The sequence below is a fragment of the Enterococcus sp. AZ167 genome (assembly GCF_051714025.1).
Lineage (GTDB): Bacteria > Bacillota > Bacilli > Lactobacillales > Enterococcaceae > Enterococcus_D > Enterococcus_D casseliflavus.
In genome coordinates this window covers 402,928-518,270 of the sequence record NZ_JBIORB010000001.1, presented here as the reverse complement: position 1 = coordinate 518,270, position 115,343 = coordinate 402,928, and the positions used below count along the sequence as shown (strand labels likewise).

The window sequence follows — 115,343 nt, the reverse complement described above, 5'->3', positions numbered from 1 at the left end:
GCCATCGGTTATTATCGGATTACCGTTAGATGATTGGTTAGATGCGCACTTCTACAACTTTTTCTCCGTTTCGATCGTCTTGATCGTTTATGGGATCGGCTTTATCGTGGTAGAAAAACGCAACAAAAATAAAGCACCAAAATGTACCGATTTGAACAAGTTCACCTATAAAGCGGCATTGATCGTAGGAATGTTCCAAGTATTGGCATTGATCCCAGGAACTTCTCGTTCTGGTGCTACTATCTTAGGTGCTATCATGATCGGCGCTTCTCGTTATGTTGCTGCTGAATTTTCATTTTTCTTAGGTATTCCCACCATGTTTGGTGCCAGTGCCTTGAAAATCTTCAAGTTTTTGAAAGATGGCAATGCCTTTGATTTCCAAGGAACCGTCATCTTATTGACAGGAACCATCGTGTCATTCATCGTTTCGATCATCGCGATCCGTTTCTTGATGAACTACATCAAACGGAATGATTTTACCGTATTTGGATGGTATCGCATCGTTTTAGGAATCATTTTGATCGGCTATTGGCTGATCCAATTATAAGCAAAAAGAGCAACTCTTGGGCAGGTAACTGCCGCAATAGTTGCTCTTTTTTTGGCTCTATAATTTATGGGACTGATGAATCAGAATTGATTCTTCAGCCCCATTTTCATTTTAGGTATTAAAAAACATATCGTTCTCTAGTATGATTAAATCACCACAAAATAAACAACTGAGAGGACGATATGCTATATGAATGATTCTATCAAAAAAATGCTGAGAATAATAGAGAAAGATTTGATGATTACAGAGGTCTCTTACGAGACCCTTCAGAAGAAAAAGACGTTGGTCGTCGATGCTGTTCTCTCGCCTACTCCTCGTGCTTGTAGAAGTTGTGGTTCTACTGTGGTAGATGGAAACGGGAAAGCAATTATAGTGAAAAATGGGAAGAAGGAAACAATTGTCCGTTTTGAACAATACAATCATATGCCTTTGGTTATGCGCCTAAAAAAGCAGCGCTATACCTGTAAAAACTGTCGCACCCATTGGACTGCTCAAAGTTATTTTGTCCAACCCAGACATTCAATCGCAAATCATGTTAGATATAAAATTGCTTCTTTACTGACTGAAAAAGTATCTTTATCTTTTATTGCGAAAAGCTGTCAGGTATCTTTGACCACCGTTATTCGTACATTGAAAGAGTTTAAAAGCTATTTACCAAAGCAATCTAAGAAGATTCTCCCAAGAGTATTGATGGTTGATGAATTTCGTTCGCATGCTTCCATAGAAGATAAAATGAGCTTTATTTGTGCAGATGGCGAAACAGGAAAATTAATAGATGTTTTGCCTACGCGTAAATTACCTCGATTAACAAGCTATTTCTTAGGTTGTACCAATCCAGAAGAAGTAGAATTCTTGGTGACAGACATGAATGCCACCTACTTTCAGCTCACCAAACGTGTTCTGCCAAATGCGAAAGTCGTGATTGATCGGTTTCATATTGTCAAACACATGAATCAAGCGTTCAATGAGTTGCGTATCCGTGAAATGAATGAACTTCGTAAAGCCGGACAGAAAAGCCAGGCAGAAAAACTGAAAAAGAACTGGCGCTTTTTGCTAAAAAATCGTGCAAACATCAACCATTATGAATACAAAACATGGAAAAGTTTCCGAGCACCAAAATACCCATTTCTTACTGAAGCAATGATGATTGATCGATTGCTTGAGTTTTCTCCGCCCCTAAAGGAGGCGTATCGCTTTTTTCATGAATTAGTTGAAGCCTTTCGAGACAAAGACCCTGACTTATTTTTCTCCTTATTGGCAGAACTTCCCGAAACGTTAGATGACGGCTTTCGGGAAAAGCTTCAAAACCTTCTGACCTATGAAGAAGGCATCACCAACGCAATGATCTATCCTTATTCCAATGGAAAAATAGAAGCGAAGAATACCCACATAAAGACAATGAAACGAGTATCCTACGGATTTAAATCATTCGAGAACATGAGAATTAGAATCTTTTTGATCAATCAATTAATCAATGTAAGATAACAAAAAATCTGAGCCAGAATGTGGTTCATTCTGACCCAGATTTGATTTTGCACAACTCATCAGTCCTTATTGACAAAGAGCCCTTTTTTTTCGTTTGAATGCTCTCTAGTTCCTCACGTGTTTTTGATCACCATACCATCGATAATATCAACCGCACTTTCGGTGTCGTTGATAATCGATTCAAAGCGATCATAAATATCTTTCCATTTAATGATTTCCAGCACTTCTTTTTCATCCGTAAACAACGCTTTTTTCATTTTTGAATACAAAAGATCTGCTTCTGATTCAATCGTATTTACATCGTTGATCATTTGACGCAATGTTTTTGAATTTTTGAACTTCGGAAACTCTTTTAATGCTGTTTCGACCCCCTGTGTCGCTTGAACGATCATTTCAGCAAATAAGTTCGTCTCAGGGCGGATCTTCGTAATGACCAAATTCTCAAATAAATAAGTCAGTCCCATAATGCCATCCAAAATATCATCTAAGCGCTCAGAGATGACCAGGATGTCTTCGCGATCGATCGGTGTGATAAATGAGTCGTACAACTCATTCGTTAACTCAGCGATCACCTGATCGCCTTCCTTTTCTAATCCATGAATCTCAGCTGCCGCTTCACTTAACGCTGTTTCAGAGTAATCATTGATCAACAGCGAAAAACGTTTCGCAGCTAGATGCCCATTTGTTGCCAACTGCTCCATTGCCGCAAAATAATCAAATCCTTTTTTTCGTGCCATTACTTTCTCTCCTCACAAAATTAGCAATAAAATTTTCACCATTAGAAACGCAATCAACCCGCAACCAGGGAACGTTAAAATCCAAGCATAGATCATTTCTTTAACGATGCGCCAATCAACGCTAGAAAAACGTCGAGAAGCCCCTACCCCCATGATGGCAGTCGTTTTTGTATGGGTCGTTGAAACTGGGATACCAAATACGGAAGACAAGAACAAACAGATCGCAGCGGTAACATCTGCAGAAAAGCCCTGGTATTTTTCCAGTTTTACCATATCCATCCCTACTGATTTGATGATTTTCATCCCACCGACAGAAGTACCGATCCCCATGGTCAAGGAACAAAGAACCATCACCCAGAGTGGGATCGAAAAGCCATTGCCGGTCTTTTCAGCAAGATTGTTGTAGAAAAGCCCTAACATGAAGACACCCATAAATTTTTGGCCATCTTGTGCACCATGTAAGAACGCATTGGCACCAGCCGCAATGGCTTGACCAACTGTAAAAATTTTGTTGGCTTTTCGCCGTTGGGTATCGCGAAAGAGCCATACGATCAGTTTCGTGATCAGAAAGCCGCCAATGAAGCCCATCAACGTAGAAACGACAAGACCGATCAAAACTTTCAGCCACTCCTCGCCATTGACTGCATGTAACCCACCAAGGGACATGGCTGCACCAGTCAGTCCTGCGATCAACGCGTGAGATTCACTAGTTGGGATCCCAAAATACCAAGCTGCGACCGTCCAAACAACAATTGAAAACAAGGCAGCGGCTAATGCGATCTGTGAGACCCGAAAACTCCCGCCTGAATCAAAAGTCACAATGTTGCTGATGGTTTCTGCAACTTGCGCATTAAAATACGTCATCACTAGCACACCTAAGAAATTCATGACGACTGCCATGCCAATGGCGATATTCGAGCGTAAGACTCTCGTGGAGACAGCGGTTGCAATAGCATTCGGCGCATCCGTCCAGCCGTTGACGAAAATCACCCCTAATGACAACACAATCGTTAGAAACAAAGCGATATTCACATAGATTCCCCCATTTAAAAATTCCGAAGTAATCATAGCATAGAAAGCTGTTTCTGTGTAAACTTTTTATAACTATTCAGTAAAAAATGTGTAAAGAAGCATTTTTAAAATCCATAAAGCAAAAAATAGCACGGCCAAAAAACAAATTTTTGTGTTAAGTAAAATTTCTTTACAACTTTTATTGCAATCACTCTTGGCATTAGGTATAATGACTAGTGTTGATTTATACGTTTTCTAAACGTAATTGAACTTTTTTTTCGGAGGTGAAATACATGCCAAACATTGAATCTGCAATCAAACGTGTTCGCACAAGCGAAGCGGCTAATGCTAAGAATTCATCTCAAGTAAGCACAATGCGTACAGCAATCAAAAAATTTGATCAAGCTGTTGAAGCTGGTGCTGATAACGTAGATGCGTTATATAAAGATGCTGTTAAAGCAATCGATATGGCTGAGACTAAAGGATTGATCCACAAGAACAAAGCTAGTCGCGACAAATCTCGTTTAAGTAAAAAAATTGCAAAATAAGCAAATTAAGAAAGGCGCAGCAATCATCGATTGCTGCGCCTTTCTTTTTGACTTACTGTTTGCCATGTTTTAAAACAAATAGCTGGAACAAATACTCTTTGTCCATCTGACCACTTTTCACTAAGTAATCATTTTCGATCAATTCACTATATAGTGCCGCTAATTGCTTTTCTCCAAACCCCCGAGCTTGCTGCATCGCTAACTTCACTCGGTACGGATGAATCCCCAACGTTTCTGCGATATTGGCTTGCTGGTAGCCAATTTTCATCAAAATCGCCGCCTGTAACAGCAGACGGACTTGGCTGATCAAGATAGCATTGATCTTGATCGTCTCTTCCCCTTGCAATAATAGATCGTCATATAAGCGCAATGCATCCGATACGTTCCCCTTTAAGACATCGCTGGTTAATTCAAAGACATTGTGTTCCAACGTCTTAGGGATCAACTGCAAGACGATCTCTTTCGTAATTTTATTGCCATTTCCTGCATACAGCCGTAGTTTCTGTAACTCCTGCATCGCTTTTGATAGGTGCAGATCCGTTAACCGTAAAAACAAATCAAACGCCTCTCGGCTCATTTCGATGCCATCATTGGCCAACGACTGTTGGAGATACTGACGCACGTCGGCTTCTTTCATAGGTGCGACATCAATCACAACTGCGGCTTTCTTCAACTGCTTAGTAATTTTTTTCCGTTCATCTAATTTATCGACATCTGCAAAAATCACCATTACCGATGATTCCAATGGGTCTTTGATATAATTCAAAAAATCATCTAGGTCATGCTCAGGTGCATTGCTCTTTTTTTCAGCCGTTAAGAAAAATGGCCGCTCAACGAACAGTAATCGCTGATCGCCAAAAAAAGGCAACGATTGGGCTTCTTGGATCACCATATCAAGGGGATCTTTCTCCATGTCAAAGGAAGCAAAATTCAGATCATCTTTCCCAACGGAAAAACGCTCCAAAAAGGCCGTGCGAACTTGCTCTTGTAAAAACATTTCACTGCCGATGACCAGATAAATCGATTGCAACTCCTTGGTTCGAATTGCTTGCAACGCTTTTTGTAATTCCATCGTTCCCCCCGCTTTCATTCTTATCCTACCATTAGTCAATCGGATAGTCTAGCAGCGTTTTTATCAAAAATGATTGTTGTTTTTCAGACCAAATAAATTGGATCATGCCCTGCTGATCGGTTCGCAAAACGGTCTGATTTGCCAATGTTTCAAGCACCTCTTCATGAGGATGCCCGTACCGATTGTTCCGTCCACTTGAAACGATCCCGAATTGGGGATCGATTGCCGCAACAAACTCAGGTGCCGTCGAGGTTCGACTGCCATGATGCCCTAGCTTCAATACATCAACTTTTAAATTCGGATAATCATGAATCAACTTTTTTTCCCCTGCTTGTTCGAGATCGCCAGTAAACAAAAATGTTTTATCCCCTACCTTGGTTTTAATCACCATCGAATCTTCGTTTTGTCCTGCACCTGATTCTGGTGCCAATACTTGCAACTGAAGGAAATCACCCACCACTTGGCCAACCGTCGTCCAAACAACGTTTGTCTGATTAGGCAGTTCGTTTAAAAGCTTGGCGATGCGGTGATCTTGTTCACTTCCTGGTACAAGATATAACGTTTCAACAGGAATCGCCTTCATCAATGCTAGCGCATCTCCCATATGGTCCGTGTCCCCGTGAGTTAGAAACAAACCAGTAATCTTCCTGACTCCCTCCCCTTTCAAAAAAGGAATCAATGTAGATTCCGCGGCAGCTTGTCGTTTGCGCTCTTGCCAGTTTTCTTTCGGAAAAGATAGAGAACCTCCAGTATCGATCACATAAACTTCGCGATTTTTTTCTGCCTGTAAAACGATACTATCGCCTTGACCAACGTCGACATAACTAATGGTGGGTAAAACGCGATTCTGTTGAAAGACGATTGGTACAACAAGCGAAAAACAGATCACCAACAGCCACCGTTTCTTTTGGTAACAGAGCAGGCCAAGCAAACAACAACTAGCTGCCAATCCTGCAGGAAGGGCACCCACCGTTATCGATACGCCTCCTACAGCGCCCACGACAACTTCCATAAGTAATAAAAGCTCTTCAAAAAGGGCAATCAGCCCACTGATGGTTGGGAAAAGCGTCCCAGCAATGAACATTAAGAAACAGGCTAGCAGCAAAACCAATTGAAAAAACGGTAAAAAGACAAACGTCAAAAAGCCCCCAAATAATGGAAATTCATAAAAGAGCGAGACAATGACAGGCGCAGCCAGCACCGTGAGGAACTGACTGCGCCAAAACCACGTCAATTTGATTGGTCGCTGCATCATTATCAGGAAGGTCATCAAAAGACTTAGTTGCCCCGATGTTTGAAGCAATACTTTGGGATCAACGAATAAAAGAGCCGTTAAGACGATCCCATAATGATCACTTGCCGATAGCCGTTGTTGATAAAGAGTGGTCACTTGAGTAACCGACAATGCCAAGACAGCACGCCAGACACTAATGCCGCCGCCACAAATCCCAATTACGACCAAGAAAAAGACCCCCATTGGCAACAGCATTTCTTTTTGCGTAAACCCCAATCGGCAGAAGCATCCGCGAAACCACTTGAAAAATAAGACGACATGCATTCCTGAGATCGTAAAGAAATGCAATAAGCCACTAGCACGATACATTTGACGTACTTCTTGAAAGTCATGGTCTTTAAAACCAAAGAGCAACGCATTGATATAGGCTGCTGAGCGTTCAGGAAAGATTCGTTGCACAGAAGAAATAACCTCTGCTCGAACTTTTGCAAGCGAAAAGCCTGAGTCTGCTGCTTCCATTCCTACCATTTGCTCGATATGGACTGTGCCAATAATTGATCGACTGGCTAGATAGGCAGAATAGTCAAACCCGTGGCGGTTTCGTGGTTTTTCAGGAAGAGAAAAAAATCCTTTCACCAGCAGCTTTCTTCCCCAATCGGATCGATCCTGCCATTGCTGTTTTTCAGTCTCTGAAGAAATCGTGTAACGGCCAATCACTTTACCTGCGGAAGATTTTGCTTCAAACGTAAGCAGATCGCCATTGATTTTGATCGTGTCTGGCAACACATTGACTACCCCTTGATACTCACCTTCTTGTATGTTTCCAGTCCGAGAAAGACAGACGCGGACACTTAACAGCAACAGTCCGACAAAACAAATCATGCACAAAAATGCTTGTCGTCTTAAGACAAGCATCACGAAATAATAAAGTGCAATGAGTCCCAGTAAGATGGACTGCACATAGTAAGCAGTCACCGAACAAGCAAGAACAATACTAAGAAATAAAAATGAATCAGTTCTCTTTTGTTGGTTGTGCATCATTCAGCACACCAAATGAAAGTTTTTCAAAATACACCGGATCAAGTTCAACTTGGTGGACGGAAGCACCTACTTGTTGAATCAATTCCATTGCATACTGATTGTTACGATAGTCATTCAAATAATGGATCGTTTTGACCCCTGCTTGCAAAATTGCTTTTGTACAGGGAAGGCAAGGAAAATGCGTCACATAGATTTCCGCATTGTCTGTTGACACCCCTAATTTTGCACATTGCAATAAGGCATTCATTTCTGCATGAATCGTTCGAATACAATGGTCATCGACAACATAACAGCCCTCGTCGATGCAGTGTACATCGCCACTGACTGACCCATTGTAGCCTCCAGCGATGATTCGGCGATCTTTGACTAATGTAGCGCCGACTTCAAGTCGGGAACACGTACTGCGTAAAGAAAGTAAAACAGCTTGCGCCATAAAATACTGGTCCCAAGGGATTCTCGTATTGCTCATTCATTTGCTCCTTTGCGATTGATTAGTTCTATTCTAATCGAATTTCTTGAATTTTCAACCGTCATTTCTTAGTATTTCTTACTTTTATTTGGTTCAGTCCGTCACTGTAATCATCTCTTTCAAGGACTCAAAGGTCTTCTCTCCGATGCCTGTGATCTTTTTTAGGTCATCAATCTGTTTAAAAAAGCCATATTCTTCGCGGTAAGCGATGATTGCTTCTGCTTTTTTGGCACCCACGCCTGGCAGTTCTTGCAGTTGCTGCGCATTGGCTTGATTCAGATTGATTTGTGTCACTGCTGTCTGGCTGCCACCTACTCCTGAAGAATTCATCTCCGTAAACGCTTGATCCTCTTTATGCGGGACGATCACCATCTGTTGATCTTGCAGCACCTGTGCTAAGTTTATGGCTGTTTCTAACGCCTCTTCTGTCAGACCACCTGCTTGTTCGATCAATTCATACATCCGCGCACCTGATTTTAAACGATAAATGCCCGGTTGGTGCACTTCTCCTTTGACATCGATAACGATCTCATACTCTTCATCGTGAAGACCATCTTCTTGAAGGGTTCCACCTTCCCCCATTTCAGACGATTGACCTGCTGCATCTGCCATTGATTGCCAGTTTGTTTCTTTGTTTTGCGAGAACGATACGAACCAGATGATCAGCAAAACCATCAAAACAGCACCACCAACTGCAAATCGCCAATAGTCTTTGAGCAGCTTCCATTGATCCATTTTCACCACCTCATAGATGAAATACGCAAAAAGTAATCAAGGACAGAAAAATAGTCAACACTTTCCACGTGTCGACTTTTTTTACTGGCTAACAAGTATCAGTTTCAAGCAATTCAGGAATTTACGACGCCGATCCTCGGTGATACAACGTTGTATAATATGGCTGTTCGCTGGTATCGATCGCAATACCGATCCCGAGAAATTGATACTCATCGTTTAGAATCGTTGCCCGATGTCCCTCTGAATTCATTAAACCTTGATGGGCGTAAATACTACTGGCTTGGCCAAATGCCAAATTTTCCCCTGCAGCAGTGAAGCTGATCCCGTCTTCTTGCATCCGATCAAATGGAGTTGATCCATCTAACCCGATATGGTCAAAGTATCGATGTTCTGCCATATCTTGGCTATGCTTCACGGCAGTCTCACTGGTTGCTTCGCTGAAACCAAGGGGTGACAAACCAAATTTCACTCGGGTGGCATTCGTTAATTCAAATAACTGTGTTCGTAAACCGCTTAAAATGGCGGCTTGATTTTGGCGAAAATCATTCGCATGGCGTGTTTCTAGGGAGCGATTGATGATTTGGATCGCAGTCACTGTATCTTCAGCATGAATATCATAGAAAAAAGTAATCAATTGATCGTCTTGCAAGAACAGATCATAGTCAGCATCCGAATCGATCCGATACCGTCGTGATCCTCGTTGTATACTTTCTTGACGCGTCCCCATCTGATTACGAACGCTTGCTTTTGAAGACCCAATACCTAGTGTGTCATCGATAAGAATCGTGTCTTGATTCGTATAGATCCCTTGCGCAATATCATGTTCATCGTACATCACCATCATGAAGTTACGAAAATCATCGTGATAGGAAGTCCAGTTCAGTCCATACCGATTCGCTGATTCATTGATCGCTTCCCCAAAGGTTTCTTCGATCACTTGTCGTGATTCATTATATAAATATGTCTGGGCAGGCGTTTCTGCCGCTGGCCTTGCTGAAGTGTCTTGTGAAAGAGAAAATTGGGACGAGAGAGATTGAGTGATCTCGTTGAGTCGGGCATCACGAAATGCCAAGCGCCCGTCTTGCCATGTGATCATCTGGCTTGCAAAATAAAGAAGCCCGATGAGAAAAATGCTTTTGATCAAGAATTTTATTTTTTTCATATGACACCTCCGTCAATGAATCTTTATGTGTTAGCTTTAGCGCGATCGTTTATCCATTCATCCCTAGATTGGATCGCTGATGCACCCTTCCTGTCTTTTCTAAAGACTATCATTCCTGTGGGAAGTTGACCAGCTGCATCATGAAATTTCTTAGATGATCTAGGTCTTTTTAAGCTCCTGTTAAGAAACTTTTTTTACTCACGAAAACTTTGCAGCGCCATCGAACGCTCCATCAAGGGATTGGCGATTTTAGCTAATGTATGTCGATCGTATTCTTCTGGTCGCTTGATGGTGAGGTAAAGAATAAACTGTGGATCATCCGTTGGGTAGATGGAGACCGCCGAATAAATATAATCAAACTCTCCCGTCATGTAGCCTTGACCATTCTCATTGGCGATCTGAGCAGTCCCAGTTTTGACAGAAATCTCATGGTTCGTCAGTTGGTATACATCATAAGCGGTGCCATAACGTTCATCCGTCACTACATCGGTCATGTATTCCAATACAGCATCAGCTGCTGCTTGTGAAATAGGCTGGGAAACGACTTCTGGAAAAACTTGGGTCTCTTCCCCTACTCGCCGAATCAATTGCGGACGTATCATCTCGCCACCATTGGCAAATGCACTAAATAGCTGCATCATCTGCATCTGATTGACGCCGATCGCATGGCCATAGGAACTCATGGCATAATCCACCCGATTTCTTGAAGGTAAGATCCCAGGCACTTCCCCAGGAAGCTCACTTCCTGTAACTTTCCCTAATCCAAAATCAGTTAAATACTGTGCCCAATTATCAAAACCGATCCGTTGCTGAAGTCGAACCATCCCAGTGTTGCTTGACCAAGCTAACGCTTGCCGCATCGTCAACTCACCATTTGCTCCTGAGTCGTGGTCATTGATGACTCGATCTTCAATCTGCATACTCACAGGATTGTAGCGTTCCGTCGGATCAAAAACACCTTCATCAATAGCTGCCGCAACGGTTGCCAGCTTCAAGGTCGAACCAGGTTCATACATCTCTTCCGTAAAAAGATTACGCCAAATAAAGTGTTCATCCGTAATTCCTTCTTGGGTCTCTGGATGAAAACTAGGTCTTTGAGCCATCGTTAAAATCTCCCCAGTTTTCGCATCCATCAATAAAGCCGTTAGATTTTCTGGTCGTGTTTGTTCCATAACTTCATCCATCACTGATTCAGTGAATAACTGCAGATGAGCATCTAATGTCGTCCAAACATCATTCCCATCTACTCCTTCTTCTACGGTTTGATTGGTTGCGGGAACAAGATTCCCTGAAGCATTGACTTGAAAGGACTCTCGCCCATTTTGATTCTTCAAAAAGTCGTTCAGTACATATTCTAATCCAGAAACACCGACTCGAATCTCTTCATCATCTGACGTTGTCCCTATCAAATGTGAAGAAAAGATACCATTCGGATAACTGCGACTTGAACGAGCATCGAAATAGATACCGTTGATTCCAGCTGCATCAAACGCCGCTTCGATTTGATTTCGAGTAGTCACACTTAGACCACTGCCAACATTGCCAAATTCCACTTGAAAGACAGGCGGATCTGTTTGATTCGCACCATCTGACAAGATTGACAAAACTTGCTCGTTAGAAATAGGTAAATACTCCGAAAGAATCGTTGCGGTCTCCTCAAAGCGCGCTCTGTCTAGATACATGGGTCGGCCATTATCAATGTAATCTTCAGAAAGAACCGCTCGAACAGTATAGGAAAGAATATCCTGTGCGATCACTGTCCCCTGCCGATCAAAAATCGCCCCTCGACTTGTTTCGATCGATCTTGAACTATAATACAAATTTTCTATTCTTTCAGACAAAGAGACGCCTGCAATCACGCCGACTTGAACAATGTAATCAAACGTGCAGAAAACCCCATAAAAAGCGCAAGACTGATTATGTATAACCAATGACCGACTAGCTTACGATTTTTCTTTGCTTTTTTCTTTCTGACCATATGATAGTCATACATCGCCAAAGCGCTCCTTTCGATTGAATATACCTCTATAGTATTGGGTATTTGTGATGATCTTGTGAGGGAAAGAACAATTATTTTTCAAAGAGTCATTTTCCTATTAAATCAGCGATTATTCTGTGATATACTTTAAAAAATATAAATTATTTTTAAGGATGTGAATAAATTTGCAAAAAAATATTGATCGTTGATGATGATACTCATATGCGTGCCTTAGTGAAAACTTATGCGGAGATCGAAGGGTATCTATGTTTTGAGGCAGCGGATGGAAAAGAAACTTTGGAAAAATTAACCAATCATTCATTCGATTTGATCCTCCTAGATGTCATGATGCCGGGAAAAGATGGCTTTCAGACGCTTTCGGAAATCAGAGGCAGCTGTAACACGCCAGTCATTATGATTACCGCTCGAAAGGAAGTGTATGACAAACTCTTTGGCTTCAATCTTGGTGCCGATGATTATATTGCCAAGCCATTTAGCCCTAAAGAGCTGATGGCTCGCATCAAAGCTGTGTTGAAACGAAGCGGTCAGTTTCAGTTCGAAAAGATCGTTTTTGGTGATCTCGAAGTCAATGTTTTTTCTCATACTGTAACGATCAAAGGGAAACCTCTGCCGCTTACACCAAAAGAATTCGATCTGCTGGTCTATTTGACGAAAAATAATCATATCGCTTTGAGCCGAGAATCAATTTTAGAAGGTGTCTGGGGCTTTGATTATTTCGGAGATACCAGAACAGTGGATACACACATCAAGTCCTTGCGAGAGCGTCTAGGGGATTACCGAGAGTTGATCCAAACGGTTTGGGGAGTTGGGTATAAATTTGATTATGAAGACTAATCGGTTAGGTTTTACTTACATCAAAAGTAAATTACTCGTGCGGCTTTGGTCCGCCAATATGCTGCTGGTCATCATTGGCATCGCTTTTTTGTGGACTGTTCAAATTTTGCTCTTTGAACCAAATTATATCAATGTAACGAAAGAATCACTTTTAGAAACAGTTCAGGAAACAGCTGCCGCTATTGAAGAAATGGCAGTAGATCCAGATGATTTACCAGAAGAGCCATTACTTTTTCTTAGTAAAACGATCGTTGGGACTCTTTTCTTAGTCGACGAGGATGGCGAAATTCTGGCGGCATTTAACAATGGCCAACAATTAAACATAGATGGGTTGAGCAACGAATACAACTGGTTGTTATCTCACGCACCAACTGTCCTTGATGGTGAGAGCCTGAGTGCTGTAGAAGACTTTGAAAAGTCTTCTGCCATTCTTATTGGCGTTCCTACCACTCTTTTCCAACGCCCAGCTGCCCTTTTGCTCTCCAATACGATCACTCAAATCGAAGCGCTTCAAAGCTTGAATCGACAGCAACTCTTTCTATTCACCATCATATTAACTATTTTTGCGTCAACGATCTCCTTTTTTTTAGCACAGCATTTTATTCGCCCGATCAAAACCATCAAAGAAGCCATCATCCGCTTAACCAACGGCGAGCTTTATTCCGTACCCAAACTTAAGCGTAGTGATGAATTAGGTACACTTTCTGAATCAGTTGCGGACTTAAGCACAGAACTTCAGCGAGTAGACGTCTTGCGAAAAGAAGTGATTGCCAATGTTTCTCATGAACTACGCTCCCCCCTCGCGTTGATCACTGGCTATGGGGAGATGGTACGTGATGTATCTGGAAGCGACGAACGCCTTCGAAAAGAACATATGGACCTAATTATCAGCGAAGCCCACCGCATGAGTGCAATGGTCGATTACATCATGGATTTCTCTATCATGCAAGCAGGCTACACACAACTTAAAAATGAAATCTGGAATACATACGAGGTGGTTTCCTCCGTCGTTGCTTACGCAAGAGGGATCACCAATCAATATGACATCACTGTCGATTTTAAAGCAGATCGTACGAATGGAAATGCTCTTTTTGATCGCATCAAAATGGAACAGGTTTTGCGTAATTTAATAAACAATGGCATCAACCATACACCTAAAAATGAACGACTCTTAATCAAATTAACGAATACATCTGCAGGAACAAAAGTTGCTGTCATCAACCCTGGAAAAGATATCCCTCCAGAACAACTCGAACTTATTTGGGAAAGATACCAACGCGTCCAACATCAAGCAGGACATAAAGAAGGAACTAGCATCGGCTTAGCGATCGTAAAAACCATTTTGACTTCTCATGCCTTCGAATATGGCGCTGAGTCGAAAAATGGCGTGACTTGTTTTTGGTTTGTTGTGCCGAGACTAGAAGATCAATGAGAACTACGTTTATACCGTTCATCATGAGTACTGAATGACTTACTTTCTATGCACAAAAAAAGCCTTGATTTCTCAAGACTTAATGATTTCTTGTATTTCAGCCATTGATTGGACGGTATGGTCGGCAGATACATCTTTTAAGAGACCTTCTATATCATAAAATATCGTCTTGACACCTGCTCCTTGTCCTGCAAAAACATCCATCGTGCGATCGCCGATCATGACAGTCTGATCTTTGTCTAGTTGATACTTTTCAACAAGATAAATCAGGGAAGTTGGATCCGGTTTGCGGGGGAAGTTGTTTTCTGGGCCAACGATCTCAACGATCAGGTCTGCCATCTGTTCTTTTTCTAACAACTCTTTCGTTGAGACGACATCGCGGTGGGTCAAAATATAGTTCTTGCCCCCAGCAGCAACCACGGCTTCTAATGTTTCTTTGGTTCCTGCAAAGGAAAGCGGCAAACGATCATCCAGCGCTTCATTTGCTTTGAATGCTTTAGTGAACTCTTGAAAATCTAAGTTGTATTTTTCAGCAACTTTTTTGGAAGATGAATCTTTCAATATATAATAAATCTCCGCTGGATCTGGATCGAAGCCATACTCCTTCAATGTCTTGATAAAAGCTTTTAACATGATTGGGTAGCTGTCGTAAAGTGTTCCGTCAAAATCCCATATGTAAGATTGGTACATGATATCCCTCGTTTTCTCCCTTTTTCAAATGAATGAAAGTTCCATTCATTTTCAGTAACTCTAAAAAGTTTACCACACTTTGTTTGGTTTGTCTTATTTATCAAGGGATTTCCTCTACAAGAAAAAACGCCATTGACCATACAATCCTTCCGCTTGCACAAACCTACATGCAAGCGAATGTATTGCAGAACAATGAACGTTCCTCACTACGAAAAATTACCAGCTACCAGAAACACCGCCACCGCTACTGCTTCCTCCGCTAAAACCGCCAAAATCATTCGAAGAACTTTGCGTATCTGCAATGACTTGTTCTTGATGGGTCACATGATTATTCATCATTACAAAGAACAACGCCATATTCATACCATGGGGGTCATACTCTTGGCGAGCATTATTCAAAACGGCTGCTCGATCAGAAGCATCAAATGAGGATAATTTGTTCGCTAAATCTGGGTGATTTTGATAAACCTGTTTCAAGTCAACTTGGAACAAGGCATCTGTTTTCACTTCCGCTAGAACATCAGAAACTTCTTTTGGAATGGCTTGTACCATCTCAGGATAGGTCGCTTTTTCCGTCACAAGTTGAGCTAAGTATCGCCCTTGCTCATTGCGTCTTCTGATCTCTTCTTTGGCTTGCTTGGCTATTTCTGCTCGATAAGCATCTGCTAAAGACAGATTTTCGGGTAACACCGCATCAGTCAAATCGTAGTCTGCCATCCGTTCAGTCACTTCCCTGCCTAATTGGGCTTCATAGGTTTTTAAGGTGTCATGTTGTGTAAGGATCACCTGACCGAAATGTTTGACCGTGGTTTGTTTCTTCATCAGCAAGTTTGAAAAATAGGCGCCAATTGCTGGATTCGTCAAGCCGTGTTGGATGACTCGTTTATCCGCTGTCGACAATCCAGTGACCGAAGTCAATTTCGCTGGCACATAAGTCCTCGTCACATACTGCGTAAATGCTTGTTGACAATCTTTTGCTGTCTGATACTGATGGTAACGCTGATAGTTCTTTCTATTGCTAGCCCATTTCAAGAAATCTTTCTGTTGGAAGTGACTATCTTCTAACAGATGTTTCGGCAATGGCAGGTGCTCTTCAAAACGCCGTTTGGTTTTAAGATGGCGAAAACTGATGAACCCGACAAGGCCTGCAGCTGCTGCCGCTACGACACCACTGACGATTTTACCAATAGTGAACCACATCTGCTTAGTGGCTTCTGCTTCTTGTGCCTGTTTTTCTGCTAACATTTGCTTGCCATCTTGATAGATCGTCCCTAAACCAATCGTTTCATCCGCTTCTTTCATTCGCTGATAGACTTCATTAGAAGCTGCCAATATCGCTGTATCATAATCTTCATCTCGTAATGCGTCTTTGGCATCTTCATCCACTAAATCATCTTCCGATAGCTCACTGAAGACATAGGATAGTCCATCGCCATAACCCAGACGAAATTCACGATCGTCAATGGCAAAGAGAAACAATAGTCCATTATTGTCCTCTGGATTTCCTAAACCATACTCATTGAACAGTTCCAAATTACGCTCTTCAATCGATTGCCCATCTAAAGAAGGGATCGTGATCACAGCATATTCTGGTGCTCCAGTCAATGATTGAAAGCCCTCTTTATTCAAAGTATCGATTTGTTTGATCGTCTCTTGTGAAAGGACCCCGGCATCATCACGAACAAATGTCTGTCCAAAGGCAATTGATGGTTGAAGGACAAAAAATCCCATCAAACCAACAAAAACCAACATCCCAAGTTGGAAGATTTTCTTCATTTTACCACCCCTTTTCATCGTGTTATCTTTCATTGTATTCGATTTCAAATGATAAAACATCCGCCTTAAGCATGAAAAAAATAGTTACATGACTAAAAAACCTTTAAAAGACAGCATTTTGGTCGGTCTTTTAAAGGTCATTTTATCATATTTTCCTATTAAAGGAGTACAAATTAATTTTTGAATGAATGGATCGGAGCGGGAATACGTCCCCCACGTAAAATGAAATCAGTAGACTGTGCAGGATTGGTTTTCATCACTGGTGCCGTCCCTAATAATCCACCAAATTCAATGCGGTCGCCGATTTTTTTGTCTTTCGCTGGAATGATTCGGACAGCTGTCGTCTTGTGGTTGATGACGCCGATCGCTGCTTCATCCGCAATCATTGCGGCGATCGTCTCAGCAGAAGTATCTCCTGGAATCGCAATCATATCCAAACCGACAGAACAGATCGCCGTCATGGCTTCAAGTTTTTCTAAATTCAATAAACCAGCTTCTACAGCCTTGATCATCCCTGCGTCTTCAGAAACGGGGATAAAGGCACCCGACAGACCTCCAACATGGTTACATGCCATTACGCCGCCTTTTTTTACTGCATCATTTAACAAGGCCAAAGCCGCCGTCGTTCCGTGGGTACCGACAGATTCTAGACCCATTTCTTCTAAAATCAATGCCACACTATCGCCGACTGCAGGAGTTGGCGCCAGCGAAAGATCGACGATCCCGAATGGAACGCCCAAGCGCTCTGAAGCCACGCGCCCGACCAATTGCCCCATCCGCGTGATCTTGAAAGCTGTTTTTTTGACTGTTTCCGCCACGACATCAAAGGACTCGCCTTTGACTTTTTCCAAGGCACGTTTGACGACACCAGGTCCGCTGACACCAACGTTGATTTCCACATCAGCTTCACCGACCCCATGAAAAGCACCCGCCATAAAGGGATTGTCTTCCACTGCATTCGCAAAGACGACGAGCTTCGCACAGCCCATATCTGATGCCTCAGCCGTCTTCTTGACTGTTTCTCCCATCAGACGTACTGCATCCATGTTGATCCCAGCTTTCGTTGATCCAATATTGACCGACGAACAGACAAAATTGGTTTGAGCCAAGGCTTCTGGAATCGATTCGATCAATGCAAGGTCGCCGCCTTGATAGCCTTTTTCTACTAGTGCGCTATAGCCGCCGATGAAATTGACTCCGACTTCTTGCGCCGCTCGATCCAAGGTCTTCGCAACTTTGATACAGTCTGCGGGTGTCGGCTGGCAAGCTGCCACTACGATCGCTACAGGGGTAACCGAAATCCGCTTGTTAATAATCGGAATGCCATATTCACTTTCGATCTCTTCGCCGACTTTGACAAGATCTTTCGCTTTTGTTGTAATTTTTTGAAAAATTTTCTCACAGGTACGATCAATGTCGGCGTCAATACAATCCAATAATGAGATCCCCATTGTGATGGTACGAATATCTAAGTTTTCTTCTTCCACCATGCGAATGGTTTCAAGTATTTGATTTGTCTCCATAGTGCCTCCTATAATTTGTGCATGGTATCAAAAATCTCTTGATTTTGAATGCTGATTTTTACACCTAATGTACGACCAATTTGGTGAAGCTCCTCACGAACACCATCAAAATCCTGATTGGCATCCATGTTTAAAAGCATCATCATCGTGAAGTAATCTTCCATGATCGTTTGGGACACATCTAAAATATTGATTTCTAATTCTGCTAATTTCTGGCTAACACCAGCAATGATCCCAACCTTGTCTTTTCCAATAACGGTTAATACGGCTTTCATATCCTCCCGCCTTTCATAAAATTTTTCTTATTATAGCACAACAAAACCACATTTTCGATGTAACATCAAACGAAATTGTGGTTTATACTTTAAATGTTCGTTATTACGCCCGTTCAATCCTATTTGCTTGGCTATCAAACTCATAAATGATCGGCTGTGCGTTAGGAATATCGATCGTATCCATGGCATCTTTTGGCACGTCTTCCAAGTATTTGACTAACGCCCGCAAGCTGTTCCCATGACCAGTAATGAGAATATTCTTATGATCTTTAAGTAACGGAACCACCTGGTCTTGCCAAAATGGGACTACTCGCGCTACCACCATCCCCAGATTTTCTCCCTTAGGTATCAAGCGAGGGTCTAAAGAATCATAGCGTCGGTCTAAATCATTTTTCTCCACATATAAAGGCGGTTCATCATATCCACGTCGCCATTTTTGCACCTGTTCTTTTCCATACTTTGCCACCATCTCATCTTTATTGACCCCTACTAATTGGCCATAATGACGTTCATTTAGGCGCCATGTTTTTTTCACAGGGACCCAAAGCTGATCGCTGGCTTCCAGAACGGCATCGCAAGTGATGATCGTTCGCTGCAGCACAGATGTAAAGGCAAAATCAAAGGAAATCCCCAATGCTTTGATCTGTTCCCCCGCAGCCCAAGCTTGTTGTCGGCCTTTTTCGGTCAGAGAAACATCTAGCCACCCTGTCCAGTAATTTTCAAAATTTGCTTCGCTTTCACCATGTCGAATCAATACGACCTTCATTCTATCGCCTCCTCTTCTCTTTTATTATCGCAAGAAATCCAAAAAATGTCTTATGTTTCGTTTTTGCCGCTTTGTTTCAGACAACTTTTTATTTTGTCATTGCAGATCCTGTTTCTCGTTTAAGCGAAGCTGCTTTCTTTCTTCACTATCCGTTATTTTCTAAGCATCCTTTCAAATAGATGGGTATAGAAAATGGCTGCTGTTCCTTCTCCACTTTGTTCTTCCTTGGATTGCAAATAATTTGAATAAATGGTTTTACGCTCTACAACAATTTTTGACTTTTTTTCTCTGACTTATTGACTTCAACTGATGTTATGCTATGATAGTTTCTATCACTTATATGTATTTTTATACATTTATTAGTTGTTATTTGCATTTTTAATAGATGCACAGAAAAAGTTAAAGGGGCGTTTACATGAAAAGGTTTAGTAAGGGTACTGTTTTATTAGGGATCATCACAGCGTTGCTGCCGTTTTTCTTTGTCGGACAAGCACATGCAGAAGAAACCGATCCAATCTATGAAAAAGTCAAAGAAAATGGTGTATTGGTCGTGGGTTTATCTGCCGATTATGCACCATATGAATTCCGTGCCAATGTTGATGGAAAAAATGAAATCGTGGGGATCGATATCTCGATTGCCCAAAAAATTGCAGATGACTTAGGGGTCGATCTGAAAATTGAGGAGCTTGGATTCGACGCGCTGTTAGGGGCTCTAAAAACGGGTAAAATCGATGTCGTCATCTCTGGGATGGCTGCTACGGATGAGCGCCGTAAAGAAGTCAATTTCACTGACACCTATATGGAAGTCCAACAGACCGTCCTGGTTCGAGCAGAAGATGCGGATCGTTTCCAATCGACGGCTGATTTTGATGGTGTAGCTGTCGGTGCACAACGACAAACCACACAAGAAGAGCTGGCAAATACAGAATTGACTGGCTCGACCGTCACCTCTTTGCAAAGGGTGCCTGATTTGATCACCAATCTAAAATCACGCAAGATCGATGCGATCGTGATGGAAGGTCCCGTCGCTGAAGCTTATGTGACGGCGAATGATACCTTGGCATTAGCCGAAAATGTCACGTTTGAAAACGGCGTGAAGGAGACCGCGATCGCCATCTCGAAAGAAGCGCCAGTTTTACTGGAAACACTCAATTCCTCCATTGAAACTATCATTAGTAATGATCTTTTAAGCCAATACAAAGAAGATGCCTATCGATTGATGTTTACCGAAGAAGGCACGATCGATGAAGAGCAAAGCTTTTGGGAAAAATATCTGCCTTTTTACATCACTGGAACTGGCTATACGATCTTCCTAGCCTTGGTTGGGGTATTATTCGGCTCTATCGGTGGCAGCTTGTTAGCCTTTATGAAGCTTTCTAAGTCAAAAGCATTGAAAGTCATTGCCGCTGTCTATATTGAATATGTACGGGGAACACCTTTGTTAGTACAAATATTTATTGTATACTTTGGAACAGGCGTGTTAGGCTTAGAGCTTTCGAAGTTAGCTGCTGGCTGTATTGCCTTAGCACTAAACAGTGCCGCCTATGTGGCAGAAATCATTCGTGCTGGGATCAATGCCGTCAATAAAGGACAGCTGGAAGCCGCTCGTTCATTAGGCATGAATCAGATCCAAGCGATGCGCTTCATCATTTTCCCGCAAGCCATCAAAAACATCTTGCCTGCTTTAGGAAATGAATTTGTCACGGTCATCAAAGAGTCTTCGGTCGTATCGGTAATCGGTGTGTCTGAACTGATTTTCCAAACAGGCGTCGTTCAAGGGGCCAGCTTCAAACCATTTTTACCATACGTTATCGTATCATTGATCTACTTTGTATTGACCTTCGCCCTCTCACGTCTATTGGGTGTTGCTGAAAGGAGAATGAAAACTAGTGATTAAAGTTGAAAAATTAGTGAAAACATTTGGCGAGAATACCGTCTTAAAAGAAATCGATCTTGAAGTGACACCTGGTGAAGTCGTTGTGATCATCGGACCCTCAGGAAGTGGGAAAAGTACTTTCTTACGCTGCTTGAATCTACTTGAACAGCCGACTGGTGGGAAAATCACCTTCGAAGGCAATGATTTATTGGCAAAAGGGGTGAAAATCGATCAGATTCGTCAAAAAATGGGAATGGTCTTTCAAAGCTTCAATTTATTCCCTCATAAAACGGTGTTAGAAAATCTGACTATCAGCCCGATCAAAGTCAAACAGCAAGAGCAAGCTGCTGCCGAAGAGACAGCGAAAGGATTGCTGGAGCAAGTTGGCTTAGCTGAAAAAGCGGATAGTTACCCCTCTAGCCTTTCTGGCGGGCAGCAGCAACGGGTCGCTATTGCTAGAGCATTGGCAATGGATCCTGATGTAATGCTCTTTGACGAACCAACCTCAGCATTGGACCCAGAAATGGTTGGAGAAGTGTTGACGGTCATGCAAGCTTTGGCAGAAAAAGGCATGACGATGGTCGTCGTTACCCACGAAATGGGCTTCGCTAAAGAAGTTGCCGATCGTGTCATCTTTATGGCTGACGGTATCATTCAAGAACAAGGAACACCAGAACAAATCTTTGAGCATCCGCAAAATGCGCGGACACAGGATTTTTTAAGCAAAGTTTTATAGAAATTGGAGATGACAAAATGAACCGTCCGTTGATTGCAGAACGTTTTTTACAACCAGAAGAAAATCTTTTAATGGAGATCGCCACTCTTGCGAAGAAAACCCCAAATTTGATTGATTTGTCGATTGGTGATCCTGATTTGATTACAGATGCGACAATCATTGATGCAGCTTTTGCTGACGTCAAAGCGGGTCATACAAAATACACCGCTTCAGACGGCAGTGCTGATTTTATCCAAACCGTCGTTGATTTTTATCAAAAGCAATACCAGCTTACTTTTTCTCCTAGCCAAGTGCGAGGAACTGTCGGTGCATTGCATGGCATGTACTTAGCTTTGGCTGCCATCATTGATCTCGGTGATGAAGTGATTATTCACGAACCGTACTTTTCGCCTTACAAACAACAAGTCGAACTAGTCGGTGGTGTGCCAGTCTTTATTCCGACCTTTGAAAAAGATGGCTTTCAAATCGACGTCGAGGTTTTAAAGGCCGCTATCACTGAGAAAACCCGTGCAATCATTATCAATTCACCCAACAATCCTACTGGTGCTGTTTTTTCTCCAGAAACTTTTGAAAAAATCGCAGCAGTTGCCATTGACCATGACTTACTAATCCTCTCAGATGAAGTCTATGAAGCCTTTTGCTTTGATGACACCTTTGTACCGATGGCAGCCTTCGCACCTGAGAACACCATCACATTCAGCAGTTTCTCAAAAGCCTTTGCCATGACAGGCTGGCGGATCGGTTACATGATCGCACCTGAATCGATCAATCTTACGGCAAAACTGATCAATGAGGCGATCGCCTATTCGGCACCAACTCCTTCACAACGGGCAGGTATTTACGCATTGAATCACTATGATACCCTCGTGCCGCAAGTGGTTGCTGTCTTTAAGGAACGACTGACCTACATTGAACAACGGGTTGCTGAGATCCCCTTCCTTTCCTTATCCCCAGTCAAAGGAAGCATGTATGCCTTCATCAACATTAAACAAACGGGGTTGGACTCTGTCAGCTTTGTCGAGAAATTATTAAAGGAAACCAGTGTGCTGATGATCCCTGGGAAAGCCTTTGGAGAAACGACCGGCGATGGCTATGTTCGCTTAGCTGCCACCCAATCGTTGGACTTGTTAAAAGAAGCTTTCGACCGCATTGCCGCGTGCTCATTTGACTAAAGAAAATCCCACTCACTTCTAGTGTGTGGGATTTTTTTTTGTGGTAGCCGTTTTTCAAAAGTATCACGTTCCATATAAAAAGGGACAGAAGAATCCGATTTGATTCTTCCATCCCCTGACTATCTGCTCGTTTTTACTTTTTTGCTTCTTCTAGCAATTTTGCCATCGCTTCTTTTTGATAAGCTTCTGTCAATTCAGCGATTTTTGCTTTTTGGGCTGCCTCATCCATAGTTGGATCAGCCATTAATGCAGCTTGCATTTTTTCTTGGACATACGCTTGTCCTTGTGTTTTCATGGTGTCCGCTTGTTCTTTCGCTAAAGAAGCCAGTTTTTTTGCTTGATCCACACTCAAGACTTCCCATGAATCTGGCAATGAGAACGTATTGGTACGGCTGACATATTGGCCATCGTTATCAGCGATCCCGAACAAGAAGCGTGATAGGTCACTTTTATAAACCCAGCGCGTCGTTTTTGTTTCTAATTGAGCTGAATCAGCCCCTGTTTCCACGACATTGGTCACTTTATCAGTACCGGTTTGTTTGGGTTCCTCTTGATCAGCATCCGTTTTATACAGGTAGATTTTTTCCGTACCATCTCCTAATGGCTGATACAATAGCAAATCAAAATTCTCGTTATCGGCACTAGAAATCAGTGGGGTTGTTTTAGCAGTCGTTTCTTTTTCCATTCCAAAATGATAGGTCAAATTGGCCATCAATGCGACGACACTTGCCACGAAGACTAGACCTAAGACCAATGATAAACCTGTTTGCAGCTTGTTTTTGGCAAAGACATTCAGTACTGCAAACCCTAACACGCTAAGAACGATCAAAAGCAAGATCATTTGTCCGCACCTCCTTCAAGAACCGTCAATCGTGGTTCTTTTTTCTTTAAGGAGAAGGCGATCAAGAATCCTAAGAAGCTAAAGACCGCTGCCACATAAAAGGCGGCATGGTAGCCAGATAAAGTCGCTTCGATTGCTTTTTCTTTGTATGCCAAAGGCGTTGCATCCAGCAAAGAATCACTTGGCAAGTTGCCCTTGGTGACGTTTGTCAAGACACTGATCAAGATAGCCGTACCAATTGAGCTGGCTACTTGACGGAACGTATTGTTTACTGCGGTACCGTGACTGATCAAATGACCAGGTAAGGCATTCATTCCTGAAGTCGTTACTGGCATCATCACCATTGAGATCCCGAACATCCGAATCCCATAAAGAATGATGATATGCAAAATCGGTGTATCTTTTGTTAAGAAAGCAAATGGTAAAGTTGCGGCAGTCAAGATAAACATCCCGGTGATAGCTAAACGTTTTGCACCATACTTATCAAAGATCGCACCAGTGATCGGCATCATGATCCCCATGATCAACGCACCTGGCAATAACATCAATCCTGAATGAAACGCTGACTCACCACGAATGTTTTGGATATACAACGGGAGAACCATTTCAGCACCGATCATCGCCATATTCGTGACCCCTGAAAGGATCGACGCCAAGGTAAAGGTCGTTGATTTGAACACGCGCAACTCTAAGAACGGATGCTCAATGTGCAATTGACGCCATGCAAAGAAAGCAATGAAAAAGACACCGGCTGCTAGAAAACCGATTACTTCAATACTGCCCCACCCTTTGTCGCCGACGCTTGAAAAGCCATAGAGCAATGTACCAAAACCAAGGGTTGATAAAATCGCTGAGAACAGATCAATTTTCGGATGCGACAATTCAATCACACTCTTCATTAGAAAGAGCGCTAAGACTAAGACTAAAACGACGATCGGAATGACCATTCCGAACAAATAGCGCCAGTCATAATGATCAATGATCCAACCAGATAACGTTGGGCCTAAGGCTGGTGCTAACCCAATAACGATTCCTGACATGCCCATGGCTGAACCGCGTTTTTCTGGTGGGAAGATCGACAACATGATATTTTGCAAAAGCGGCATCGAGATCCCTACACCGGCAGCTTGCACTAAGCGGCCAATCAATAATGTAGAAAAGTTCGGTGCAGCAAAACAAGCGATCGTTCCTGCAAGGAAGATGCTCATTGCCGTTAAGTAAAGACTTCTCGAGCTGAACTTGTTGATCAGCCATGCGGTGATCGGGATCATGATCCCATTGACCAGCAAGAAACCAGTGGTCAGCCATTGAACATCAGATGCTGAGATGTCAAAGGCATCCATCAAAGTTGGAAAAGCCGTTGTTAACAATGTTTGGTTCAAAACAGTACAAAACGTACCGATCAGCAAAACCATGACCAGTAAGGAACGGTTGTAAGGTTTGCCGTAGATATCTAAAGGACGACTCGTTGACATATTTCACACTCTTTTCAGTATATTTTTCATAAAACCTTCTTTACTTTAAATCTTTCCCTGAAATTTGTCAACCTACTTGACATAAAAGTAAAACAAGTTACAATATTAACAAATACCTTTACAAGAATGGAGTCCGTATGTCTCATCTTTTTCGAAAACTCGTTGATAATGAAAACTTGTTGGTCGGCATCAGCGAACTTAGCCAAATGTGTGATATCTCCCCTCGCCAATTGCGTTATTGGGAACAAAAAGGATTTATTCAATCGGTCCCACAAGAAGAAAATGCCCCACGAAAATACCGACTGCCCACGGTCGTCAAAGTGGAAATGATCAAAACGTTTTTAGATGAAGGCTTTACGTTGGCCAAGGCTGTTGAAAAAGCGGACAAAAAAATCAAAACCGCCCATCATATTCGCAAAGTGTTTTCTGGGGTTTTACAAAATTTAGAAGTCATCAATGAACGCTTTACGATCATCAGTCTGGGACCAGTAGATGACGAAGGAAAAATCCTCCATATCATTCACGATGAAGAAACAGAACGATTGCAATACGAAGTGCTGCCTGCTAATCAAACGATCGATTTTGAAAAGTTCAAGCAATGCACGTCAAAACAAGCAGAATAAAAAATCTGCCTAGCCTATTCGTTACGTGCAGCAAGTATCCATGACAGTGATGCTTGCTGCACGTTTTTTGAATGTCTTGCCTTTGATTCAAAGAGGTGTTGATTCATTTACAAGCAAAAAACCTCATGATATAGTCGAAGGGAGAAACGAACCTTTATCAGAATGGGAAGTGTCATATAAATGGAAAAAGAAGTCTTTACCCAACAAATCAAGGGCGGGTTGATTGTTTCTTGTCAAGCATTGCCTGGAGAACCCTTGTATACCGAAAAAGGCGGTGTCATGCCCCTATTGGCAAAAGCAGCTCAAGAAGCTGGAGCTGTTGGCATCCGTGCCAATTCCGTTCGCGATATTCGCGAAATCCAAGCCGCTGTTGATCTGCCGATCATCGGAATCATCAAAAAAGACTATCCACCTGAAGAACCATTTATCACAGCGACCATCAAAGAGGTGCACGAATTAGCAGCTTTACAGATTGCGGTGATCGCTTTGGACTGCACCTTGCGCAAACGTCACGATGGCTTGACGGTCAATGCCTTTATCAAACAAATCAAAACTCTTTATCCCCATCAACTACTCATGGCAGATATCGCCACCTATGAGGAAGGCATCAATGCCTTTGAAGCGGGCGTCGATTTTGTTGGTACAACTTTGTCCGGCTATACGGCGAATAGTCCCACCAATGACGAACCAGATTATCAATTGATCCAGCAATTGGTTGCAGCAAAGGTTCCAGTGATAGCCGAAGGCAAGATCCACACCCCGAAACAAGCAAAGAAAATCCAAGATATGGGTGTGACGGGTATCGTGGTTGGTGGTGCCATCACCCGACCAAAAGAGATCGCCAGCCGATTCGTGCAAGAGCTGCGCAACTGAGTCGTTCATTTCCTAAAATAAGTCTTTCACTGCGCCTTGTGACAGAAGGCGCATTCTTTGTTGTCTTTTTGAGAAACGTTTATACTTAAAAGAGAACGAATGACAACAGAGAAAGCGAGTGAAGAAAATGACAAAAATCAATGCTGGTACAGCAATGATCAAGGTTTTTGAAGCTTGGGGCATCGACCATATCTATGGAATCCCCGGTGGATCTTTCAACTCAACGATGGATGCTTTGTACCATGAACGGCAATCGGTCAAGTATATTCAAGTACGTCATGAAGAAGCAGGTGCGCTGGCAGCAGCGGCTGATGCCAAGCTAACGGGAAAAGTCGGTGCGGTTTTTGGTTCTGCTGGTCCGGGTGCCACCCATTTGATCAATTGGCTTATACGATGCTCAAATGGATAATGTGCCCGTCGTTGCCTTGTTAGGACAAGTAGCTTCGAGCTCGATGAACTACAATGATTTTCAAGAAATGAATGAAAATCCGATGTTCGCTGATGTCAGTATCTACAATCGCACGGTCATGTCCCCTGAAAGTTTGCCCCACGTGGTGGACGAAGCCATTAAAGCAGCCTACAAATTTAAAGGAGTCGCTGTGGTAACGATCCCAGTCGATTACGGGTTTGCAGAAATCGACGAACAGGAGATTGCAACCGCAAAAAATCATAAGACAGGTGTTCTCCAGCCTGATGAAGAGGATTTACAGGCTGCCCTTCCTTATTTTGAACAAGCAAAAAAAACCGTCCTTTATATCGGACAAGGTCTCTTTGGTCATTTTGATGCCATCGATGCTTTTTCTAAGCATTTCTCGATGCCTATCGCAGCTTCTGTCTTAGCCAAAGGCATCGTGCCTGATCTTTATGAAAACTTTCTTGGATTTGCTGGACGGGTTGCGACAAAACCTGCCAATGAAGCTTTGGCAGAAGCCGATCTCATCGTTTTTGTCGGCAGTGACTTCCCTTTTGGCCGCCGCTTTTTCAATCCTGGTGCCAACTTTGTCCAAGTTGATATTGACGCCTCGAAATTTGGTCGTCGTCATCAGACGGATGTCTCCGTTTTAGGAGATGGTGCGACCGCTCTTAGAAAATGGACAGAGATGGCAGCCCCTCGTCCTGCAGATGCTTGGTTAAAATCCAATCAAGAAAACTGTCGCAATTGGCATGAATGGTGCCATCGTTTTGACCATGATTCGCAAGAGCCTTTGCGTCCCGAACCTGTCTATCGAGAAATCAACCGAATTGCAGCTCCTGATTCCCTGTTTGTCACGGATGTCGGTAATGTGACGATTCACAGTATCCGTCATTTAGAAATGACGGGTGAACAGCGTTTCACAACGTCTGGCTGGTTTGCGACAATGGGCAATGGTGTACCTGGTGGGATCGCAGCTCAATTGAGCTATCCGAATCGCCAAGTATTTACCTTTAGTGGGGATGGCGGTTTTGCGATGCAAATGCAAGACATCATCACCCAAGTGAAATATGATTTGCCAATCATCAACGTGGTCTTTTCCAATGACTCATTCGGCTTCATCGAAGCGGAGCAAGAAGATACCGAGCAAACCAAGTTCGGTGTCCAACTAGCCGGTGCTGATTTTGGTAAAGTTGGGGAAGCATTAGGTGCAAAAGGCTTCACGGTAACGAAGGAAGAAGAATTAGCATCCGTCTTTACACAAGCTAAAGAAATCAACGGACCTGTGGTGATCGATGTCAAGATCGCTAACGAACGACCTCTTCCTGTCGAAGAACTGAAACTTGATCCGAACCGCTTCAGCGCTGAAGAAATCACATCTTTTAAAGCAAAATACCAAGTTCATGATCTGCCAGCTTTGAGTGAGTTGTACGTGGATTCTCAAGAGTAAATAAAAAAGAGAGAAAGACAGAAATCCTGTCCTTCTCTCTTTTTTTTCATTAACCATTTCGTGTTTCTAATGTATCGCCTTACTTATTATAAATTTTCGGGCCTTTACGCATGTTTTTTCGATCATTTTTTGGGGATTCCATTTTTTTTGAACGGCCGCCGCCTTGTTTTTTCTTGATTAGCTCTAACATTTTTTCTTTTTGATCCATCGATTCCACCTCTATTTCTTAGCAATACTGTCGGTTGAAAAGAAGTGTTCCTGACTTCTTTTATGTTTGCGAACAACTACCTTCGATCTATGGTAATAGAAAATAAAAGCTGCCTCTTACGATTCAAATCATCTGCAGCTGATTTTGTCTTTTTCTAGTACCCTGATTTAATCTACTTGGATTTTCCTGGTTTGTCAATGGCTGATGAAAAAAAGCTGATTTTTGATCGGCTCTTTCAAGAAAAACAAACCTCCCTTTGTTGTACTATTTGTTCAATTTTACTATTTTATTTAAATTTTTTTATTATTTATTGGTATAATTATAACAGAACACCTATTCCGTTCTTTTCCTTCCCTCGTTCTTCTTTCGATTGTTTCTTAGCTTTCATTGTTCTTACAAATCACTCTATTTGAAAGACTAACTATATAGAGTCAAGTGAAAATTAGCTAAATCAAAAAAATATTTTATAACAGTTAAGTCCAAAAAATGAGTACAACAAATAGACCTTTCACTATTAGATTTTTTTGATTGTTCAATAGCTAATCGGAAACAATCTTATAAGGTTCATTTTTAGTTAAAATAGCATGAATCACATAACAAAGCTTACGAGAAACAGCACCTAAGGCCGTCAGATGATACTTTCCCTCAGAAATTTTTTTCTGATAAAACGCGCGAAAAACAGGATCACATCGAGAAGCAACTAGAGCAGCTGAAAACAAGGCTTTTCGTAAGTATGGAGATCCACGCTTGCTCATAACATTATGTGTTGCTTCGTATTGCCCAGATTGGGACACAGACGCGTCTATGCCAGCATAAGCAACCAGTTTTTTCGGATTAGAAAATTTGCGAATGTCTCCAATTTCACCAAGAATTGTCGCGCCATTTATAGGGCCGATTCCAGGGATTGTGAGAATAACAGAGTCTAAATTACTCATTATGCGCTTAATTTCTTTTTCAGTTTCTTTTACTTGGCTTTCGATGAATTTCAATTGTTCAATCATGGAGCGTAATTGAAATGTAAAAGCTTCTTGAGCAAATTTCACTCCAAAGGAGTTAGAAGCTGCTTGCTTCAATTGATCTGCTTTCTCTGGCTTTATTCGGTTCCTGCTTAACTCAGCTAAGTATTGAGCCAACGTTTCTGCCGAAATTTCTTCTAGCTCTATAGGAGAACTAAACTCAAGCAATAACTCTTTAGACGCTTTTCCGAAAATACCTTGTTTAGAAAAAATTGATGCATCTTCAGGAAACACTTGATCTAGTACAGCTATGATTTTTCGTTTGAAGTCGCTTGCGGTACCTACTAAATAGGTTCGGTAACGTGAAAGTTGTTTTAACGAAAAAACATTTTCATCAGACAATACTGTTTCTACAAAGGAACCATAACGCATCAAGTCAGCAATCAAAACAGAATCAATAATATCATTTTTTCGTTTTCTGATTTCTGTTCCTTTGCGCCAGCCATCGGTTTGAAGAGGATTCACAACGTGAATCAAAAAGTCTGATTCGTGGAGGTATGAAAAGATAGAGAGCCAATAATGACCCGTAGCTTCCATTCCGACAATAAAGTCAGCGGGAGTCTCTGAATATTTTGAAAGCCGCTCAATCAGGGAATCAGCTCCTTCAGTAGTGTTAGGGAAAGAAAAACCTTTTAGGATCACTTTACCTTCTTCACTCATTAAAGAAGCCACGTGAGTTCGCTTGCCGATATCAATTCCTAAGAAGTACATACATTTGACCTTTCTAAAAAAATATTTTGGATTGAAACCCGCTCAACTGAAAAGCGTCACTACCTTGTACGAGATACGGAGTAAAGCAAAAACTTTCAACATCTAACTCATACGTAATCCACTTATCAGAGAGAGGTGCCAGTCTTTCAATTACGAGCTTCAAAACTCAAGGAGGCAACGGCATAGCCTCTCAATCCAATAAATATATTATCTCAAAATGAATGAGTTAATACCAAATTAAAATAACGATGGTTCATAGGGTTATCCAATCAAAACCGGAAGGTTAAAACCCTAACTCTAATATACAAGGAGGTGGATACGTGCTGCACACTTACGCACCTGATCAGATTTATTTGTATGTATTGATTGGCTGTGCCATTTTAGCCTTTTTGCTGCTTCTGTTTGGCGATATCTTCGATTTTGATGGTCCAATTGATCCGATGTTGATCATCCCCTGGTTTGCCTTTACGAGTCTTTTCGGTTACTTAGGGGAAACTATTTTCCCAGGCTATTCGATGATGCTTTTCATTGGTAGCGGTTGTCTTTCTACAGGGCTCGTTTTTCTCTTGAATTTTTACGTGCTGATTCCCATGAGGAATGCTGAAGCGACGCTTTCGAGTTCCGAGAAAGACTTTGAAGGTCGAATCGCAACGGTGCTGACGCCGATTCCTTGTGAAGGAATGGGTGAAATTCAACTCACAAGTGTCACTGGTTCAAGTAATCGTCCAGCCTCGGCTTTTCAACCTATCGATGAACCATTAGCAGCAGGATCAAAAGTGTTGATTATTGAAGTCAAAGAGCGTATTTGCTACGTCGTTCCCTATACAGAAAAATTTTTTGGACAACTAAAATAAATCACTAAAGAGGTGCATCTATGGATATTTTCTTATCACCAATTGTCTTTCCGATCGCAATCGTGGCGTTCATTTTACTGATGCTTTTGATCATCTTTGTCACGAAATATCAAACAGCCAAGCCCGATGAAGCGTTGATTATCAGCGGAAGTTACCTTGGCAACAAAAATGTTCATGCGGATGAGAGCAATAACAAAATCAAAATCGTGCGTGGTGGCGGAGCCTTTGTTTTGCCAGTGTTCCAACGATCAAACCGAATCAGCTTACTTTCCAGCAAGCTGGATGTTTCAACACCAGAAGTATATACGGAACAAGGAGTTCCCGTTATGTGTGATGGAACTTCCATTATCAAGATTGGCTCATCCGTAGAAGAAATCGCAACGGCAGCGGAACAGTTTCTAGGAAAAACCCGTGAAGAATTAGAAAATGAGGCACGAGAAGTCTTGGAAGGTCACCTGCGTTCGATCCTTGGTTCGATGACCGTCGAAGAAATCTATCAAAATCGCGACAAATTCAGCCAAAGCGTGCAAGAAGTGGCCTCTGTCGATCTAGCGAAAATGGGCTTGATCATTGTCTCCTTTACGATCAAAGAAGTACGAGACAAAAATGGCTATTTAGATTCTCTTGGAAAACCTAGAATCGCCCAAGTCAAACGGGATGCTGAAATTGCAGAAGCCGAAGCGCTGAAAGAAACCCGCATCAAAAAAGCCCAATCGGAACAAGAATCGCAAACAGCGGAATCAAAACGCATGACCGAAATCGCTGAAGCATTAAAGGAAAAAGAATTGAAGTTGGCGCTTTATAAGAAAGAACAAGACATCGCCAAAGCCGATGCCGATCAAGCCTATCATCTGCAAAGTGCCATCATGAAACAAAAAGTTCGAGAACAAGAGATTGAAGTTGAAGTCGTTGAACGACAAAAACAAATCGAATTGGAAGAAAAAGAAATCTTGCGTCGTGAACGCCAATTTGATTCTGAGATCAAGAAAAAAGCCGATGCCGATCGTTATGCGCTTGAACAAGAAGCATTAGCGAAAAAAGCGTCTGCGTTAGCAACCACTGAAGCTGAGCAGTTTCGAACAGAGTCGTTGGCAAAAGCTGAAGCCGATAAAATTCGTCTGATTGGTTTGGCAGAAGCCGAGACGACCTTGGCGAAAGGAACGGCGGAAGCTGAAACGAAGGAAAAAATCGCCGAAGCCTTCAAGAAATATGATGAAGCAGCGATCCTTAGCATGATCGTTGAGATCATGCCGCAATTAGTCAAAGAGGCTGCCGCCCCATTAGGCAATATCGATAAAATTTCGGTCGTTGATACAGGATCAGGTGAAGGCGGCGGTGCCAATCGTGTCACCAATTACGCCACCAATCTCTTATCGACCACACAAGAAACTTTGAAAGAAACCCTCGGTCTGGATGTGAAATCGTTGATCGAAAACTTCGCCGGTTCCAATACGAGCGAGCCGCCTCAAGAATAAGAAAACCGCTGTTCGTCTTCATCGCTTCAAAAGCGACAAGGCGAACAGCAGTTTTTTTCTTACTCATTGCTATTGTGCTTACTCAGTGACCTCTTTGACATAGTTTGCAGGTACACCAGCCACGATCGTGCGCTCAGCGACATCTTTGGTCACCACTGCCCCAGCAGCAATGATTGCATGGTCACCGACGGTCACACCAGCAACGATCGTTGCATTTGAGCCAATCCAGACATTCTTCCCAATCGTAATGGGTGCTGGATAAAGCGTACTACGATCTTCAGGGTGAAGGCCATGATTCAAGGTAGCTAGAACTACGTTGTGCCCTATTAGGGTACCATCACCGATCGTGATCCCTCCTTGGTCTTGAAAATGACAACCGGCGTTAAGAAACACCCCTTTGCCAATTTGGATGTTTTTGCCGTAATCTGTATAAAAAGGCGGAAAAAGCGAAAATGTCGGTTCAACTGCTTTCCCAGTCAATTGAGCAAAAAGTTCTTGTAATTCATGAGGTTCATGATAAACCGTATTGATTTTCATGGTCAATTTTCTCGCCTCAGCACTCAAAGCCATCATTTGTTTTGAAGCTTGCGAACCGGCAAGTAAGGGTTCACCACTTGCCATAAGTTTGTTTAATTGATCGATCGTCATTTGTTTTTCTCCTAATCATTCGTTACTCACGAGTATTTTCTAGCGAAAAGACAACCTCCACGTCCTCTTCCCCCATTGCTTCTCTTAATCCTGCTGGATCTTCAATAACGCCGATACGACTATAGCACCATAAGAATTGGTAAAGGTCTGATAAAACAGCACCAACGTATGACTATTCCAGCTCATGATTTCTCCTTCGTGAATGATCTCCGGCCGTTCTGTAGTCATTTCTGGCAAATTCTCAGAAAAACGATAATATTTCTCGTTGTTGTTCAAGTCACTCATTGTCAACGTGAAGGGCATTTGATTCATTAGGTATTCAGACGCCTCATTTTCATAAAACTTTGCTATAAAATCCTGTTGACCAACCGTAATGACCACATCTGTTGCTGATTCAATTGTCGGTTGATCATGATCCTGACTTGCTTCAGAGGAAGTTTCGCTGGCAGACAGCGCATGCCTCTCCTCTGTTCCACTTGTCCCACAGGCACTTAGTAGGAACAGCAAGACAGCAGGGATGAGTTTTATCAACATGGCTTCGCTCCTTTCTGCTGATGATTCGATGTAGCGGCGGGCAACGGAATGCTTATTTTCTAAAACACGACTGCTCAGCAGAAGATATGGGACTGAACAGTCGTGCAGCTGGTTGTTGCTGTTTAATTCAAATGCTCTTGGAAGAATTCGGTCATTTGGTCAAAAGGAATCACCTCTGTTTGGTCGTATAGATCAACATGCGAAGCATTAGGAATGACTGTCAGCTCTTTGTTATCGCCTTGCAATTGCTCAAAGGCGTCTTGACTGAAGTAAAGTGAGTGGGCTTCTTCTCCATGAAGCAATAAAACGGCGCTTTGGATCTCATCAATGTAAGACAAAAGTGGCATATTTAAGAATGACAGCGAAGACGTGACATTCCAACCATCATTAGAGTTCAAGGAACGTTCGTGGTAGCCTCGTTCTGTTTTGTAATAATCAAAATAATCCTGCATAAAGACAGGGGCATCTTCTGGCAGTGTATCTGGTACCCCACCTGCTCGTTCGTAGCTGCCATTGGCAAAATCAACTGTACGTTGGGCGTTCAGCTGCTGGCGCAATTCATGGCGTCCTTCAGCCCCCATTTCATCAAAATACCCTTGAGCATTGACTCGCGACATGTCATACATGGTGGCAGAAACAGTCGCTTTCACACGGGTATCGATGGCTGCGGCATTCAAAGCTAGACCACCCCAGCCACAAATCCCGATCAAACCGATTCTTTCTTCATCTACGTTTTCTTGGACAGATAGAAAATCGACGGCTGCTTGAAAATCTTCTGTATTAATGTCTGGTGAAGCCACATAGCGTGGTTCGCCACCGCTTTCACCTGTATAGGACGGATCAAAAGCGATCGTAACAAAAACCACGCTCTGCCATCGTTTGAGCATATAGACCAGATGTCTGCTCTTTGACTGCTCCAAAAGGTCCGCTAACGGCGATTGCTGGAAGTGGTCCTTGCGCATCAATTGATTCATAAAGATCAGCAACTAAAGTGATCCCGTAACGATTCTGAAAAGTCACTTTTCGGTGATTCACCGTGTCACTTTCTGGGAAGACTTTATCCCATTCATCTGTCAATGAAACATTTTCTGTCATCGTTTCTCCTCCTGAGCTGGCTTGCGGCTCTTCATTCGTCTCCTCATTATTGCTGCTACAAGCACCTAAAACCAACGGTGCCAGCACAACTAAAGACACAAGGGCCTTCTTTTGCCATTTTTTCATTTCATTCGCCTTCTTTCTCGGTCAACTATCCTGTACCTTAGGGCGATTCTCCAATTTTTCTCAAATGATCAAGGTCTGGATGATCGTTTTTTCTTGATCGCTTGAGCTATTTTTGGATAAACCTATTGTACTTACCGCATCTTTCTATGTAAAATACTAATATCAAATACCCAACTATTCATATATAGCATAGAAAAAGGAGTATAGACCTATGGAATTAAAAAGTTTAACCACCTTTCTAACAGTTGCAGAAAAAGAAACGATTTCAGCTGCCGCAAAACATCTGCATTTCTCGCAACCATCCCTGTCACGACAGTTAATGGAGTTAGAAAAAGAATTAGGTGTCACGCTGTTCACCAGAGGCAATCGCAAAATTACGCTGACGGAAGATGGCCTCTTGTTTCGTAAGCGGGCGGAAGAAATTGTAGAATTGTTAGAAAAGACCCGTTCTGAATTTTTGTCGCCTCGAGATACGATTACCGGTAACGTGTCGATCGGTGCTGGAGAAACCTACGTGATCCAGCTGTTGGGAAAAATCATCAAGGAGATTCAAGTTGAGTACCCTAACGTCAAATTTCATTTATTTAGCGGCAATGCTGACGAGGTCAAAGAACGGTTGGACAAAGGATTGTTGGATTTTGGCGTCGTGATTAGCCCCGTCGACGTCAAAAAATACCATTCCTTGCGCTTACCTGCCAGAGACACCTGGGGCGTCTTGATGCGAAAAGACAGTCCCCTTGCTGGTAAAGAAGTTATCACACCAAAGGATCTCTGGGAGGTTCCCTTGATTACTTCACGACAAAGTCTGGTCAGCAGTGAGCTTTCTAAATGGTTGAAAAAAGACATGAACAAATTGACTGTCGTTGCCACGTATAATCTCGTGTACAATGCGTCAAAGTTGGTTGAAGAAGGCGTCGGCTATGCATTGACCCTCGACAAATTAATCAACTTCACCCCTGACAGTCCTTTATGCTTTAGAAAATTGAGTCCCACTCTTGAATCAGATCTTGCAGTCATTTGGAAGAACACCCAAGTTTTTTCAAAAGCCTCTGGACTTTTCTTGGAGCGGATGAAGGAACGCTTTATAGAGGAATGATTTCAAATAAAAAAAGATTTATCTCAAAACAATTATGAGATAAATCTTTCTTTACGTTTTTTTCTGATTCTTTTTGAATGTGAACTCTTTAGACACCGCCATCCTCCAAGCTTAGCAAATTTCCTTCTGGATCGCGGAAATAGGCAATATGAAAAGCTTGGTCCCCTTCCCCCAAAACGGTTTTACTCACTTCAAACACTACACCAGCATTGTTCATTCTCGTATAATCTTCTTCAAAATCCGTGGTGTGAAACGTTGCCGAAAGCGTATCAGATGAAATCCGATTATCCGAAATCGGATAGCCCTCCATTTGATCGATCACGGCATCCACTTGGAACATACCAAAAAAAGGCGCCTCCTCTTTCTTCGATGCAAAGCTTGTATAAGGACCTGACTCATCGCCATAAGTTGGTACCAAACCAACTTTTTCCGTATAAAAATGATAACACTTCTGATAGTCTCCTTTGACTTGAACGCAAGCTGTGATTCGTTGAATAGTCATTTGTCTTTTCTCCTTTTCCAATGTGTCTTCCATCAATTCAAAAGTAATTAAAGCATATTTTACCCATAATAGCATATTTAGCGAGTAAAATTTATTTCATTGTGAATTTTATCCGATAATCTAATCAAAATTAGCGTTGGTTTTCCCAAGAGTTACTTATATTAAAACCCAATCAGAGGAAAGGCGATAAACTTAGAGTCTTCTGATTGACTTTTACTTTTCTTAACCTAAAAAATGGGTAAACTATAACAAAGATTCCTTTTTGATAGATGTAATAAAATCAGACTATCCAAGTTAAATAAACATACTCTTACTTTATTTACTTTTTTTGAACACGATCAATTCGGTGATATCTTCAAAGAGTGATGGATTAGCGACATCAAAAATCACAGAAAAAAACTTCATTTTCGTGCCATTAGTTGGCGCCTTATGAATGGTTTCCTTTGTCTCTTCACTGATTGGTAAAGACAATAACTGTGTTCGGACTTTCTCGCTAAAGTGAAAAGAGACTTTGAAGAAGTCCTCCCACATCGAGAGCCAAAAAATTGGTTTCACTTTATTCGTTCCACGAGTCGTTGTCCATTTGTATTCGCCTTTGGACAACCACGCTTTTCCATCTTGGTAATAGCGCCAATCCATAAGAGAGATGCCCTCGTTTTCAAGGGTTTCGATAAAACGTTGATAAATGACATATCCTTCACCCAAAGATTCTGCAATCAGCTGCTCTGTTGGTTTCACGTTTTTGTCTCGAAACAATTGCTTTTTGCCTTCCATCCTTCCACTCAACTCCTTTGCGCTTCGTTTTTTAAGGTTTTCGCTACGTTACAATTTGATTTTGTTGATATCATCTGTGATGACCCAATCATCCATATTTTTTTCACGATTGTACTGAAATGGTGTTATTTCTTCTAATTCAGCGATTTCATAGACCGCTAGATACTTTTTCCCTGCCCATCGATCGACTTGTTTTTTCGATAAATTCAACTCTTTTTCATAGCGTTTTACAAAATCTATGGATTCTTCTTTCGTCATCTTTTCAGATTCAATCACGTTGGCAATGATGCCCCGATGAGTGATGGTCAAATCGCCGCCGGTCTCCACAAAATACACAAGATCGTTGATTTTGGCTCTTCCTCCTAAAGGTGATTTTCTGCCGGCTGCCCCCCGAATGATCATTGTTTTGTCACCTTGAATCAGTTTCTCAAGCTCTTTGGCTTCCTTATTTAAATAGACCAAATGTTCTGCCCGACCCGCTTTTCCTTGATACCATTCTGCTGTCTTTGTCATAAGAAGTTCCTCTTTTCATATGAATTGTTTTTTGCGCTGTTTTTTCCATGATGGCTAGTTATTGGAATGTTTTTTCAATGGTGTATAGGTGAGAGCTGCAACTGTTTAGATTGATGAATGAATAAAACTTTTGTGCAAAGGCATTAGGCGTGCCGCATCGGGCAAATGTTTCCGCATCTTCTTTCGTTTCGAACTTGGTGATGTCCGCCCAAGTTTCTCCATCTACTAATAATTCAAAAGAAAGGTATCCTCTTTGTTTGGAAGTGTATTCTCGGTTTAATTGTTCAACGACACGAACAAATTCCGGTGTTGAAACGCCTTTTTTTAATTTGTACGAATTATGAAAAGCAACCTGTGCCATCGGGGCTTCCTCCTTTTAGATTCCATCAAGTAATAGAGCGTTTTAAAAAAAACTAACAGTTCTCCATTCAACCGTTCAAATGACTTTTTTAACGTCCGTTGTATTTCTACCCTGTCCTTTCTTAACAGTTGCAACAAAAAGTCCGTTCAGCAGGAGAGCATTTGGTACTAAAGCGAGCACTCAAGAACTTCCCCCAATAGTTTGTCGTGGGGAACGATCAAACATTTCTCCATTGCTTTCCAGTAACTTTCATACAACTTTTTTTGAGCTTTGCCATAATTTTCTTCGCTATCAAACTCCCAATAGTGAGCATATTTCACACATTTTATGACTCTCGTCAATGGATCTGGCAGGCGACCTTCCTTGATGGTCCTCATTTCTTTGATGTAATGGGTTCGTTTCATTAATCGAAAGAACAAAGCCCCCTCCATGGCCTTCATTGCCTCTGTTGCTTCCTGCATGACTGCTTCAAAGGTCTCAACACTACTGGGTTTCACTTGATAGATACTGATTTCTGAAAATACCCCGACCGCTCCTTTCACTTGTGATTTTCTTCTCAATTATAGTATACCAAGTTTACGTCGTTGATAGTTTGGTCATTTTATTCATTTCTCATTTATCTTCCGTTTATTATTGATTTAGCCTCCTACCTGCGGGATCAAATTGCTAAATTATAATTTCATAAAAAGGCTAGCAGCCGAGCTTTATCAGTAGGTCACCTGCCTGCCATAGTCACAAAAGGGATCATTAAGCTTTCGCCTACAAAAAAAGCAATCAACTTTTGACAGCAGACTGCTTTTTCTTAACGCTCATTAGTGCAAAAGGAACGGTTTTAGCTCTGTCTCGATAAAGTCGATGCGATCAAAGACAGTTGGCTTAAAATACGCCGTAATGGCGATAACAGTCTCTGATTCGGGATCAATATAAAGGACATTTCCACTATTGCCGATGGCGGCATAGGTGCTTTTCTCAGCATCCAAGATCCACCATAAATACCCATAACTCATATTTTGAAATTTCTCTATGTTTGTCTCTAGCGGATTGACCATTTCAGTGAGCCATTGTGAAGAAATCACTTGTTGTCCTTGATGGATGCCTTGGTTCAAGCATAGCTCACCGATTTTGGCTAAATCTTTTGCTGAAAGACAAAGCCCGTAACCTGCAGTGCCAATATTTAAAGGATCGCAAAACCAAACCGGTTTTTTTGGTGCCTTGCTCATCGTAAAGTGCTTATGCTCTTGTGCCGTTTCCGCATAATAATTGGTCAGTTCGGCTACACCAAGAGGTCGAAATAAATAATGGTTCGCATAATCAACGGTCGTCATTCCAGAAGCTTTCGCTAATAAACCAGTGAGGATCTGCAGACAAACGGTTTGATAATTGAATTCATTTGTCACTCCTTTTCTTCCTCCCAATAAATCAAGCGAGGCGCTGGTCCAGTCGTCACTCGAACAAACCTTTGTCCATGGATCACCTTTGCATTTATACGGGGCTCGCATCGTTAATAGGTGTTTGATCGTAATATCCTCAATCGTTTTTTCGCCCCGTTTTACTTGATAGTCTGGAAAATAATCAAGTACTTTGTCATTGACACTCCTGATGACACCTTGATCGATCGCTATCCCGACTAGTAGAGAAACGATACTTTTCGTAGCGGACATAAGGTGGCAAGTATCCTCTGGCTTATACTCATGCCATTCATCCGAGTAAGCTTCCTTTCCATTTTGGTAGGCAGAAATTTGGCAAATATTGGGCTGGTTTTTACTGATACATTCATGCAGTTCTTGTCTATTCATTTGTAAGCCTCCTTCAAAGATAAGCATAAGGCCATTAAAAATGGTTTTCAATGTTATTTTTAAAATTGTTTTTGAAGGGTCTTTTAAAAGTCTATTAGCGATGAATACGCAAAAAAAGGCCCTCAATGATAGAGGCGCCTTACTTAAAACTTTCGAATATCGATTTTTGATTTCTATCCAGATTTTTTGAGAGGATCGTTATCAGCAATTCTTCTAATGCGGAAACAGTGGCGATGGTCCCCAAAATCAAGACAACAATTTTTGCATGACTCACCATGAGCAGCAATGGGAAACTACCTAAAAGAAAACCGACTGCTTTGTTGAGCCATGTATGCAGACTACTAAAAGACCGATATTTTACATCGCCAATCAGATAACTGTCAAAACGAATCATAGCAATCACTAGTATCCAGACCCAAAGCGTATGTACCGCCAACAGCTGTGGTAGAAAAGAAAGAAAAACTGCGAGAAAAAAGCTTACATCTGCGAAACTGTCTAGTAAGGCACCCACCTCACTCGTAAGATTCATCCTTCTTGCAAGTAGCCCATCGACGAGGTCACTTAAAAAATAATAAGAATAAAGCAGCCAAAAACAGCCAGACATTGGCTGAAGGAATAGTAAAAATGGTGCTAGAATTAGTCGAGAAGTGGTAAGAATATTGGGTAATTGCTTCATTTGTTTCCCCCAGAGATACATTTTCTGAATACCTAAGATTGTTGCAAATTTTTTAAAGAAGCTCAGAAACGTTTAAATGTTCTTTCTTCTAATCATTTCGGCGATGCCCCCTATTAATGTTTCACAGCTTGTCCCTAATGCTCTTATAAAAATCGTATCCGTTCTGTACTATCTGGTATCTGATTTCGAACCTTTATCCATCGACCTGCTCGGTAAACCTCGTATTCTTCAAAGCAGCAAGGAAGCCCTTTTGCATGGGCGATATCGTTACTGTCCATCACTTGAAAATGCAGATGAGGCGAAGTCGAATTTCCTGAATGGCCGACGTTTCCGATCACCATCCCTTTGGTGATGTTTTGTCCTACGGAAACAGTGACAGATCCTTTTTGCAGATGGACAAATGCCATATAAACGCCCTCAGAAGCTTTTATCACAATATAGTTGCCAGCTATTTGTTGATAATCATCTTTGTGTTCATTAAAAAACAAACCATTTTTTACAGCGATCGAAAAATCCCTGATCCAGTAAACGATTCTCCGTTCCCGATAGCCATCTCTTGCAACAATTACTTCGCCATCACAAGGCGCATAGATTTTTTCGCCCCAACAATAACAGCTCTCCAGCGGGACCCCTAAGAAGAAATAGCGCAAAAAGCTTCGATCATGAAAAGCTTTGGTTTTCCCCTCAAAATTAACTTGTAAAAAATCAAAGGCATAACGCAACCCCATTCGATCGTTACCATGGCTAGGAATCTTCTTTGCTGGTGTAGTCGGCGCAAGCCACTCACCTCTTAAGGGGAAACCAATGGTTACCGGCTGCTCATTCATAAGGCTTTCTCCTTTTTGGATCATATGATCTCTTTTATTTTGAAATGACTATCAATCGTGCGGCACTCTCACTCTATACCCGTGCTTTACTCCTTTTCACTATAGGTCACCTAAGGCTTTTTTTCAACTCTAAAAAAGTGGGCTAACGGGCGTGCCTATCAAAAAAACACCTCAATCATGTAGTGATTCCAAACTGTTAGACCAAAAATTCTAACTTTTGAGCGTCGCTTTATGAATGAGGTGTTCTTACATTTTATATTTGTAGCTCCTGTCGGTGACGGCTAATCCATCCAGCTATCGTCTGACAAAATAGCGTCTGTCCATCCTCTACTGTTTGCGCTCCACCAATCGATAGTAGACCCTTGCGGTGATGGAATACACCAGCAGATAAATCATTGTAAACAATAGGACAGAAATAATCGATACCGTAATCAATAAGTTGCGATCTGACAGACCAAAAAGAAGCAACAACTTCTGAATCATCGGAAAAGCAAACGTTAGATGGATAATCGCTGCAACCAAAGGAAATGAGAAGATCATCAAGACTTGCTGCTGGATCACTTGTTTGACTTCCTTATGGCTTAACCCAACTTTTTGTAAGATCTCGAAACGTTCTTTGTCCTCCATCCCTTCGGAAACTTGTTTATAATAAATGATCAATGCGGCAGCTAAAATAAAGATCACACCAAAAATCAAGCCTAAGAAGAAGAAGCCGCCGGTAAATGTTTTGGTCTCAACTTCAAAAAGATCTTTTGACTCAACGCTCGCATTGGCATCTGCTGATAGGAGTTCACTGCGAATCTCTTTTGCGATGGTTTCACGATCGCTTGCTTCTGCTGTTTGAAAATTAAAGACTGTTGTTGTCACAGGTTGCTGGTAAAGTTGAAACTTTTCGTTTTGATACCAAGAGCTTAGCTTTTCGGTAAGCCACTGATCATCTGCCACGAGAACAAGATGCTGAACCGGGTTTTCTGTTTTCGTGAATGTTGGCAGTTCTTTCAATTCCTGCAATCGAAATTGACGTTCATCGATCGTCGTCATTTCTGGTAATACTTGATGAGTCCACGTTTCAGGAAAAACGAAGAGTTCATCTTGTGTGGGTCCTGTTTTCCCGGTGATTTCATGGTATTCAGAACTGGTAAGAAAAGTAAGGTAAACAGCTTTATCAAAACTACCGAAATTTTCTTCAAAAGAAGTTGAGGGAACAAAGTTTGGTTCCTCAAAGGTAAAAAGCAACGATCTTGTTGTAGTGACTTGCTGACGCTTTTTGATCGTTAGCTTCTCTTCAAGTCCATCAATCACTGTGTTGATTTGCTGGGAATCAGCCGCTGAATCAATTTCAAAATCGTAAGGAAAACGGGTTTCGATCACATTCCTTTGTCCAAAATAAAGACTGGCGGTCGTAGCAACTGTCACTAACACCATCGTTGATAAGATACAGATACTTGCTAAACCAGCCGCATTTTGCTTCATCCGATACAACATGGTAGAGACATTGATAAAATGGGTCGTTTGATAATAATAGGTCGTTCGTTTTCTTAAAAACTGCAATGCTTTGATACTACCAGCAATAAACAACAGGTAGGTAGCCACGATCACTAGGATAACTGCAACAAAGAACAGGCCTAAGGCACTGATGGGAGACTTGATCGTCACAGAGATCGTATAGCCGGCTACTAAACAAAGGACACCCAAAAGTGCTAAAATGCCTTTCGCGCGGGGCTCTTTTTCATTACGCTTGCTTCCCTGTAACAGTTGAAGTGGATTGGTTTTGCGTACTTGCAACAGGTCAAATAAAAATAAACAACCAAAGACGAACATAAAATACAGGATCACCAAGCCAATACTCTCAAATGACAGTTTAAAGACAAAGAATTCGCCTACAGCCAAGATTTTCTTCAGTATCAAAAATCCTAATCGTGCAAACAATAAGCCACTGATCAATCCGGCCGCAAGACTAATGAGAAAACTGTAAAAGAGTTCCCAAAAGACCACGAAGGCTATCTCGCGTTTTCCTAGCCCCAAAACATTGTAGAGACCAAATTCTTTTTTTCGCTGCTTGATCAAAAAGTTATTGGTGTAAAAGGAAAAGATCGCCGCAAAAATCATGAGGATGATATTTCCTAAATGAAACATGAAGATGGCGCTTTGACTACTAGGAAGTTCTTTCATTCCCGGATTGTTCACGATGATTTGCGTCATCATCAAAACAGCCACCAAGAAGCTCATAGATAATAAAAAGGGTGTGTAAGCTTTGGCATTTTTACGCAAATTGGAGAAGGCGATTTTTTGAAAGAACATTCGTTACTCCTCCTTTGCAAAGACAGCAGTCATTGTTTCGGCTATTGCTTCTAGAAAAGCGGTATTGCTGCGATCCCCTCGGTACAGCTGGTGAAACACATATCCGTCTTTGATAAACAAGACGCGTTGTGCGCGACTGGCTGCGATCGTACTGTGAGTGACCATCACGATCGTCTGTCCATTTTGGTTGATCTGTTGAAATAATGTCAGCAGTTGATCAGAGGTTTTCGAATCCAGCGCTCCGGTTGGCTCATCTGCTAATAACAGTTCTGGTTTTGTGATGATCGCTCGTGCGACAGCAACTCGTTGTTTTTGTCCGCCAGACAATTCATACGGATAGTGCTGCAATAAATCGGCGATCCCTAAAGTTTGTACGATGGGCTGAAGCTGCTTTTCCATTTGTTTGACGGAAACTTTTGATAAAACTAATGGCAATAAAATATTGTCTTTCACCGAAAAGGTGTCTAACAAATTAAAGTCTTGAAAAACAAAGCCTAAGTGATCCCGTCGAAAACTCGCTGCGTCTTTTTCTTTGATCGTGGTCAAATCAATGCCATTCAGCTGCATTTCACCCGCTGTTGGTTGGTCTAACGTCGCCATCAAGTTCAGCAACGTACTCTTTCCCGAACCTGATTCCCCCATGATAGCGACATATTCCCCTTCTTCTACCATAAAGGTAATATTTTTCAACGCTTCAACGGGTTGTCCGTTCAGCTGGCTTTGATAGATTTTTTTTACTTGTTGAATGTTTAAAAGTGTCATCTTGTTCCCTCCTTCCTTTTTAGAATAAGCTGACTGGCAGAAAAAAGCGACTTACAATAAAAACCGCAAACTTACAGTGTTGAAAGTTTGCGGCTATCCGTTATTTGTGGTGGGAAAACGAAGCGTGACAATGGTTCCCTGTCCTACTTCAGAATCAATTGATAAACGGCAGCCGATTTTTTCAGCCGCTTGTTGACTCATATATAAGCCTAGCCCGCTCGCTCGTTGCTGAAAGCGACCATTTTGTCCCGTATATCCTTTCTCAAAAACCCTTGGCAAGTCTTCCTTGCGAATACCAATGCCGCTGTCTTGAATCAACAAGGCATTGTCTTTAGTGAAAACGTTGATGCTACCGGTTTCGGTATACTTCAAGCTGTTGAAAAGAACCTGTTCAAAAATAAAAACGAGCCACTTTCGATCAGATGTCACCGTCAAATCCACCGCCATGTCCAGTTGCAGATTCTTTTTCGAGAAAAACAAGGCATACTTTTTGATCGTTTGACGAACAAGGGGCGCTAAAGCAATCGACTCAAAGACAAAATCTTCATTCGCTAAATTTTGTCGCAAATAATTCAACATCATTTGCAAATAATCATTCACCTTAAATAATTCCGCTTTGACCTCAGTCGGTGACAACGAATCGCTTTGGACCAAAAGATCCAGCGCCGCTAGAGGCGTTTTGATTTGATGAAGCCACAAACCGAAATCTTCATAAATTTCTTCATTTTTTAACGCTGCCTTGTAATCAGAAGTGGTTTTTTCTCTTGCCAGTTGTCTTAGAAGGGCTTGGTATTCGTCTTCTAAACGATTTCGAGTGGCAGGCAAGAACGCCAACGCCGCTTCCGTCATACGTTCTTTTCTTAATAAATGCTGCAGCTGCTTTCTTTTTTGTGCGTAACGAAAATAATGAAAAAGGGAAAGTCCCCCTAAAATCACCCCTGAAAAGACCACATAGTCAAGAAAGGGCTCCAACGAAAGGCTGTGGAGAAAGAATAGCCCAAATAGGCCCGCACTAAACAGCAGATAAACGAGATAAAACTTTCCATAAAGGACGAAATATTCTTTCACGTTAGTCATAGGCGTGTTCCTTTTCTATCAAATACCCTTTATTCTTTACCGTCTGGATCAAATCGGATAGTTCGATCTGGCTTAATTTTTTTCGCAAGCGGGTCATATTGACCGCTAATGTGTTATTATCGATGAATTCTTCACTATTCCAGAGCATTTCAATGATGGTCTCTTTGGCTACGATCTTTCCTCGATGCTGCAAAAGCAAGGAGAGAATCCGAGCTTCATTTGGTGAAAGCGGCAACTGTTCCCCCTGTTTTTTTAATACATTTTCTGTGGGATAAAAGGTTACTTGCCCTATGTCAAAGGTCAGCGCTTGTTGGTGGCTATACTGATAGCTGCGCCGCAGCAACGCTTGGATTTTTGCCAAAACGAAGGCTAAATCAAAGGGTTTTGTTAAATAATCATCCGCCCCCATGTTCATCGCCATGATCTGATTCATCTGTTGATCCATAGACGAAAGGAAAATGATCGGCACTTCTGACGTCTTGCGAATTTCTTGGCACCAATGATACCCGTTGTAATAAGGCAGCGAAATATCTAAAAGAACGAGATCCGGTTTGATCTCATGAAACTCTTGCAAGATACTAGCAAAATTCTTCGCCGAAACACATTCGTACCCCCATTGCTGCAAATATTCTGCTAAAACAGAGACGATCGTTGCATCATCTTCAACAAGATATATTTTTTGCATGTCTTTCTCCCCTCTGTTGTTTAATCAACTGCTTCTTTACAGACAGTGTACCAGAAAAGAAAAAGAATCGTCTAGATGGGGGGAAAACTTTCAAAGGGCTGTTTTTTCCTCAATCCTCTGCCAATCGAGCAAGGATTTCTTGGTAACGCTGTGTAGCAAAGGGACTGATTTGTCCTTTTTTACAAAAATTCAGTTTCCCCAGTTTTGGTACGACCCGTTCTACGATGACATTGCCATTTTGAACTTTCGATTCAAACTGCTGCAAAGCCTCCAAAAACCGTGCGTCTTTTCTGGCAGCAGGATAAAAAGACAAAACATACAGATAATAAAAAAGATTGTACCCTCTAAAGGGATATTCTGTCTGCATAAATAATGTGCCCATCCCATAATGACAAGGACTGATTGGCTGCCGGATCTCCCAATGAGCAAGCAAAAATTCGATTGCTTGATGAAGCATTTCCATCTGCTCACGATCATGAGTATATCGAAAGGCATCAAGGACCGTTAACGTCGTCATCGGGGTTGAATAGCTGGTCTCCGGACCGCGACCAAAACTGTACTTATTGCACTTCCAGCCGCCATCTGCTTCCTGAGTAGCAAGAAAATAGTGAAAGGTCTGTTGCAGCCGCTGGTCCCTTTGATATCCTAGAGAGCACAGCGTTCGCAAAGCCAACGCTGTATGACATGGATAGATCCCCCCTGACGGAGAAATTTTAAATCTGCCGTCTTCTCTCCATCCTTGAAAGATCAATGCGGCTGTCTCTTTTAATAAGTTCTCCTCACGTGACATGCCAAGTTCAAGTAAATAAAGAGGACTTTCTAAGGTCGTAAAGGGTGCTCCTTTTAGTAATTTATGGTCTGGCGTCGACCATAAATCGGCGCCATGATCATATTGATGGGAAATGATTGCTTCGATGTCTTGCTGAACCCTCTGATCCATATTGATCTTCCTCCATCTCTTAAGTGTCGTGCAATCACCCCAATAATCCTCATTGACCCACGGTGCACTCGCTTCTAGAATGATAAAAATTCGAACGTTTTTTAACACATGAGTTAAGTTTTTGTTTTTGAATTGTCCAAATGAATTTTAGAAATCAAATAGTTTTTTCCCGACGGACGTACTTTTAAAAAGAATGTTCTAGTATTCCTGATGACAGGTTCGAAAAAAGTTTGTCTCTGAAATCGCATGGTTATACGAACCCCACAATGAAAGATCACCTGAATAGGAACACGCTCACGCAACAAGTTCATGCCACGCTCTTTTAGTTTAAGGAATCAGGCATAATGAAATAGTTCAAAACGAATGCCTTCTGGGCTTTCAAAGAATAAGGCATAGTAATTAGGGGCGATGCGCTCTTTGTACTCCATTGGTCGATCGTGAAGGATCTTTACCCCTAAAGCTTTTATTTTGGGAAAAATCGCATCTACGACTTCGCGGCTTTCCGCTTTAAATGCTATGTGCTGAACAGAGCCAGGTTTTCTTGAATCGATTTTCTCGTTCTTCCATTCTTTTCGTGGGGAACAAATACCGAAATCAAATGAATCCCCTATATATTCTACTACTTCCATATCGGCATGTTCTAAATACCCAGAATATTTCTTCTGAAGGTCGAACCCTAATAGTGCAAATAATTGATCATAAAAGCCTTCTGCTTTTTTTACATCATTGACTGTGATTTGGATATGGTGAAAATGAATGTTCATAATCGCTCCTTTCTGGCTAACAAAATAAGTGTTTCAATCAGTAAAACAGAACGTATTCGACGAGATATTTCCTTTCATTACTTCGGGAATTGGGTGTATCCTTTTCCAGCACCATTTTTTCTAACGATGAAAGGTTCTTTTCTCGACTACCCAAAAACATACTGTTGAATTTTCTGAAAGTCTCCATCGAAACAATAGTAGACTGTCTTCTCCTTTTGAGCATATACCATTGAAAATCTCGTTTTCCAATTCCCTTCACTTTGTTTCACCGCCGCCAACACTTCAAAAGCAGTTGCATAATCAAAATCAGACACTTTTTGCAGCAATTCTTCGACAATCAGGTATCTGTCACGACCACTACCTACTAGATTGCCGTTTGTTCTTTGGTCAATTAAAGAAAAATTGGTCATCAAGCAATAAGGCGAGGCTGTATCCTGACTATATAGTGTTCCTCTACCCGGTTCTACGATCCAACAATTACCCTTACTATCAGAAATCATGCAGTGACAGCTATGGTTTGGGACATTCACGATTTCTTTTTCAGAAAGAAACTCATTTAGGTCTTCTTTCACAAATCGCCCATTCAATACATCCGTGATCAACCGAACCGTGTGCACGACATTTTTCCCTCTTCTATAGCCAACTTGCTCGCAAGCGTCAACCATTAAATGATTGATGAACATGCCATTATTGTTGATCCCGAAGGACGGTGCACCATCTACAAGAATCATAAACTTCTTAGGATCTTTGGTTGATAAAGTAAACTTAGCGGCAAGATCAAAATTCATCGCAATATATACCTGATCTTTTCTCCAGATAAAACTTGTGCACATCTGATTTCCTCCTTGATTTTAGCTGCAAATACACATGGTGTGTCTTGGTTAAGAGATACTATTTATGATTTGCGTATGGTTCCACGTCATGAGGACCATACGAAAACATAGCGAAACGTTTAACACAAGCGAAAAAGCGAGAAGAAAAGCCGCTTGCGGAAGTTTGATTCAACTAAATTAGCTAGGAAACTCACTTAATATAGAAATCACCTTTTCCATTGTCTTTGCTACTTCTTTAGGGAGCTTATTATAGCCATCATTTTCTGTCTCTTGAGCCAAAATAAAGTCCAGCCGTCCTTGCATCCGCTCTCTTAAATGAGTAACATAGGAGGCATCTTGAAAATCGACTTTAAAGCCTGTTACTGGCAGGAAACTCATTTCTGTGATCCCGCCGAAATTTTTAAATTCAGCCTCGCCTTCCACAATTTTTTCAATCGATGTTAGTGTGACTTCAGGCGTGACTTTCTTGCCTTTGTAAAAGCCTGTATTTAGAATATAACAAGCCGTTTGGTTTTCTTTAAACAAGTGCATGAAATGGGCAAAATCTTCCCCTAAAGGATAGACTCTAAATGGATTGGCATAAGGTTCGATGACCAGTTTATCTATATCCGTGGTCTCGACAATATGTTCAGCTGTCGTGCGCTTCGTAGCTAAGGTCAAACCAAAAACAGCGGCTAAAATCGGATCGTCAATTTTTACTACCGGAGGCAGCATGTCATCTTTCATGATCCAAAATACGGCATCGATCGGCGAATCTAAATGGTCCACCCGATTAGGTGTGACATAACGAGATTTGACGGTTCGGCCATTCCCGTTACGAATATCTTGGGTCACGAGGACCTTTTTTCCTTCCTCGTCTAAAGTAACCCCAACATTTTGACAGGTGATAAAGTAGCGGACATTTGGGTTGGTTAATGGATAGTCTTGCGTTTTATCAAAATAAGAAGGCTCCAGAGCAGTAGATGCACCATTTGTTTGATTAATCACAAACGCATCGTCATGCAGAACCTTGATCTCATATTTGCCACCATGTTCTGCCAATGTGATAGTCGATTTTCCTGATCCTGAAAGACCAAAAGCAGCCATCGTAAATGTTCGATTCGGTAACTGATACTGCTTCATTCCCCCATGACACGCCACAAAGCCATGGCGATGCGCGGTAGCCCAAGCCAAAGTTAATGTCGCTTTTTTCAATTCACCAAAATAGTTTAAACCTAAGACTGCCGCAACATTGTGTTCAGGATCAAAAAGAGACAGTCCATAAGGAAAATCAGGATGAGACCAATCTGGATCAGCGTACAAAAAAATGTCCGTCTCTGGATATTCTTTGGAACGTTGGTACCTTTCTTCCCATGATTTCGTCATCAATTGAAAATTCAACAAATAAGAGTAAAAGTTGGTTTCATAGTGCTCTGGTATCAACAGGTGAGCTTTGACCATAAACGCTTCATCTAATCCTACAACAACTTCACCACCATAAAATTGCTTGCGGGTTCCTTGGTATAAGGCATCTCGCAAAATGTCTTCATATAATTCTCGCTGGATTCCAGGATGCCCGATGATGCGTCGAGCTGCCGCTGTCCGTCCAACCACTTTTCCGTCATTAAACACGATGACTTTTGCATCCTCTGGTAGTCCTAACTCCTTGGTGTGTGTGACCGGCATATCCGTAAGAATAGCGCCAGAAGATTCTTTTGCTAAGTGATAGGCAGTGGCTAGATCATGAATCCAAGTGACATTGTTCCCATAAAAAGCTGACTCTATCAACACTTTAAAACTAGACAAATGCGTATTTTGCGGTGTAATCTCTTTGTGTGAAAATGCACGAATCGTTGCCATGTGCAATCCCTCCTAACAAAAATTTTCTATTCTCTACGTTTATTATAATACTTTCTAATCACGCTATGCCATATTTTTATACACATTAACTATAAATTGCCGACAAACCATTTTGTTAAAGGATTTGGCTGTCTGCATATTTGTAGCTTCCCTGCTTTTTGCATTGATTTTGTCCCCGCTCATCATTAGTGAGAAAGAACAAAAAAAACTGGAACAAAAAAGAATGTCTTTCTGTTCCAGTTTCTGGTTTTATATTTCATCCATTCCAAACGTCACAATCGACGTAATTAGATAGACAGATGGGTTATAGTTGCTTATTTCTCAATTGATTCGCCTTCTCTAGTAACTTTGTTATCGTAAGATTTTATGACAATTACCATAAAAAGAATTCACGGTCAAAATTGCTAAAAAGAACTCGTTTTTCTTAACGACGTTCTAACAACACGACACACTCCACATGGGTCGTTTGTGGGAACAAATCAACAGGTTGGACTTCTTTTGTCACATACCCTTCTTCTGCAAACAACGCGAGGTCACGAGCCAAGGTTGCTGGATTGCAGGAAATGTAAACGATGCGCTCTGGTTTAACTGCAGCGGTCGTTTCAATAAAGCTGGCATCTAAACCTTTGCGAGGTGGATCAACGAAGACGACTGTCGGTTGAATGCCTTCGCGTAGCCATTGCGGCATGATTTTTTCGGCTTTACCGATAAAGTAATGCACGTTTTCGACACCATTTCTTTTGGCATTGGCTTTGGCATCGTTCACTGCTTCAGGAATGACTTCCATCCCTAACACTTCTTTCACGCGATCAGCCAAACTGATCCCGATCGTTCCGATCCCTGCATAAGCATCCACAACGACATCATTTTCAGACAGTTGCGCCATCTCGAAGGCGGTTTGATACAAGACTTCTGTTTGCGCTGTGTTGACTTGGTAGAAAGATTTCGCTGAGATTTGGAAGGTTTTGCCTAATAATTGATCATCGATCGATGACTTGCCATACAACACACGCTCGAACTCGCCCATGATCACATTGGTTTTTTCTTCATTGATGTTTTGAATGACAGAAACAACCTCTGGAATCTCTTCGTGGATCACTTCCGCGATTTCTTCTCCTTTGAAGAATTTCGGTTTACGTGTCACTAATACGACCATCATTTCACCTGAGTGATGCCCACGACGAACGACAATGTGGCGTAAGAACCCTTCATGGGCTTCTTCATTGTAGGCTTTGACATTGAAGCGCTGCAAAATATCTCTGACTTTGATGATTGCTTGATCGATGTTTGGATCTTGAATATAAAAGTCTTCGATCGGTACCAGAGTATGGCTGTTTTTGCGGTAAAATCCAGTCGTTAATTCTCCATGAATCTTTTGCACAGGGATTTGCGCTTTGTTGCGGTAACCAAATGGTTTTTCCATTCCGATTGGTGCATTGACCTTGATTTCAGGCAGTTTGGCGATTTTAGCCAAAACATTCTCTACTTGCTGCTGTTTGAAGGCTAATTGTTTGTCATAGCTCAAATGACTCAATGGGGCGATCCCGGTGCGCAACAATGCTTCATTCGGTAATTCTTGCCGATCAGGACTTGCTTGCAACAGTTTCATCACTTTGGCAAAACCAAATTTGTTGCCGACTTTCAATACTTTGACTAAGGCACGTTCATTTGGCAGGGTGTTTTCAATAAATAATAAGTACCCATTGACTTTAGCGATCCCATTTCCTTCATGGGAAAGGTCCAAAATATCGACTTCAAGTTCCTGATTCTTTTTTACAGGATAATTTTTCATAGATTTCTCCTTTGTGCTTACTTTCTCCATTTTAAAAAGGAATGGTCGAAATTGCAAGCGGTGCTTATTTTAACGGTTCAACAGATCGGGTAGACGTGCAAAAAAGAACCGAAGGAGGGAAATCGGCTGATTGCTTTTCTAGGGGTTGCGGCGAAGAGCCGCTGCACCACAGGAGCAATCCCTTTTCCATCCTTCGGAAAATCGAACAGATCAGAAGTTGGTAAAAACCTTGATCATTGTTTATTTGTCAGCTGTTTTTTTCTTTTTCTGTGATTTTTCCCGTTCGCTCTTGTTCAAGATTTGTTTTCTCAAACGAATGCTTTCTGGTGTTACTTCACAGTATTCGTCATCGTTCAAGAACTCCAATGATTCTTCTAGTGAAAGGATTCTTGGTTTCTTGATGACAGATGTTTGGTCTTTCGTCGCTGAACGAACGTTGGTCATTTGTTTTGCTTTCGTGATATTGACCGTTAAGTCATTGTCACGAGAGTTTTCGCCGACGATCATTCCTTCATATACTTCAGTACCTGGTTCAACGAAGACCGTTCCACGTTCTTCAATACTCATGATTGAGTAAGTCGTTGCTTTTCCTGTATCGATCGATACAAGTGCGCCGTGGTGGCGTCCGCCGATTTGCCCTTGAATCATTGGCAAGTATTGGTCGAAGGTGTGGTGCATGATACCGTAGCCGCGAGTCATTGATAAGAATTCTGTCGTATAGCCGATCAAGCCACGAGCTGGTGCTAAGAAAATGATCCGTACTTGTCCATTTCCTGTATTGATCATATCTTGCATTTCTGCTTTACGAATCCCTAGTGATTCAATCACTGAACCCATGTATTCTTCTGGTGTGTCGATTTGCACTCGTTCAAATGGTTCGCATTTCACGCCATCAATTTCGCGTTCGATAACTTCTGGACGAGAAACTTGCAATTCAAAGCCTTCACGACGCATGTTTTCGATCAAGATCGACAAATGAAGTTCGCCACGTCCTGAAACAGTCCAAGAATCTGGTCCGATTGGTTCAACACGTAGAGACACGTCTGTTTGTAGTTGCGCCATCAAGCGTTCTTCAATTTTACGAGCGGTTACGAATTTCCCTTCACGACCTGCAAATGGTGAGTTGTTCACGACAAAGGTCATTTGTAACGTTGGCTCATCAATGTGTAAAACAGGCAATGAATCTTGGTGATCGATCGGTGTGACTGTTTCACCAACGAAGATGTCTTCCATCCCAGAAACAGCGATCAAATCGCCAGCTTTCGCTTCTTGGATCTCTAAACGTTTCAAACCGAAGAAACCGAATAATTTTGTGACACGGAATTTCTTCACTTGGCCATCAAGTTTCATCAAAGCAACTTGGTCACCAACTTTGATCGTTCCACGGAAGACACGTCCGATTCCGATACGTCCAACGTAGTCATTGTAATCAAGTAAAGATACTTGGAATTGCAATGGCTCATCGCTGTTGTCGATTGGCGCTGGAATGTGTTTTACGATCGTATCAAACAATGGTGCCATCGTTTTTTGTTGATCGGCAGGATCATCTGATTCACTTGAGGTTCCGTTGATCGCTGAAGCGTAGATCACTGGGAAGTCCAATTGGTCATCGTCTGCACCTAATTCGATAAATAGTTCTAATACTTCATCTACCACGTGCTCAGGACGAGCAGATGGTTTGTCGATTTTGTTAACAACAACGATTGGGACTAAATGTTGTTCCAACGCTTTTTTCAATACGAAACGTGTTTGAGGCATCGTTCCTTCATAAGCATCAACAACTAAAACAACACCATCGACCATTTTCATGATCCGCTCTACTTCACCACCGAAGTCCGCGTGTCCTGGGGTATCCATGATATTGATTTTGGTTCCGTTGTATTCAACCGCTGTATTTTTCGCTAAGATCGTGATACCACGTTCTTTTTCGATCGCATTTGAATCCATCGCCCGTTCTTGTAATTGGGTATGGCTATCTAACGTTTGGGATTGTTTCAATAATTCATCAACTAATGTAGTTTTTCCGTGGTCAACGTGGGCAATAATAGCGACGTTGCGGATATCATTTCTAATATTCAATTTATAAACTCCTTTTTTGGTGACATTGCACTCGACAAGCCATTATACCAGAATTTCTTTCTGAAATATAGTGCAAAGTTTTCATTTTTACAGAAAAAACCAGATATTTATTAAATATCTGGTTTTTTCTTATTGATTGACGATCGCCAATAATTCTTCAAAAGCTTTCGGTGTACCGCCTACGAACAATTCCCGTCCATTCAAGGATAGCGGCTCTCCTTTGATGTTTGCCATTTTTAATCCAAGGGTTTCTAACAAAACGCCCCCTGGCGCATAATCCCATGGCGCAAGATGAGAAAGATAGCCTGCTCTTTGTCCTTTAGCGAGGGCAATCAGCTCTACCCCAGCACAGCCTGTCATACGAATGCCTAATGCTTTGTCACTGACCTCGATTTCGTGGTGGCGGTTATGGATCAACATGGGCGAATTCAAGCCAACGAGACCTTCGGATAAGGCAATATCTTTCGGCGGTTCGATCTTCTCGCCATTGTTATAGACACCAATCTCTGGACCACCCCATAAGAATTCATCTTTCATAACATTATAGACAAAGCCAAAGCGCCCTTTGCCCTCTTCGTAAATCGCGATCATGATACAAAAGTTTTCTTTTTCTAACACGAAATTCATCGTTCCATCGATCGGATCAATGATGAAGACCCGCCCACTCATGTCGGCAAGTGTGTCCAGTCCGTTTTCTTCACCTAAAATTTTGGCATCCGGATCATAGGATTGGATCTTACCAATCAGAAAATCTTGCGTGGCTTTATCCAATTCTGTCACTAAGTCTTTCCGTCCTGATTTTGTCTCGACCACTAAGTCTTCTTTATTTAAATTGTCTTTGATCGTTTCACCTGCAGCGATCATCCACTGGCGAACTTCATTAACGATTTCATGCATTCGTTGATCTACCCTTTCATTTTTAGTTTTCCCTCAGTCTTTTTCGCTGCCTGCACAGCATGGTACAGCGAATAGCCTGATAGTTCTTCAAATTCTCTGCCTAAACGGCGTTCCTCGCCAATGCTAGGAACGACTTTCTTAAAGGCTTGATACGCCTCAAGAAACGTGCTACTAGGAAGGCCTTTTTCATAGGCTTGTTCTAATCGTTCCCACATCTTCATGACGACGACCATTTCATCTGTCGACCAATCTAAGTCAAGAGGATATTGATAATCCCGCATAGTTTTCACCTCTAGTTTCTTTCTCTTCCAGTGTACCATAAAACCTCTTATTGTCGAAAAGAGGTTCTTTGGTACAAGCATTTTTTTATAGGTAATTCTCTTAAAAAAACTAACAAAGAATCACTCTGCTCGTTTAGTCACCGACAGCAAAGCGGATATTTTGTTGTTTTTCTAGGCATTTGTTACACTTGTGTTAGCAACCTAAAGGAGGAATTCTCTTGCGTTTAGAAAACAAAAAAATCATTGCCTTAGTCGACAATGATTTCGAAGATTTAGAACTGTGGTACCCGGTCCATCGGTTACGGGAAGAAGGCGCGCAAGTCGATTTAGTCGGTGAAGAAGCGCATAAAACGTATATTGGCAAATACGGTGTACCCGCAGAATCAGCCTATGCTTTTTCTGATATTCATGCCGATGACTACGATGCCATCTTAGTTCCAGGTGGTTGGGCGCCTGATAAATTACGACGTTTCCCAGAGGTCATCTCTTTCGTGCAAACGATGGACAAAGACGAAAAAGTCATTGGTCAAATCTGTCATGCAGGCTGGGTCTTGATTTCTGCGAATATCTTGAAAGACAAGACGGTCACCAGTACACCAGGCATCAAAGATGATATGACAAATGCTGGAGCCACATGGGTGGATACACCTGTGGTTACGGATGGACATATCGTTTCCAGCCGCCGTCCTCCAGATCTACCAGACTATATGCGGGAATTTATCGCTGTATTAGAAAAGAAATAGTACCCGTTGATCAGATTCAAAAGAGTTGCGACCGAAGCAAATACGGCCGCAACTCTTTTTTCTACCTATCGATCATTCGCTTAGGATCGCTAGTTTCTTGTTACTTTTAGGGATTTTTTTCACACCGATAAAGGTCAATGCAGCACCTAGAACGGCAAACCCAGTCCCAATCAAAAGCATTTCCCAAACACCGAAGCTTTGGATCAGCATCCCGCCCAAAAGATTGCCAATCACGCCACCGATCGTGGTAGCAATGATAATAATCGTTTGTCCAAAAACCCGATCTTCATCTGCCAAACTATGGTTGAACAAATAAGCCGAAGCTGGAATAAACAAAGCAAAACTAACCCCTTGCATCAAATGGCTCAATTCCATCAAGATAATGGAGCTGATCAACAGCATCAGCACCCCACGAATGGCAAAGGCAACACTGGAAAACAACAGCCAAAAACGGCTAGACCGTATCCTCACTAACTGTTCAAAGAAAATCATGCCTGGCAATTCGCATAACGCCGCAACCATCAGGGCGATGCCAACTTCCTTACTGCCACCGCCAATATCGGCAAAAATTTGTGCCAAAAAGCTGTTGATCATCGTGTGGAAGCTGAAAAGAAAGCTAAACCCGACAAAGAGAAAGAGTAGAAAAGGATATTTCTTCAAAAAGGCACCTGAATGACTTTGTTCTGTCAGCATCACGGGCATTTCTGGCTTCTTGATCGCTGGCAGCAAAAGCAAAATAATGAGAAACAAAACGGCCTGCCCGATAGCGATCATTGGCAAAAGGGCTGCCGAAAACTCCTCCAAGAGCTGCCCCAGTAAAAAGGAGGTCCCCGCAAATCCTAGTGACCCACCCGCACGCGAAAAGCCAAAATTGATTTTGTTGCCGCTATTCGTGTATTCAAACGCCAAGGCGTTGAGAAAGGACTGCATGGAAACGAGCAAAATCCCTCCTAAGACATAGGTCAGTATTGATAATGCAGGGAAAATCACACCTGCTAAGAGCACCGCGACCACGCCGCTTGTCATCGTTTTCAAGACAACGATCAGCGGTACTTTACTTTTTTTGATAATGACTTGACTGATGAAGGGCTGCAAAATCGTAGACGCAATATTGACTAAGGCTAAAATACCGCCAATTTTTGCTGGATCGACCTTGAAATAAATCAAAAAAAGGGTCGCAAAGCCATAGATTGAGCAAAACATCATCCAATAAAGAAATTGCAAACTTGTGTAGTAAAACCGAATCCTCTTGTCACTTGCATGATTACGCATACATCCCCCACCTTATCCATATTCCTTAGCAACTAAATATAGCATAGAACCGATGGATTTACTATCCTTCTAACAACAGAAACCGCAGTTTTATTTGAAACACTAACCGACAACAAAAAAGCGCAGCATAGTATCCTGCGCTTTTCCTACTGCTTCAACTATTTAGAGCTGTTGGAAGGCTTGCGTGAGATCTTCCAATAGATCGTTGATGTTTTCCAATCCAATGGATAGGCGAATCGTCTCTGGACGAATTTTGGCTGCTGCAAGTTCTTCTACGCTAAGCTGGGAATGGGTCGTCGAAGCTGGATGGATGATCAAGGACTTTGCATCCCCGACATTTGCCAGCAAAGAGAAGAGCTTGGTTGCGCCACAAAAGGTTTTGCTTGCTTCTGCTCCACCCTTTAATCCAAAGGAAAAGACGGAACTGGTCCCTTTGGGGAAATACTCCTGCGCCCGTTCAAAATAGGGGCTGTCCGGCAGTGTTGGGAAATGAACCCAAGAGACTTCCGAGTGCTTGGCTAAAAATTCAGCAACTTGTTGCGCATTTTCTACATGACGTTCCATCCGCAACGAAAGCGTCTCGATGCCTAACAGCAACACCCATGAATTGAAGGGAGAAATCGCAGCGCCTGTATCCCGTAAAAGAATCGTTCGTGCTCGAGTGATATAGGCAGCGTTACCAGCGGCTTCTACCCATGAGATTCCATGGTAGCTATGATCGGGATCGACCAGCTTGGGAAATTTGCCATTTGTCCAATCAAAGTTGCCGCTGTCGATAATGGCCCCTCCCAAAGCAGCACCGTGACCACCGAGGTATTTTGTCGTGGAATAAACGACGATGTCCGCCCCATGCTCAAATCCTCGAAACAGATAGGGAGTCGCAAAGGTATTGTCAATGATGAGGGGAATCCCTGCTTCATGAGCGATCGCTGCAATCTTTTTAAAGTCGGCAATATCAATATCTGGATTGCCTAAAGACTCTAGAAAAACTGCTTTAGTATTTTCTTGGATGGCTGCTTTTAGTGCTGCCAGATCTTCACTATCAACAAAGCTTGTAGTGATGCCAAAATCTGGCAACGTATGAGCGAATAAATTATAGGTCCCCCCATAAATTGAAGCAGCAGAAACGATATGATCTCCTGCTTGTGCAAGATTTAAAATCGCATAGGTGATCGCTGCTGAGCCAGAAGCCGTTGCTAACGCACCGACACCGCCTTCTAAGAGGGCTAATCGTTCTTCTAGAACAGCCGTTGTCGGATTGGTAATACGGGTATAGATATTGCCATTCTCACTAAGACTAAATCTCGCTGCCGCTTGATCTGCGTCCTCAAACACATACGATGTGGTTTGATAAATGGGTACGGCGCGACTCCCTGTGGTAGGATCTGGTGTTTGTCCTCCGTGTAATTGAATCGTCTCAAATCTTTCTGTCATACTATTCCTCCTTAATAATACAAATAAAAAAGCCCTCTGATATCGAGATATCAAAGGACGTGTTTACGTGTTACCACCTTTATTCAAGCAGACTTTCCAGCATGCTTCTCAGCAAGTACGCGACAAATAAACGTCGTTATACTCTGACGCGATAGCGGGCGCACCCGGATCTCCTTATCTTTCGTACAAGTTCAGAAGATCACCTCTGAGGCCATTTTCGATTGATTCTACAAGTTCTTCTTGCACCCTACGAAGACTCTCTAGGCTTGCCAAATCAATGTACTTTCCTCATCAACGGTTGAAATATTAAGAGCATCGTATCATTTACAGAAGATTCTGTCAATAGCTTAGGATCGCTTTATTTTTGGTGATAAAAAAACTCGTTCACCAAATGATGAACGAGTTTCAAAAAGCTTAAATGTGGATTGGTAAACCTAGAGCTAACTCAGCAGCATCCATTGTGATCTCACCTAGAGATGGATGTGGATGGATGGTTAACGCGATATCTTCTGCGTTCATGCCAGATTCAATAGCAAGAGCAAGTTCTGAAACCATATCGCTTGCTCCTAAACCAGCAATTTGCGCACCGATGATCACATTGTCTTCAACCGTTGTTACTAAGCGAATGAATCCTTCGGTTTTTCCTAGAGATAACGCACGACCGTTACCTGAGAATGGGAATTTGAATGCTTTTGCTTCAATTCCAGCATCCTTGGCATCTTTGATCGTCATACCGACAGAAGCCAATTCTGGGTCAGTAAAGGCAACTGCAGGCATCGCTTTGTAATCAACAGCAACTTTTTTGCCAGAGATTGCTTCAGCAGCGATTTTTGCTTCGTAGCTGGCTTTATGTGCTAATGCAGCACCAGGAACGATATCACCAATTGCGTAGATATTTGATACGTTGGTACGACCTTGTTTGTCAACCGTGATCAATCCGCGTTCGCCTACTTCAACACCTGCTTGTTCCAAGCCCATGTCATCAGTATTTGGACGACGGCCAACAGTAACCATCACGTAATCAGCAGTAACTGATTCTTCTTTACCATCTACGGCATATTTCACAGTTACGCTATCGCCATTGTCAATTGCTTCTTTCGCCATTGCGTTGGTAACAACTGTTACACCTTTTTTCGCAAAGTCTTCTTCAACCAATTTGACCATGTCTTTTTCATAGGTTGGCAAGATTTGAGGAGAACCTTCAAGGATTGTTACTTCTGCACCTAGGTTTGCATACGCTGCACCTAGTTCAGAACCGATGACACCGCCACCGATAACAACGAATTTTTTAGGAACTTCTTTTAATGCCAATCCGCCAGTTGAATCAAGGACACGTCCACCGAATTTGAAACCAGGGATTTCAATTGGACGAGAACCTGTTGCGATGATTGCATTGTTGAAAGAGTAAGTTTGTGCTGAATCTGGGTGGATGACACGCAATGTGTGATCATCAACGAAGAAAGCTTCTCCTTCAATTGTTTCAACTTTATGTTTTTTCAATAGGAAACCAACACCAGAAGTTAACGTTTTAACGACTTTGTTGTCTTTCCATTCTTGTGTTTTGGTAAAATCAAGGGAAACATTTTCACTTGTTACACCAAACATTGTTGAATCCAAAGATTCTTGGTAATGATGACCTGCAGCGATCAAAGCTTTTGAAGGGATACAACCAACGTTTAAACAAACGCCGCCGATGTATTCTCTTTCAATGATTGCTACTTTTTGTCCCATTTCAGCAGCGCGGATGGCAGCTACATAGCCGCCAGGTCCCGCACCGATTACAACTGTATCTAATTCAACAGCAAAATCTCCAACTACCATTTGTTAATCATCCTTCCATCATTAATAGCTCTGGATCAGCTAATAGACGTTTGATATTATTCATTGCTTGTTGCGCTGTTGCGCCATCAACGATACGGTGGTCGAAGCTTAATGAAAGTTTCATCACACGTCCGACAACGATTTCGCCTTCAGCGTTTACGATTGGTTGTTGCGCGATCGTACCTACACCCAAAATAGCTACTTCAGGGTAGTTGATTACTGGTGTGAACCAGCCGCCACCAACTGAACCAATGTTACTGATCGTGATGGTACCGTTACGCATATCATCTGCAGCTAATTTGCCGTCATGAGCAAGTTTTGCTTTTTCGTTGATTTCATCGGCGATAGCAAACATGCCTTTACGATCTGCATCTTTTACGTTTGGTACATACAAACCATGGTCAGTATCTGTTGCGATACCGATGTTGTAATAGTTTTTGTATACGATCTCTTGTTTTGCATCATCGATCGACGCATTCAAGATAGGGAATTTTTTCACTGTTGCAGTCAATGCTTTCACAACATATGGTAAGAAAGTAAGTTTTGTGCCGTTTGCAGCAGCAACTTCTTTGAATTTCTTACGGTTATCCCATAGGTTTGTTACTTCAACTTCATCATGCAAGGTTACATGAGGTGCTGTTTGTTTGCTGTTTACCATCGCTTTAGCGATTGCTTTACGTGTAGGTGTTAAGGCCACACGTTCTTCTAAATCACCTAAGTTTGATTTGAAGGCTTTTGCTGGAGCTGCTGGTTTGCTTTCAGTTGCTGCAGCTTTTGTTTCTTCTTTCACAGGAGCTTGAGTTTCAGCTTTTGCAGCTTGTCCGCCACCTGATAGGAAGTTTTCGATGTCTTCTTTTGTTACACGGCCGCCTTTACCTGTTGCTGATACTTGAGAAATATCAACATCTTTTTCACGAGCAAATTGACGTACAGAAGGCATAGCCAAGACGCGTTTGTTAGGATCTGCTGCTTCAACAACACTTGCTGAACCAGAAGTTTCCACTTTTTCTTTTGGTGCTTCTGCAGATGTGCTTGATGAAGCAGGCGCACTGTTGTGACCAGGTGCGTCGATTTCAACTAAAACATCCCCAACATTTGCGACTGTTCCTTCAGCAACAACGATGTTTTTCACTGTTCCTGTTACTGGAGATGGAATTTCTTCCACTGATTTGTCGTTTTGAACTTCAAGCAACGTATCATCTTCATTGATGGTATCTCCTGCTTTAACGAACCATTTTACGATTTCACCTTCTGCAATTCCTTCACCGATATCTGGTAATTTGAATTGGAAAACGCCTGCGCCTTCAGAAGAACCAGCTGATGCTTCAGCCGTTTCCGTTGTAGGTTCTGCCGCTGGTTTTGCTGGTGTTTGAGACTCTGCTGCTACACCTTCATCGCCTTCGTTGTCTTCATGTCCTGGTGCATCGATCTCAACAAGGACATCCCCAACGTTTGCGACTGTACCTTCAGGGACAACGATGTTTTTCACTGTTCCTGTTACTGGAGATGGAATTTCTTCCACTGATTTATCATTTTGAACTTCTAGTAAGGTATCATCTTCATTGATGGTATCCCCTGCTTTGACGAACCATTTTACGATTTCGCCTTCTGCAATTCCTTCACCGATATCCGGTAATTTAAATTGAAATGCCATTTTCTATTCTTCCCTTCTTCAACTATTAAAAGTTCACGATTTCTTTCACTTTGTCTTCGATGTCTTTTGCATTTGGCAACCAAATGTTTTCAGCTTGACCGAATGGGAAGATCGTATCTGGTGCAGACACGCGTCCGATTGGAGCTTCTAGTGATAGAACCGCACGTTCAGAAATTTCAGAAACGACTTGAGCGCCAACACCTGCTTGTTTTTGTGCTTCTTGAACGACAACCACACGACCAGTTTTTTCAACTGATTTGATGATCGTTTCAACATCAAGAGGAGCAACTGTACGCAAGTCGATGATTTCAGCGTTGATGTTTTCTTTCGCTAAGTTGTCAGCAGCTTTGATTGCTTCACGAACCATCGCACCATAAGTGATGATGGAAACATCAGAACCTTCACGAGTTACTGCTGCTTTGTCTAAAGGAACTTCGTATGCTTCTTCTGGCACTTCTTCACGGAATGAACGGTAAAGTTTCATGTGCTCTAAGAAAACAACTGGGTCATTGCTGCGGATAGAAGCAATCAATAATCCTTTTGCATCATATGGGTTTGATGGAATAACGACACGGATACCAGGTGATTGAGCGATCAATCCTTCCAAGTTATCTGAGTGCAATTCTGGTGTGTGCACACCGCCACCAAATGGTGAACGAATAGTGATTGGTAAATTACGTGTACCACCCATACGGTAACGAGTACGCGCCATTTGACCAACGATTTCGTCAAAGGTTTCAAATACGAAACCAAAGAATTGGATTTCTGGAACTGGACGGAAACCTTCTAATGCTAAACCGAAAGCCAAGCCGCCGATACCAGATTCAGCAAGAGGGGTATCGAAGACACGATCTTCGCCGAATTTTTCTTGTAAACCTTCTGTTGCACGGAAAACCCCGCCGTTTTTACCGACATCTTCACCAAAGACTAAAATCTCTTTGTCATTTTCCATTTCAACAGCTAAGGCATCTGTAATTGCTTGAATCATTGTTTTTTGTGCCATGACTATTTCGACTCCTTCGCTTCGTAAGTTGCAATTTGTTCTTTAATGTTTTGTGGTTGAACTTCAAACATGTTTTTCAAGAAATCTGAAACTTTTTGTTTTGGCACGCGGTCAGCTTCAGCGATCGCTGCTTTGATTTCTTCTTTTGTTTGTTCAATGACTTGTTCTTCTTTTTCTTCAGACCAAAGTCCTTTTTCAGTTAAGTAAGTACGGAAACGTACCAATGGATCTTTTTGTTGCCATTCGCTGTCCATGTCTTTTGAACGGTAACGGGTTGGATCATCACCAGACAATGTATGTGGACCGTAACGGTAAGTCAAGGTTTCGATCAATACAGGACCGTTGCCGTTTGCTGCCCATTCACGAGCTGCTTTAGAAACATAGTACACTGCCAATGGATCCATACCGTCAACTTGGATACCAGGGATCCCAGCTGCTGCTGCTTTTTGTGCCAATGTTGGTGCCGCACTTTGTACTTCACGAGGTGTAGAAATCGCAAAACCATTGTTTTGGATGTAGAATACAGCGTTTGCATGGTATGCCCCTGCAAAGTTGATTGCTTCATAGAAGTCCCCTTGTGAAGAACCGCCATCACCTGTATAAGTGAATACAACATTTTTCTTATTGCGTTTTTTCAATCCTAAAGCAACGCCGGCTGCTTGGACGTATTGTGCACCGATGATGATTTGTGGTGGCAATGCTTTTAAATCTTCTGGGTAAAGGTTCCCAGCAACGTGACCACGTGACCATAAGAACGCTTCTTTCAATGGCAGACCGTGTTGGATCAATTGTGGTACATCACGGTAACCTGGTAATAGAACGTCTTCTTTTTCAAAAGCAAATTGACTTGCTAATTGGCTTGCTTCTTGTCCAGCAGTTGGCGCGAAGAAACCTAGACGACCTTGACGGTTTAACGCAGTTGAGCGTTGGTCTAATACACGAGACCATACCATACGAGTCATCAATTCAACTAATTCGTCGTCACTTAAATCTGGTACTAACTCTTGATTTACAATTTTCCCGTCTTTGTCCAAAGCTTGGTAAGTTGGAAAATCTGCATTGACTTGCTCCAAAATCGCTTGGAAATCAAGTGCTTTTTGTTTTTTTGCCATCTTGACACACTTTCCTCTCTGATATAAAAATTCACTTTCGTATGTAACAGGGTTTAAATCTGTACTATCGAAATTTCATTTACTCTTATAAATTATCATTTAACTTCGAAAATGACAAGTGAAAAGGGTATTTTTTTTAATAAAACAATTCCCACTGTAGCAACTCTTAAGAAAACATTAGTGAAATTAATCACATTAAAGCAATCGCTTTCTTCAATTTTTTCTTTTCAGATTCTTTTTTTTATTTAAGAATAGTACAGCAATCATCATTTGGCTAAACAGATTTACCATTAACCTCCTTTTATTACTTGTGAAGGATTCGACTTGAATCAAAAAGAATTTTCTTAAGATGAGAAAAAAATAATACAGAGATCGGATAAAAAGAAACAGATCGGCAATTCTCCCCTCCATAGGAAGAACGCCGACCTGTTTTTTAAATCCATTCTTTCGTTACATGAATGTAAATGCGTTTGGCAAATTCAACTGTTACTAAATAAGCGAAATTGATACCAATAAACCATGGCCAGTAGCTTGATGGCAGCGCCGCAAAATCGAAGACGGTGTGCAATGGCGTCAAGATAACTAAGAAGCCAACTGCAATTGCTAGGACGCTGGAGATCAAGACTGCCGGTGAAGCAATACTATTGATAAATGGTAATTTTCTTGTTCGGATCATGTGAACGACTAAGGTTTGTGTCGTTAAGCCGATCATAAACCATCCTGCTTGGAACAAGGCTTGCTCTTGGATCGTATTTGCACTGAAGACATGCCACATCACAAAGAAGGTCAAAATATCAAAGATGCTGCTGACCGGTCCAATGCCGACCGTAAACTTCAATAGTCCGCCCACTTGCCATTTGACTGGTTTTTCTAACTCTGCTTTGTCTACGTTGTCCCATGGAATCGTCAATTGTGCCATATCGTACACCAAGTTTTGAACCAACAATTGAATGGACAACATTGGTAAGAAAGGTAAAAAGGCACTAGCAACTAAGATCGAGAAGACATTCCCGAAGTTCGAACTCAACGTCATTTTGATGTACTTCATCATATTGGTAAATACTTTGCGCCCTTCGATGACCCCTTTATCAAGGACATTTAAACTTTTTTCTAATAAAATGATCGAGCTGGCATCTTTGGTGATATCCGCTGCTGTATCAACCGAGATGCCAACATCTGCCGTGCGTAAAGCAGGCGCATCGTTGATGCCATCTCCCATAAAGCCGACTGTATGGCCTGCTGCTTGAATAGTTTCAATGATTCGTGATTTTTGCATTGGGTTTAATTTTGCAAACAGATTGGTTTTTGCAGCTTTCGCTGCTAACTCTTCATCTGATAGATGATCAATATCGGTTCCCAATAAGTATTCATCTGCATCGATACCAACATCTCGGCAAACTTTTTGCGCAACGATCGCATTATCTCCAGTCAACACTTTGACATTGATGCCATGACCGTGTAAAGAAGCAATCGCTGTTTTGGCTGTTTCTTTTGCTGGATCTAAGAAGCCCATAAAGCCAATCATGATCATGTCTTGTTCGTCTGCTACAGAATAAACGGCATCTGCGTGAGCATCGCGTTTTACGGCAACTGTCAACACGCGCATTCCTTGTTTATTCAAGCGCAGGTTCACTTGACGTAATTGCTCTCTCAATTGAGGAGTCAATTCCATCACTTTGCCATCAACTTCTACGTATTTGCAGACTTGTTCCATTTCTTCAGCTGCACCTTTTGTGACCATCAGTTGATGACCATCCGCATTGACAACAACCGTCAAGCGACGACGTGAAAAGTCAAAAGGAATCTCATCGATTTTTGTCACATCGTTAAATGGCGCTGCCAAACCTTCTTCTTCATAGTAGTTTAGCACTGCGATATCCATCAGGTTTTTCCACCCTGTTTGATAGTAAGAATTTAAATAGGTCATATCAAGAACTTGTTTATCTTCTACGCCAAACGGATTTAAATGTTGTACCAGCACGACACGATCTTCGGTGATCGTACCCGTTTTATCGGTACATAATACATCCATTGCACCTAAGTTTTGAATCGAAGGCAATTCTTTGACGATCACTTTTTCTTTTGACAAAGAGATCGCCCCTTTGGCTAAGTTACTGGTAACGATCATTGGTAGCATTTCTGGCGTCAAACCAACTGCTACTGCAATCGCGAAGAACAACGCTTCGCCCCAATCACCCTTGGTTAATCCATTGATCAATAAAACGATTGGGAAAAGAACCATGACCATTCGCAACAATAGTTTGCTGACTTTCGTTAAGCCATCTTCAAAGGTTGTTTTGCCGCGTTTCGTGGTCGCATTTTTAGCAATATCGCCAAAGAATGTACTTTGACCGGTTTTCAAAATAATGGCTTTTCCTTGACCACTTAAGACATCGGTACCCATGAAAACAAGATCTTGCATATCTAGTGCAGAAATTTGTTCATCGCTTTCTTTGATCCCAGCATCGACAAATTTTTCAACGGGCATTGATTCGCCTGTTAATGAAGATTGATTGATAAATAAATCTTTGGTCCAAATCAAGATCGCATCCGCAGGGATCATGTCGCCAGTTGCTAAGGTGACGATGTCTCCAGGAACGACTTCATCCATTGGAATTTCTCTCGTGATTCCATCTCTGGTTACGGAACAAGTATTTTCAATAAGTTCTTTTAACGCTAAGCTTGCTTTTTGGGAACGGTATTCTTGGACGAAAGTAATCATGACACTGGCTAAAATCATGATTCCCATCACGATCACTGCTTCAATATCGCCTGTTACAAAAGAAATAATCATTAATAGGGCTAAAACTAACACAAAGGGATCTTTAAAAGCGCCTAAGATCATCAACCAAGCGGGTGTTGGTTTTTGTGCGTCGACTTTGTTTGGACCATACTCTGCTAAACGCTCTGCAGCATCTTCTTCCGATAACCCTTGAAAGGAGGTCCGCATCTCCATCAATAATTCTCTTTCGGTCAATTTTGCAAGTAATTTTAGTTCTTGATCTTTCGATAGTTTTTTTAACAACTTTTTTTCCTCCTAGCACTTAGGAGTTGCTTACGCCACCCCTAGCGATTCGATAACTACTCCGCTGTTTCATCTGGGGACTGGGGTATTCCATGTGAATCTTCCTTTCTTTTTATTAGGTAAGTCACTGTGGAACGCGCGCAAAAGACACAAAAAAACGCACGCTCCCAATAAGCATGCGTAAAAAACTCATGATCATTGTAGAGCTTTAGCACTATAGGGCGTAGATAGCAAATTTGCTATCAGCTGCTTTGGGTTTAACCTTCACGATTAGACCTGTCCTACCAACTAAGCATCTCTCGATGCTTTTGCGGCAGCAGCTTGTGTCCATATAGGAGCCTCACCTAACAATTATTTGTATAAAATGTCAGTTCGTCGGAAGTCTTTCTTCCAACTACCCACATAATAACTGCTATCCTAACCAATGTCAACAGCATCTAAGGAAAAAAGTACCCTTTTTTCAAAGTTTTCCATAGGTTTTCAAATGAAAGGTCTTACAATAAAATAACAACATTAAAGAACCGATGTGATTTTATACTTGATAAACCTTTATATACGAGCAGATGAACAGAAACCCTTTCAAAGCGAAACTCACACTTAATCAAGCTTCTTCGTTTGTCACACTCAACGAAAAAATGGAAACGGCGTTCCCGCAGGTTTCATGTATATAAAAAGACAGCCATGTAACAAACAGCTGCCTCTTTCTCTATGTTCCCCTATACTGGGAGAATTATTATTCACTCTAGCTCTCACGAAAAATGATCGGCTAAAATTTGCAGGATTCGCTGGCTTGCTTTCCCATCGCCGTATGGATTTTCTGCATGTGCCATGGCATTGTAAGCTTCTGGATCTTCTAGCAGTCGCTTTGTTTCTTGATAAACCGCAGCTTCAGACGTACCGATCAGTTTTAACGTACCTGCAGCAATGCCTTCTGGACGCTCTGTTGTATCTCGCAAGACCAAAACAGGAACGCCTAATGACGGCGCTTCTTCTTGGACACCACCGGAATCCGTCAAAATCAAGGTACTTTGATTCGCAACGTTATGAAAATCAATGACATCTAAAGGCTCAATCAACGTAACATTTGCTAGTTCCCCAAGAATCTCCTGAGCAATCCCTCGGACTTGGGGATTCTTGTGCATAGGGAAAACCACTTTGATCGTTGGCTTCTCCTTTGCGATCTGTGCTAAAGCACGAAAGACCTGCTGCATCGGAGCACCTAAGTTTTCTCGACGATGCATTGTTAGTAGGATCATGGTTTGATCTGCTGCGGAAAGTTCTGGATGCTGGTATTCCTCCGAGATCGTATAACGCATCGCATCAATGGCGGTATTACCTGTTACATAAATCGCAGCCTCATTGCGGTTTTCAGCCAGCAGATTTTTTTTGCTTTGGTAAGTTGGCGCAAAGTAAAAATCAGCTAAGACATCGATCAACTGACGATTGGCTTCCTCTGGATAAGGAGATTTTTTGTTCCATGTGCGCAAACCGGCTTCCACATGACCCACAGGAATTTGCTGATAAAAGGCGGCCGTCGCGGCTGCATAAGCGGTGGTCGTATCGCCATGAACCAGCACGATATCAGGAGTTTCTTTTTGCAGGATCGGTTCTAGATCCAGTAAAACTTTGGTGGTGATCCCTGTCAAGGTTTGCCCTAAAGTCATAATATCCAGATCATAGTCTGGTGTGATCTCAAAAACCGTTAATACTTGATCCAACATTTCTCGATGCTGCGCCGTCACCACAACGATCGATTCAAAACGCGGGTCGTTTTCCAATTCCTTTACTAGTGGCGCCATTTTGATGGCTTCCGGTCTGGTACCGAACACTGACATCACTTTGATTGTCATTTGGTCACCCGCTCCTCTACTCTTCGTTGCTTCTATTATAACGAAGAAAACAGAAAAACAAAATGGTTCTTCTTACAAAAAAAGAAACGACCAATAGAAGGTCGCTTCTTTAGTATCCTGTTTAGATCGTATCTCCATTAAAAATCGAATTTTTCACGATTACGTAATCCACTTTACGAATCGATTCTAAATCTTTTCCACCTGCATAAGAGATCGATGACTGCAAGTCTTGCTGCATTTCAACTAACGTGTCTTTCAAAGAACCTTTGTATTGAATCCAAATTTTCTTTCCTTCCACGTTTTTCTTTTCACCTTTTTGAAATTCTGATGCAGAACCAAAGTATTCTTTCATCACAACGCCGTTTTCTACTTTCGTTTCACCAGGTGATTCTTCATGACCTGCAAACAATGAACCGATCATGACCATTGTTGCACCGAAACGGACAGATTTAGCGATATCGCCGTGTGTCCGAATGCCGCCATCTGCAATGATTGGTTTGCGAGCAGCTTTGGCACACCAGCGTAGTGCTGCTAACTGCCAGCCGCCAGTCCCGAAACCAGTTTTGATTTTTGTGATACACACTTTCCCAGGTCCAATGCCGACTTTCGTTGCATCTGCACCAGCGTTTTCCAATTCACGAACTGCTTCTGGCGTTCCAACATTTCCAGCGATCACAAACGTTGCTGGCAAATGCTTCTTGATGTGTTGGATCATATTGATCACGGCGTTTGAGTGGCCATGAGCAATATCGATCGTAATAAAATCAGGAACAAGCTCTTTGTCAGCTAGTTCTTCCACAAAGGCATATTCATTTTCTTTGACACCTACGCTGATAGAAGCAATCAAGCCACGGCTCTTCATTTTTTTGATAAATGGAATCCGTGCTTCTTCATCAAAGCGGTGCATAATATAAAAATAGCCATTTTCAGCTAAAAATTCTGCGATCGAATCATCAATAATCGTTTGCATATTTGCAGGAACGACAGGCATCTTAAAAGAGTGTCCGCCTAATGTCACCGTGGTATCACATTCTGAACGGCTGTTCACGATACACTTGTTAGGAATCAGTTGTATATCTTCGTAATCAAAAACTTTCATGTCAAACATAAAAATATCCTCCAAATCTTACTAAGAGTGAAGCAAGCATCAAATGGCATCCGCCTATTTTTAACGCCCACAACAATTTAAACCACCTAGAAGTGAAATACAAGCTTTTCAGAAATACTTTTTGAAAAAAAAGGATGAATGTTCGTCTTTTGCGAACATTCATCCTTATAAGTACTGAAAAAAACGGGATTTACTAATAAATTACGGCAAGATGTTCCCTGCTGCTTTATACACCTCATACCATTCATGGCGAGTCAATACGATCGAAGATGCTTGCGCGATTTCTTCGATCCGATGTGGGGTCATCGTTCCAGCAATCACTTGCATGTTTGCAGGGTGACGTAAGATCCACGCAGAAGCAATACCTGTCGGTGTCGTTTGATACTTGTCCGCTAGTTCAGTCAATTTTTCGTTCAACTCTGGGAATTTCTCATTACCGATAAAGACACCTTCGAAGAAACCATATTGATACGGAGACCAAGCTTGGATCGTCATCTCATGCAAGCGAGAATATTCAAGAATTTCTCCATCATGATCGACACTACCAGCATCCGTCATGTTGACATGAATTCCTTGATCGATCATTCCCGTATGCATGATCCCGAATTGCAGCTGATTCGCTACTAAAGGTTGGGAAACATATTTTTTCAACAATTCGATTTGACCAGGTTTTTGATTGCTGACACCGAAGTATTTCACTTTGCCGTCTTTTTCTAATTGATCAAAGGCAGCTGCCACTTCTTCTGGTTCAAACAAAGTGTCAGGGCGATGCAATAGTAGCGCATCCAAATGATCGGTTTTCAAACGCTGTAAACTACCTTCCACGGAAGAAATGATATGCTCTTTCGAAAAATCAAACATTACACCTGGAACGATGCCACATTTTGATTGAATGAACAACTCTTCTCTTTTGGCATCCGTTTTTGCTAACGCTTCCGCAAAAATCGTTTCACACTCCCCGCGCCCATAGATATCGGCATGGTCAAAAAAGGTAATGTCATTTTCAATCGCTGTCGTCAATACTTTCACTGGGTCTTTGGCATTGTTGATTCGCATCAAACCTAAAATCACGCTAGATACTTCTAAATCAGTGGGACCGAATTTAATTTTTTTCACGTAAAGTTCCTCCTTATTTAAACTACATTCTTATTTTAGCACAACAAGATGAAAACGCTACACCAACGTCAAAAAAACCTCCTATAAAATGAAAACCACCAGCACAACCGATTGGTTCTACTGGCAGTCATCCTTTACTTTCAATTTGCATTACGCATTGAAACGTTCTTTACTTCATCGCCTTTGATGAGTTGCTATAGTGTAAGGCTTTGTCACCAATGTCATTTCGATAAAACAAACCCGACAAAGGCAATTTATTGATTGCTTCATAGACGTTCTTTTGTGCAGTAGCTAAATCCTCAGCTGAAGCTTCCACAAGAAAAACACGACCACCAGCTGCCGTCAAATCGCCTTGATCAGCAGTCTCCTCCACTCCTGCATAAAAGAATTGTGTTCCTTCTCCTTGAGGAGATGGAACAGGCATTCCTTGCTGATACTTGCCAGGATATCCTTGCGATGCAATCACGACACCGATCGAAGCTGCTTGATTCCAGCGAATCGCGGGCTCTCGATCCTGCAAGAGATCATCAATGATCTGTGCCAGGCTACTATCTAAACGACTTAACACGACTTGCGTTTCTGGATCACCAAAACGAGCATTAAATTCAATGACTTTCGGTCCTTCATTAGTAGCAATCAGACCTGCATAAAGAATACCAGTAAATGGTGTCTTATTACGAATCATCCCTTTTGCTGCAGGAAATAAAACTTCTTTGACCGCTTGATCGACCATTTCTTGCGGAATCTGCGGTACTGGTGTGTACGCCCCCATACCTCCTGTATTCGGCCCTAAGTCGCCATCAAACGCACGTTTATGGTCTTGGGCAATGACCATTGGATAGACGGCTTCGTCCTTAACAAACGCCAAGAGCGAAAACTCTTCGCCAGCCAAAAACTCTTCGATCACCACTTTTGCACCACTTTCACCGAAAGCATTTTGCTCCAGCATCGCTTCGACAGCTGCATTCGCCTCATCAACGGTTTCAGCAACAACTACGCCTTTGCCTGCCGCTAAGCCATCCGCTTTGATAACGATCGGTGCACCTTTAAGTTGGATATATGCTTTTGCTTGCGCACTATCTTTAAAGCTTTGGTAGTCAGCTGTTGGAATGTGATTGGCACGCATCAATTCTTTGGCAAACTCTTTTGATCCTTCGATCATCGCTGCTTGTCGATTGGGACCAAAAATTTCCAAGCCCGCCGCCTGAAAATCATCTACGATGCCATTTAATAATGGAACTTCTGGACCAACGAAGGTCCAATCAACCTCCTGCTCTTGAGCAAAAGCAATCAAACCTTCATGATCGGACTCTTCAATTGCGACTGTCACGATCCCGTCTTTTCGCATTCCAGGATTGCCCTTTGCACAAAAGACTGTTTCAACTTGAGGGTCTTGCAGAAACTTTTTTGCGACGGCATGTTCTCTGCCACCACTACCAATAACAAGTATTTTCATCGTCTTCTCCTATTTCTTAGTGTTTAAAATGACGAACACCAGTAAAGACCATCGCCACACCGTACTTATCTGCCATGTCGATCGATTCTTGATCTTTGATACTACCACCAGGTTGAATAATCGCTTTGATTCCTTGTTGTGCTGCATATTCGACACTGTCATCCATCGGGAAAAAGGCATCGCTTGCCAGCACTGAACCAGCCAATTTATTGTTTTCACGGGCTTGTTCCACAGCGATTTTCACTGAACCAACGCGGTTCATCTGACCAGCACCGATCCCGACGGTTTGCTGTTGATTGGCTAAAACGATCGCATTGGACTTCACGTGTTTCACCGCTTTCCAAGCAAATGCCAAGGCTGCGATTTCTTCTGGTGTCGGCTGCCTTTTGGTCACCACGGTCCAATCTGCTGGTGACTCCATTTGATCGTCTGGTTCTTGCACCAATAAGCCCCCAAGGACAGAGACAACTTCTGGCTGTTTGGCTGCTTTTTCGAAATCAACAACCAGCAAGCGCAGATTTTTTTTCTTCGTTAGGATTTCAAGTGCTCCTTCTTCAAATGCAGGTGCAATAATGATCTCAAGAAAAATCCGCTGCAGCTGCTGCGCAGTTGCCACATCAACTGGACGATTTAAGACGATAATCCCGCCAAAAATCGACACTGGGTCTGCTTCGTAAGCTTCTTGGAAAGCTTCAGCAATCGTTTCTCCACTTCCGATTCCACATGGATTCATGTGCTTTAGGGCTACTGCAGTTGGCTCTGTAAATTCTTCTGCGATCCGTAAGGCAGCGTCAGCATCTTTAATGTTGTTGTAAGACAATTCTTTGCCGTGGATTTGTTTTGCGCTGGCAATCGAATAGGGCACGGGTAATGCGTCTTGATAGAAGGAAGCTTTCTGATGACTATTTTCACCATAACGCAATGTTTGTTTCAAAACATAGGTTTTCGTCAAGTTCTCCGTTTCTGTTTCAGCCACCGCTTTGGTCAAGTATTCACCAATCAAGGCATCGTAGGCTGCGGTATGGCGGAAGACTTTGGCAGCTAATTTCTTTCTTGATGCCAACGTCGTATTGCCTTCCTTCAGCTCAGTTAAAACCCAGTCGTAATCCTTGGGATCAACGACAACAGTTACTGAGGCATGGTTTTTCGCCGCAGAACGCAGCATGCTTGGTCCGCCGATGTCGATATTTTCGATTGCGTCGGCTTCTGTGACATCAGGCTTGCTGATCGTTTCTTTAAATGGATAAAGATTGACGACAACGAGGTCGATCGGTAAAATACCGTGCTCAGCCATTGCCTCCATATGAGAAGGCAGATCACGTCGCCCTAACAGACCACCATGCACCCGCGGATGTAGCGTTTTTACCCTACCGTCCATCATTTCAGGAAATTCTGTGATCGCTTCGATGCCGATCGGTTGAAGCCCTGCTTCATCCAAGACGGTTTTGGTCCCGCCAGTTGAAATGATCTCAAATCCTAAATTGGTCAATTCTTGGACAAATGGTACCAGTCCTTCTTTGTCAGACACACTGATTAATGCACGTTTATTCACGATTTGATAGCCCCTTTTCCACAATTTCAGCTAAAACAGCTGGATAGATTTGGTGTTCCACTTGATGAATTTTCTCTGTCACACTTGTTAACGTATCGTCGGTGTCAATCCGAACGATTTCTTGGGCAATGATTGGCCCTGTATCAATGCCAGCATCGACATAATGAACCGTAACCCCCGTCACTTTCACGCCATAAGCGAAGGCATCGGCAATCCCAGATTTGCCTGGGAAGCTCGGCAACAACGAGGGATGGATATTAATGACTCTGCCTTCATAAGCGGATAATAGGTTGTTCCCGATGATCCGCATATACCCAGCTAAAACAATAAAATCGATGGCATGATACTGCAATTCTTCGATCAATTTCCTTTCAAAGGCTGCTTTTGACGCAAAAGCCGCTGGCTCCAAGACAAGCGTTTCATAGTCTCTTGCGCGAGCTTTTTCTATCACTGGCGCTGCAGGTTTATCGGAAAAGACCAATCCGATCTGCGCCCCTTTGATTTCATTAGCCTGGATCGCATCGGCGATCGCTGTAAAATTGCTGCCCGTTCCAGAAGCAAAGACGGCGATCCTCATCGGACTGCCTCTTTAAAGCAGACAGCTTCGTTGTCACGTTTCGTCACTTTACCGATCCGATACGCTGGTTCTTCATTGGCGGATAGAAGCGCCATTACTGCCGCAACATTTTCTGGCGCAACGGCTAAGACCATACCGATCCCCATGTTGAAAATCTCGAACATTTCTTGGTGAGGAATCGCGCCATGAGCAGCGATCAGATCAAATATCGGCAACTGCGGCCAAGTGTCTAAGGAGATTTCTGCCGCCAGACCTTCAGGCAGCATCCGCGGGATATTTTCAACAAAGCCGCCACCAGTGATATGAGAAATTCCAGCTAGCAATCCTTCTGTCAATAAAGGCTTCAATGCATCCACGTAAATTCTCGTTGGCGTCAATAAACTTTCTGCAAGTGTTTGGTTGCCAAGTTTTGCAAATGTTTCTGCTCCTGTATAGCCATGCTGTTCAAAAAAGACTTTTCTGACTAAAGAGTACCCATTCGAGTGAATGCCTGATGAAGGCAAACCAATCAGCTCATCGCCTTCTTTGATGGTTTCTCCAGTGATCAAGCGACTTTTTTCGACGATTCCTACGGCAAAGCCAGCAAGATCATATTCTTCTGGTTGGTACATTCCCGGCATTTCAGCGGTTTCCCCACCAATCAGGGCAGCACCCGCTTGCACACAGCCCTCTGCGACACCAGCAATGATTTGTTCGATCTTTGCAGGATCGTTTTTACCGACTGCAACATAGTCAAGGAAGTAGATAGGTTCTGCCCCTTGAGCGACGATATCATTCACGCACATTGCGACACAATCAATGCCGATCGTTGTGTGCTGTTCTTGCTGGATCGCCAATAAAAGCTTAGTTCCTACACCATCTGTCCCAGAAACGAGTACTGGTTCTTTCAATTGGTACGATGATAAGTCAAAACAGCCACCAAAGCCCCCGATTGCCCCCATCACGCCTAGACGTTCTGTTCGTTTCACATGCTTTTTGATCCGTTCGACTACTTCATAACCGGCTTCGACATCGACACCGGCTTTTGCATATGCATTTGCCACGTTCGTTCCTCCTCAATCATTCATCCGCTTTTCTTCATTCAGCTCATTCGTCGTTAACGCAAGTAAACCAGCGGTCCTTCACTGCTTCGTTTGAAAAACCATTTTTGCCTACAATTTATTCAGCTAAAGACGCGAGATAGTTTTCTTCATAATCATACAAAGGGGTTGGATAATCGCCATTGAAATAGGCCATACACAATCCTGAGTAAGGTGCGTCAAAATCTAAACCGATCGCTTCGATCAACCCGTCTTCACTTAAAAAGGCCAAAGAATCTGCTTCGATTTTTTCACAAATCTCAGCTTCCGTATATTTGGCTGCGATCAATTCTTTTCTCGTTTGAATGTCGATCCCGTAAAAACACGGATAGCGCAAAGGCGGCGAACCGATACGTACATGAACTTCTTTGGCACCTGCTTCTTTTAGCAGTTGCACGATACGGCGGCTGGTGGTTCCTCGGACGATCGAATCGTCGACTAGAATCACTCGTTTGCCTTCGACTACGCCACGAACAGCTGAGAGCTTCATCCGTACACCTTGTTCCCTTAACTCCTGCGTCGGTTGAATAAACGTTCGTGCGATGTATTGATTTTTTACTAAGCCTAATTCATAGGGAATACCTGAAGCTTCTGCGTACCCGCTGGCAGCAGATAAGGATGAATTCGGTACACCAATGACCATATCCGCTTCGATCGGCGCCTCTTGTGCTAAGCGACGGCCCATATTTTTACGGGCACGATGGACGTTGACGCCAGCGATGTTGGAATCAGGACGGGCAAAATAGATAAACTCCATCGAACATATCGCAGGTTGTACTTCTTGGGTATACTGTTCAATTTGAATGCCTGCATCATCAATGATCACGACTTCGCCTGGTCGGACATCACGAATAAATTCCGCACCGATGACTTCCAACGCACAGGTTTCTGAAGCCACCACATAAGCACCATTGACCATTTTCCCGATTGACAATGGCCGAAAGCCATTGGGGTCTAGTGCTGCGATCATGGCATTTTCGGTCAGTAAAAGGTACGCAAATCCACCTTTAACTTGATTTAATGCCTCCTTGACCCGATCCATAAAAAGCGGTTCTTCGCTGCGACGGATCAAGTGCATGAGAATCTCTGTATCGGAATTCGAGTGGAAAATCGCACCAGCCTTTTCTAAGGATTTCCGTAGACTTTTCGCATTCGTCAAGTTGCCGTTATGAGCTAAGCCAATCTGCTGATCAAAAAATTTAAATAAAAATGGTTGAATATTATCAACGCTACCATTACCAGCAGTTGCGTAGCGAACGTGACCAATAGCAGCATCTCCTGTCAGACGCTGGAGGACACGTTCATCCGAAAAGACTTCCGCTAGCAACCCTAAATCACGGTGGCCATTGAGTTTCCCCGCATCATTCGTGACAATCCCTGCACCTTCTTGGCCGCGATGTTGCAAACTGTGTAGTCCGAAGTAGGTGACACGAGCGGCATCTGGATGACCCCAAACACCAAAAACCCCACATTCCTCGTTGAGGCTCTTTACTTCATTAAACATGGAATGGCTTCCTCCCATTTCAATTTCGCCTCAGTAAGGGGCATCTCGATCGTATCATCTTGTGCTTGCATGCGAATCTGGCCATCAGCAGTCACTTCCCCGATCGCTGTTGCAGCAGCGCCTACCAGCGCTTCAAAAGCTGCTTGCTTATCAGGTGCGACTGAAAGCACAAATCGGGATTGGGTTTCTGAAAACAATTGTGCTGCTGGCAATGACACGGTCACATGTAGACCAAAGCCCTTGTCAAAAGCGGATTCGGCTAAAGCGATCGCTAAACCACCTTCGGCACAATCGTGGGCACTTTGAACAAGACCTGCTTGGATCGCTGCGGTAACCAATTGTTGGTTCATTTTTTCTGTTTCAAGGTCAAAGGACATTAAACGCCCAGCGATCTTTCCTGTCTGCAGTTTTTGCAATTCAGACCCATTGAAGTCAGCATGGGTTTCCCCTAGGACATAGATCAGATCCCCCGCTGCTTGGAAATGCTGCGTCGTGATATGCGCCAGCTCTTCGATCAATCCGACCATCCCAATTACCGGCGTTGGATAGACCGATTGTCCGTCCGTTTCGTTGTATAAGGAGACGTTCCCAGAAATGACTGGTGTCTCTAGCACACGACAAGCTTCTGAGATCCCGTCAGCAGCCGTGGATAACTCCCAGAATCCTTCTGGTTTATCTGGCGAGCCGAAGTTAAGGCAGTCAGTGATCGCCAATGGACGCCCACCGGAAGCGACGATATTTCGAGCAGCTTCTGCAACTGCGATCTGTCCGCCGACTTCTGGATCTAAGTACAGGTAACGAGCATTACAGTCAGTCGTCATCGCCAAGGCTTTATTGGTTCCCTTGATTCGTAACACAGCGGCATCACTGCCGGGTCCTACCACGGTATTGGTACGAACTTGCGAATCGTAGGTTTCAAAAATCGAGCGTTTTGAAGCGATCGTCGGCTGCTGCAGTAGATCGGCAAATACAGACGTTGCTGAGTGAATCACTGGAACAAAGTCTGGTGTTTCCTTAAACACTTTGATCCGTTTCGGTTCTGCCATCTCTTTGTAGTAAGTCGGCGCATCTTCAGCTAAAGCATCTACTGGCAAATTAGCGACTTCCTGTCCGTGATGGAACAAACGATAGTTGCCATCATCTGTTACTTCACCGATCACGACGGCTTCTAGATCGTATTTCTTAAAGAGTGCTTCCACTTCAGCTTCATGTCCTTTTTTGACACAGATCAGCATCCGCTCTTGAGATTCTGACAACATCATTTCATAAGGCGTCATATTGGTTTCTCGTTGTGGAACATCATCTAACGTTAAGCGCAACCCTGATCCGGCTTTTGATGCCATCTCGGCACTAGAAGAAACCAATCCAGCAGCACCCATATCTTGAATTCCGACTAAAATGTCCGAATGATCCACAATCAATTCCAAACAAGCTTCCAACAAAAGTTTTTCCATAAAAGGATCACCGACTTGTACGGCGGAACGTTGTTGTTCTTCACCTTCGACAAATTCTTCCGATGCAAAAGTCGCCCCATGTATCCCGTCGCGTCCTGTTTTTGCGCCGACATACATGATGGTGTTTCCAACACCTTTGGCCTGCCCTTTTTGAATATCCTTGTGAGCAATGATCCCTACACACATCGCATTGACTAATGGATTGCCTTCATAACAAGGATCAAATGCCACTTCACCACCGACGGTCGGAATCCCAATACAGTTGCCATAGCCACTGATCCCAGCAACGACTTCTTCCAAAAGATATTTCGTTCTTGGATTATCTAACTCACCAAATCGTAAGGAGTCTAAAACAGCAATCGGTCTTGCACCCATACTGAAGATGTCGCGGATGATCCCACCAACTCCAGTTGCTGCTCCTTCATAAGGTTCCACCGCAGAAGGATGATTATGGCTTTCCGCTTTAAAAACGACGGCTAGATCATCGCCGATATCCACGATACCCGCACCTTCGCCAGGTCCTTGCAGTACTTGCGGCCCTTCTGTCGGGAATTTCCGCAAAACAGGTTTGGAATTTTTGTAAGAACAATGTTCACTCCACATCACTGAAAAGAGTCCAGTTTCGGTATAATTCGGTAAACGTCCCAAAATATCTTCTGAGATCATCCGATACTCTTCTTGGGTCAATCCCCATTGCTCGTATAATTTCGTGTCTTTGATTTCTTGTGGTGTAGGTTCTTTTACGATCATTTTATCCATTTACCGGCACCTTCCCAAAATTTTTCAATAATGAAGCAAAAAACTTCTTGCCATCTTCTGAGCCTAATAAGCTTTCCATCGCTCGTTCTGGATGAGGCATCATGCCTAGAACATTGCCAGCTTTATTACAGATACCAGCGATGTTGTGTAGGCTGCCGTTGACGTTATCTTCATAACGGAAAACGATTTGATTGTTGGCAACCAATTCCTGATAAGTCGTTTCATCACAATAATAATTGCCCTCACCATGAGCGACAGGAAGCGTAATGACTTGATCCGTTTCATATTCAGAAGTAAAAGCTGTTTGATTATTCACTTGCAGACGGACCGGTTTGCAAATAAAATGGAGTGATTCATTTCTTTGTAAAACCCCTGGTAACAAGCCCGCTTCCGTTAAAATTTGAAACCCATTGCAGGTACCAAAGACAGGTTTGCCTTCATTTGCCAGACGAATGACCTCTGACATGATCGTTGAAAAACGGGCGATCGCTCCACATCTTAAGTAATCACCATAAGAAAATCCTCCTGGAAGCAAAACACCGTCAAAACCAGCTAAGCTGTCTGCATCATGGCGCACATATTCTGCTTCTGCCCCCATGATATCTTTGATTGCCCACATCAAATCAACATCACAATTTGATCCAGGAAAAACGATCACTGCAAATTTCATAGGGCCGCTTCCTCCATTTGAACCATTTCATAACGGTAGGTTTCCATATTGACGTTTGCCAAAAGCTTGTCGCAGATCGCTTCGATTTCTTCTGCTACAGCTGCTTGTGTTTGATTGTTTGAAGGTGTCACTTTGATTTCAAAGTATTTCCCGATCCGAATATCACTGACATCTTGATACCCCAAGCGATGAACGGCTCCTTTCACAGCTTCTCCTTGAGGGTCTAAAACAGATTCCTTATAGGTTACATAAACTTTGACTAAATACATGCTGAATTCTCCTTTTCTAAACGATTTAAGACTTCTTCATAAACAGGAACGATGTCCCCTAAATCACGTCGATAAACATCTTTATCAAGATGCTCATTTGTCCCCATATCCCATAAACGACAAGTATCTGGTGAAATCTCATCAGCCAGAAGCAACTCGCCCTTTTTGGTTTTGCCGATCTCGATTTTAAAATCGATCAAGCGAATGTTGATGTTCGCAAAGATTTCCAGTAACGCAGCGTTGACTTGCAGCGCCAATGTTTTGATCTGGTCCAGCTCCTCTTCTGAGGCAAGCCCTAGATAAAACACATGATCATCATTGATAAACGGATCATCCAAGCGATCTTCTTTGTAGTAAAACTCTACGATCGGCTTTGGCAGTTTGGTTCCTTCTTCGATGCCCAAGCGCTTTGAAAAACTACCAGCAGCCGTGTTGCGAACAACGACTTCTAAAGGAATCATGGTGACAGCTCGAATTAATTGTTCGTGTTTAGACACTAATTGAAGAAAGTGACTTGGGACGTTTTTGTCGGCTAGCCGCTGAAAAAGATGCGCAGTGATCTGATTGTTCAAGGCACCCTTTCCTACAACGGCATCTTTCTTTTGACCATTCAATGCAGTAGCTTGATCCAAATAAACGACTCTCAATACATCCTCTTCGTTGGTTTTAAACAATTTCTTGGCTTTTCCTTCATAAAGAAGCACTTCTGATTCCATAATCCACCTCAGTTAAGTAATATTTTTCACATAGCGATGACACACATCTTTATTTGCTTATTATTCTAACAACGCAGAAAAAGCGGGTCAACGATTATCTGTACATTTACATATTAATAAACACGAATGTTCGCTTTTTACCCAGTTGGTTGAAAGTAGATTCCTCTTTAGAAGCAGCAAAGGATTTATAAAGCGTTTACAATATTCTTTTTTCATGCTATATTTAGGTCGTATTGTAGCTACATTCAAGGAGGAGTACTATATGTGGTCGCTAAAGAATCGTGCTGAACTTTTTTTAGCTCATTTATCAGACAAAGAAAAACAACAGCTCCATAACGAATTATTGGCCGTGCAGCAAATCCTTTCCATCAACCAACAAACAAGTTTCTATTTATTCAGTCCCTTCAAAAAAGGGGCGCGCCCTCATTATACCGAAGAACAAAAGCGTGTTCTACAATTTCAAAATGAACGCAATGACGAATTGATCATTCATCAAATCCATCGCCAAAGCTTATTTAAACATACGTATTCTTTTCGGATTTATTTTAATTTAGAAGAAATGGACTTTTCTTTCTTGGATGATCTTTTGCATCTTTTGAAGGAACAAAGCCAGACATCAACGTTTAAATTGAGTCCAGCGGCAAATTGACTGAGTATCCTTCAATAAAAAAAGGTAAAATAAACAAAAGCCCGTAATTTATCGGGCTTTTTTTGTTATACTATTTTCAGACAACAGAAAGGATACGATTATGCTATTTACGAAACAATCATTTGATGCTTTTTCTTTAGAAACGTTAGACGAACGAATGGAAAAAATCCGTGCCGAGATTCAGCCGATTTTTCAAACGATCGGTGAGGCAGCGATCCCATTAATTGAAGAAAGCTGCCAAGAGCCTTTTTATTTGCATATTGCTCAGCACCGGCGCAGAACCGTCTACCCTCCTGCCGAAACCTGGGCAGGGATCGGTCCGAACAAACGAGGCTATAAAATGGATGCCCACTTTCAAATTGGGATCAATCAAGCGTATGTCTTTGTTTGGCTCAGCGTGATCGATCAACCGAAAAATCAGGTAACGATCGCTGAATCGTGGTTGGCCCAAAAAGAATTATTCGATCAATTACCAGCTGACTTTACACTTTCTCCTGATCACACAAAATACGACCACCACCCTATCGCCATGTGGCCAACCTATTTGGAACGATTGAAGAAAGTCAAAAAAAGCGAGCTTCAAATTGGAAAGATTTTTCCGAAAGAAATGATCGAAGACGTTGAGATGGCGGATATTTTAGCAGTTTATCAAACGCTGTTGCCGCTTTATCATGCCCGTATGACGGCTCTGAAGGAGGAACAATAATATGTCAGAAAATCGGCGCTCTCGCAACGAAAAGCCAGCGAAAAGCCCTAAGCGCTTCGTCTGGTTGGCACTTCCTGCCGCCTTATTGGTACTAGGTGGCGGCTATTATGGTTATACCGTCTATCAGGATCGGCAAGAAGAAGCCGCTGCTAAAAAAGCCCTCACTTCCTTTATCGACGCTTTGACCGATCAGAAGTACAGTGACTTGCCTGCCTTCGTGTCTGAAGACAGTTTAGCATCAACCGGCTTTACCGCAGACGAAGTCTCTGCAAAATACGAAGCGATCTTCACTGGTATCGGTGCCGAATCATTTAAAGCCTCTGGGATTGAGGTAACTCCTAATGACAAGGATTCCGATCAATTCAATTTCCAATACAACGGTTCCTTGACCACCTCGTTAGGTGAATTAACCGAGCTTTCTTATAGTGGCACGATCACTGTAGCTGATAACGAAGCCAAGATCGATTGGTCCCCTCAGTTGATCTTTCCAGGAATGGAGGGACAAGACAAAGTCAGTATTTCCGTAGATAATGCCACTCGCGGGGAGATTCTCGACCGAAACAACGAACCACTAGCAGAAAATGGCACGCTTTATCAGTTAGGCGTCGTTCCGGGGCAACTGGGCACGGGAGACGAAAAAAACGCCAATATCAAAGCGATCGCGGAACGTTTCGACCTGACAGAAGAAGCCATCAATCAAGCGTTGGAGCAATCTTGGGTTCAAGATGAGTTGTTCGTCCCCTTGAAGATCATCGAACCAACGGATGAGATGCCAACTGGAACAAGTTTAAAAGAAACGACTGGACGCACTTACCCACTTGGGGAAGCTGCCGCCCAACTGATTGGTTACTTAGGAAATGTAACAGCGGAAGATATCGAAAAAGATGAAACACTAGCAAGCAACGGACAAATTGGTCGTAGTGGTCTGGAAGCCGCCTTCGATAAAGAGTTGCGAGGAGAAAACGGCGGAAAAATCGCCATCACAGATGAAGATGGTGCTGAGAAAGCCGTCCTGTTAGAAAAAGAACGCGCAGATGGCAAGGATATCCAATTGACCATTGATGCCCAAGCCCAAAAGACGGCGTTTGACTCCTTACAAAACCAAGCAGGAGCAACGGTCGTTACCGAACCCAAAACTGGCGATCTGCTGGTACTTGCCAGCTCGCCAAGTTATGATCCCAATAAAATGACCCAAGGGATCTCACAAGAAGATTATGATGCGTATGAACAAAATGAAGACCTGCCTTTCATCAGCCGCTTTGCTACGGCCTATGCACCTGGTTCGACCTTTAAGGCCATCACTGGTGCGATCGGCTTGGAAAATGGCACGATCGATCCTACGCAGAGTATCGCGATCGATGGATTGAAATGGCAAAAAGATAGCTCGTGGGGCGACTACTTTGTGACGAGAGTTACTGATGTAGCTTCTGTGAATCTCAAGGATGCACTGGTATACTCTGATAACATTTATATGGCGCAACAAACTTTATCTATGGGCGAAGATGCCTTTCGTGACGGCTTGTCGAAGTTGATTTTTGGTGAAACATTGGATTTACCGATCGCGATGAATCCTGCTCAAATTTCAAATGAAGACTCCTTCAACTCGGACATTTTACTGGCAGATACCGGCTATGGTCAAGGAGAATTGCTATTGAATCCAATCCAGCAAGCGGCGATCTACTCCGTCTTTGCCAATCAAGGGAAGCTGGTCTATCCCCGTTTAGTGAAAGAGGCAGAGCAAAAAGACAAAGAAGTCTTTAAAGCAGAAACGATCGATCAAATCAATCAAGATTTGACCGCCGTTGTTTCCGATCCAAACGGAACTGCACATTCCTTGGCAGCATTAAACATTCCATTGGCTGCTAAGACAGGAACAGCTGAAATCAAAGAAAAGCAAGATGAAAAAGGCCAGGAAAACAGTTTCTTATTTGCCTTTGATTCGCAAGACCAAGGATTTCTGATGGTCTCCATGCTAGAAGATCGCCAGGAAAACCAATCAGCAACTGGTTTAGCACTTGAGCTATTGACCTACTTAGCTGAACATTATTAAAAAAAAAGCCGCAACCTTCAGACAAGGTGAAGCGACCCCCAAAAGTTAGACCAAAAATCTAACTTTTGGGGGTCGCTATTTGTATGGCAAAATATCCTTTTGAATTAAAACTAAAAATCGTTAAAGAATATCTTAGTGGTGTGGGTGGATATCGGCATCTTGCCAATAAATACGGTATTTCAAGCAAGTCTCAAGTAAGTGATTGGGTGAATGCCTATCGTGAATACGGAGAGGAAGGTCTATTGAGAAAGCATCAAAATCAGAAATATTCTGTTCAATTTAAGTTAAATGCGATAGAGTTATATCAAACAAGTGAGATGTCCTATCGAGAAGTTGCCAGCACTTTAGAAATGAACAACCCTGCGCTTATTGCCAATTGGATGCGTAATTTCAGAGAAGCAGGTATTGAGGGGATCTCAAAAGAGAAAGGGCGACCACTTACTTTGGCTAGAAAAAAAGAGAACAAAAAAGAAAATACAACAACTGAAGAACGCGATCGTATCAAGGCATTAGAAAAGCAAGTCCGATCCCTTCAAATTGAGAATGCCTTTTTAAAAGAGTTGAGGAAGCTGCGAAAACAGGAAGCCCAGCAAAGACGCAAGAATCAATCGCACGAATCATCGCCAGCCTCCGAGGATCATTCAAACTAGTTGAGCTTCTTGAAACATTGAAATTTCCTAAAGCAACCTATATGTATTGGCAGAAACGGTTTGACAGACCAAACCCAGACCAAGAAATTGAAGAAAAAATGCTTGAAATTCGCAAAGAGCATAAAGACTATGGCTGTCTGCGACTAAAAAAAGAATTAGAGAATCAAGGGATTCATGTCAATAAAAAGAAGATTCAACGTCTGATAAAAAAACTAGGTATCGAAGTAAAGTCTTACACTCGAAAATCTCGACGGTACAATTCTTATCGTGGGAAGGTTGGCACTGTCGCCAAAAATCGTATTCATCGTCGGTTTTATACAAATATCTGTCACCAAAAAATTACAACTGATACCACAGAGTTTAAGTATTATGAAGTAGACACCACAGGTGTCGTTCGTCAGAAAAAGCTGTATTTAGATCCTTTCATGGATTTCTACAATAGTGAAATTCTATCTTATCGGATTTCTGAAAAACCAAACGCACTAGCCATAATGGAAGGATTAGAAGAAGCAATCCAGATGACAAATGATTGTCCATTTCGTAGAACCTTCCATTCAGATCAAGGATGGGCCTATCAAATGAATGCTTATAAGAATAAATTGAAGCAGCATAAAATCTTCCAGAGTATGTCTCGTAAAGGGAATTGTTTAGATAACTCACCTATGGAAAACTTCTTTGGTTTATTAAAGCAAGAGATTTTTCATGGAGAAGTCTATCGGAGTTTAGATGAATTGAAAACAAAAATTGACCAATATATCTATTATTACAACCATAAACGCATCAAAAAGAAATTAAATTGGCGAAGTCCGGTTCAGTTTCGAGAAGCTGTAAAAACAGCTGTCTAACAGTTAATTTTATCGTACAAAAAAGGAGTGGATTTCTCCACTCCATAAAAGTCTAACTTTTTGGGGTCACTACAAGGATCTGAAGGTTGCGGCTTTTTTCTTATTCGGCTAAACCGACACGCTCAAAGATCGTGTCGACTTGTTTTAAATGATGGTTGTAATCAAACGCATCGTCTAAGTCTGCTTTGGACAACACATCCGTAATGGCTGGATCAGCTTCTAATAGTGGACGGAAATCCGTTTGCTCATCCCAAGCTTGCGCTGTTTTTGGCTGAACCAAGTCATAGGCTTGCTCTCTTGTCATACCGTGATCGATCAATTTCAACATCACTCGTTGGCTGTAGATCAATCCAAAGGTCGCATTCATATTGCGCTTCATATTCTCTGGGAAAACAGTCAGATTTTTGACGATATTGCCAAAGCGATTCAGCATATAATCGATCAAAATCGTCGTATCCGGAATAATGATCCGTTCTGCCGATGAATGTGAGATATCCCGTTCATGCCACAGTGAGACATTTTCATAAGCTGTCACCATATGGCCGCGAACGACTCGTGCAAGTCCCGCCATATTTTCAGAACCGATTGGGTTACGCTTATGGGGCATGGCAGAAGAACCTTTTTGACCTTTTGCGAAGAATTCTTCAACTTCTCGGGTTTCTGATTTTTGTAAGCCCCGGATTTCGGTTGCAAATTTCTCAATGCTAGTTGCGATCAACGCCATTGCAGAGAAATACTCTGCATGCAAGTCACGAGGTAGTACTTGTGTGGAAATATCTTGCGCACGAATCCCTAATTTTTCACAGACATACTCTTCGACAAACGGTGGAATATTTGCAAAGGTTCCAACTGCTCCGCTGATCTTTCCTGCTTCGACCCCTTTTGCTGCCCGCTCAAAACGCTCGACATTGCGTTTCATTTCCGCATACCATAAGGCTAATTTCAAGCCAAAGGTCGTTGGTTCCGCATGTACACCATGGGTACGTCCCATCATTACGGTATGTTTGTATTCTTTGGCTTTTTCACCAATGATCGTCACAAAACGATTTAAATCTTCCCGAATCAAGTCGTTGGCTTGTTTAATCAAGTAGCCATACGCAGTATCAACAACATCCGTCGACGTCAAGCCGTAGTGGACCCATTTACTTTCATCACCTAAAGATTCAGAGACTGCTCGGGTAAAAGCAACCACATCATGTCGCGTTTGCGCTTCGATCTCTAAGATACGGTCGATATCGAAGGTTGCTTTTTCACGAATCAAAGCAACATCCTCTTTCGGTATCTCCCCTAGTTCCGCCCAAGCTTCATCCGCCAATATTTCTACTTCTAACCACGCTTGGTAACGGTTTTGATCGGTCCAAATAGCACCCATTTCTGGTCTTGTGTAACGCTCTAACATGTTATTATCTCCTTTAATCCCAAATATTGGTTTGATAGATTTCTTCAGTGGTCTCTGCGATATCTTCTGTCAAAACAGTGATATGACCCATTTTACGCCCGGTTTTCGCTTCTTCTTTGCCATAGTAATGGAATTGCCAAGCAGGTTTTGTGGCAATCAACTCATACGTTTCTGTCAATTCATCGCCTAAGACATTGACCATGACTGCTGGTGAAAGCAATGACACTTCTGGTAATGGCCAGCCACAGATCCCCCGGATATGGGCATCAAACTGACTCATGGAACAAGCTTCGATCGAATAGTGACCAGAATTATGCGGTCGCGGTGCCAACTCATTGACATACAAGCCGCCACTTTTAGTCAAGAACATTTCGATGGCTAAAACGCCTTGCAGATCCAAGGCCTTCGCAATAATATGAGCGATCCGTTTGGCTTCTTCGGCAACTTCTGGATCAATGCGCGCAGGAGCGATCGTTTGATGCAAAATATTGTTGCGGTGGATGTTTTCTACCACTGGGAAAGTGGTAAAGGTTTCTCCATTACCAGCAACTAAAATCGACAATTCTTTTTCAAAAGGAATCCACGCTTCTAATTCGCACGTCCCTTCACGCAGTAAGTTCATCGAAGGCGCTAAGTCCGCGGTACTGTATAACACGTGCTGCCCTTTTCCGTCATAACCGCCTCTAGTCGTTTTTAACACACAGGGATAACCGATACTGTCGATGGCATCTTGGATATCCGTTGGACTGATGATCGTGGCATAAGGTGCAATTACGATATTGTTAGCCTCTAGAAATGACTTTTCTAATAAACGGTCTTGAGTGATTGCTAACAGGTCAGTCCCTTGAGGGATATGGGAATAAGGCAAAATGGAATTCAAAGCCTCAACACTGACATTTTCGAATTCATAGGTGATCACGTCGGCACGTCGAGCCATTTCTTCTAAAGCAAACACATCATCGTAGGCAGCAACAATATGCCAATCAGCGACTTGGGCTGTTGGACAATTGGCAGTAGGGTCTAAGACACCAACCCGAAAGCCCATTTCTTTGGCACTCATTGCCATCATACGACCTAGCTGTCCTCCGCCAACGATTCCGATCGTTGCGTTGGGCATTAAAGGTTTAATCAAGTTGATCACTACTTTCCAATACAATTTCTTTTAATGTATTTCTTCGCGCGTTTAATTTCTCCGCTATCTCTAAATCATACATGGAAAGCATCTGCGCTGCAAGTAGTCCTGCGTTAGTTGCGCCAGCTTTTCCGATCGCTGTTGTTGCCACTGGTACACCAGCTGGCATCTGCACGATCGATAGTAGGGAATCCAACCCGTTTAATGCGCGAGATTGTACAGGCACACCAATGACGGGCAACGTTGTTTTCGCTGCGACCATTCCTGGCAAATGAGCTGCTCCCCCTGCTCCTGCGACAATGACTTTGATTCCTTCTGCACGAGCAGTTTCGGCAAATTCGAACATCAAATCTGGTGTACGATGTGCCGAAACGACTTTTTTCTGATAAGGTATCGCTAACTCATCTAAAATCAAGCAGCACTCCTTCATTGTTTCCCAATCTGACTTGCTCCCCATAATCACTGCAACTGCTGGTTTCATTTGATTTTCCCTCCAACGATTTTTTACTAGTTTCTTCTGAAACAAGCTCAGAAGTATTTTCTCACGAAATTAGTTTGTTAGCAGCAGTTTGTCACTGCGACCCAACGCCCCTTGCATAGCACGTTATGACTAACAATCACTTTCCCCTTTAAATAGTAACGAGTTGCCGGAGCAATGTCAAAATATTTTCGAACTATTTGCTAGTTTAACTTTGTATCGTTCGTTTTTATGGCTAAGAAAACCATTCAGTCTTTCTGTTTGGTAGGAAAAAGACAAATAAAGGAACAATACAAAAAATCCAGACGAATCCTCGTCTGGATCAAATCAACTTACTGTTGCAAGCTCAATTCCGTCACTTCGTCTGTTTCTTTCGGCAATCCATTGAAGAACAGATTCAAAACAATGGCTGTCAAACTACTCATGACGATCCCATTGCCTGTAAACATTTGGACGGTTTCAGGCATCTGACTGAATAAGGTTGGCATCATATTGAACCCTAAACCAAAACCGATCGATACCGCAATCACTAACAAGTTCTTGTCATTCATAAAATCAACTTTGCTCAGCATTCGCATCCCTTGAACAGCGACCATGCCAAACATCACTAACATGCCGCCTCCCAGTACTGCTTCTGGAATGATTTGCGCAATGGCACCGACTTTTGGAAACAGCCCTAATACGATCAAAAAGATAGCTGAAAAGAAAATCGGGCGTCGCGTCTTAATACCTGAAAGTTGAACCAAACCTACATTTTGTGAAAATCCAGTATAAGGAAATGTATTGAAGATCCCCCCAAGGATCACCGCCAAGCCTTCCGCACGATAGCCGCGCTTTAAGTCATTGCCTGTAATCGGTTTTTCAGTAATATCTCCCAGCGCAAAATAAACACCAGTGGACTCTACCAGACTCACGATGGAAATAATGATCATCAAAACGATCGACCACAGATCAAAGGTTGGTAAGCCAAAATAAAAAGGCTGAGGCAAATGAAACATAGGCGCGTGGGCGATGGCAGAAAGATCCACCAATCCTAAGAGCGCTGCTAAAATGGTCCCACCGATCAAACCGATCAAAACGGCAATCGAGCGAATAAAGCCTTTCCCAAAGACCTGCACCCCAATGATCAAGGCAATCGTCACAAAGCCTAACAATAAATTCGTTGGATCACCAAAGTTAGCAGCTGCAGCATCGCCGCCACCGATTTTAGTGATGGCGACTGGAATCAAAGTCAAGCCGATGACGGTAATCACGGTTCCCGTCACCAATGGGGGAAACAAGACTTTGATTTTCGAAAAAATGCCAGCGATCAGAACAATGAAAATCCCAGCGGCAATGATCGCTCCGTAAATCGCACTGATCCCTGATTTGGTGCCAATCAAAATCAATGGGGAGACAGCTTGGATGGCACAGCCTAAAACGACTGGTAGGCCGATCCCGAAAAAGCGGGTAACAACTAGTTGCAAAAGCGTAGCGATTCCGCACATGAAAATATCGATCGAGATCAAATACGTCATCTGAGCTTCATTGAAGCCCAAACCTGTTCCAATCAACAAAGGAACGGCAACAGCTCCTGCATACATCGCTAGCAAATGTTGCAAGCCTAAAACTGCTGAACGGCTATTCGTTTCTTTCATTAGGCATCTCCTTCTAAAAAGCTGACTTGTCCCTCAGACAATGAGGCGATCCGTGCTAGTGAAACAACAGGAATCCCCATTTCTTCAAGTAATTGTCGACCACTTTGGAATGATTTTTCAATCACGATACCGATACCGACGACGTTGGCTCCTGCTTGTTGACACAGTTCGATCAAGCCTTTTGCTGCTTGTCCGTTTGCTAAAAAATCATCAATAATCAAGACCGTATCCTCTGAAGACAAAAATTTCTTGGAAATCGATACTTGGCTGGTCACTTGCTTGGTAAAGGAATAGACAGATGCAGTCAGCAGCTCTTCATCCATTGTCAAACTCTTTGCTTTACGGGCAAAGATCATTGGTACTTGTAACTGTTCTGCAGTATAAAGGGCTGGTGCGATCCCTGAAGCTTCGATGGTCACTACTTTTGTGATGCCGCTTCCTTGAAACCGTTCCGCGAAGACTGCACCGATTTCTTTCATCAACTCATAATCCACTTGGTGGGTCAAAAATTGGTCCACTTTAAGAACCCCTTCGCCCAGCACATTTCCGTGTGTTTTGATACGCTCAACTAATTTTTCCATCCTAGCTCTCCTCGTTCCTTTCTATTCCATCCTGAAAAAAAAGACACTCTTTTTGCCAAAGCAAAAAAAGTGTCTAACAGGCACGATTTTTACTTATAGTCCGATATTTACGGTATCGGGTAGAGACTGTCGACCATATTTCGACGATATACAAGTAATTTTTAAATGATAGATTCGATTATGCCTGTATTTGATTAAAAACACAAGCATGGAATGCCCTTTATAAATAAAAATATTCTCATTTGTGGATCATTTCCTACTCTGGCTTCTCCATATCGCGATAGTGTTCCATCTTTTTACTGAAAAGCTCCCCATTGGACGGCGGCGTGTAGGTGATGGCATTAGCGCCTGCTTCAATCGTTTCTAAGATGCTTTCATCGGTTGGTCCACCGGTTGCGATGATCGGCAGCTTCGGATATTTTTTACGGAAGAAAGCCACGGTATCTGCTGTGTCCTTGCCAGCACTGATATTGATGACTTTCACACCAGCTTCAAGCTTCGCATCAATTTCGGTATACTTACTCGTTACGGTACTGATAACGGGAATATCTACAACTTTACAGACTTGCTCCACAGTTTTCAGTGGCGTTGGTCCGTTTAAGACGACCCCGATCGACCCTTGGGCTTCAGCAAACATGCTCATATAAGACGAGCGAAATCCTTGGGTCAAGCCCCCGCCGACACCAGAAAACACTGGAATGTCCGCTGCTTCGATGATTGCTTTCGTAATTGCTGGGTGTGGTGTAAAGGGATAGACCGCAATCACAGCATCCGCATTTGTATTACGGATGATCGCAATATCCGTTGTGAAAATAATGGAGCGGATTTGTTTTCCAAATATTTGAATACCGCTAGCCTCTCGAATAACTTTAGGCACTTTCACGATATCTTTACGCAAATCAGTGGTGATTTTTGGCATATATTTTTCTTCCATAAGCAGCCAACTCTCTTTTCTTATTGATCAAATCGATTCAATTGGTAGGTTTCAATTACTTGAATGATTTTGCTGGCATAATCCGGATCCGTTGCATACCCTGCATCTTGTAATGCTTGTGCGGCACTGCGGTAGTCGTTTGCTGTCAAGACATTTACATAAAGTGCAGGATTCCAATCCACACCATTTACAAACAACATCGTATGATCATCCATTGATTCTTCCCAAGTATCATAGACACGAAAATCTCCTTGAATCGTGACCCATTCTCCATTATAAAACTCTTGGGTATCTAATGTCACCTTTTTTGAATGGCCAAATGACTTAATTCCAAATAAGTTATTGTATTCACTGGCTAGAGAACTTTGACCCCAATCTGATTCAAGGATTGCCTGTCCAATAATGATACTTGGTAAAATCCCGTAGCCCTTTTGCAGTTCTTGTGCGTAAGGAGCGATGCGATCAATAAATTCTTCATGGGAGATGGCTTCCGTGTTTGTTTCTTCCTCTTTGGGAAGGGGGTCTGCCAAACTATTTAAGGAAAAAATAAAGGCAATCCCAATCAAGAATAACCCTAGAAAGACTAATGGGAAACGAGTCTTCTGTTTTTTTCGTCTTGCGCTCATTTTTTCACTTCCTTTGTCTGACTAAACACATTTTCAGAAAACAAATTGCCTCCATTCAGCAACAACTCATCTTGTGTAAGCTCACTGCTTTCTTGACTTTTAGCAAGAGAACCCTCATAGATCCAGTCCTCTGCCAGAGGATCTTCCCATTCGTGAGAGGACAGTTCTGCTTCTTTTCGAGCGATGTGTTCTTTTGCTTCTTCCAGAAACTCTTCAAAGGTCAACTCCTGCTCCTCAATGTAGGTTGCCACTTCGACCCCTACATATCGTAGATGCCAAGGCTCATAATCGATTTGCGTAATAGCATGTTTTCCTTTCGGGTAACGGATGATAAACCCATACTCCCTTGCATGAGCTTGTAGCCATTTTCCACCCTCAGTATCACCGAACCCCTCATTGAGCAGTTCTCCTGTATGATTTTGATACCAATCCTGATCCACAACATCAACAGCAAGCCCAGTATGGTGTTCACTATAGCCAGGCTCAGTAAAGGTCAGTTTCGTGATCCGAATTGCTTCTTCTTTTGTATGACCTTGACTCATCAGGGTGTTGACATTGGCATTGAATATCTCCTCTTGATACGCGACTGAACGGTAGGCAGAGACCATCACCAAAGGATGTCCTGCAGCTTTTGCGGCATCTGCCAGCTTTTCATAAGCTGAAACGATGCGTTGATCGACGAGATAGCCATTCGACAATTTCCCTAAATCTTTTTGGGCAATTTCGCTTTTGATTTTATTGTTTGGGCCTACCAAAACTAATGACCAATCATCCAATGAGACAGTTGGAAAATCCTCTTCGTTCAATTCATCACTAGCACTTGCTTGTTCTTGTGACTCTTGCGTGTTCCCATTTGGCTCTTTTTCATTTGTTTCTGTTGTTTCACTCGTTGTTGCTTGATCTGTTGAACGAGCGATACTTGCACTCTTTGTTGGGGTGACTGCGGTCACTCGGTTCACTTGAATGGTTAAAAGAACCAGAAACAAGAAGCCCGCCGCCGCAGCCATTCCATAATACTTTTTCAAAAAATATCCTACCTTTAGTTGTAAGTTTCTTCCAGATTTTCTTTGACCCACTCCAACAGTTCGATTTTTTCATTGCGAATTTGCTGCTGAACAAAAGCGGGTAATCGGAAGTTTAGTATATCATCATAACCCCACTCATCATACGTAATACTGACTCTCAAATCAAGGTATTGGGCTGTTTCTTCAGATTCTGTTAACAATTCGACTTTCGCTAAATCGCTTGCTAACCACGTTCTGGCGATTTGGGTCTTCATTTTTTTGAACTCGACGACCGCTTGATTGCGTTTTTCTGGATAAATGACGGTTTGCCGAATGATTTTTTGGATCAACATCCATTCATAATCTGAAAACAGCAGCTTCACTTTCTGATTTTCAGCAGGTGACAGACTCATTGTGCCATTTTTCCATGCCTCCCATTGCTCCTCAGTGATGCCTAATTGTGTTTCATAAAACTGTTTTTCTGATGCGTATTGCTCGATGATGGTATTTAAAATAATTGCAATTGATACATTATGCATATGTTATCCCTCCTCTTCTATATTTTACTGAAAGTCAGCCGTAATGGAAACTTTTTGCGATTGTTTTTGATTATTTTAAAGAATTGATTTCTTTTGTTATACTAAATACGAAGGAGATGATCAATGATGAAAAAATACCGTTGGGGAATGATTGGCCTCGGAGATATCGCAACGCAATTTGCTGCTGGCTTTTCTAATGAAGCAAGTGAACTGTATGGGGTCAGTGCCCGAAGTTTCCCTAAAGTCCAAGCATTTGCTGAGAAACACTCTATTCCCCATGCCTATGAAAGCACAGATGCCATGTTAGAAGATCCGCAAATCGATATTGTTTATATTGCAGTACCTAATGATCTTCATCATGAATTTATTATGAAAGCTCTGTTGGCAGGAAAACATGTCCTCTGCGAAAAAGCCATCACCACCAGTGCCGATGAGCTAGCGGAAGAACTAGCCTTAGCCAAAGAAAAAAATCTAATCTTAGAAGAAGCAATGACGATTTTCAATATGCCGGTTTATGCTCGGTTGAAAGAAGAGATCGATGCCGGACGATTAGGAAAATTAAAAATGATCCAAGCACCATTTGGCAGCTACAAAGATCCAGACCCAAGCAATCGTTTCTTCAATCCAGATTTAGGTGGCGGTGCTTTATTGGATATCGGTACGTATGCTGTTTCATTTGCCCGCTTTTTCATGACGGATACACCAGAAGTGACGTTTAGCAGCATGAAGCCCTTCTCTACAGGTGTGGATGAACAATCAGTCACGATATTACAAAATCCAGCCGATGAAATGGCTAGTGTCACGCTGACTTTCCAAGCGAAAATGCCTAAAACCGGTATCGTCGCTTTCGAAGAAGGATACATTACCGTAGATGAATACCCTCGTGCGGACAAAGCCGTGATCCATTTCCGAGATGGAACAAATGAAGTGATTGAAGCTGGCGACAGCAGTCAAGCCCTTAATTATGAAATTGCCAATATGATCAAAGCCATCGATGGCGAGATCGAAGGATCGATCCATTTGACCACCGATGTCATTGACGTTCTTGATCAAATGCAAGCTTTTTGGGAACAGCAGTAAAATGAAAAAGACTCCTTTTTAGGAGTCTTTTTTTAGCGTGCTATTGTTTGCATTTGATCAGAAAAGTCGGCTTTGATTTCAATAAAACTTTTAAAGGTTTGCAGAAACTGAAACAGCTGAGCGCGATTTTCAAACTCTGCTCTTGTTTGGGGCAATGGCTTTTGTCGATAATCTTCATAAAGCGCAGCAATTTTTGCCAAGATCTCTTTCCCATCGTTATTTTCGTGAAAGGACTCGGCAGTAAAGGATAGCAACTCTTGAAACGCATTTGTATAGGCTTCTTCTACCCAAAACAACTGCAATAAGTCAACCATTTCTAAGAGTAAGCGTGCCTGACTTTGGCGCATGGTAAAGTACTCTTCATAATAGGAGGCTTCTCCTCGCCATTGATTTTCACTATGCACCATTGCTTGTTGTTTGCCTTGCTTGATATCCCCCAAAAGCGTTTGGCAGACCTGGGGAAGCGTCGCCTTTTCTTTTTCAGTTAACGCAATCGACATGTCTTTTAAAAGACTTTTAAACGTTTCTTCCACTAATTGCTGTCTTTCTTTCAATGCTCGTTCGCCATCTGGCATATATAAATTGAACAAAAGTGCAAAGCCAATGCCAATACTCATCAATAAAAAAGCATTCCCAATCAGTGGCCAAGCAAACGAACGTTCCATCATATAATGGGTCACTAAGACAGAATTGACGACGATCCCATCGGTCAAATTGAAATAGACAGCGGTTGGGATAAAGAGAAAGAGAAAAAGAACAAATCCTATCGGCCCAAAGCCTAATAAATGGAAGCTGACAAAAGCTAAGAGCGTTGCGATCGCCAAAGAGATCAAACGCCCGATTCCCGTAAAAAGTGACGTTTTCTTTGTATTGCCGACGCTTAAAATGGCGATGATCCCTGCGGCTGGCGCATACAAAAGACCGATCTGTTGTGCCAGAAACATTGATAAACCAGCCGCAATCGCCGTTTTCACGGTCCTCATTCCGATTTTCATTTTTGTCACCTCCTGTGAAAAGTATACTAAATTGTGAGGAATAAGACTAGAATTTCTCAACTGCTTTGGGTATGATTAAGTAAAGGGGGCATTTGACCATGAAACTGGGGCGTTTTCGCTTAGGTATGCGAACGATAAAAACAGCCATTGCTGTCATGCTTTGTATTCTGCTCTTTCATTTTCTTGATCGTGGCCAACCATTGATTGCTGCCTTGTCGGCTGTCTTTTCTTTGCGACAAGACCTGACCACAACGATCTCTTTTGGTAAGTCACGGGTATTAGGAAATACGATCGGCGGCGGTACAGCCATTTTTTACTTTTTGACGAAGCAATATTTTCAAAATGACTTTCTGATCGAATTGTTTGTCTTGCCAGCGCTAGTCATTTTTGTCATCGTTTTTTCAGATGGCATCAATAACAATTCTGGCATTATCTCTGCTATTGCGACGATGCTTTTGATCACTTCCAGTGTCCCTCAAGGGGAATCGATCATCTTCGCCTTAGACCGTGTATTGGACACCTTTATCGGCACGTTAGTTGCCCTATCGATCAATTTCGTCATTCGACCACCTGAGGAAGAGAAAAAGGATGAGATCCAAGAAGATCTGGTGGTGCTGAGGCAAAAAGAGCTTGAACTAAAAGCCATGCTAGAAGAAGTCCAAGGCGAGATTTCCGAACAAGAAAAACAAGAAAAATAAAAACAGCCTTTTTCCAGAATCATTCTGAGAAAAGGCTGTTTTTGTTACTCATTGGCTTTCAGTGCATCAATCACATTGACATGTTTCAGTTTGAAATACATTGCGATCCCTACCACGCTTGAAAATAAGCAGGTCAATCCAGCGGCATACACATAGCTCATTGGTTCGACTGTCGGTGAAAACATGGCGATATCGACTTCGATGGTCTGTAAGACAAATTGATGCTGAAGCACCCCTAATAATAAACCAAATGCAATGCCGAAGATCGTCAGAAAGATATTTTCACGAAAGACGTACATGGTCACTTCTCGATCATAAAAGCCCAATACTTTGATGGTCGACAACTCGCGAATGCGTTCCGCTATATTGATGTTGTTCAAGTTGTACAACACGATAAAGGCTAATGCCCCCGCAGACGAGATCAAGATCCAGATGACGATGTTCAAGGTTGCGGTCGTGTCATCTAAGGCATCCGCTGAAGCTGAGAGGAAGGAAACATTGATGACATTGTCTTGTGCCATCAAATCAGCCGCGATCGCTTCTTCCTCCGATTTCGTCAAACGCTGACTGAATTTCAATAACTCACTGTTGTAAGAAGGGGCTGCCTGAAAGATCTTTTGATACGCATCTGGGGTCAAATAAGCAAAATGCCCTGTGTAGTTTTCTGCGATTGCAGCCATATTCAGTTCAAATGCTTCGCCGCTTTCATTCGTCAACGTTATCGTATCACCCACCGATAATCCAAACAGCTTAGCAAGCTTTTCATTGATGATGGCATCCTCTCCTTCTAGCTCGTAAGCTTCTCCTGAAACCCGATCATTCAAGTGGACAAATCTTGATAAAGCCGCAGGATCTTCTGGCACGGTGACGGTTACTTCTTGCTGCGTGACCCCCGATTGAGCCAACGTCAGACTTTCCGTATGCAAGAATAACCCTGCTTCAAAGCCTTCAATATCTTCTGCGGCGGCTTTTGTTTCACTCATTGCTTCCGAATCCTCATCATCAAAGGTGATCACCGCCTGATACTGCCAGATTTTCTCAAACTGTAAAGGAATGATATTGCTGATAGAATCTCTTAGACCAAATCCAGTCAAGATCATGGAGGTACATCCCGCGATCCCTAAGATGGTCATGAGCATTCTGGACTTGTAGCGAAACAGGTTTCGCATTGTAACTTTTTGAATAAAACTTAAGTGCCGCCATATAACGGTGATTCTTTCTAAGAGAATTCGTTTTCCTGTTTTGGGTGCCTTTGGTCGTAACAATGAAGCCGATGACTGTCTTAAATCAAAACGTAAAACCAGCAGCGCGATACCGATGGTGCAAAGCAAGCTGACTCCCACAGCAATCAATGAAAGCCGCAAATACCATGGGGTGTCATACTCCGTGAGATTGTAAAGCGGTCCATAAGCTTGAATGATGATTGCTGGAAAAAAGGAAAAGCCGACTGCTAGACCCAATACAGCACCTGTGATGCCTGCTGCAGAGGAATAAAGCAAAAATTTCTGTCCAATCTCCCAGTTACGATAGCCTAATGCTTTCAATGTACCGATCTCACTACGTTTTTCATCGATCATCCGCGTCATGGTGGTTAGACTGACTAACGCTGCAATCAAAAAGAAGATAACTGGGAAAATCGTCGCTAACGAAGAAACTCGTTCCGCATTGTCTTGATACTCTGAATAACCAGGATTCGCATCGCGGTTTGCGACACGATAAACTGCCGGTTTTAGATCCAACAATTCCTGCTCTTTTTCAGCAACTTCTTTTTTGGCATCTTCAAGTTTTTCGCGTTCTTTTGGTGCTTTTTCTTTAAATTCGTCAAGCTTTTCTTGAAGGGTTGCTTCGTTTTCTCGATATTCTTGCCAACCAGCAGCTAATAAAGACTGACCCTTGGCTTTTTCAGAAGCTAAGGTCTCACGAGCGTCGCTCAGCTGCGTCTCTCCTTGGGTGATCTGGGTCTGCGCTTGTGCCAATTCTTGGCGCCCAGCTCTGATTTGGCTCCAGCCAGCATTGACTTGCTGTTGTGCCTGCTGAAGTTGCGCTTCTTGGTCATTGATCGCAGCCATTTGCCCAAGTAATTGCGCACGTTGTTGCTCGCCTTTGGCAATGAGTGGGCGCAATGTATCTTCAGCTGCCGTCAGCATAGTAGCAATCATCGTTTCATCGATTTCCTCCAGATCAGGAATCGGACCAAGGACATCTGTCGGCAGGTTCAACTGTGCCAGAGCGGCGGTTACTTGTGCATAGACGATAGGCAGCTGGGCCAGTTGCTCCTCTGCAGAAAGTTGACCCACACTTCTGATTTGATCCATGCCTTGGTATGCCAGCGCCAGTTGCTCCTCTACCTGCTGGATGCCCCTTTGTAGTTCAGGTCTTTGTGCCAAAACAGATGCAAACTGAGCTTGGGCTGACTGTACTTGGGCTTCTTGCTGAATCAATGCTTGTTCATTTTGATCTAGCAGGTGTTGATTTTCGATCAATGCCTGTTTCCCCTCAGCTAATTTTTGCGCTTCTCCATTCAATTGCTCTTGGGCAGTTTGAATCTCTGTCTGAAAAGCTGCTTCTTGTTCCGTCAACTCCTGATGCACCTGCGCCAATTTCTCTGTTGCGTCGTCCAGTTCCGCTTGCGCTTGCTGCAATGCTTCTTCGCCATCACGGATCTGTTCTTTGGCCTCATCAATGGCTGGTTGCGCTTCATCGATCAACTCTTGCCGCCGTCCTTGTGCCCGCGGAGCCAACCGTTCTTCTACTTCATCACTTACTTGATCCCTTTTTGTCTGATATGCTTCTGAATAGCTAGCCACTTGCGATAGCTCATCAAAACGAACTAACAATCTAGCATACGCAGTTTCTTTAAAATCTTCTTCTGGAATTACTGCAAAGTAATCGACCGTCCCATTCCCAACGGTACTATTGCCTCGATGAAAATTCTCAATAAATTCGGGACTATTGACAAAGCCAACGATCGTGTAAGTGTGCGTTTCTAGCTGGTTTCCACCGTTTTCTGGCAGTTCGAAAGTTTCATCTAGTGCAAACCCACCGCTGCTTTGTGCCGCTTGATCCAAAGCAATTTCCCCTGACTTTTGTGGCAATCGACCAGAAGTCACCTGATATTGATTGACTTGCCGCTCTTTCGAAAGGGAAAAGACACGGATCACGGCACGGTGATTTTCGGCATTGATATCGGCGATCTGCTCTGCTTCAACAGACGTGACACCAGGCATTTCTTCAATGATTTCCCGATCGGCAGTCGACAACCCTAATGTTGACGCAATCGTAAAGTCCGCTAATTTCTGGCGAGCAAAATAATCTTCAGCTGCTTGTTCCATATTCGGACCAGTTGCACTGATCCCCACAAAAAAAGCGACCCCTAAAAAGATAATGCCTAATATGGACAAAAACCGCCCGGGTGCTTGCCTGATTTCACGTAAACTGGAACGTAATAATGTTTTTTTCATAGGCATTTACCAAGAAATAGAGGCAATTGGAATCGGATGAGTATTTTTTTCCATCTTGCGGACCTTTGCATCATTGATATGGATCACACGATCAGCCATGGGAGCCAATGCGCTGTTATGTGTAATGATCAAAACGGTCGTCCCAGTCTCGCGAGCCGTTTTTTCTAGAATTGCTAGAATCTGTTTCCCCGTTTCATAGTCAAGGGCCCCAGTTGGTTCATCACAAAGCAGCAATTTGGGCTTCTTCGCTATAGCACGAGCGATCGTGACTCGCTGCTGCTCACCACCAGACAATTGCGCTGGAAAGTGATCCAAGCGATCACCAAGCCCAACTTGGGTCAAGATCTCAGCTGCATCAAGTGCCTCTGGCACGATTTGTGCTGAGAGTTCAACGTTTTCTCTGGCTGTCAAATTAGGGACCAAATTATAAAACTGAAAGACAAAACCGACATCTTTGCGGCGATAGGTCGTCAATTGTTTGGCATCAAAGCCAGCAATATCTGTTCCATCAACGATCACTTTGCCACTATCACATTGATCCATTCCGCCTAATATGTTCAAAACGGTGGACTTACCAGCGCCACTTGGACCAAGGATCAGTGCGATCTCTCCTTTTTCTACGGAAAACGAAACACCATCATTAGCAGCAATAACCGTGTCGCCCATTGTGTATTTCTTCACTTCTTTCACAACTTCGATATAACTCATTATGTTCCTCCAAGAATTCCAGCGCCGCATGCGCTTTCTCGCTTAATAGTGTATCATACTTATTCCTGCGAAAGAAACAGCAAAAAAGCAGCTTATTTTATCAAATTAAAAAATCTGAGACAAAATGATGCTCATTCTGTCCCAGAATCGATTTTACACTTCCATCTAATTTGATTGACAAAGAACAAAAACCAATCATTGTGCTTGGTCGGCAATTCTTCGCTGGGTTTCTTCCCAAAGTTTTTGCGCTTGCTGCCGCTCATCAAGGATCTCCGTCGGCACTGCCTGACGATCGACAAAGTAGCGCCCGCTAATACCAGCCACCTCGGGGCTTAGTGCCAAATATATCGCTGTATCAGACCCTTCCTCAGGTGTTTTGAAAAAAGGCGTGAGCATTTTGTAGACAGATTGACCAAATCCTGTCTGTCGGCTGACCCCTAAGCTCGTCGCCACAGCTCCCGGATGCAATGCATTGGCAGTAACGGTCGTATTGCGCAGTTGAAACGCAAGCGCATCTGTAAATAAAATCAGGGCTTTTTTTGAGCGGCCATATTCCCGCCAAGGCAAAAAATTCGCCACATCGAAAAAGCGCTGATCCTTTTTCTTTACAAATTTGTAAGCACCAGAAGCAACATTAACGATCCTACCAGCATCCGCACGTTTTATTAACGGCAATAACTGACGGGTCAGTTCAAAATGCCCCACGTAGTTTACGCCCAGCATTTGTTCAAATCCATCGGCTGTTCGCTCTTTTTTTAAATTGACGATGCCCGCATTATTGATCAGTACATCCAATTTCTCAAAGCGGGCGTTGATTTCAGCGGCTGACTTGCATACGCTAGCCAACGACCCCAAATCACCGATCACTAGATCGATGCTTGGATTGCCTGTCTCTTCCTTCAAACGTTGCTGTGCTGCTTGCCCTCGTTCGGCAGAACGGCAATACAAAATCACATGCATCCCCAATTCTGCCAATTGTTTGGCTGTTGCAAAGCCCATGCCAGCGTTGGCACCCGTAACTAAAATCGTCTTCAATTTGCCACCTTCCCCTTCTAAGAATACCGTTTTCTATCATCATAACTGAAAACAAAAAAATCTGCTCAAAAAACAGATCAAGAGAAGCTCTCTTCTTGTTTCTTGAAGCAGATTGTTTCATTTTATGCTTGGTAACGGCAAACACCATCTAAATAAGTGGCTGCTAAATTCATTTCTTGATCCAAAACAATGAAGTCAGCTGGACGACCTTGCTTGATCATACCGCAAGCGTGGTCGATCTTGCAGCTGATCGCTGGGATCAAGCTGGCCATCATGACCGCTTCTTGAGGAGTAGCAATTCCCCACTCTACAACATTTTTCACGGCTTCTTTTAGTTTCAAGATGCTGCCAGCAAGATTTCCTGTTTCCATTCGAGCCGTGCCATCTTTTACAACTACTGGAAATTCACCTAAAATGTAATCACCGTCTGGCATACCGCCAGCCATCATACAGTCGGTGATCAAGGCCACATGGTCGTGACCAGCTTTTTCCATCAAAATCTCAGCTGCTTGAGGATGTACATGGTGGCCATCACAAATCAACTCAGAAAAAACTTCTTTTAATGAAAGTAAGGCACCAACCATTCCAGGTTCACGATGGTTTAATCCGCGCATTCCGTTGAAGGCATGAACAAAGACACTGGCACCAGCTTCTACTGCTGTTTGCGCTTCTTGTAACGTTCCGTTACTATGCCCTAGTGCAACCACTACGCCTTCTTCCGTCACTTGCGAAACAAATTCCTTCACACCTTCGCGCTCAGGAGCCAAGGCGATTTTCTTGATAATTCCACCAGAAGCTTCTTGCCATTCATGGAAGGTATCAATATCAGGATCACCAAAATAGATCGGATTTTGTGCCCCTTTATGTTCTTCAGTAAAGAACGGTCCTTCAAAGTAGATCCCTTGGATCTTCGCTCCTGTAACTTCGTCTTTGACTTTCCCAACGGTTTCAGCAACATCCCGCAACCGTTCTTTGCTAGATGTTAAAGTTGTCGGTAAGAAAGATGTCACACCACAAGACAAAAGACCTTCTGACATGGCTTTGATGCCTTCTGCATCGTTATCCATCACATCATGGTTCATAAACCCGTGGATATGAGTATCCACAAGACCCGGTGCTACCCATTTGCCTGAATAATCTTCTACGTCTGCACCAGCAGGGACTTCATCGACGATCGCGCCGAATTTTCCCTCCTTGACCTCCAAGTAACCAGGGCCATGAACCGCTGATTTCAGAAAGAATTTGTCTGCGTAAATATATTTATTCATCTTGATCGCTCCTCTATTTCTTTTCTTCCTTAAAAGTACTCTTATTTGCAGCAGAAGTCAAGAAAGGTCTACACCACTTTGTCAGATTGGCGAATATCCATGACGGCACGATACAGTTGAAAACTTTTTTCAGCTGCTTTTTCTTCTTTTAGTCTTTGAAGCAATTGTCCTTTTAGTTCAAACAATTCTTCTAGAAAATACAAGCTATTTTTCTCTCTCGCTAGAGCAATGCCTTCGTTAGTTACTTTTAGCGCGCGACAGTCTTCTTGTTGCTCCTTTAAAAAGACCGCATAGTTGTAATAAATTTTGGTCAGCGCTGTGGACAGTCGCTCCGGCGGCAAGGCATGCATGGCATCGTAGGCTTTTTCTAAATAAAAACGCGCCTCACCCAGTTGCAGCAAGTCACTATAGACGCGACCCATGCAGCTCAGGATACGAATTTCCATCACCGAAACATTGGTCTTATCCTGTTGATAGGAATAGGCCAATCCTTTTTTCAGCGCCTCAAGGGCGGCATCATAGTTTTGATCGAGGAAATAATCACAGCTGCCTAGATAGTAGTAATACATTTGCATATCTGAATCCAGATACAGATAATCCTTGATCGCCTTGTCTTCCATTTTTTCCCGCATTTCTTGAAATTGTTTATGGACAAAATGTGATTCGATCTCGGCAAAGATTTGATTGGTTTTGTTGATCTCTTCTGAATGAAGCATCATTACTTGATCTAAGGTGACGCCTAAGCGTTGGCAGATTTGGTACATCACCCAGACATTGGGCAGCTCTTCGTTGTTTTCGATACGACTTAACACACTTTGCGAACAAATATCTTCCGCTAACATCTTCTGGGTCATCTTTCGTTTCAACCGAATTGAACGGATATTTTGACCAAAAGATTCATCTCTTTTTTTCATAATCGTCCTCCAGGGGAAATTCTAAAAAAATCGAACGTTTCTTGTCAAAAATGCGAATTCGCATTTTTAATTTTCTTTATTTTAGCACATAATGACAAAAAGGAAAGCAATTTCAAGAATGTCTTGTTATTTTTCCACAATTTCAAATGAGGTGTTAAGATGACGATCGACAGTACGATCTTTTTTACATGGGAAGGCAAAAAATACCAAGGGATCATCGAACGGGAATATGAAAATTCGGTCCTCGTTCAAGTGACCGATCCTAGTGCTGAAATGCTGGATAAGTTTACCAATCGGATGATTGTCAGCAAAAAAATTTGTCAACCAGTTACCGAATAAAAACATAAGCACCGCTCCCTCACGATCGCTGAAGGAGCGGTGCTTTTTCATGTACTTACTTCTGGCGATACGCTGCCAAGAATTCTGTCATTTTTTCAGCAGTCGTTTTTAAATCTTCCATATTAGGAAGGTAGACGATACGGAAATGATCGGGCTGTTGCCAATTGAACCCACCGCCGTGCACCAACAAAATATGGTGTTCATGTAAAAAGTCGAGAACAAATTGTTCATCATTGGTAATGTTAAAGCGCTGAATATCAATTTTAGGAAAAATATAAAAGGCTGCTTTCGGTTTCACTGCTGACAATCCAGGAATATCATTGATTGCCTTGTAGATAAACTCTCTTTGTTCATAGATTCGACCACCTGGCAGCAGCAGCTCATCGGAGCTTTGATAGCCGCCTAATGCAGTCTGGACGATTTGTTGCGATAAAACATTGGAACACAGCCGCATCGATGACAACATATTCAAGCCTTCGATATAGTCTTTGACATTGGACTTATCCCCGCTGAGAACCATCCAGCCAACGCGGAAGCCTGCCACTCGGTGAGACTTAGACAAACCGCCTAGCGTCACAACGAAGCGATCTGGTGCTAGTGTAGCAATCGGTACATGGACATAATCATCCATGACTAAACGGTCATAGATCTCATCGGAGAAAATGATCAAGTCATGCTCACGAGCAACCTCGACGATTTGTTGCAAAACTTCTTTCGGATAAACGGCGCCGGTGGGATTATTTGGATTAATAATGACGATGGCCTTCGTCTTGCTGGTTACTTTGGCTTTGATATCCTCGATATCAGGATTCCAATCTGCTTGTTCATCACAAATATAATGGACGGGTTTTCCGCCAGCTAATGAGATCGAAGCAGTCCACAAGGGATAGTCTGGCATCGGCACGAGCACTTCGTCCCCATTGTTACATAACCCTTGCATACACATCGTGATCAGCTCGGAAACACCATTACCTGTGTAAATATCATTGATGGTCACATCAGGAAATTTTTGTAATTGATAATATTGCTCGATCGCTTTACGGGCCGAGAAAATCCCTTTTGAATCAGAATAGCCTTCCGACTCTCGCACATTCATGATTAAATCTCTAACGATTTCATTTGGGGCTTCAAAGCCAAAGGGCGCGGGATTCCCAGTATTTAATTTTAAGATACTGATGCCTTCTTCTTGCATCCGATCAGCTTCTTCTAAAACAGGGCCGCGTACATCATAACTGACCCCTTCAAGTTTTGACGACTTTGAAAATTTCTTCATATTCCATTTCTCCTTTAACCATAGGTCAACGTCAGGTTATTGGTTCTCGTCGTTGATCTCTTTTCAGATTGAACCTATTATAGCAAAAAAATTTTAACTGTGGCGAAAATTTTTCACCTCTCGGTCGAGAGCGCTTGCCCTGCGTTCATCCACTGAATTTGGTTCATTCAGGAATTTTCAGGAAAATACTTCAAGTACAATTCATTTAACGCCAAATGCCCCACCGAAAAATCAGTGATTCCTGCTGCGATAAAACGTTGCGGCAACTGCGGATCGCTGATTTCTACTAGATAGATCCGCCCTTGCAGATCGATAGTCACTGTCGTTAACTCTGGAAAAGCCACCAAGAAATCCGCCGAGTCCGTCTTTACATACAAGGGTTCATTGACCAACGACTTGCGGCCAAGGTATTCGTGAATGATCTTACCGTCTTTTAAAAACAAGACCCGATCCGCGTAAGAATCTAAATTCGTCAGAATATGCGAAGCGATCACGATCGCTTTCTTTTGCTCCCGCAAGGCTTTCAACACGTTGGAGATCAATTCGACATTTGTCGGATCTAAGCCATTCATCACCTCATCCATCAGCATGTATGGCGTATCTGTCACGATCTGCATCGCAAAACACAGACGTTGCCGCATCCCCAGCGAATAGGTTCCCACTGGCCGTTTGATATAATCGCTCATTCGCAAACGAGCAATCGTTTCTTCCACCAAGCGTTCCTCTGAACGCCACATTCGCTGATACAGTTTCAAATGCTCGAGTCCGCTTAAATCATTGTACAAATCATTTTGGTCAGGAAAAAATGAAATTTGTTGATGCGCTGCCACTTCTGATTTTTTGGTCACATATACTTGACTGCCGTTTAAAAATACTGCGCCTTCATTCGGCTGGATGAAATTCATCGCCACATTCAGTAGCGTGGATTTCCCAGTGCCGTTAGGGGCGACTAACCCGACGATCTCCCCGGGAGAAAAGGCAACGGAAAGTTGATCCAATACTTTTCTCGTATACGTGACAGTCACATTTTTCAGTTCTAACATGTCGTTCCTCCTATGCCAAATGAAATTTTTTGCGTTGGATCGTCAAAAAGAAACACATTTCGATCAAAAGCCAAACGCCGCCTAATAAAAGTAAGCCTTTTTCCATCGTAAATCCTGCAGAACCAAAGTAAAAGCGTGTCCAGCCTGAAAGGACTTGTCCCACATTTTGATACAGATAGACATACAGCGTTTTATCAAGGTAGGCACTAAACCAGCGTCGTTGGAAAAGAAAGGGCGAAAGCAAACAAAAACCAGCCACAAGCAGATTAATCAGTTCTGAACGAAACAGGGCACTGAACAGCAAGATGCCGCGACAATAAAGAAACTGCAAGAAAAGCGTTGCAAGAAAACATTGGCTTAAAAAAAGACCGATGGCTTGTGTTTCAAAAGCATTGAGATCTGTGATCGGGTAGCGGGCATCAAAGGACGATGATAAAATCGTGACTGGCAGTTCCAAGGAGCCAAAGCCGAATTGAATACCAGAGCCAAACCAGATAAAGAACATGGTTCCTAGCGTTGCGATTGCAGAACCAACCATCAACGCTGCCGTTTTGCTCCAAAGGATCTCTTCTGTCGATAATGGCAGTGAAAGAAACAGAGATTTATGTCTTCGTTCTTTTGGTAAACAATCGATCGCCAAAAATAAAGAAACAGCAATTAATAGAATCGGTAAATATTCAGTAAAGCTTTGCTGTAATGCTTGCACCCCCGTTTTTTGCTCCATGACTGCTTGAGAGAGTTTGCTATTGGGCAGCTGGCTAAAAGCTTCCATCAGTTTTGCGGTTGATGCATAGCTGAAGCGCCCGTCATACCCAGCATAGTAATTTCGAAACGTGTAATAATCAGGGGTATAAAAAATATTTCGTTCATCGGTAAATTGCAAAGCGAGATGGTACCAAGTACTTGTGCTTTGTGCGTATGCTTGCCAGTCTTTCTCGGCTAGCGCGTCGAGCCGTTGTTTTTCTGCTTCATTCCATGGGGTAAACATTTCGACTGCCATGAATGCCGACCAATGGTCAGAGGGATTGGCTGCTTGTTGATCAAGAAAATCTTGTCGCACGGTATAGCGTTGTTGCATTTCTGTTTTATCTACTCGTTCAATCGGGCGAAAGTCTCTTTGCCAAAAACTGTAAACGCCGCTGTAGATCAGCAGCAAGCAAAAAAGGCCAATGGTTTTCTTGCTTTTTAACAGCTGGCGTAATTCAAAGAAAAAATAGTCTTTCATCCTTTACCTCCTCTCAACAAGCGATTCTGTTTATCCGCAACAAGCATGATGCTTAAACAAAGGAAGATCCACACTAGCGTCAGCAGCCAACTGGCATAGACGCCCCAAGAAGTGCCAGAGCCCAAAGCAAAGGCACCCGAATAAAATTTCTCCATAGCAGCTAGATGAACTGGTAATATAGGAATCTTTTGCAGCATCGGAATCAAACCGAATCCATAAAAAAGCACCAGTAAAAAGAAAGAGACGTATCGATTGGCTGCGACCATGTTCATGACAAAACCTAAGCATTCGATCAAACCAATCAGCAAGGCAAAAGAAACCATACTAGATAAAACGCTCTGCCAAAAAGGTAAGGCTACCCAATCCCCACTGAGATAGACGGCTACTGGATACTGCCAATCCCCGAACTCCCCCAGAAGGCTCATTGAAAGAAAGACGCCTAAGAAAAACACGAGCAAGATTCCTAAATTGGTGATCGTTTTGACAAAAACCTTACTGACCATCCGAATCGGGAAAATCTGTGGGTATGAGCGGATCAAGGAGAAGTGTTCTCTTTCTTCTAATAAATTGTCACTAGCAAAAAAAGCCCAGAAGAAGAACCCAAAATTCAGTAAAAGCATTATTGCCAAAGCGACAGCGGTCTGGGTATTGGCAGCCGTGAGGACCCGCTCTTTTTCTTGCTCGGCTAAGGCTTGATAGACTGTTTGCTCTTGTTCGATCGTCCATAAAGGTGGCAAAAATCTTTTGTCATCAACTTCAGACGCCCAAATCTGTTTTTTTAGCTCCGCAATTTGAATACTCGTTTGATTAAATCGTTCGTATTCCTCCATAATCAAGTTGGATAACTGCCGTGAGGTCAGTGTATTATTTTCAAGCAAAAGTTGATACACCTCTTGCTGATCAGGCGAGCCCGACTGATTGGCTTGGTAGCGATCAACAAGCCGTGAGGCTTCGGCTTTTTCTGCGGTAATGGTAGCGGGCAAGTTGATGGGTGCCATTAGTTTCAAATAAACGGAAAAACTGCAGCCTAAACTAAAGGCACCAATGAGTAGGAAGATGAATACTTTCTGCTTAACAGCTTTTGCCAGTTGGTTTTTAAAATAGTTCATTTGCTCTCCTCTCAAAAAAATAATTATTCATTCTTTTAGCATACCTTTTATGGAAAAAAATGCAATCTAAAGTCTGAAAATTCTTTCAAATAGCATGACGAAAAGTTATTGACAAACCTGTTGAAAATCAGGTAAGATATTTTCTAGACGCGGCGTGACAGTACTACCTTAGCCTGCGTTTCCTTCTATAGTATTTGCGGAAATGACGGAATGGCAGACGTGCAAGATTGAGGGTCTTGTGAGCAATCGCTCGTGTGGGTTCAAATCCCATTTTCCGCATCCTTACAGCTTCCCCATTGCGGGAAGCTGTTTTTTTGTTTGCACAAAAGATTCCCCCATGGCGATACTTCGATGAATTTCCTCGATCGCTTTGATCTTGAGCACCTACTCCTCAAAAGTTGATAGTAACCTTCCTTTCCCCAAATATAAAAAATCCAATAAAAATCCTTTTATCGTTGCATTTAGTGATATTTTTCATGTAAAATGAATAATATAACGACTATTCATAAAATTTGTTTCGATATTCCGTTTTTTCTTATTAGCGTATCAGAAACAATTGCTTGAATGAACTTGTGATGGAAATCTTTTCAACATTTTTTCCATTCACCTGCCCTCCTCCTTCCCCCAGATGAACCAACCTCTGCCGACCGTTTTCTCAGTTACTTTCGATAGAAAGAAGGAGTCTAATGAAAAAAAGAATACTGATCACCCTATTGTCATTCGTTATTTTGCTTATCGGCTGCACGAAGGCAGATGAAGAACTGTCAGAGACCGTTGCGCTTGGCATCGACGCACGACTGGAATATACAAACCAGTCTGGAACGGGTTGGGCCTATTATCAACCAGCGACCTTAGAATTGCTGATTGCCGGCAGCCAAGCCGAACTGGCTATTTTGGAAGAACTTGATTCTTCCGACGAAGACCTTCAGCAATTGATCAGCCACACGATTGATTTGATGGCAACCGCTGAACGAGCGTTAGTGGAGCGTCGGATCAATGTCCCTGCTTGGTTTGCTGCTCGCATTGGTTATAGCCAGGCTCTGGCTGCGATTCATGAACGGAGCCCTATCATTCTCAGTAATCAAGACAACCTCAACAGTCTACTAGAGGTAGCAAACGAAACGATTCCTGAAGCCGATCCGCGGGAAAAGCTGGGGCTTTTGGCAGACGATATCGAGCAGCTTCAGCAGCTCACAGAAGATGCGCTTACTCTTCATCGCACAATCGAACTTGACGATGGACTCACTGCCACCGTTTACCACACAAGCGAAACAAATGTTGACGTCTTCATTTTTGCGATGCCCGATGAGGAGTACGCATCTGGGTTTACTGTTCTGAATCGGGAAACTGCCGACGAGCAAAAAGCTGCTTTCTATGAAACGATTTTACGAGCGCTCGCCGTAAATATTCCTCGTGAATCAATGATGTTTATGAATCGATTCGATCAATCTTCTGATGAACATCAGCTGGCGGTGATGACCTATGGCTTTGATCATGACATTGATCAAGACATGGTCACTACCGTGTATCAACAGCTTCAAGAAGCAAACGCCAAACAAGAAGCAGCTACGGCTTTGCAGCAAGAGCAAAACAATGACGAACAAACTCAGACCGAGAATAAAGAATCTTCAGAACAAAGACGAGCGATCGCTCGTGCCGAATCCTTTACGAACCTCATGGCTTTCTCACGTGCACGATTGATACAACAATTAGAATTTGAAGGGTTTACCCATAATGATGCACAATGGGCAGTTGATCAGCTCACGATTGATTGGAACGAGCAGGCGTTGAAGAAAGCAAATAGTTATCATTCCTTGATGAGTCTTCCTCCTGACAACATTCGCCGGTTATTGGCTTTTGAAGACTTTTCAGAAGAACAAATCGACTACGCGATGACAAACATAGGTAACTAAAAGCTAGCGAAGAAAAGGGCATCGCGATGCCCATATGCTGTTGTAGTGACCTCAAAAAGTTAGGTTTTTTGGTCTAACTTTGGGGGCTCAGTTGATGTCCCTTGTATTGTGGCTATGTTTATACCCAAGAAAGAGCTCGATCTAATGCGTTCATTCGTACAAAATGGCGAGGTTTACTAGAGTCTCACGAGGAGGAGAAAAATGAAAAAACAAGTTTTGTTGCCTTTATTACTAATACTGTCCCTGATTTCAGGATGTGGGACGATAAATTCAGCAAGCCCTGAGGAACTTTCTGAACGCATCGGTGCAGCTTTAGATGCTGGTTGGGAACATACCTATCATGCAGAAAATCTTACTTATGATTTAAGTATTGAAAATCTCGAACTGATGATTCGAGGCAAAGAAGCAGAATTGGCCTTTCTAGACCAGGTCAATAGCAACTCAAAACACAAGGCGGCATTCATTGAAAACACGGAAACAATGATCGCACTCGCTCAAGAAGCGATCGAAGCTCGCTATCTGGATATGCCCAGTTGGGTTGCCGCTCGCAATGGCCGTATCGAAGCCTTACTTGCCATCCATGAAGAGAGCCCGATCATCGTCAGTAGACGAGCAAAATTGCAAGAATTATTCAACGAATACGAAGAGGATTTGGCACTAGTGACCGCTGGAGCAAACAATCCACTTGCCGATGAAGAAGAAATCAATGAAGATACACGAGAAAAGCTTGGTTTGACACCTGATACACTTGAACACTTACACCAACAAAGCGATGACCAAGAAATCGAGTGGCAGAGTGCGATTGATTTGGCGAACGGTGTGACCATGAATGTCTTTTCAACAAAACATGAGCCAGTGGGGATTCTCACATTTACGAATGCTGGTGAGACCTACCCTTCCGCAATCACTTTGTTTAATGGACAAACGACGGAAATCGTTCCCGAGATAATGACTCCTTACGAAGCCGTTTCCGCTTATTTTTACGAAATTGCCGATGCTATTTATGAAACGATTCCATACGGTTATCGATTTCTGGTTGAATCACTATGGCTTGAACTGGAAAACGACAATCGTTTTTAGTTCAGAACCTACGTGTTTGATAACGAAGTGACCGAGGAAACGATTTTAGCAGGGTTTCATCTCGCCCCGACTGTAGCAGCACGCTATGAGCGCGAAAACAATGCGACAGAACGAGAACGTGAAGCCTTTTTCCTCGTTAGAGCGCAAGGAAATCGTCGCTTTTATTCAAAACAAGAGATGGCAGAACTGTTAGAAACAGAAGGTTTTACTGCGGAGGAAACACAATGGGCACTAGAAACCCTAGATGTAGATTGGTATCGCCATGCTTTAGGACGCGCCAATCAATCCCGTCGGGTGTTAGGGATCCGTCAAAGAAATATGGCTGCTTATCTTGAAGGGAACGGCTTCTCACCTGATGAGATCGAATTTGCGATTGAAAACATGGAAAATTAATATGTAGGGGACGAGACCCCATTTCCCATTTTGTCTTAGCTTAAACAAAAAACCGACCAATCTTCCTGTTTAAGATTGGTCGGTTTCTTTATTTTTTGGTTTTGATTGGTACCATGGCTTTGCGCCGATGCTGCTTCATTATTGCTTGAAGACCATAGACACCAACTCCGATAATTCCTGCAAAAGCCGAAAAAGCAATAAAAATCACAGGAGACGCCCCACTTTCTATTAATTGTTTCCCTTGGACAAAGAAAAATAAGCCCATGCTGATCAATAATGCTAGAAATAGTGATTGTCCCGCCCCGTTTTTTTTCATGCTTGCTCTCCTTTTACTCGATTATAGGTTATTCTCTCATTTCATGAATGAAAAAACCTCCATCTTAAGGCTGATTCTTTCTTTCGATGATCAGATTGATCCCATTCGGATCAGTCAAATGCAAGCGGCTGTCTGTTTCTAACTCATACGAAACGCCACTTGCCTTTAGATGACTTCGTAACGTAGAAAAAGCCAAAGCTGGCAAAACGATCGTAAAGTACGCTAAGCCTAGATCCTGTTCTTCCATAGCTGGAACATTTCTTCCCATCCAAATATTCGATCCGATATGGTGATGATACGCACCAGCAGCAAAAAACTTTGCTTGGCTACCAAAATCTGAGGTCAAACGCATGCCTAAAACTTCTGTGTAGAATTCTTCTGTTTTTGCCAAGTCCGCCACTTTCAAATGGACATGCCCCACCGTGGTGCCAACTGGAAAGGTCGTTTGAGATCGGTCAGCGGCTCCCAGCACGCCTTGCGCGTCCATTTCGATAGTAACGCCTACGATCTCACCATCTGCTCGAATATCCCATTCACTCATCGGTTTGTCACGATACACTTCGATCCCGTTTCCTTCTGGGTCGGTCAGGTATAACGCTTCACTATATCCATGATCGCTGGCACCATCGAGGGGAGCTTTGGCTTCCAAATAATGAATCAGCATATTTCCTAGGTCTTTACGGCTAGGCAAAAGAAACGCCGTATGGAAAAGGCCTGTTTTCCGTGTCAAAGGCAACGGATCACTCACCTTCTCTAGAACTAAAAGCGCTTGCGCTCCCACGCCTAATCGCGCGTGATCTACACTTTGCTCCAATAAAGTCAGGCCGATCACG

104 protein-coding genes, 1 tRNA gene, 2 pseudogenes, 2 riboswitches and 1 other annotated feature (2 of these 110 only partly in view) are annotated in these 115,343 nt (G+C 42.6%); of the genes and pseudogenes, 26 read left to right on the top strand and 81 right to left on the bottom strand.

Annotated features, from left to right (window positions below; translation table 11 throughout):
* A protein-coding gene (locus tag IGJ05_RS02390) for an undecaprenyl-diphosphate phosphatase (protein ID WP_015509843.1) crosses the window boundary here: on the top strand, positions 1-547 show its 3' portion. Its footprint begins 287 nt before the window's first position; 547 of the gene's 834 nt are visible here — the last part of the coding sequence; the start codon falls outside the window, past its left edge; its stop codon occupies positions 545-547.
* Between the two features lie 189 nt (positions 548-736).
* Positions 737-2,032, top strand: a complete 1,296-nt coding sequence (locus tag IGJ05_RS02385) for an ISL3-like element ISEfa11 family transposase (protein WP_438725001.1) — start codon at positions 737-739, stop codon at positions 2,030-2,032.
* 113 nt (positions 2,033-2,145) lie between these two features.
* Here the strand turns inward: IGJ05_RS02385 and IGJ05_RS02380 are convergent, their stop codons facing one another.
* On the bottom strand, positions 2,146-2,769 hold the full coding sequence (locus IGJ05_RS02380) for a DUF47 domain-containing protein (RefSeq protein WP_005230171.1): 624 nt from the start codon (positions 2,767-2,769) through the stop codon (positions 2,146-2,148).
* A 12-nt stretch (positions 2,770-2,781) separates the two neighbouring features.
* Positions 2,782-3,837: an inorganic phosphate transporter gene (locus IGJ05_RS02375; protein ID WP_438725000.1), complete on the bottom strand. Its 1,056-nt coding sequence runs from the start codon at positions 3,835-3,837 to the stop codon at positions 2,782-2,784.
* 236 nt (positions 3,838-4,073) lie between these two features.
* Between IGJ05_RS02375 and rpsT the strand changes: the two genes are divergently transcribed.
* A complete protein-coding gene (gene rpsT, locus IGJ05_RS02370) occupies positions 4,074-4,328 on the top strand; it encodes a 30S ribosomal protein S20 (protein ID WP_005230162.1) in 255 nt (84 codons plus the stop codon).
* Between the two features lie 52 nt (positions 4,329-4,380).
* Here the strand turns inward: rpsT and holA are convergent, their stop codons facing one another.
* The 7 genes from holA to IGJ05_RS02335 all read right to left on the bottom strand — a co-directional run bounded on the left by holA (position 4,381) and on the right by IGJ05_RS02335 (position 12,034).
* The gene (gene holA / locus IGJ05_RS02365) at positions 4,381-5,400 is read right to left on the bottom strand and encodes a DNA polymerase III subunit delta (protein WP_034869424.1); all 1,020 of its coding nucleotides are present in this window, start codon (positions 5,398-5,400) and stop codon (positions 4,381-4,383) included.
* A gap of 31 nt (positions 5,401-5,431) precedes the next feature.
* The gene (locus IGJ05_RS02360; protein WP_438724999.1) at positions 5,432-7,675 is read right to left on the bottom strand and encodes a DNA internalization-related competence protein ComEC/Rec2; all 2,244 of its coding nucleotides are present in this window, start codon (positions 7,673-7,675) and stop codon (positions 5,432-5,434) included.
* Complete coding sequence (locus IGJ05_RS02355) at positions 7,647-8,144, bottom strand: ComE operon protein 2 (RefSeq protein ID WP_225001367.1); 498 nt, start codon at positions 8,142-8,144, stop codon at positions 7,647-7,649. The genes IGJ05_RS02360 and IGJ05_RS02355 overlap by 29 nt, the downstream gene beginning before the upstream one ends.
* 93 nt (positions 8,145-8,237) lie before the next feature.
* On the bottom strand, positions 8,238-8,879 hold the full coding sequence (locus tag IGJ05_RS02350) for a helix-hairpin-helix domain-containing protein (protein ID WP_225001366.1): 642 nt from the start codon (positions 8,877-8,879) through the stop codon (positions 8,238-8,240).
* A gap of 121 nt (positions 8,880-9,000) precedes the next feature.
* The gene (locus IGJ05_RS02345) at positions 9,001-10,041 is read right to left on the bottom strand and encodes a CAP domain-containing protein (protein ID WP_225001365.1); all 1,041 of its coding nucleotides are present in this window, start codon (positions 10,039-10,041) and stop codon (positions 9,001-9,003) included.
* Between the two features lie 194 nt (positions 10,042-10,235).
* A complete protein-coding gene (locus IGJ05_RS02340) occupies positions 10,236-11,882 on the bottom strand; it encodes a penicillin-binding transpeptidase domain-containing protein (protein ID WP_317721275.1) in 1,647 nt (548 codons plus the stop codon).
* Between the two features lie 14 nt (positions 11,883-11,896).
* Positions 11,897-12,034: a hypothetical protein gene (locus IGJ05_RS02335; RefSeq protein ID WP_262119449.1), complete on the bottom strand. Its 138-nt coding sequence runs from the start codon at positions 12,032-12,034 to the stop codon at positions 11,897-11,899.
* 168 nt (positions 12,035-12,202) lie between these two features.
* On the opposite strand from IGJ05_RS02335, the gene IGJ05_RS02330 reads away from it, so the two are divergent.
* Both IGJ05_RS02330 and IGJ05_RS02325 read left to right on the top strand, forming a co-directional pair.
* A complete protein-coding gene (locus IGJ05_RS02330) occupies positions 12,203-12,874 on the top strand; it encodes a response regulator transcription factor (RefSeq protein ID WP_311948868.1) in 672 nt (223 codons plus the stop codon).
* A complete protein-coding gene (locus IGJ05_RS02325; RefSeq protein WP_438725209.1) occupies positions 12,864-14,306 on the top strand; it encodes a sensor histidine kinase in 1,443 nt (480 codons plus the stop codon). The genes IGJ05_RS02330 and IGJ05_RS02325 overlap by 11 nt, the downstream gene beginning before the upstream one ends.
* Before the next feature lie 72 nt (positions 14,307-14,378).
* Here the strand turns inward: IGJ05_RS02325 and IGJ05_RS02320 are convergent, their stop codons facing one another.
* From IGJ05_RS02320 to IGJ05_RS02300, 5 genes are all read right to left on the bottom strand, one after another.
* Positions 14,379-14,996, bottom strand: coding sequence for an HAD-IA family hydrolase (locus IGJ05_RS02320; protein ID WP_005230151.1), 618 nt, complete (start codon positions 14,994-14,996; stop codon positions 14,379-14,381).
* A 216-nt stretch (positions 14,997-15,212) separates the two neighbouring features.
* Positions 15,213-16,805, bottom strand: coding sequence for a TPM domain-containing protein (locus IGJ05_RS02315; RefSeq protein WP_311948874.1), 1,593 nt, complete (start codon positions 16,803-16,805; stop codon positions 15,213-15,215).
* Positions 16,806-16,945: 140 nt separating this feature from the next.
* Entirely contained in the window at positions 16,946-18,295 is a 1,350-nt protein-coding gene (locus tag IGJ05_RS02310; protein ID WP_005230144.1) for a PFL family protein, read from the bottom strand.
* 8 nt (positions 18,296-18,303) lie between these two features.
* Positions 18,304-18,570 carry an ACT domain-containing protein gene (locus tag IGJ05_RS02305; protein WP_005230142.1) on the bottom strand — a complete coding sequence of 89 codons (267 nt, stop codon included), beginning with the start codon at positions 18,568-18,570 and terminating at the stop codon, positions 18,304-18,306.
* A gap of 103 nt (positions 18,571-18,673) precedes the next feature.
* Entirely contained in the window at positions 18,674-19,336 is a 663-nt protein-coding gene (locus IGJ05_RS02300; RefSeq protein ID WP_225001362.1) for a 2,3-bisphosphoglycerate-dependent phosphoglycerate mutase, read from the bottom strand.
* A 415-nt stretch (positions 19,337-19,751) separates the two neighbouring features.
* Here IGJ05_RS02300 and IGJ05_RS02295 point away from each other — a divergent pair, with 415 nt between their 5' ends.
* The 3 genes from IGJ05_RS02295 to IGJ05_RS02285 are packed head-to-tail and all read left to right on the top strand — an operon-like array spanning position 19,752 to position 23,120.
* Complete coding sequence (locus tag IGJ05_RS02295; protein WP_225001361.1) at positions 19,752-21,233, top strand: ABC transporter substrate-binding protein/permease; 1,482 nt, start codon at positions 19,752-19,754, stop codon at positions 21,231-21,233.
* Positions 21,226-21,948 (top strand): amino acid ABC transporter ATP-binding protein, encoded by a 723-nt coding sequence (locus IGJ05_RS02290; protein WP_005230134.1) that lies wholly within the window; start codon positions 21,226-21,228, stop codon positions 21,946-21,948. The genes IGJ05_RS02295 and IGJ05_RS02290 overlap by 8 nt, the downstream gene beginning before the upstream one ends.
* Positions 21,949-21,965: 17 nt before the next feature.
* Positions 21,966-23,120, top strand: coding sequence for a pyridoxal phosphate-dependent aminotransferase (locus tag IGJ05_RS02285; protein WP_231473183.1), 1,155 nt, complete (start codon positions 21,966-21,968; stop codon positions 23,118-23,120).
* A gap of 133 nt (positions 23,121-23,253) precedes the next feature.
* Here IGJ05_RS02285 and IGJ05_RS02280 read toward each other — a convergent pair whose 3' ends face one another.
* Together IGJ05_RS02280 and IGJ05_RS02275 are read right to left on the bottom strand one after the other, a co-directional pair.
* The gene (locus IGJ05_RS02280) at positions 23,254-23,961 is read right to left on the bottom strand and encodes a DUF4811 domain-containing protein (RefSeq protein WP_221693439.1); all 708 of its coding nucleotides are present in this window, start codon (positions 23,959-23,961) and stop codon (positions 23,254-23,256) included.
* Positions 23,958-25,436: an MDR family MFS transporter gene (locus tag IGJ05_RS02275; protein ID WP_015509856.1), complete on the bottom strand. Its 1,479-nt coding sequence runs from the start codon at positions 25,434-25,436 to the stop codon at positions 23,958-23,960. The genes IGJ05_RS02280 and IGJ05_RS02275 overlap by 4 nt, the downstream gene beginning before the upstream one ends.
* A gap of 137 nt (positions 25,437-25,573) precedes the next feature.
* Here IGJ05_RS02275 and IGJ05_RS02270 point away from each other — a divergent pair, with 137 nt between their 5' ends.
* The 3 genes and pseudogenes from IGJ05_RS02270 (at position 25,574) to spxB (ending at position 28,794) form a co-directional block, all read left to right on the top strand.
* Positions 25,574-26,059 carry a MerR family transcriptional regulator gene (locus tag IGJ05_RS02270; RefSeq protein WP_005230125.1) on the top strand — a complete coding sequence of 162 codons (486 nt, stop codon included), beginning with the start codon at positions 25,574-25,576 and terminating at the stop codon, positions 26,057-26,059.
* Between the two features lie 180 nt (positions 26,060-26,239).
* Complete coding sequence (locus tag IGJ05_RS02265) at positions 26,240-26,932, top strand: N-acetylmannosamine-6-phosphate 2-epimerase (protein WP_231473184.1); 693 nt, start codon at positions 26,240-26,242, stop codon at positions 26,930-26,932.
* A gap of 127 nt (positions 26,933-27,059) precedes the next feature.
* Positions 27,060-28,794: pseudogene (gene spxB / locus IGJ05_RS02260) on the top strand (pyruvate oxidase).
* Positions 28,795-28,873: 79 nt separating this feature from the next.
* On the opposite strand, the gene IGJ05_RS02255 reads toward spxB, so the two are convergent.
* Positions 28,874-29,002: a hypothetical protein gene (locus IGJ05_RS02255; RefSeq protein WP_005236316.1), complete on the bottom strand. Its 129-nt coding sequence runs from the start codon at positions 29,000-29,002 to the stop codon at positions 28,874-28,876.
* Between the two features lie 539 nt (positions 29,003-29,541).
* Positions 29,542-30,729, bottom strand: a complete 1,188-nt coding sequence (locus tag IGJ05_RS02250) for an IS110 family transposase (protein WP_438724997.1) — start codon at positions 30,727-30,729, stop codon at positions 29,542-29,544.
* A gap of 302 nt (positions 30,730-31,031) precedes the next feature.
* Here IGJ05_RS02250 and IGJ05_RS02245 point away from each other — a divergent pair, with 302 nt between their 5' ends.
* Both IGJ05_RS02245 and IGJ05_RS02240 read left to right on the top strand, forming a co-directional pair.
* Complete coding sequence (locus IGJ05_RS02245) at positions 31,032-31,583, top strand: NfeD family protein (protein ID WP_225001124.1); 552 nt, start codon at positions 31,032-31,034, stop codon at positions 31,581-31,583.
* Between the two features lie 20 nt (positions 31,584-31,603).
* A complete protein-coding gene (locus IGJ05_RS02240) occupies positions 31,604-33,058 on the top strand; it encodes a flotillin family protein (RefSeq protein WP_005230116.1) in 1,455 nt (484 codons plus the stop codon).
* A 78-nt stretch (positions 33,059-33,136) separates the two neighbouring features.
* Here the strand turns inward: IGJ05_RS02240 and IGJ05_RS02235 are convergent, their stop codons facing one another.
* The 3 genes and pseudogenes from IGJ05_RS02235 to IGJ05_RS02225 all read right to left on the bottom strand — a co-directional run bounded on the left by IGJ05_RS02235 (position 33,137) and on the right by IGJ05_RS02225 (position 35,335).
* Positions 33,137-33,706, bottom strand: coding sequence for a sugar O-acetyltransferase (locus IGJ05_RS02235; RefSeq protein ID WP_005230114.1), 570 nt, complete (start codon positions 33,704-33,706; stop codon positions 33,137-33,139).
* A gap of 84 nt (positions 33,707-33,790) precedes the next feature.
* A complete protein-coding gene (locus IGJ05_RS02230) occupies positions 33,791-34,240 on the bottom strand; it encodes a cyclophilin-like fold protein (RefSeq protein WP_438724995.1) in 450 nt (149 codons plus the stop codon).
* A 122-nt stretch (positions 34,241-34,362) separates the two neighbouring features.
* Positions 34,363-35,335: pseudogene (locus IGJ05_RS02225) on the bottom strand (alpha/beta hydrolase).
* A gap of 337 nt (positions 35,336-35,672) precedes the next feature.
* Between IGJ05_RS02225 and IGJ05_RS02220 the strand changes: the two are divergent.
* A complete protein-coding gene (locus tag IGJ05_RS02220; RefSeq protein ID WP_262119454.1) occupies positions 35,673-36,557 on the top strand; it encodes a LysR family transcriptional regulator in 885 nt (294 codons plus the stop codon).
* A gap of 88 nt (positions 36,558-36,645) precedes the next feature.
* Here the strand turns inward: IGJ05_RS02220 and IGJ05_RS02215 are convergent, their stop codons facing one another.
* From IGJ05_RS02215 to IGJ05_RS02120, 20 genes are all read right to left on the bottom strand, one after another.
* Positions 36,646-37,059 (bottom strand): VOC family protein, encoded by a 414-nt coding sequence (locus tag IGJ05_RS02215; protein WP_034858575.1) that lies wholly within the window; start codon positions 37,057-37,059, stop codon positions 36,646-36,648.
* A 315-nt stretch (positions 37,060-37,374) separates the two neighbouring features.
* Positions 37,375-37,833 carry a DUF3788 domain-containing protein gene (locus IGJ05_RS02210; RefSeq protein WP_167821933.1) on the bottom strand — a complete coding sequence of 153 codons (459 nt, stop codon included), beginning with the start codon at positions 37,831-37,833 and terminating at the stop codon, positions 37,375-37,377.
* 48 nt (positions 37,834-37,881) lie between these two features.
* Positions 37,882-38,346: a hypothetical protein gene (locus tag IGJ05_RS02205; RefSeq protein WP_015509866.1), complete on the bottom strand. Its 465-nt coding sequence runs from the start codon at positions 38,344-38,346 to the stop codon at positions 37,882-37,884.
* A 58-nt stretch (positions 38,347-38,404) separates the two neighbouring features.
* Positions 38,405-38,707: a hypothetical protein gene (locus tag IGJ05_RS02200; RefSeq protein WP_225001118.1), complete on the bottom strand. Its 303-nt coding sequence runs from the start codon at positions 38,705-38,707 to the stop codon at positions 38,405-38,407.
* A gap of 167 nt (positions 38,708-38,874) precedes the next feature.
* A complete protein-coding gene (locus IGJ05_RS02195) occupies positions 38,875-39,249 on the bottom strand; it encodes a hypothetical protein (RefSeq protein WP_005230091.1) in 375 nt (124 codons plus the stop codon).
* Between the two features lie 270 nt (positions 39,250-39,519).
* Positions 39,520-40,503 (bottom strand): serine hydrolase domain-containing protein, encoded by a 984-nt coding sequence (locus IGJ05_RS02190; protein ID WP_225001117.1) that lies wholly within the window; start codon positions 40,501-40,503, stop codon positions 39,520-39,522.
* A 139-nt stretch (positions 40,504-40,642) separates the two neighbouring features.
* A complete protein-coding gene (locus IGJ05_RS02185; protein ID WP_317720809.1) occupies positions 40,643-41,179 on the bottom strand; it encodes a CDP-alcohol phosphatidyltransferase family protein in 537 nt (178 codons plus the stop codon).
* A 143-nt stretch (positions 41,180-41,322) separates the two neighbouring features.
* A complete protein-coding gene (locus IGJ05_RS02180) occupies positions 41,323-42,006 on the bottom strand; it encodes a M23 family metallopeptidase (RefSeq protein WP_262119458.1) in 684 nt (227 codons plus the stop codon).
* A gap of 327 nt (positions 42,007-42,333) precedes the next feature.
* On the bottom strand, positions 42,334-44,307 hold the full coding sequence (locus IGJ05_RS02175) for an FtsX-like permease family protein (protein ID WP_438724994.1): 1,974 nt from the start codon (positions 44,305-44,307) through the stop codon (positions 42,334-42,336).
* Between the two features lie 3 nt (positions 44,308-44,310).
* The gene (locus tag IGJ05_RS02170; RefSeq protein WP_225001113.1) at positions 44,311-45,069 is read right to left on the bottom strand and encodes an ABC transporter ATP-binding protein; all 759 of its coding nucleotides are present in this window, start codon (positions 45,067-45,069) and stop codon (positions 44,311-44,313) included.
* Between the two features lie 93 nt (positions 45,070-45,162).
* Complete coding sequence (locus IGJ05_RS02165) at positions 45,163-46,146, bottom strand: sensor histidine kinase (protein WP_225001112.1); 984 nt, start codon at positions 46,144-46,146, stop codon at positions 45,163-45,165.
* Complete coding sequence (locus IGJ05_RS02160; protein ID WP_225001111.1) at positions 46,139-46,831, bottom strand: response regulator transcription factor; 693 nt, start codon at positions 46,829-46,831, stop codon at positions 46,139-46,141. The genes IGJ05_RS02165 and IGJ05_RS02160 overlap by 8 nt, the downstream gene beginning before the upstream one ends.
* Before the next feature lie 109 nt (positions 46,832-46,940).
* Positions 46,941-47,771 carry a prenyltransferase gene (locus IGJ05_RS02155; RefSeq protein ID WP_231473191.1) on the bottom strand — a complete coding sequence of 277 codons (831 nt, stop codon included), beginning with the start codon at positions 47,769-47,771 and terminating at the stop codon, positions 46,941-46,943.
* A 335-nt stretch (positions 47,772-48,106) separates the two neighbouring features.
* Positions 48,107-48,535: a VOC family protein gene (locus IGJ05_RS02150; RefSeq protein ID WP_225001109.1), complete on the bottom strand. Its 429-nt coding sequence runs from the start codon at positions 48,533-48,535 to the stop codon at positions 48,107-48,109.
* A gap of 146 nt (positions 48,536-48,681) precedes the next feature.
* A complete protein-coding gene (locus tag IGJ05_RS02145) occupies positions 48,682-49,368 on the bottom strand; it encodes a hypothetical protein (protein WP_225001108.1) in 687 nt (228 codons plus the stop codon).
* A gap of 177 nt (positions 49,369-49,545) precedes the next feature.
* Entirely contained in the window at positions 49,546-51,207 is a 1,662-nt protein-coding gene (locus IGJ05_RS02140; RefSeq protein ID WP_225001107.1) for a phosphoenolpyruvate carboxykinase (ATP), read from the bottom strand.
* Between the two features lie 424 nt (positions 51,208-51,631).
* Positions 51,632-52,999 carry a 23S rRNA (uracil(1939)-C(5))-methyltransferase RlmD gene (gene rlmD / locus IGJ05_RS02135; RefSeq protein WP_225001106.1) on the bottom strand — a complete coding sequence of 456 codons (1,368 nt, stop codon included), beginning with the start codon at positions 52,997-52,999 and terminating at the stop codon, positions 51,632-51,634.
* A gap of 240 nt (positions 53,000-53,239) precedes the next feature.
* On the bottom strand, positions 53,240-55,078 hold the full coding sequence (gene typA, locus IGJ05_RS02130) for a translational GTPase TypA (RefSeq protein ID WP_005230064.1): 1,839 nt from the start codon (positions 55,076-55,078) through the stop codon (positions 53,240-53,242).
* A 129-nt stretch (positions 55,079-55,207) separates the two neighbouring features.
* A complete protein-coding gene (locus IGJ05_RS02125; protein WP_225001105.1) occupies positions 55,208-55,975 on the bottom strand; it encodes an inositol monophosphatase family protein in 768 nt (255 codons plus the stop codon).
* An 8-nt stretch (positions 55,976-55,983) separates the two neighbouring features.
* The gene (locus tag IGJ05_RS02120) at positions 55,984-56,256 is read right to left on the bottom strand and encodes a UPF0223 family protein (RefSeq protein WP_008381425.1); all 273 of its coding nucleotides are present in this window, start codon (positions 56,254-56,256) and stop codon (positions 55,984-55,986) included.
* Positions 56,257-56,474: 218 nt separating this feature from the next.
* On the opposite strand from IGJ05_RS02120, the gene IGJ05_RS02115 reads away from it, so the two are divergent.
* Complete coding sequence (locus IGJ05_RS02115; protein WP_087627613.1) at positions 56,475-56,999, top strand: type 1 glutamine amidotransferase domain-containing protein; 525 nt, start codon at positions 56,475-56,477, stop codon at positions 56,997-56,999.
* A 72-nt stretch (positions 57,000-57,071) separates the two neighbouring features.
* Here the strand turns inward: IGJ05_RS02115 and IGJ05_RS02110 are convergent, their stop codons facing one another.
* From IGJ05_RS02110 to purC, 19 genes are all read right to left on the bottom strand, one after another.
* A complete protein-coding gene (locus IGJ05_RS02110) occupies positions 57,072-58,271 on the bottom strand; it encodes an MFS transporter (protein WP_225001104.1) in 1,200 nt (399 codons plus the stop codon).
* Between the two features lie 162 nt (positions 58,272-58,433).
* On the bottom strand, positions 58,434-59,705 hold the full coding sequence (locus IGJ05_RS02105) for an O-acetylhomoserine aminocarboxypropyltransferase/cysteine synthase family protein (protein WP_016613342.1): 1,272 nt from the start codon (positions 59,703-59,705) through the stop codon (positions 58,434-58,436).
* Between the two features lie 50 nt (positions 59,706-59,755).
* Positions 59,756-60,009: a binding site (T-box leader), on the bottom strand.
* Positions 60,010-60,119: 110 nt separating this feature from the next.
* Positions 60,120-61,526 carry a dihydrolipoyl dehydrogenase gene (lpdA, locus tag IGJ05_RS02100; protein ID WP_005230052.1) on the bottom strand — a complete coding sequence of 469 codons (1,407 nt, stop codon included), beginning with the start codon at positions 61,524-61,526 and terminating at the stop codon, positions 60,120-60,122.
* A 7-nt stretch (positions 61,527-61,533) separates the two neighbouring features.
* On the bottom strand, positions 61,534-63,180 hold the full coding sequence (locus IGJ05_RS02095) for a dihydrolipoyllysine-residue acetyltransferase (RefSeq protein ID WP_438724992.1): 1,647 nt from the start codon (positions 63,178-63,180) through the stop codon (positions 61,534-61,536).
* Between the two features lie 25 nt (positions 63,181-63,205).
* Positions 63,206-64,183 carry an alpha-ketoacid dehydrogenase subunit beta gene (locus IGJ05_RS02090; RefSeq protein WP_005230047.1) on the bottom strand — a complete coding sequence of 326 codons (978 nt, stop codon included), beginning with the start codon at positions 64,181-64,183 and terminating at the stop codon, positions 63,206-63,208.
* A 2-nt stretch (positions 64,184-64,185) separates the two neighbouring features.
* Entirely contained in the window at positions 64,186-65,295 is a 1,110-nt protein-coding gene (gene pdhA, locus IGJ05_RS02085; RefSeq protein ID WP_005231936.1) for a pyruvate dehydrogenase (acetyl-transferring) E1 component subunit alpha, read from the bottom strand.
* A 433-nt stretch (positions 65,296-65,728) separates the two neighbouring features.
* Positions 65,729-68,320, bottom strand: coding sequence for a magnesium-translocating P-type ATPase (mgtA, locus tag IGJ05_RS02080; protein ID WP_010749598.1), 2,592 nt, complete (start codon positions 68,318-68,320; stop codon positions 65,729-65,731).
* A gap of 187 nt (positions 68,321-68,507) precedes the next feature.
* Positions 68,508-68,679, bottom strand: a riboswitch (M-box (ykoK) riboswitch).
* Between the two features lie 390 nt (positions 68,680-69,069).
* The gene (wecB, locus tag IGJ05_RS02075; RefSeq protein WP_262119466.1) at positions 69,070-70,170 is read right to left on the bottom strand and encodes a non-hydrolyzing UDP-N-acetylglucosamine 2-epimerase; all 1,101 of its coding nucleotides are present in this window, start codon (positions 70,168-70,170) and stop codon (positions 69,070-69,072) included.
* A 121-nt stretch (positions 70,171-70,291) separates the two neighbouring features.
* Positions 70,292-71,269, bottom strand: a complete 978-nt coding sequence (gene guaC, locus IGJ05_RS02070; RefSeq protein WP_005230038.1) for a GMP reductase — start codon at positions 71,267-71,269, stop codon at positions 70,292-70,294.
* 210 nt (positions 71,270-71,479) lie between these two features.
* A complete protein-coding gene (locus IGJ05_RS02065; protein ID WP_262119467.1) occupies positions 71,480-72,394 on the bottom strand; it encodes an aldo/keto reductase in 915 nt (304 codons plus the stop codon).
* Positions 72,395-72,563: 169 nt separating this feature from the next.
* Positions 72,564-73,850 (bottom strand): phosphoribosylamine--glycine ligase, encoded by a 1,287-nt coding sequence (gene purD, locus IGJ05_RS02060; RefSeq protein ID WP_262119468.1) that lies wholly within the window; start codon positions 73,848-73,850, stop codon positions 72,564-72,566.
* 16 nt (positions 73,851-73,866) lie between these two features.
* Entirely contained in the window at positions 73,867-75,402 is a 1,536-nt protein-coding gene (purH, locus tag IGJ05_RS02055; RefSeq protein ID WP_375352805.1) for a bifunctional phosphoribosylaminoimidazolecarboxamide formyltransferase/IMP cyclohydrolase, read from the bottom strand.
* On the bottom strand, positions 75,395-75,979 hold the full coding sequence (purN, locus tag IGJ05_RS02050) for a phosphoribosylglycinamide formyltransferase (RefSeq protein WP_266167039.1): 585 nt from the start codon (positions 75,977-75,979) through the stop codon (positions 75,395-75,397). Before purN ends, purH begins: the two co-directional genes overlap by 8 nt.
* Positions 75,976-77,022, bottom strand: a complete 1,047-nt coding sequence (gene purM, locus IGJ05_RS02045) for a phosphoribosylformylglycinamidine cyclo-ligase (protein ID WP_438724991.1) — start codon at positions 77,020-77,022, stop codon at positions 75,976-75,978. The genes purN and purM overlap by 4 nt, the downstream gene beginning before the upstream one ends.
* A gap of 115 nt (positions 77,023-77,137) precedes the next feature.
* Positions 77,138-78,562, bottom strand: coding sequence for an amidophosphoribosyltransferase (gene purF, locus IGJ05_RS02040; RefSeq protein ID WP_010749590.1), 1,425 nt, complete (start codon positions 78,560-78,562; stop codon positions 77,138-77,140).
* Complete coding sequence (gene purL, locus IGJ05_RS02035) at positions 78,547-80,775, bottom strand: phosphoribosylformylglycinamidine synthase subunit PurL (RefSeq protein ID WP_266167038.1); 2,229 nt, start codon at positions 80,773-80,775, stop codon at positions 78,547-78,549. The genes purF and purL overlap by 16 nt, the downstream gene beginning before the upstream one ends.
* Entirely contained in the window at positions 80,768-81,445 is a 678-nt protein-coding gene (purQ, locus tag IGJ05_RS02030) for a phosphoribosylformylglycinamidine synthase subunit PurQ (protein ID WP_010749588.1), read from the bottom strand. Before purQ ends, purL begins: the two co-directional genes overlap by 8 nt.
* A complete protein-coding gene (gene purS / locus IGJ05_RS02025) occupies positions 81,442-81,714 on the bottom strand; it encodes a phosphoribosylformylglycinamidine synthase subunit PurS (protein ID WP_010749587.1) in 273 nt (90 codons plus the stop codon). Before purS ends, purQ begins: the two co-directional genes overlap by 4 nt.
* Positions 81,705-82,430: a phosphoribosylaminoimidazolesuccinocarboxamide synthase gene (gene purC / locus IGJ05_RS02020; RefSeq protein WP_081116641.1), complete on the bottom strand. Its 726-nt coding sequence runs from the start codon at positions 82,428-82,430 to the stop codon at positions 81,705-81,707. Before purC ends, purS begins: the two co-directional genes overlap by 10 nt.
* A gap of 214 nt (positions 82,431-82,644) precedes the next feature.
* On the opposite strand from purC, the gene IGJ05_RS02015 reads away from it, so the two are divergent.
* The 4 genes from IGJ05_RS02015 to IGJ05_RS02000 all read left to right on the top strand — a co-directional run bounded on the left by IGJ05_RS02015 (position 82,645) and on the right by IGJ05_RS02000 (position 87,330).
* Complete coding sequence (locus IGJ05_RS02015) at positions 82,645-83,079, top strand: hypothetical protein (protein ID WP_306569784.1); 435 nt, start codon at positions 82,645-82,647, stop codon at positions 83,077-83,079.
* A gap of 100 nt (positions 83,080-83,179) precedes the next feature.
* Positions 83,180-83,785: a DUF1054 domain-containing protein gene (locus IGJ05_RS02010; RefSeq protein ID WP_266167036.1), complete on the top strand. Its 606-nt coding sequence runs from the start codon at positions 83,180-83,182 to the stop codon at positions 83,783-83,785.
* Position 83,786: 1 nt separating this feature from the next.
* The gene (pbp4, locus tag IGJ05_RS02005) at positions 83,787-85,835 is read left to right on the top strand and encodes a penicillin-binding protein PBP4(5) (protein WP_317726275.1); all 2,049 of its coding nucleotides are present in this window, start codon (positions 83,787-83,789) and stop codon (positions 85,833-85,835) included.
* Between the two features lie 83 nt (positions 85,836-85,918).
* Positions 85,919-87,330 (top strand): IS3 family transposase gene (locus IGJ05_RS02000; RefSeq protein ID WP_438724990.1). Its coding sequence is split into 2 segments (ribosomal slippage): positions 85,919-86,387 and positions 86,387-87,330, totalling 1,413 coding nucleotides; the frame shifts between segments, so codons are not numbered across the junction.
* A gap of 100 nt (positions 87,331-87,430) precedes the next feature.
* On the opposite strand, the gene purB is transcribed toward IGJ05_RS02000, so the two are convergent.
* From purB to IGJ05_RS01955, 9 genes are all read right to left on the bottom strand, one after another.
* On the bottom strand, positions 87,431-88,729 hold the full coding sequence (purB, locus tag IGJ05_RS01995; RefSeq protein WP_266167150.1) for an adenylosuccinate lyase: 1,299 nt from the start codon (positions 88,727-88,729) through the stop codon (positions 87,431-87,433).
* A 13-nt stretch (positions 88,730-88,742) separates the two neighbouring features.
* A complete protein-coding gene (gene purK / locus IGJ05_RS01990; protein ID WP_015509893.1) occupies positions 88,743-89,870 on the bottom strand; it encodes a 5-(carboxyamino)imidazole ribonucleotide synthase in 1,128 nt (375 codons plus the stop codon).
* Positions 89,854-90,342, bottom strand: a complete 489-nt coding sequence (gene purE, locus IGJ05_RS01985) for a 5-(carboxyamino)imidazole ribonucleotide mutase (protein ID WP_010749580.1) — start codon at positions 90,340-90,342, stop codon at positions 89,854-89,856. The genes purK and purE overlap by 17 nt, the downstream gene beginning before the upstream one ends.
* A 329-nt stretch (positions 90,343-90,671) precedes the next feature.
* Positions 90,672-91,976, bottom strand: a complete 1,305-nt coding sequence (locus tag IGJ05_RS01980) for a nucleobase:cation symporter-2 family protein (protein WP_266167149.1) — start codon at positions 91,974-91,976, stop codon at positions 90,672-90,674.
* On the bottom strand, positions 91,976-92,557 hold the full coding sequence (locus tag IGJ05_RS01975) for a xanthine phosphoribosyltransferase (RefSeq protein ID WP_010749578.1): 582 nt from the start codon (positions 92,555-92,557) through the stop codon (positions 91,976-91,978). The genes IGJ05_RS01980 and IGJ05_RS01975 overlap by 1 nt, the downstream gene beginning before the upstream one ends.
* 76 nt (positions 92,558-92,633) lie before the next feature.
* A riboswitch (purine riboswitch) is annotated at positions 92,634-92,731 on the bottom strand.
* An 82-nt stretch (positions 92,732-92,813) separates the two neighbouring features.
* Positions 92,814-93,491 carry a hypothetical protein gene (locus IGJ05_RS01970; protein WP_010749577.1) on the bottom strand — a complete coding sequence of 226 codons (678 nt, stop codon included), beginning with the start codon at positions 93,489-93,491 and terminating at the stop codon, positions 92,814-92,816.
* 20 nt (positions 93,492-93,511) lie between these two features.
* The gene (locus IGJ05_RS01965; protein WP_005229997.1) at positions 93,512-94,117 is read right to left on the bottom strand and encodes a glycoside hydrolase family 73 protein; all 606 of its coding nucleotides are present in this window, start codon (positions 94,115-94,117) and stop codon (positions 93,512-93,514) included.
* Positions 94,114-95,124 (bottom strand): M15 family metallopeptidase, encoded by a 1,011-nt coding sequence (locus IGJ05_RS01960; protein ID WP_074933142.1) that lies wholly within the window; start codon positions 95,122-95,124, stop codon positions 94,114-94,116. Before IGJ05_RS01960 ends, IGJ05_RS01965 begins: the two co-directional genes overlap by 4 nt.
* A gap of 32 nt (positions 95,125-95,156) precedes the next feature.
* Positions 95,157-95,660: a hypothetical protein gene (locus IGJ05_RS01955; RefSeq protein ID WP_005229993.1), complete on the bottom strand. Its 504-nt coding sequence runs from the start codon at positions 95,658-95,660 to the stop codon at positions 95,157-95,159.
* A gap of 123 nt (positions 95,661-95,783) precedes the next feature.
* On the opposite strand from IGJ05_RS01955, the gene IGJ05_RS01950 reads away from it, so the two are divergent.
* On the top strand, positions 95,784-96,740 hold the full coding sequence (locus tag IGJ05_RS01950) for a Gfo/Idh/MocA family protein (RefSeq protein WP_266167148.1): 957 nt from the start codon (positions 95,784-95,786) through the stop codon (positions 96,738-96,740).
* A gap of 32 nt (positions 96,741-96,772) precedes the next feature.
* Here IGJ05_RS01950 and IGJ05_RS01945 read toward each other — a convergent pair whose 3' ends face one another.
* Positions 96,773-97,735: an aromatic acid exporter family protein gene (locus IGJ05_RS01945; protein WP_218212590.1), complete on the bottom strand. Its 963-nt coding sequence runs from the start codon at positions 97,733-97,735 to the stop codon at positions 96,773-96,775.
* A 98-nt stretch (positions 97,736-97,833) separates the two neighbouring features.
* Here IGJ05_RS01945 and IGJ05_RS01940 point away from each other — a divergent pair, with 98 nt between their 5' ends.
* Positions 97,834-98,433 carry an FUSC family protein gene (locus IGJ05_RS01940; protein ID WP_005231932.1) on the top strand — a complete coding sequence of 200 codons (600 nt, stop codon included), beginning with the start codon at positions 97,834-97,836 and terminating at the stop codon, positions 98,431-98,433.
* A gap of 44 nt (positions 98,434-98,477) precedes the next feature.
* Here the strand turns inward: IGJ05_RS01940 and IGJ05_RS01935 are convergent, their stop codons facing one another.
* The 5 genes from IGJ05_RS01935 to IGJ05_RS01915 all read right to left on the bottom strand — a co-directional run bounded on the left by IGJ05_RS01935 (position 98,478) and on the right by IGJ05_RS01915 (position 105,819).
* Complete coding sequence (locus tag IGJ05_RS01935) at positions 98,478-101,900, bottom strand: FtsX-like permease family protein (RefSeq protein ID WP_375352058.1); 3,423 nt, start codon at positions 101,898-101,900, stop codon at positions 98,478-98,480.
* A complete protein-coding gene (locus tag IGJ05_RS01930; protein WP_015509898.1) occupies positions 101,901-102,602 on the bottom strand; it encodes an ABC transporter ATP-binding protein in 702 nt (233 codons plus the stop codon). It lies immediately after the preceding gene.
* A 195-nt stretch (positions 102,603-102,797) separates the two neighbouring features.
* Positions 102,798-103,637, bottom strand: a complete 840-nt coding sequence (locus IGJ05_RS01925) for an SDR family oxidoreductase (protein WP_225001087.1) — start codon at positions 103,635-103,637, stop codon at positions 102,798-102,800.
* Positions 103,638-103,759: 122 nt separating this feature from the next.
* Positions 103,760-104,905 carry an N-acetylglucosamine-6-phosphate deacetylase gene (gene nagA, locus IGJ05_RS01920; protein WP_087627626.1) on the bottom strand — a complete coding sequence of 382 codons (1,146 nt, stop codon included), beginning with the start codon at positions 104,903-104,905 and terminating at the stop codon, positions 103,760-103,762.
* 68 nt (positions 104,906-104,973) lie between these two features.
* Positions 104,974-105,819 carry a helix-turn-helix domain-containing protein gene (locus tag IGJ05_RS01915; protein ID WP_015509901.1) on the bottom strand — a complete coding sequence of 282 codons (846 nt, stop codon included), beginning with the start codon at positions 105,817-105,819 and terminating at the stop codon, positions 104,974-104,976.
* Positions 105,820-105,978: 159 nt separating this feature from the next.
* On the opposite strand from IGJ05_RS01915, the gene IGJ05_RS01910 reads away from it, so the two are divergent.
* On the top strand, positions 105,979-106,158 hold the full coding sequence (locus IGJ05_RS01910; protein WP_005229977.1) for a hypothetical protein: 180 nt from the start codon (positions 105,979-105,981) through the stop codon (positions 106,156-106,158).
* Positions 106,159-106,213: 55 nt separating this feature from the next.
* On the opposite strand, the gene IGJ05_RS01905 is transcribed toward IGJ05_RS01910, so the two are convergent.
* From IGJ05_RS01905 to IGJ05_RS01890, 4 genes are all read right to left on the bottom strand, one after another.
* Positions 106,214-107,431, bottom strand: coding sequence for a pyridoxal phosphate-dependent aminotransferase (locus tag IGJ05_RS01905; protein ID WP_005229975.1), 1,218 nt, complete (start codon positions 107,429-107,431; stop codon positions 106,214-106,216).
* 167 nt (positions 107,432-107,598) lie between these two features.
* Positions 107,599-108,474: an ABC transporter ATP-binding protein gene (locus IGJ05_RS01900; RefSeq protein WP_005229973.1), complete on the bottom strand. Its 876-nt coding sequence runs from the start codon at positions 108,472-108,474 to the stop codon at positions 107,599-107,601.
* A 10-nt stretch (positions 108,475-108,484) separates the two neighbouring features.
* Positions 108,485-109,699, bottom strand: a complete 1,215-nt coding sequence (locus tag IGJ05_RS01895; protein ID WP_266167145.1) for an ABC transporter permease — start codon at positions 109,697-109,699, stop codon at positions 108,485-108,487.
* Positions 109,696-110,808 carry a hypothetical protein gene (locus tag IGJ05_RS01890; RefSeq protein ID WP_266167144.1) on the bottom strand — a complete coding sequence of 371 codons (1,113 nt, stop codon included), beginning with the start codon at positions 110,806-110,808 and terminating at the stop codon, positions 109,696-109,698. The genes IGJ05_RS01895 and IGJ05_RS01890 overlap by 4 nt, the downstream gene beginning before the upstream one ends.
* Before the next feature lie 196 nt (positions 110,809-111,004).
* Between IGJ05_RS01890 and IGJ05_RS01885 the strand changes: the two genes are divergently transcribed.
* The 4 genes from IGJ05_RS01885 (at position 111,005) to IGJ05_RS01870 (ending at position 114,194) form a co-directional block, all read left to right on the top strand.
* Positions 111,005-111,087: transfer RNA gene (locus IGJ05_RS01885), tRNA-Leu, on the top strand.
* 407 nt (positions 111,088-111,494) lie between these two features.
* Positions 111,495-112,721, top strand: a complete 1,227-nt coding sequence (locus IGJ05_RS01880) for an Ltp family lipoprotein (protein WP_266167143.1) — start codon at positions 111,495-111,497, stop codon at positions 112,719-112,721.
* Positions 112,722-112,922: 201 nt separating this feature from the next.
* Positions 112,923-113,801 carry a hypothetical protein gene (locus IGJ05_RS01875; protein WP_266167142.1) on the top strand — a complete coding sequence of 293 codons (879 nt, stop codon included), beginning with the start codon at positions 112,923-112,925 and terminating at the stop codon, positions 113,799-113,801.
* Positions 113,802-113,813: 12 nt separating this feature from the next.
* Positions 113,814-114,194, top strand: coding sequence for a hypothetical protein (locus IGJ05_RS01870; RefSeq protein ID WP_266167141.1), 381 nt, complete (start codon positions 113,814-113,816; stop codon positions 114,192-114,194).
* Positions 114,195-114,282: 88 nt separating this feature from the next.
* Here the strand turns inward: IGJ05_RS01870 and IGJ05_RS01865 are convergent, their stop codons facing one another.
* Both IGJ05_RS01865 and IGJ05_RS01860 read right to left on the bottom strand, forming a co-directional pair.
* Positions 114,283-114,510, bottom strand: coding sequence for a hypothetical protein (locus tag IGJ05_RS01865; RefSeq protein WP_005229963.1), 228 nt, complete (start codon positions 114,508-114,510; stop codon positions 114,283-114,285).
* Between the two features lie 64 nt (positions 114,511-114,574).
* Positions 114,575-115,343 carry the 3' portion of a VOC family protein gene (locus IGJ05_RS01860; RefSeq protein WP_266167140.1) on the bottom strand. Its footprint extends 104 nt past the window's final position, so 769 of the gene's 873 nt are visible here — the last part of the coding sequence; its start codon lies beyond the right edge, outside the window — the gene reads right to left on this strand; its stop codon occupies positions 114,575-114,577.

Coding starts and splice junctions, on each gene's coding strand:
- IGJ05_RS02385 (WP_438725001.1), top strand. CDS start 737: ATGAATGATTCTATCAAAAAAATGCTGAGAATAATAGAGAAAGATTTG.
- IGJ05_RS02380 (WP_005230171.1), bottom strand. CDS start 2,769: ATGGCACGAAAAAAAGGATTTGATTATTTTGCGGCAATGGAGCAGTTG.
- IGJ05_RS02375 (WP_438725000.1), bottom strand. CDS start 3,837: ATGATTACTTCGGAATTTTTAAATGGGGGAATCTATGTGAATATCGCT.
- rpsT (WP_005230162.1), top strand. CDS start 4,074: ATGCCAAACATTGAATCTGCAATCAAACGTGTTCGCACAAGCGAAGCG.
- holA (WP_034869424.1), bottom strand. CDS start 5,400: ATGGAATTACAAAAAGCGTTGCAAGCAATTCGAACCAAGGAGTTGCAA.
- IGJ05_RS02360 (WP_438724999.1), bottom strand. CDS start 7,675: ATGATGCACAACCAACAAAAGAGAACTGATTCATTTTTATTTCTTAGT.
- IGJ05_RS02355 (WP_225001367.1), bottom strand. CDS start 8,144: ATGAGCAATACGAGAATCCCTTGGGACCAGTATTTTATGGCGCAAGCT.
- IGJ05_RS02350 (WP_225001366.1), bottom strand. CDS start 8,879: ATGGATCAATGGAAGCTGCTCAAAGACTATTGGCGATTTGCAGTTGGT.
- IGJ05_RS02345 (WP_225001365.1), bottom strand. CDS start 10,041: ATGAAAAAAATAAAATTCTTGATCAAAAGCATTTTTCTCATCGGGCTT.
- IGJ05_RS02335 (WP_262119449.1), bottom strand. CDS start 12,034: ATGTATGACTATCATATGGTCAGAAAGAAAAAAGCAAAGAAAAATCGT.
- IGJ05_RS02325 (WP_438725209.1), top strand. CDS start 12,864: ATGAAGACTAATCGGTTAGGTTTTACTTACATCAAAAGTAAATTACTC.
- IGJ05_RS02320 (WP_005230151.1), bottom strand. CDS start 14,996: ATGTACCAATCTTACATATGGGATTTTGACGGAACACTTTACGACAGC.
- IGJ05_RS02315 (WP_311948874.1), bottom strand. CDS start 16,805: ATGAAAGATAACACGATGAAAAGGGGTGGTAAAATGAAGAAAATCTTC.
- IGJ05_RS02310 (WP_005230144.1), bottom strand. CDS start 18,295: ATGGAGACAAATCAAATACTTGAAACCATTCGCATGGTGGAAGAAGAA.
- IGJ05_RS02305 (WP_005230142.1), bottom strand. CDS start 18,570: ATGAAAGCCGTATTAACCGTTATTGGAAAAGACAAGGTTGGGATCATT.
- IGJ05_RS02300 (WP_225001362.1), bottom strand. CDS start 19,336: ATGAAGGTCGTATTGATTCGACATGGTGAAAGCGAAGCAAATTTTGAA.
- IGJ05_RS02295 (WP_225001361.1), top strand. CDS start 19,752: ATGAAAAGGTTTAGTAAGGGTACTGTTTTATTAGGGATCATCACAGCG.
- IGJ05_RS02285 (WP_231473183.1), top strand. CDS start 21,966: ATGAACCGTCCGTTGATTGCAGAACGTTTTTTACAACCAGAAGAAAAT.
- IGJ05_RS02280 (WP_221693439.1), bottom strand. CDS start 23,961: ATGATCTTGCTTTTGATCGTTCTTAGCGTGTTAGGGTTTGCAGTACTG.
- IGJ05_RS02275 (WP_015509856.1), bottom strand. CDS start 25,436: ATGTCAACGAGTCGTCCTTTAGATATCTACGGCAAACCTTACAACCGT.
- IGJ05_RS02270 (WP_005230125.1), top strand. CDS start 25,574: ATGTCTCATCTTTTTCGAAAACTCGTTGATAATGAAAACTTGTTGGTC.
- IGJ05_RS02265 (WP_231473184.1), top strand. CDS start 26,240: ATGGAAAAAGAAGTCTTTACCCAACAAATCAAGGGCGGGTTGATTGTT.
- IGJ05_RS02255 (WP_005236316.1), bottom strand. CDS start 29,002: ATGGATCAAAAAGAAAAAATGTTAGAGCTAATCAAGAAAAAACAAGGC.
- IGJ05_RS02250 (WP_438724997.1), bottom strand. CDS start 30,729: ATGTACTTCTTAGGAATTGATATCGGCAAGCGAACTCACGTGGCTTCT.
- IGJ05_RS02240 (WP_005230116.1), top strand. CDS start 31,604: ATGGATATTTTCTTATCACCAATTGTCTTTCCGATCGCAATCGTGGCG.
- IGJ05_RS02235 (WP_005230114.1), bottom strand. CDS start 33,706: ATGACGATCGATCAATTAAACAAACTTATGGCAAGTGGTGAACCCTTA.
- IGJ05_RS02230 (WP_438724995.1), bottom strand. CDS start 34,240: ATGTTGATAAAACTCATCCCTGCTGTCTTGCTGTTCCTACTAAGTGCC.
- IGJ05_RS02220 (WP_262119454.1), top strand. CDS start 35,673: ATGGAATTAAAAAGTTTAACCACCTTTCTAACAGTTGCAGAAAAAGAA.
- IGJ05_RS02215 (WP_034858575.1), bottom strand. CDS start 37,059: ATGACTATTCAACGAATCACAGCTTGCGTTCAAGTCAAAGGAGACTAT.
- IGJ05_RS02210 (WP_167821933.1), bottom strand. CDS start 37,833: ATGGAAGGCAAAAAGCAATTGTTTCGAGACAAAAACGTGAAACCAACA.
- IGJ05_RS02205 (WP_015509866.1), bottom strand. CDS start 38,346: ATGACAAAGACAGCAGAATGGTATCAAGGAAAAGCGGGTCGGGCAGAA.
- IGJ05_RS02200 (WP_225001118.1), bottom strand. CDS start 38,707: ATGGCACAGGTTGCTTTTCATAATTCGTACAAATTAAAAAAAGGCGTT.
- IGJ05_RS02190 (WP_225001117.1), bottom strand. CDS start 40,503: ATGAATAGACAAGAACTGCATGAATGTATCAGTAAAAACCAGCCCAAT.
- IGJ05_RS02185 (WP_317720809.1), bottom strand. CDS start 41,179: ATGAAGCAATTACCCAATATTCTTACCACTTCTCGACTAATTCTAGCA.
- IGJ05_RS02180 (WP_262119458.1), bottom strand. CDS start 42,006: ATGAATGAGCAGCCGGTAACCATTGGTTTCCCCTTAAGAGGTGAGTGG.
- IGJ05_RS02175 (WP_438724994.1), bottom strand. CDS start 44,307: ATGTTCTTTCAAAAAATCGCCTTCTCCAATTTGCGTAAAAATGCCAAA.
- IGJ05_RS02170 (WP_225001113.1), bottom strand. CDS start 45,069: ATGACACTTTTAAACATTCAACAAGTAAAAAAAATCTATCAAAGCCAG.
- IGJ05_RS02165 (WP_225001112.1), bottom strand. CDS start 46,146: ATGACTAACGTGAAAGAATATTTCGTCCTTTATGGAAAGTTTTATCTC.
- IGJ05_RS02160 (WP_225001111.1), bottom strand. CDS start 46,831: ATGCAAAAAATATATCTTGTTGAAGATGATGCAACGATCGTCTCTGTT.
- IGJ05_RS02155 (WP_231473191.1), bottom strand. CDS start 47,771: ATGGATCAGAGGGTTCAGCAAGACATCGAAGCAATCATTTCCCATCAA.
- IGJ05_RS02150 (WP_225001109.1), bottom strand. CDS start 48,535: ATGAACATTCATTTTCACCATATCCAAATCACAGTCAATGATGTAAAA.
- IGJ05_RS02145 (WP_225001108.1), bottom strand. CDS start 49,368: ATGTGCACAAGTTTTATCTGGAGAAAAGATCAGGTATATATTGCGATG.
- IGJ05_RS02140 (WP_225001107.1), bottom strand. CDS start 51,207: ATGGCAACGATTCGTGCATTTTCACACAAAGAGATTACACCGCAAAAT.
- rlmD (WP_225001106.1), bottom strand. CDS start 52,999: ATGAAAAATTATCCTGTAAAAAAGAATCAGGAACTTGAAGTCGATATT.
- IGJ05_RS02125 (WP_225001105.1), bottom strand. CDS start 55,975: ATGCATGAAATCGTTAATGAAGTTCGCCAGTGGATGATCGCTGCAGGT.
- IGJ05_RS02120 (WP_008381425.1), bottom strand. CDS start 56,256: ATGCGGGATTATCAATATCCTCTTGACTTAGATTGGTCGACAGATGAA.
- IGJ05_RS02110 (WP_225001104.1), bottom strand. CDS start 58,271: ATGCGTAATCATGCAAGTGACAAGAGGATTCGGTTTTACTACACAAGT.
- IGJ05_RS02105 (WP_016613342.1), bottom strand. CDS start 59,705: ATGACAGAAAGATTTGAGACGATTCAATTACACGGAGGACAAACACCA.
- lpdA (WP_005230052.1), bottom strand. CDS start 61,526: ATGGTAGTTGGAGATTTTGCTGTTGAATTAGATACAGTTGTAATCGGT.
- IGJ05_RS02095 (WP_438724992.1), bottom strand. CDS start 63,180: ATGGCATTTCAATTTAAATTACCGGATATCGGTGAAGGAATTGCAGAA.
- IGJ05_RS02090 (WP_005230047.1), bottom strand. CDS start 64,183: ATGGCACAAAAAACAATGATTCAAGCAATTACAGATGCCTTAGCTGTT.
- pdhA (WP_005231936.1), bottom strand. CDS start 65,295: ATGGCAAAAAAACAAAAAGCACTTGATTTCCAAGCGATTTTGGAGCAA.
- wecB (WP_262119466.1), bottom strand. CDS start 70,170: ATGACAATCAAAGTGATGTCAGTGTTCGGTACCAGACCGGAAGCCATC.
- guaC (WP_005230038.1), bottom strand. CDS start 71,269: ATGAAAGTTTTTGATTACGAAGATATACAACTGATTCCTAACAAGTGT.
- purD (WP_262119468.1), bottom strand. CDS start 73,850: ATGAAAATACTTGTTATTGGTAGTGGTGGCAGAGAACATGCCGTCGCA.
- purN (WP_266167039.1), bottom strand. CDS start 75,979: ATGAGGATCGCCGTCTTTGCTTCTGGAACGGGCAGCAATTTTACAGCG.
- purF (WP_010749590.1), bottom strand. CDS start 78,562: ATGTTTAATGAAGTAAAGAGCCTCAACGAGGAATGTGGGGTTTTTGGT.
- purL (WP_266167038.1), bottom strand. CDS start 80,775: ATGGATAAAATGATCGTAAAAGAACCTACACCACAAGAAATCAAAGAC.
- purQ (WP_010749588.1), bottom strand. CDS start 81,445: ATGAAATTTGCAGTGATCGTTTTTCCTGGATCAAATTGTGATGTTGAT.
- purS (WP_010749587.1), bottom strand. CDS start 81,714: ATGTATTTAGTCAAAGTTTATGTAACCTATAAGGAATCTGTTTTAGAC.
- purC (WP_081116641.1), bottom strand. CDS start 82,430: ATGGAATCAGAAGTGCTTCTTTATGAAGGAAAAGCCAAGAAATTGTTT.
- IGJ05_RS02015 (WP_306569784.1), top strand. CDS start 82,645: ATGCTATATTTAGGTCGTATTGTAGCTACATTCAAGGAGGAGTACTAT.
- IGJ05_RS02010 (WP_266167036.1), top strand. CDS start 83,180: ATGCTATTTACGAAACAATCATTTGATGCTTTTTCTTTAGAAACGTTA.
- pbp4 (WP_317726275.1), top strand. CDS start 83,787: ATGTCAGAAAATCGGCGCTCTCGCAACGAAAAGCCAGCGAAAAGCCCT.
- purB (WP_266167150.1), bottom strand. CDS start 88,729: ATGTTAGAGCGTTACACAAGACCAGAAATGGGTGCTATTTGGACCGAT.
- purE (WP_010749580.1), bottom strand. CDS start 90,342: ATGAAACCAGCAGTTGCAGTGATTATGGGGAGCAAGTCAGATTGGGAA.
- IGJ05_RS01980 (WP_266167149.1), bottom strand. CDS start 91,976: ATGAAAGAAACGAATAGCCGTTCAGCAGTTTTAGGCTTGCAACATTTG.
- IGJ05_RS01975 (WP_010749578.1), bottom strand. CDS start 92,557: ATGGAAAAATTAGTTGAGCGTATCAAAACACACGGAAATGTGCTGGGC.
- IGJ05_RS01970 (WP_010749577.1), bottom strand. CDS start 93,491: ATGGAAGAAAAATATATGCCAAAAATCACCACTGATTTGCGTAAAGAT.
- IGJ05_RS01965 (WP_005229997.1), bottom strand. CDS start 94,117: ATGAGCGCAAGACGAAAAAAACAGAAGACTCGTTTCCCATTAGTCTTT.
- IGJ05_RS01960 (WP_074933142.1), bottom strand. CDS start 95,124: ATGGCTGCGGCGGCGGGCTTCTTGTTTCTGGTTCTTTTAACCATTCAA.
- IGJ05_RS01955 (WP_005229993.1), bottom strand. CDS start 95,660: ATGCATAATGTATCAATTGCAATTATTTTAAATACCATCATCGAGCAA.
- IGJ05_RS01950 (WP_266167148.1), top strand. CDS start 95,784: ATGATGAAAAAATACCGTTGGGGAATGATTGGCCTCGGAGATATCGCA.
- IGJ05_RS01945 (WP_218212590.1), bottom strand. CDS start 97,735: ATGAAAATCGGAATGAGGACCGTGAAAACGGCGATTGCGGCTGGTTTA.
- IGJ05_RS01940 (WP_005231932.1), top strand. CDS start 97,834: ATGAAACTGGGGCGTTTTCGCTTAGGTATGCGAACGATAAAAACAGCC.
- IGJ05_RS01935 (WP_375352058.1), bottom strand. CDS start 101,900: ATGCCTATGAAAAAAACATTATTACGTTCCAGTTTACGTGAAATCAGG.
- IGJ05_RS01930 (WP_015509898.1), bottom strand. CDS start 102,602: ATGAGTTATATCGAAGTTGTGAAAGAAGTGAAGAAATACACAATGGGC.
- nagA (WP_087627626.1), bottom strand. CDS start 104,905: ATGAATAAATATATTTACGCAGACAAATTCTTTCTGAAATCAGCGGTT.
- IGJ05_RS01915 (WP_015509901.1), bottom strand. CDS start 105,819: ATGAAAAAAAGAGATGAATCTTTTGGTCAAAATATCCGTTCAATTCGG.
- IGJ05_RS01910 (WP_005229977.1), top strand. CDS start 105,979: ATGACGATCGACAGTACGATCTTTTTTACATGGGAAGGCAAAAAATAC.
- IGJ05_RS01905 (WP_005229975.1), bottom strand. CDS start 107,431: ATGAAGAAATTTTCAAAGTCGTCAAAACTTGAAGGGGTCAGTTATGAT.
- IGJ05_RS01900 (WP_005229973.1), bottom strand. CDS start 108,474: ATGTTAGAACTGAAAAATGTGACTGTCACGTATACGAGAAAAGTATTG.
- IGJ05_RS01895 (WP_266167145.1), bottom strand. CDS start 109,699: ATGAAAGACTATTTTTTCTTTGAATTACGCCAGCTGTTAAAAAGCAAG.
- IGJ05_RS01890 (WP_266167144.1), bottom strand. CDS start 110,808: ATGAACTATTTTAAAAACCAACTGGCAAAAGCTGTTAAGCAGAAAGTA.
- IGJ05_RS01880 (WP_266167143.1), top strand. CDS start 111,495: ATGAAAAAAAGAATACTGATCACCCTATTGTCATTCGTTATTTTGCTT.
- IGJ05_RS01875 (WP_266167142.1), top strand. CDS start 112,923: ATGAAAAAACAAGTTTTGTTGCCTTTATTACTAATACTGTCCCTGATT.
- IGJ05_RS01865 (WP_005229963.1), bottom strand. CDS start 114,510: ATGAAAAAAAACGGGGCGGGACAATCACTATTTCTAGCATTATTGATC.